Genomic DNA, 113,595 nt, shown 5'->3' with positions numbered 1-113,595 from the left:
TGCGGTCATACCTGACCCCCATCTTTCCGAGGAAAAGGACAACCATGAAGAGCGTATCGATCCAGACCTGACCGTCATTCATCGTCAGATCATTCTTGGTGGCACCGCTGGTGACGTGTTGGAGACATCCACGTTCGGTACGGGGTGCCTTTTCCATGATCCAGTCCGCCCACTCAAGGGCAAGCTGCTCTGTCCCCTCCACATCCATGAGGGTAAGGAGCGGGGCTGTGGTGTTGATGTTCTTGAGAGGAAGACCCCTTTCCCTTTGATCTTCTGCCCACTCTTTCAAAAACGTGTGATAATCTGGAAAACCGTCTTGACCAGACAGGCTCTTCAGGCCGAACAGCCCGACTCCTTGCGGCCAATCCCATTCTTCCATCCCGAAGTCCCTGGGGAAATAACCGATTTTGGCTCCATCGCCGATCCCCTCAAGCTCCGATTCATTCTCGGGTCTTTTCAGATCCAATAGCTGCCCGGTCACTTTATGGACCGTTTCCTGGACTTCCTTTATCCGTAGTGTCATAGTTTCCACCTCGCATAGCATCTTTTCGTAACGCCGTATTCTTTACTACATTCGCTAACAGATAGGAAATCTCCTATCCCTTCCCATTAATCTTTCAAACCGGAACTGGCCCCCGTATCCATGATGTAGCGCTGGAAGATCGCGTAGAGCAGCACCATCGGCAGGAGGGAAATGACGGACGCTGATAATAGTAGGACCCAATCGATATTATCCGCTCCGACGATGCTCCGGATGGCGACCTGGATGGTGTACTTATTTGGATCGCTGATGACGATAAGCGGCCAGATGTAATCATTCCATCTCCACTGGAAGGAGAAGATGGCGAGCGTGATGATGATCGGTTTTGCAATCGGGAGCATGAGGCGGAAGAAGATCCTACCTTCATTCGCTCCGTCGATGCGTGCCGCTTCGAGGAGATCATCTGGTACCGTCATGAAGAACTGCCTGAACATGAAGATCCCGGTTGCCGTGTTAATGGACGGGATGATCAATCCCCACAGGTTATCGTACAGCCCGACCTTCTGGATGACCGTGAATGTCGGATTCATGATAACCTCCGTCGGAAGCATGGTCGTGGCCAGGATACAGATGAAGAAGACGCTGAGCCACTTGTATTTATATTTCGCCAGTGCGTACCCGCAGGAAGCACTCGCCATGATGGTCAAAAGGGTCGCCACGATGGTGACGAAGGAGGTGTTCAGCACGTATTTCGTGAACTCCATGGTCGACCATGCGTATTTATAGTTATCCAGTGTGAATTCTTCAGGAAATAGCTTCAGCGGGAAGCTGAAGAGCTCGCTGCCCGGCTTGAATGAACTGAGCAGAAGCCACAGGACCGGGAACAGGTAGGCGATGGCCAGTATGGCCATGATCGCCGTCATCAGGATCGTACTGCCGCGATATCGCTTCATCATAATTTGCTCCTTTCTTCCACCTTCAGATTAATGATTGCAAAGAGAAGGAGAATGACGAACAGTACCATGGAAACCGCGCTTGCATAGCCGATATTCCGCTGGTCGAATCCTGTCTGATAGATATATTGGACGAGGAATGTGTTATCCGTACCGGGTCCCCCGTTATTAAGGGCCTGCACCATCGGGAACTCCTTCATCAGATGGATGACCGACAGCAGGATGACCATGAAGGATGTCGGCTTCAGGCTTGGGAGCGTCACATGGATGAACTTCTGCCAGCCGCTTGCACCGTCGATATCGGCTGCTTCATAGTACGATTGCGGGATGTTCACGAGCGCCGAGATCATCAGAAGCATATTGAACGCCGTCCCCATCCACACGGTGGCGAATAGTACGAGGATGAACGCCATATTTCCGTCAGAGGACCAGCCCACCGGCTCCATTCCGATCAGTGAAAGGAGAAAGTTGACGAACCCGAAGCTTTCTCCGAACAACCAGCGGAAGATGACCCCGGTCACGATGGAGGAAATCAACCATGGGAAGAAGAAGATGACCTTGGCCACAGATTTCCCCTTTGTGAACTTGCTCACCAGGAGGACCGATATCAGCAGGGAGAATGCATATAGAAGAGGCACTCCGACCGCCGTATAGAGGATCGTCCTTCCCAAGGATTTATAGAAGCTTTTGTCCTGGAACAGTTGAATATAGTTGTCCAGTCCGATAAACGAAGCGCTGATCCCAGTGTAGTCCGTGAACGAATAGTACACGCCGAGTATGCCGGGCCAGGCAAAAAATACCGTGAATAAAACCATGTTGACAATGACGAAGGCCAGAGCCCATTTCTGGTTTTTATCTTTTCTCCTCACCGTTCTTCCCCCTCAATCCTTCACATGCCACCCAGGAGCCGCCATGCAGGCGGGTCCCAGAGTATGATGTGTTAGTGATTACTTTTGAAACTGTGGAATGCTTATATGCTCTTCCTCGACTTCATAGCCTGCATCGTATTCTACCGGCTTCCCGTCCACATAGAGCTGATCATCGATCACCTGGAGCGTTCCGGCCCTTTCCGTCGCGTACGACCATTGATGGCTGTCGATCGAAATGGCTGCATTCACCTGTTCTTCCACGAATACCTCGAATGAACCCACTTCTGTTTCTGAAGCACACGTCGCGATCACTCGATGATGTGCCCCATATGAACGGGCTTCCCGATGTGCAATCGCGCCCTTCTCCTGCAGCTCATATCCTTTGCTGAAATATAGGCCGATATAGGCATCATCCTTCTTCGCAAACAACCAGTTGCCTTCTTCCCTCACCTCGTCAAGCTTCCAGAACGGAAGATACGCATGTATATATGGAAGGAACGGCTCTTTCAGGCGATACTCGAGGAACATATACTGCTTATACTGGGTGATGTTCGGGCTGATCCCGTTCCCTGCCCAGAAGCTCGGCCGGTTCTCACCGCTATATACCGCCTCCCCGGGATGGTTAATCCATATCTGGGTATTGTCCTGGTCGAGGGCGATATTCATAGCATGCTGCTGATGGCCTTTCTGATAGGAATTGAAGCGGATTGCCGCGCTCATACAGTAGCTCGATGTTTTGTAGTTGTACGTGTAGACCTCTTTGATTCCTTGTTTGTACTGGGTCACGAGGGCCTTTGAAGCATCCTCGATGAAGTAATCTTCTAGTTTAGGCGGTTCATAGGATGATAGACAGAAGAGCGTCGTACACCTCATCGCCGTGTTGAGCTTGCCTTTTTTCCACGTGATGAAGGCCAGATTGGCTGTTTCCCCCATCTCCATCGCCTTCAAATCGTGCTCATACACCCGTCCATAAGTCGTACTCATCGTCTTTCCGTGAAGGTTTACGGCAATGATCTTGAAGGTGAAATCCAATGCCTTCTTTGCAAGCTTCCGAATATGCTCATCCGGTGCCGATTCATAGAGACTGAAGAATCCGATCAGGTCAATCGGAAGATAGGTTGTCGAGTTCCACTCGGAGTAGCCGTACTTCAGGAACAATTCAAACCACTCTTCCAGCCGTTCCTTCCCTTTCTCATACTGCTCGCGCCCTGTCCTCCCGCTCACGCTGAATGTTGCGTCGGGATAGAGATGTCCGGCGAAATACTGGGAAACATGGAACAGCAGGGCATGGTTTTCACTGAAGTACCACATCACATCGTTCCCCGGCTCATCGATCCAGTATCGGAAGTTCACGGCAAGCTCCTTCAGCTCCTCATGAAAGTCGGCCGGGATCGTGTCCTGATACTGGATGGTGAAGCCAAGCAGCGGCGCCAGGCGGAAATCGGCGCAGTCGCCTTTTTTCTGTATTTCATCAAAGCAGCTCCTGATATGACGCTTCGCTTGTTCATCCACTTTTCCATTTAGGTGGATCAAGCTGAAGCCAGCATTCAGATCGAGCTTCTCGCTTTGAGAGAAGAATTCGAGGACCTCCTGCTTTCGTTCCGTAAGCGAATCCGAGAATGACTGTCCCGGGTCGTCGTTCGTCAGGATCGACGCCACCATCCTCCTCGCCACCTGCACTCCACCAGGGAGCACCACTCCGATATCGAACTGGAGCAGGCCGTTCGATGACAGCTCATCTACGCTCATGAGCTTCTGAAATCCACTTTCACCAAGGTTCACACTAAAAGAAAAATCAAATGCATCCAGTTCGTCGTCGGCTTTGCTGTCGAACACGGGATTCAACAGATGATTGCGGTTCACATTGACGAACAGCTCATCGAAGCCGGATGCCTCTTCTCGATTCATATAAACTTCCAATCGTCCCGAACGGTAGATGTCTTTTGAAAAGTGAAGGGAAGTCAGGAGGCGCTCGGCCTGTTCGATTTGTTCCGCTTTGGCCGGAACCTGTATGTAGCCTTCAAGGGCCGTCTGCCCCGTATATCGGAGCTCGGTGAAATAGTTCACATCCCGCTCGGCCAGGTCATCCATGTAGAGAATGATTTCATTAAAGCCTTCTTCAAGGGTTAATGTGATGTCTTTATGGGAGGCAAGATTCCTTGTGTAGGGGGTCCAGCTCAGTTGCTTCGACCCATTCACCCAGATCTCGACGCTTCCGCACGTGCTGACCGTGAACGGGAAAGTACCACCTTCGTCGGGCTTGATGAATGTCCTTCCATAGACGCTCAGAAGATGTGGCGTCGGGATGAAAGCCGAAAACTCTAATCGGGGATTTTCAAAAGGGAAGTAGATGTGGTGAAAATCCGTTTCAGGAAGAAGGACCTCTTCTTTCAGACGCTGATCCAAGAATTGCTGTCTGCCTGGATATACAATCTGCACATATTCTTCCGTGATGTTCACAGGGTGATCGAATACGGCCTTTTCGGATTGGTATGGAGCGATGGTTAAATCGGTGTGGACCCAGCGGTTTAGCGGTTCGCCCGGCTGGACGGTGAATTGATAGTCATTCATCTTCATAGCCTCTTTTCATGAAGCGGGGAGTATGGACCATACTCCCTCGCCGGTTTTTAATATTACTTCACATACGCATCAGTGTACTTTTGCTCCACCGTCTTGATGGTGTCATCGATGGATTGCTCGCCGTTCAACGTCTTGATCATGTTGTCGCGGAGCACGTTATTGGCAATTTTTTCAGAAGTCAATTGCATCGTATCGCGTTCTGATTTTGACTTGGCAGCTACCTTGGCCGTAGAGCTGATCTCTTCGTTGTATACTTCATACGCATGTGTTCCTGCTTCGCCTACACCGTAGTCCACTTCTGCATCTTGGACAACCGGAAGATATCCGCCGAGACCTGCAAGCTCTTCATAGTTTTCTTTCGTATAAAGCCAGTCGATGAATTTCTGTGTTTCTTTCTCCACTCCGGACCCTTCGAATTTCACCATGTAGTTTCCACCGAAGTTTGTAGAGCGGACCGTTTCATAAGGCATCTGGACGCTTGCCCATTCAAAATTCTTGATGTTCTTCTCGAAATCTTTTACTTGCCATACACCTGAGTAGTACGCTGCCACCTGTCCGCTCTTGAACATGGAAGATGGATCTTCACCCGCAGCCCAAACGGCTTTCGGCATGATTTTGTCGTCGTTCAGCTTCACGAAATATTCAAGGCCTTTTTTCGTTTCAGGATTCGTAGTGTACTTTCCATTCTCTTCGTAGAATCCTTTGCTTCCAAACTGATAGAGCAAGGTGCTCAGACGGTGCTCGGATTGATCCATGACCATCCCGTATTTGGCATCCGTTTTTTCAGTCACTGTCTTTAAAGCGCTTACAAATTCATCCCATGTCCACACATCATCACCTGATGTCGGGTACTTCACACCTGCCTTGTCAAACAGGTCTTTATTGATGAAGAGACCGACTGCCGTGAAATCGATTGGAATGGCTTTGATCTTGCCGTCATCTTTAATCGCAAGGTCTTCCCTTACGTTTTTATCCTTCAGTGTAGAGCTGAGATCTGCCAGTGAATCACTCCAGATCGGATTGAATTCTGCCGTACGTGCCAGTGCAGGAGGATTCCCTGCCTGTACCATGTTCGTGATCCGTGTCGCCATATCACTGAACGGCACATCCACGACTTCGATCTCCACCCCTGTTTCTTCCGTATACTTCTTCGACATGGTCGCAAGCGCAGCACCTTCGACGTTATCACCGGAAACGAAGAACTGAAGCTTCTTCTTATCCGAAGATGATTTCTCAGAGTTTGAACATGCCGTCATGAACAAAAGTACAAATGATACAACTACAAGCAAACTGACCTTCCATTTTCTCACACTAACACCCCATTGTTTAGATTAGGTAAGCGTTTTACCTTAAGATGGCAAAAAGCCGCTTGATTCCGTGTGTAACTCTAGTAAGTATATTTGGGAAAGCGCTTACTTAAACTGATTATATTCTGTGCCTGATAGAATTACAACAATTTTTTGAACAATTAAACATTTATTTTTTATTTCTAAATAGGAAACCGATTGTCTTGTATAGCAATAATCTGTTCGATATACTTAATAAAAAGCGGTACAGGAGAGAAAAACATGACCACTCAAAAACCTTACGGGACCGTGCTGATCAAGGCGTCCCTCATTCTGGATCATCTGTCTTCGAGCAATGGTCCCCAGTCCCTCCAATCCATTGCAAAAGAAACGGGACTGACCAGCTCGACTGCCCTCAAGATCCTTGATACGCTGGTTCTCATCGGCTATGTACAGAAGGATCCTGAGCTGAAACGATTCAGCCTCGGGCCATCCATCATCAAATATGCCCTGAAGGCACTGAGTCAGCTCGATATCAAACAGATTGCCCAGCCCCATCTCGAAGCGTTCCAGGCGCGGACGAACGAAACGGTCCACCTTGGGATACTCGACCACATCCATGTTGTCTATGTGGCAAAGATCGAAAGTCAAAACCCCGTCTGTCTGTATTCCAAAGTAGGGAAAAACATCCCGCTCTACTGCTCTGCCATGGGAAAAGCGATCCTTGCCGATCAGAGCGATGAGGAAATCAGGCGCTACCTGAATTCCATCGAGATGGTGAGGATGACGGACAATACGATCACCACTCATGAAGGATTTTTCGACGAAATTGAAAAGGTGCGTGCCCAGGGGTATGCATTTGACGATAGTGAGCACGAAAATGAAGTATTTTGCGTAGGGACGGCCATCACGACCTCGGGCGGCAAGAACGTCGGGGCGATCAGCGTCAGTGTTCCCACCTATCGCCTCACAGACGAAGTATTGCAGAACCTGATCAAAGAAGTCGAGACGTGCCGGAACAATATCCTGAATGATCTCGAATAAAGAGCATAGAAAAGCCCAAGAATGATACCATTCTTGGGCTTTTTCATTTTTGTTTATTATGAGCTCATCCATCCACCATCGACACAGAGGATATGGCCGTTCACGTAATTGGATGCATCCGATGCCAGGAAGACAACGGCTCCCTTGAGATCCTCGGGACGACCCCAGCGCCCCTGAGGAATGCGTGACGTGATTGAAGCACTCCGCTCAGCGTTCCCGCGCAGCTGCGCTGTGTTATCCGTCTCGAAGTAACCGGGGGCGATGGCATTCACATTGACGCCCTTCTTGCCCCACTCGTTGGCAAATGACTTCGTCAGTCCTGCAACCGCATGTTTACTTGCCGTGTATGCAGGAACGCGCAGGCCACCCTGGAAGGACAGCATGGACGCGATATTGATGATCTTCCCGCTCCCCTTCTCGATCATCTGCTTGCCGACTTCACGACAAAGCTGGAACACAGCATGCTGGTTCACATTGATGACGTCAAACCAGTCTTCATCCTGGAAATTCTCCGCATCTTCACGTCGGATGATGCCTGAATTATTGACGAGGATATCGATGCGTCCTTCCTTGGCAAGAGCTTCCTCAGCAAGCTTGGACGCAGCACCCTTCTCCGAAAGATCGACCTTCACTTCATGGAACACCCCGCCAAGTCCTTCAATCTTCTCGCGCGTTTCACTCATCGCACTCACGCCCGCGCCAATGACGACGGCTCCTGCTTCCGCCAGTCCGACGGCCATACCCTGACCGAGTCCACGGCTCGCACCCGTGACAAGGGCGACTTTCCCTTCCAATGAAAACAATCCTGTCATGCTCATCCCTCTTCCTTTCTGTTAGGCCTGCTCATACTTATTCTTTAAAAATGCCAGACTATCATCGATATACGGCTCCACCGTTTCTTCCATGATGATATTGATGTAGGGCTTGTTTGCCTTCAACCAACCAAAGAGCCAGTCATAATTCATCAAACCGGTCCCGACCGGAGCCGTACTGAGGACCCCATCCTCGACCTTGAAATCCTTCGCGTGGAAGATGGCAATCCTGTGGCCGAATGCCTCCATCGCTTCTTCGAACACCTTCTCCTGCTCTTGATAATTCTCGAGTGTCATGAGGTTCATGGGATCGAAGACGACCTGCAGATTATGTGAATCGACCGCATCGAGCAGCCGTTTCATCTTCTCCACCGTATGGATCGGATGGTTGACACCCGCCTCGATCCCGACGATGACTCCGAATTTCTCAGCTTCCGCCACCATTTCCCTGACGCTCCTCACCACATCCTGGAAAGGCGCTTCATGAAAATTATCCGTCGTATACCCCATCTTGGAGTGGACGTTCCCCGTCTCCGTCGCTACGATGCTGCAGCCGAAGTCCCGGGCATAGCGAAGATGCTCCTTGAACCGGTCCATTCCTTTTCGCCTCTCCGTATGATCGGGGTCGATCATATTGAAGTAGCATCCGAGGACGGCGATCTGGATCCCGCGGGCGTCGAATGCATTCTTCACATACCTTCCGAATCCAGGGCTCAGTGCTCCGTGGTGAGACGGGACATCAAGGGATTTCGCCAGGGCGAACTGCACGCAGGCTACCCCCTTGTACCCAAGCTCCTCCACGAGTTCCGGTAGCGGACGCTTCTCGATATCGTGTGCTCTCATCCCGATGTTCATGGAACCACCCCTTATCGTAAGTCTTCCATCTTGATATGGTCCATGTCGTCATAGGTGATGTTTTCTCCACACATGCCCCAGATGAACGTGTAGTTGCTTGTCGCCGTACCCGTATGGATCGACCAGCTCGGCGAAATCGCGGCCTGCTCGTTCTTCATCACAAGGTGGCGTGTCTCATCCGGCTGACCCATGAAATGGAACACCCTTGTATCCGGCTCCATATCAAAGTACAAATACACTTCCATGCGGCGCTCATGCGTGTGGCAAGGCATCGTGTTCCATACGCTTCCCGGTGACAGCATCGTGAGCCCCATTTGGAGCTGGCAGCTCTCGCATACGTTCGGATGGATATACTGGTGGATCTTACGTTCGTTGAGGGTCCCCTGTTCACCCATTTCAAGCGGTTTGATTTCATTGATATCGATCTTCACCGTCGGATATTTGTGGTGGGCAGGAGTTGAATTGATATAGAACTTTGCCGGATTCTTCGGATCCTTCGAACGGAAGAGAACCTGCTCCGTCCCTTTCCCGACGTACAGTCCGTCATAGCGGATCATGGAATACTCTTCCCCATCAAGGATGACGCTTCCTTCGCCGCCGATATTGATGATGCCGAGCTCGCGGCGCTCAAGGAAGTAGTTCACTCCAAGTTCCTTATCGAGCTTGATTGTCAGCTCCTGATCGGCAGGTGTCACACCGCCGAAGATCATGCGATCCACATGCGTATAAGTGAGGTGAACCTGACCGGCTTCAAACAGGGTCTCTTTCAAAAAGTGCTTCCGCAGTTCCTCGGTATTGTAGCGTTTGATTTCCTCGGGATGGTTGGCATAACGTGTTTCCATGACTCATCTCTCCTTCATTTTCATAGTATGGTAGGTTGCGATGCTATCTGACGATGGTGCCGGATCCGCTATCTATAAACTGACGGACCTCTTCTTCGGTGAAAAGGCTACTATCTCCTCGTACGGTATGTTTCAGTGCTGATGCTCCCGTGGCAAAGGCGGCAATCCCGTCCGGATCATTTCCCTTCAGGATGCCATGAATGATCCCCGCAGCAAAGGCATCTCCCCCGCCGACACGATCCACAATGGGAGCGATGTGATGGAGCTTCGATTGATGGAGCATGCCGTGAACATAATAGTTACCCTGCAGGTCATTGACGGTGGAGGACTTGACATCCCTGAATGTCGACGCCATATGGCGGATATTCGGATACTCCCTTTCCATTTCCTTGTAATACTGAAGCAGTCTCTCTTCGCGAGGAAGTGCCGGATCTTTCCTCTCCAAACCGAGGAGATGTACGGCATCCAGTTCCCCGAAGAATGCGATATCCACATATGGAAGCAGTGGCTTATACGCAAGGGAGGCTTCCCGTTGGCTCCAGAGACTTGCTCGGTAGTTAAAGTCGAAGCTTGTCGTGATCCCTCGTTCTTTTGCTTTTTGAAGCGCTTGCAATGTAATTGTCCTGAGTTCCTCTGAGAGGGCAAGGGTGATCCCTGATACATGGAGGAGGCCGACGCCGTAAAGGGTGTGATCCCAATCGATTTCGCCTGTGGACAAATGGGAAAAACTTGAGTATTTGCGATCATAGATGACCTTGGCACTGCGTTCCCCGACACCCGATTCCAGATAGTAGGTGCCGAGACGATCCCCTCCCTGGAGGATCAAATCCGTACTCACCCCATGGGAACGGAGGTGATGCTTGACCGCTTCACCGATGGGATGTGCCGGAATCTTGCTCACATAGTGGACGTCATGCCCGAAGTGGGCCAGGGAAACGGCGACATTGGCCTCGGCCCCACCGTAGTTCATCTGAAGGGAACCTGCACGAATCAGCCGCTCCCCTTCACCGGTGGATAATCGAAGCATGATTTCACCGAACGTGAGTACCTTCATACGATCCTCCCCTTGCTTCTTTGACCTTCAGGATATATTCTTTCGCGTACTCCGTGATTTTCTCGAAGTCACCGGTCTTGGCAGGCTCGAGGAGGCTTCCTCCCACACCGACAGCCACGCAGCCGTTCCTGATCCACTCTGCTACATTTCCAAGGCTCACCCCACCGGTCGGCATGATGTTCACCTGGGGAAGAGGCGCCTTGATGCCTTTGATGAAGTCGGGGCCATAAGCACTTCCCGGGAATAGCTTGATGATGTCAACTCCGCTTTCGAGGGCTGTCTTCATTTCAGTGATGGTCATGCAGCCCGGCATGTAGGGCACCTGATACAGATTGCATAGTTTGGCGGTTGCTTCATCGAAGCTTGGGCTTACGACGAAATCGGCTCCGGCGAGGATGGCAATCCGAGCGGTCTGGGCGTCGAGGACGGTTCCTGCGCCGATGAGGACGTCGGTTCCTTCGTAGATGGAGCTCAGTTCTTTGATGACTTCTGCGGCTCCGTCCACTGTGAAAGTGACTTCGATTCCTTTGATTCCTCCGCTGACGCATGCGTCGGAGATGACGATGGCTTGTTCTTTGCTGTCTGCCCGCACGACGGCGACGACGCCGCATTCTTTGATTCCATTCAATACTTCAATTTTTCTCATTGTTTTCCACCTGCGCTCTTAGTATTTCCTATTTGGAAATCTAATTTATTATTTAGAAATATATGAGTTCAGTATAAACAAAGATTGGGATTTTCACAATAAGAAACGCTTACAATTCTGAAAAATGTTTTCGACTTGGGGTGCGGAGATTTTTGGAATCTTGATTAAATGAGGGATCATTTATACGGAGACCGTTCCGTTTCGCTGCGGATGGCCGCTTTCCTGCGGGGTGGACGGTGAGCCGCTTCGGCTGCGCCTGCAGGGTCTCACCTACCCACTTTTCCCGCGGGAGTCGGCCCCCCTCCGCTTCACTTCACTCTTTTTTGTTTGATAGGTTAGGAAAAATTGAAGAGTAGATTCCTAGGTTAACTTCGCTCGATTTATTGAGGCAGGAAAATCAAATTTGCTCAGCAGAGTTTATTGCAAAGGTTTCTACAAACCCTAGTGTGGATTGGGGTTACATTTTTCTACTTGGTGTTCGGGGATTTTTGTAATCTTGATTAAATGGGGATTATTTATACGGAGACCGTTCCGTTTCGCTGCGGGTGGCCGCTTTCCTGCGGGGTGGACGGTGAGCCGCTTCGGCTGCGCCTGCAGGGTCTCACCTGCCCACTTTTCCCGCGGGAGTCGGCCCCCCTCCGCTTCACTTCACTCTTTTTTGTTTGATGGGGAGAAAGAAACGGAAACTTAGATTCATAGGTTAGATTTGTCCGAGTTGTCTATATTGAACCTACAACCTACATGGTGGATCAAATCAGAGGAGCGGACCTATCTACATCACATTTCTTTAGCTCAGGGATGCTTGCCATGATAGACTCATCCACTTGAAATTTCTATCAAACTCTTCTAACCCTCAGAGTGGATCGGAGCGGAGGGCACTTGACTCCTACGGGAAATGAGGAATGATCGAGACCCCGCAAGAATGAGGAGGCTCTACTTCCTCCCCGTGGAAAGCAAGGGCCTGCAGCGCAGAGGAACGGAACCTTCTCCATCACCACCTCCTCAATACCGGGAGGAACCCCATATCTGTCATTGATATAAAAAAAAGGCTGATCCCAAAAGACCAGCCTGCTCCCACATATACTTATACCCGTGTTGTTTCCCTGTTGATTTCATCTTCATACGCTTCCTGTGCAAGCATGAGAGACCCGGTAATACCGGCATTATCCCCAAGACCTGGTGAGACGATATAGTCTTCAAGCGGCGGAAGGTCGACGTATCCATTAATCATCTTCTCCAGATGCTTGTAGATGATCGGGAAGATTTGCTTCTGCTTCATCACGCCCCCACCTAGGATGATCTTCTTCGGTGAGATGATGACGATATACTGCATGAGGGCCTGGGCGATGTAGTAGCCTTCCATCTCCCATACTTCCCCTTTGTCCACGAGCTGGTCGCCTTTGACACCCCATCTTGCTTCGATGGCCGGACCTGCTGCCAGTCCTTCAAGACAATCCTTATGATACGGGCATTTGCCTTCATATGCATCATCTTCATGACGGCGAATGAGGATATGGCCCATTTCAGGATGGGAAAGTCCCTGGAGGAGTTTCCCTTGGACGACGGCACCGGCACCGATACCCGTGCCGACCGTGATATAAAGGCAGCTGTCGAGGCCTTTGGCTGCGCCGAATGTTGCCTCCCCAAGGGCTGCGGCGTTTACATCCGTATTGAATCCGACCGGAACGGGAATGGCTTCCTTGATCGCTTGAACGAACGGATAGTCCTTCCACCCGACCTTAGGCGTGGATGTGACATTTCCGTATGAAGCGCTTTCTCTATTCACGTCAATCGGTCCGAATGATCCGATGCCGATCGCCTTGACGGGATGTTTTCTGAAAAACTCAATGACCTTCGGAATCGTTTCTTCTGGAAGGGTCGTCGGGATCTGGACCCTGTCGATGATGGTTCCCTGTTCATCGCCTACAGCACAGACAAACTTCGTACCGCCAGCTTCAATTGCACCTAGCATGTCTCATTACCTCCATCTTCTCTATCAATCTTCTTCTATTCTACCTCAGGTTGTGATTGGTTTCCTTTACTTTTATCGGATTTGGCATACATTTTTCTTTGGATTTATGCTTTGATATACAAAAACCGCCGCTCCACTGGGGGAGCGACGGCTTTTTTTCAGATGGTCTTGAACTTCTTTTCTTGTACGGGCGGTGCTTCTTTCATGATGGCATACAGCACCCTTTCCTCCAAAGCGACGAGTTCCGGTGATGAGACCTGCCTTGGTCTTGCAGCGTTGACCGGAACATTCAACGCGATTCGCCCGTCCTCGATCAGAACGATCCGATCTGCGAGGCGGATGGCTTCCCGTACATCATGCGTGACCAGGAGCGCAGTGAATCCTACCCCCTGCCAGATTGTCTCCACGAGGTTCTGCATCTCAAGCTTCGTGAAGGCGTCGAGGGCACTGAGCGGTTCATCCAATAGAAGGAGGGACGGTTCATGGATAAGGGCGCGGGCCAAGGCGACGCGCTGCTTCTGTCCTCCGGAAAGCTTGGATGGCCATTGATCCTTGTAGGACAGGAGTCCAACTGCCTCAAGTACGCTTTCCGCCCTGGCCTTCCAGTCCCCTTTCAGGCCGAGACCGACGTTCTGGATGACCGTCTTCCATGGAAGCAGCCTGGAATCCTGATACATCATCGTGATCTTGGACGCATCTTCACCCGCAGGCTTCCCGTTGAAAAGCAGTTCACCATCGGACAATGATTCAAGTCCAGCCACCAGGCGGAGCAGCGTACTCTTTCCGCTACCGCTCTTTCCGATAATGGCTACGAATTCATTTTTCTCCACCGTGAGCTCTATGTTTTTCAACACTTCCTTATCGCCGAATTGTTTACCGGCACCGACCAGGTCGATCCGGACCGGCTGGCTGTTGCGTTTTGTTTCCAGATTGGACATAAGACTTCCTCCTTTCTATGATTTCACATAGCTTTCGTTCCACTTCAGTGCCTTCTTCTCGCCGACTTGAGCGACGATGTCGGCCAGTTTTCCGAGGAGGGCGTAGATGACGATGCTCAGGATGATAATATCCGTCTGCATGAACTCCCGTGCGTTCGTTGCCAGATAGCCGATCCCCTGCTCCGTCGGTATGGTTTCTGCCACAATCAATGTAAGCCACATCACGCCTAGGGCATAGCGGAGGCCTACAAAGATGGATGGGAGAGCCCAAGGGAAAAGGATATGTTTGAACAACTGCCAGCCCTTCAGGTTATACATCCTGCCCATCTCGATAAAGTTCGGATCCACGGTCCGGATGCCATGATACGTGTTGATATAAACAGGGAACATCACCCCAAGGATCACCAGGAAGATCTTCGCGCTCTCATCGATCCCGAGCCATACAATCACCAGGGGCAACAGGGCAAGATGGGGGATATTCCGGATCATTTGGATGGTTGTATCCGTCAGGCGGAAGGAAACATCCGACAGTCCATTCAGGATGCCAAGGACGAACCCGATCACACCGCCGATCAGCATTCCGATGGCCGCACGCGACAGGCTTGCGAGTATATGTGTGGAGAGTTCTCCCGATACCGCAAGCTCCCATCCGCTCACTACTACGGCAACAGGGGACGGGAAAAGGGACGGGGAGACAATTTCAAGTGATGACACAAGCTCCCATAGGGCCAAGAGAAGGATCGGGATGATCCACGGCTGGACGGAATGGAACCAATTATTCTTCTTCAAACCTATCATCCTTCCTTACTTGATCGGCATATCTTTTGATACATCCAGTTCTTTTGGAATCAAGCCGATTTCGTAGTATTTATCAGCCTGCCTCTGCTGGGCATCGATGATTTCCTGTGTAATGCCCGTGGCACCGTATGTTCGGCGTTCAACCGCTTTGGAAATGATGCTCTCATCGATTCCGAGCGCTTTGGAAAGAAGATCCGTTACTTCGTCTTTGTTTTCGTTCGCCCACTGATCGGATTTGTCGATGGCTTTTATGATGACGTCCACGAGCTCCGGATGGTCTTCGGCGAATTCAGGAGTAGAGTAGTAGAATGTGCGATTCGGATAATCATAATCCTTATTTTCCGTCAGGGTCTTCACGTCCAGTTCGGTTTCGATGCCGGCGAAGAATGGGTCATAGGAAGCAAGGGCGTCCACCTGTTTCGTCTCAATGAGGGAACGGCCCTGCGCCGCATCTTCCGGGTACACCCATTGAACATCGTCAGCCGTCAGTCCGACGGATTCGAGGGCAAGAATGGCAAGATAGTGATGGTTTCCACCCTTCAATACCCCAACCTTTTTGCCTTTCAGCTCTTCTATGGAATTGATTCCAGAGTCGGTCCTGACCATGAGCCCTACACCTTCCGGATTGGGGGCATCCGCCCCTACATACACAAGGGGTTTACCCGAAGCCTGGGCAAAGATCCCCGACCCATCTGCAGCATGACCAAAATCGATGGCGTTTGAATAGATTCCTTCAAGAAGGGTTCCGCCATGGGTGAAGAGCTTCCATTCCACTTTGTATCCTTCTTCCTTCAGGGCTTCTTCCAGGAACCCGCTTTCTTTCAGGATGTTGATCGTATTCCCCTTTTGATACCCAATCTTGATCACCTTCGAGTCCTTCTTCTCCGCACTCGATGATGAACCGCTGCATCCTGCCAATAGGAGAAAGATCGAGATCATGATGGCTATGACACTGTACTTTTTCATTTGGCTTCCTCCTTTACCTTGAATCGATAATCACCTTCGCGAATTCTTTGTGTTCGGGATTCATTTCCTTGAAACAGGACCTGGAACGGCTTCTCTCCCCGTTCGTCGAGCACGTTCTGTACTATGCCTTTCCCGGTTGGTGTATAGAATACGAGGTTGCCTCCTTGCAACTTCAGGCCCTTTCCCTTTGCCTGCAGGGACTCGTCTTCAAATTCCTCTGTTATGGGAAGGTCCAGGATGTCGGCCCAGCGTGAGACTGCCCCGAGATCCTTCACGGCGAATCCGACAGCTTCGAGCGTCAGTTCCCCTCCAGGATGCGCCGAGACGACACCGCGCTCTTCAAGGTCACGCTCCCGCTCTGCATCGCCTTCATCCCATTGAATGAAGAAGGGCAATTCAGGTCCCCCTTCAGGATCTCCTACATGCAGCAGCTTCCAACTCACGACGCTCCCATCAGGACGTTTCCTGCTCATCGGGTTCGGTCCATGTACATCAAGACCGAGTTCTCTGAAACGTTCTGCATCCTGCTCCAAATCTTTCGACCTCAATGCAACCCGTGACAATCCTTCCTTGTATCCGTCATGCCGGAACGTTTCGCGCAGACTGTAAGGAACCGCTGAGGCAGACTCTGCCAGTCCCTGATCGAATACACCGATCCATTCGATGTAACTCAACCCAAAATACCCGAGGGCATTGTACGTACCATGGTTTTCGTGCCTTCCTCCTTCGACTGCATGGATCCCGGCGCGAATGACTTCTTCCCGGGTCTCTTCAGGACTTTTGACGAAATGGACCAAATGATCAAATTGAAATCCCATATTCCTCTCCCCTTCTTTGACGCTTTACATGATAAAAGCTTGACGCTGCAAAAAAAGACCCTACTACCCCCTTGAAAGGGTAATAGGGCCTTCGGTTTGTCCGATCAGCTCCGCTAATTCATATTAAATTCATCGGATTAATAAAATTTATACTAATATGGTTTCCAGGAAAAATCAACCTTTTATTTATAAAATTCTGACCCTTTATTTATGTAAACGCTTTAATCTACCTATAATCGGATAATGAATGTCGATCCTTTCCCCATACAGCTCTCCACCTCGATCTGTCCCCCATGGCGTTCCACGATTTGCTTGGCAATGGCGAGTCCGAGTCCGCTTCCCCCTGTCTCCCTGTTACGGGAATGTTCCCCGCGATATAAGGGCTGGAAGATGGAGTGGATTTCGTGAGGAGGGATGCCTTCTCCGTTGTCCTCCACAGCAATGCTGGATGCTTTGACAGTCACCGTCACTTCCCCTCGTGACGGCGTGTACCGGATGGCATTGCCGATGATGTTTTCAAGAGCTCGTGAGAAAAGGAAAGGATCTGCATCGGTTATAAAATCCCCTTCAACTCTTATCGATAACACCTGATCTTTCTCCTCCGCCAGGGGAAGGAGACTGGTCACAAGTTCTTGTGCAAGGTCGGCCATATCCACCTGTTGAAGAGAAAGCTTGGCATCGAGCAAATTCATCTTCGTGTACGTATGGAGCTCGTCAATAAGCTGATTGAGGACGTTTGCCTTCCGATAGCTGATGTCGACATAGTTCATCCTCTTCTGCGGCGTATCGGCCACTCCCTTTAGAATGCCTTCCAAGTATCCCCTGATCGAGAAAAGCGGGGTCCGGAGATCATGGATGATGGAGGAGATGAACATCTTTCTTTCCTCCTCCATCTGAGCCTGACGGGTCGTGGATTCCTCCAGTTTCATTTGCATGGTGGAGATGGACCGTGACAGGTCATTCAGTTCCTTGACCGGGGTCGTGGGCAGCTGCGAATGGAACTGCCTTGTGCTGATGAGTTCCGCTGCCTCCTTCAGTTCTTTTACGGGCAGGAGGATCTTCTTCCTGATGAAGCGTGAACCGATAAGAAGAATGAGGGCGAATACCGCAAGAAAGATGAACCCGCCACCCCATTCATTAACGAGATAACCAAGCCAAGAAGGTTGATCCGGCTTGACGGGACTCCTCATATCTTTGACGTAGACCGTTCCTTGCCGTTCCTGACCATCCATCAGCGGATATTCCTCAAGAAAGGATGGGCCCTGGCTCCCCCCTTGCTTCATGTTAGAGAATAAGAGTTTGTCCTCACCGTCAAAGATCTTCAGTTCGACTTCTTTCTCCTTAGCTTCCATCTCCATCTCTTCTTGCCACCCGATGTCTTTCCACAGGTCAGACTTTGAGAGGACGTCTTCGTTCACCCAGGGCTCCAGGCTTGGAAGGAACGTTTCGGCCTCTGACGCATGCCAATCCTCATAAAGGTATACGACTCCCCTTGTCGCCAATAAAGGGAGAACCATGAAGAGAAGAAGGAAGAGCAAGAGCCATTGTTTGATTGAAAGGGCCTCCTTACGCATGGATCAGCTCCTCCGCTTTGTACCCGACTCCCCATACCGTTGAAATCTGGAAGCGTGACGTCTTTTCCTGGACCTTTTCCCTCAGCTTGGCAACATGGACCCTGACAGTGTGGAAGTCCCCTCCTTCATACCCCCAAATCCTCTCCAGGATCTGTTCATAGGTGTAAACCTGATTGGGCCCCTCCAGGAAGAGATGCATGAGCTCATACTCCTTCCCCGTCAGATTTACCCGTTCGTTCCCGACTTGGAATGTACGTGAATCAGTATGGAGGGAGACACCTGCATAGGACAAGGTCGAAGAAAGGCTGGGTCCGATCCTCCGCTCCACTGCCTTGACCCGGGCCACGATTTCTCCGGGGGAAGCGTTTTTGACAATATAATCATCCGCCCCGATGCTGAGTCCCCTGATCTTACTTGTATCATCATCCAAGGCACTCAGGAAGAGAATGGGGATGGACGATGTCCGGCGGATCTCCTTGCAGAGGGTAAAGCCAGAATCGTCCGGCATCATGATATCCAGCAAAACCAGAAAAATCTCTCCTCTTTGAAGGTGCTCCCTTGCTTCCTTTGCGTTGAAGGCCTTCGAGACATCGAATCCCTCCACCGTAAGAAAGTCTTCCAAGAGGTCTGCAATCTCTTTTTCATCATCTACAATCAATATCCGTTTACTCATCTGTTTCGTTCCCATCTGTTTTTCTTTTATTATATCAATCCCATCCTTGGATAAACTTGATAGTTTCTTGATACTTTCCCGATGGGGAGTTGAGGTCCCTTCTGTACGATACGGGCATAGAGGAGGAAATGATATGACCATCTTGCAAATCAACCATCTTGAAAAAGTATACGGGCAGGGCTCCAACACCTTGCATGCCCTGAAGGATCTGACGATGAACGTGGAAAAGGGTGAGTTCCTGGCCATCATGGGGACAAGCGGTTCAGGGAAATCGACCCTGTTGAATATGATGGCCGGACTCGATCAACCGACCAGGGGGACCATCCACCTGAACGGAAAGCCCGTCCACTCATTGAGGGACGGTGCCCTCACCGAACTGAGAAGGGATCACATCGGATTCATCTTCCAGTTCTTCAACCTGATCCCGGTCCTTACGGTTCTGGAGAATGTCACCCTTCCTTCAGACCTGGCTTCAAAGCGGAAAGGCATAAAGAAAAGGGCCATGGATCTATTGGATCATCTCGGCATTTCCCACCTTTCCGGTTCGTTTCCCTCCGAGCTTTCGGGTGGACAACAGCAGCGGGTGGCGATTGCGAGGGCCTTGGTGACAGAGCCTAAGATCATCCTCGCCGATGAACCGACAGGAAGCCTGGATTCGAAAACCGGAAAGGAGATTCTGCAGCTTCTCCGAGCGTTCACCGAAGAGCACGGTCACACCCTCATCATGGTCACCCATGATGCTCAGGTTGCCGCCAACTCCCATCGGGTCATCTTCCTTCGCGACGGGGCACTGATGAAAGACACGCTCCTTTCAGGAAACCACTCCATCGTGGAGAAGACAGCCCTCCTCAATCAGGAAATCGAGAGGTTCTCCCGATGATGACAGTTCTTCGTTTAGCCATTCGCTTCCTGCTATCCCGGAAGAGCCGGACCATTTTATCCATCATAGGAATCTCACTCGGATTCGCCCTGATGTTTGCCACCAACATCCTGATGACCTCCCTGGAGGACGCCAATGAAGGGATTGCCGAAGAGAAATATGGCCGATATGAAATCATCGCAGGCTATCAAACCGCTTCATCGTTCCTGACGGATGAACAGGTGAAAGACATTCAATCCTATCAGGAGGTGTCCCGCACAAGTTCGTTTCTCTATCCCTACATCGGGGACGATCATCCGTACCAGTCCGTCACCCAGCTCCAGCCCATGTACATCGGTGTGGATCGCGTGCCGTTGACCAGTGAGCACCCCTTGGGGAAGCTTTCTTCCGGTACACTACCGGGGAACGAGGAGATTGCGATTCCATACAGCTGGGCCAAATCACATCATCTTTCCATCGGCTCAGAACTGACCCTTCCGTTCCCCCCGGGTAAAGACCGGACCGTACGGGTGTCAGGAATCCTTGCGAAGAGTGAGCATGCCAATTTCATATTTTTATTCGAGAGAAAGTGGCTTTCGGAAGTAACCGGACAATCAGGCCACACAACGACCGTCATGCTCGACCTCAGTGATTGGAGAGAAAAAGAGTCTGCCCTCCAGAAACTGAATGAGATCGACCCGGATCTATATATTGACCGGCAGGTAGCAAAGGATACCGAACGCAGCCAGCTTGGCGGACTGAAACCTCTCGTCCAGGGACTGGGTGCCGCCGTGACGCTGGGGAGCACACTTCTCCTCATCAGCACCCTGCAAATGTCGATCCAGGAACGGAAGAAAGAAATCGCCACCCTTCGCCTGATCGGATCGAAAAGGCGTCAAATCGTATGGCTGGTCATGACCGAAGCCACCATCCTCGCGCTTGTATCGGCCTTTCTCGGAATCGGCATTGGCGCAGGTCTTGCCTTCATGCTGCAGGGCTTCCTGTCCCGCATGAGCGGACTGACCATGACTGGGCTCACATTCGATCCGTCGTTTGCCCTCCTGAGTCTGGTCGGAGGGATGATGGTCACTGTAGCGGGCAGCTGTCTCCCAGCCGTCCTTGCCAGCCGCGAACGTCCGCTTCATGCATACCGTGAGGCAAGCATTCATGGGCACAAGGGCGGTTGGATCCGGAACATGCTGGGAGCTTTGGCCATCTCCTTCGCCCTGATAGCGGCACTGTTATCAGGGGGAGCAAAGGGACACCTTGCCTCAGCAGCCCTCCTTACAGTCGGGACTGGACTCCTACTCCCTGCCCTTTTCAGCTGGACCATCCGCGCATTGAGCTCCCTTCTTGCCCCCCTGATTCGTAATGGGACCTCCCTTGCGAGACGCAGCACGCTCAGGCAGGCACGACGAAGCGTCCAGATTGCAACCGTGACGATGCTTGCCTGCTCCATCGGAATCGTTGGTACAGGGGTGCTCGGTACAGTCAAACAAGATACGATGAAGAGCATCATGGATCGTTATCCACTCGATCATATCCTTCAGTCGAATACAGGATTGGATCAAGATGGATTTAGTCAAAAATTATTCCACGATATCCAAGAGCTTGACGGGGTATCTGCCGTGCCGATTTATAAAGGAAAGCTCATGATTACCGATGGATGGAAGATGCACGGCACTGATATGAGTACGATTAATGTGGACGGTAAGCCTGAATTGCTCACTTCGCTTCAACCCGTGGACTGGAAGGTGCTTCAACAGGCGTTTCCCCTTATGATTTTAGCAGGGGCACTCAAGATGTCCGATTTCAATGAGGGGGGAGTTGTCATCACGTCCTTTATGTCTAAAAAGCTTGACCTCCAGGTTGGAGATTCCATCTCCATGGTAAGAGAATCAAGCTACGACTATGGCTCAGGTAAATGGAAGAGAGGATATGAAACAGTAGACTTAAAGGTAACCGGTATTATACAGGCATTCCCTTTCAGCGATCGGGAGGATTTCTCCTTCTACACCTCCCCGAGTTGGATGGAAGCGAACATGGGACCTGTCAGCTTGGATGAAATCCACTACACCTTTACCGATTCCTCCAATAAGGAGGAGCATGAAGCACATATTCAATCGTTTGTTCAAAATGAAGGAACATCTGAGGCGATTTCATTGGATAAGGGCGAGGAACTTGAGCTCTTGCATCATCAATTCACCCAAAGAGCCGCTTTTCTGGGAATCTCCATTTCCCTCATATGCCTTTTGGCCCTGATCGGATTGATGAACAATATGGCAGGAAGCCTGAAGGAACGGAGAAGGGAAATCGCGACGATGAGGGCGTTAGGGATATCGTTCAGGAAGATTTCACGCTTGATCCTGGCCGAGGGGATCCTCATTACATCGGCAGGCGGCATCCTGGGCTCCCTTTACGGGACCATCCTGCTTCAGCTTCTCTTGTCTGCCCTGGACCATCATTCATTTGTTATGAAGTGGTCATTCACCGGTGGCTGTTTGATCCTTTCTCCCATCCTCGGTATGGTGGCGGTCCTCTTCCCTCTGTGGCAACTCAGGAGATCCTCCATCCTCCAAGAACTGGCGGCCCACTGACGCCAGTTCCACACCCGGACTTCATAACATCCTGATTATTCCGATAATGAAAGTAAAAGGAATAAAATACGTGATTGAGGTGGAGGAATATGAAGATCGATCTTTCGTATACTGGGGCATTGATGGGCGCCCCCAAGGATCTGAACCAAAATGGATTTGCACCTGCTTTTCCGAAGAATCCTGTAACGATTCCAAAAGAAGACAAGGCGTATACTGTTACCCTTTCCAATGAGTGGAGAACGTTTGCCGATGCAGAGAAGATCAGGATGGAGGACCTTTATTCCAAGACCACCATTGACCCCGATGATCCATTCTCCTACAAGCCAAAGGATCAATGGCTGATTTTCAGTCAATACCTTCATGAACAGGGGGGATTTGATGGGAAACCACGAGAAGAAGTCGCAGACATGGAAGAGCATTTAAAGCGGATCACGGATGGATTGGACAGCCTGCACGCTGGCGGAATCGATCTTGCCGGCGGACTCATCAGGGAATTGGATTCATTTGAAGCGCATCTGGAGTATGCCGCTTCCCTTTCAGCATTGAATCGATTCAGCGAGAAGTTCCTGACAGGTGACGCTCAGGCAGGATTCAAAGACCTCATCAATGGATACGCGAAGCATAATCGTGCGGTCGTCGAACATCACAGTTCCTTGGAAGAGCGATTCTTCCAAGCACGGGCATCAATCACTGTACCTGATGTACGTCTCATGCCTGAACAGGAAAAAGAAGTGCGCATCACCAACCGCCTGGGGAAATCAGATCGCATCCTGAAGGATGAGCTTGTACAGACGTACATCACTTTTTTTGAAGGAATCCGCAACGGAGATGACATCCAGCCGGCAATAGACGCAGTAAAGAAGGCCTTCCTCTCTAACATCCTTGACCAGACCCCCTTGAAGGACCGCGAAGAGATGAAGGAATGGCTGATGGAAAGGACATCTGATACGTTTGATAGAATTGGATCCTACTTCGCTGCATTGAATGACCGCTGACGTCAAACGAAAAAACCCAAGAATGAGTTTCTTTCATTCTTGGGTTTCCTTTTTATTGTTTTCCTAAACTTTGAACCTTTGAACTTCTTCCTTCAATGAGTCGGCCATGGCCTTCAGCTCACTGTTTTTCGTTTGAAGGGTTCGGACCGTGGTATTTTGCTGTTCGGAAGATGAGGCGATTTCCTGAAGCGTCGCCACCCCTTCCTCTGAGATTGCCGCGATTTCATGGATGGATTCAATGGAATCTTTTGTGTTTGATTGCACCGTATCCATGCTCGAAACCATTTTCTTCACTTCATCGGATAGGCCTTGGACACCGTGGAAGATGGTTTCAAACAGCTCTCCGCTTGTGGCCACAAGGTTTACTCCATCTTCAATATCGGAATTGACTTCTTTGTTGGCATCCATCATTTCAGCAGTCTGCTGGTTGATCTCTTGGATGGCCTGATTGATCGTTTTCACATTGGAATCAGTCAGACGTGCCAGATTCTGAACCTCTTCTGCCACGACAGCAAACCCTTTTCCGGCTTCTCCTGCCCTGGCTGCTTCGATGGAAGCATTCAGGGAGAGGAGATTGGTTTGATCTGAAATGTCCTTGATCAGGTCAATATCCCGGTTGATGGCGACGATTTTGTTTTCCAGTGTCATCAATCGTTCATGGCTGACCTGGCTGTTCTTCTGGATCCGGGTGATTTGATCGGTGATTCTCACAATCTGATCGGACCCTTCTTTGGCCCGTTGGCTCGTGCTCTGTGTGAACTGGTCGATGCGTCCGGTCTGTTCTGTCAGAGCCTTCACTTCATCGGACATGGAGGTGGTACCGGTTGAGATCCGCTCGATATGCTGTGAGCGGCTCTCGCTTGCCCGCGCTTCCTCCATCGTTCCCGTTGCAATTTGTTCCGATGCCTCGGTCATCTCGCTAAAGCCGGTCACGAGATCAACGCTAGTGGCATCAATTGCGTCGGCATTCGTCTTGACGCTTTCGATCATCCGGATAAGATTCCCGCGCATATGCTCGAACTTAAGGGAAAGGGTCCCGATCTCATCTTTTCTCGTCGTGGTGATTTCTTCTGTCAGATCTCCACTGGCCATTTTATCCATGGAGTGGACGAGCTTCTGGATGTGCTTATTCATGTTACGCCCGAATAGGTATGCAATGACACCGCCGATGAGGATGGCCATGACCACGAATCCGATAAGGAAGAGATTGATCGTATTGACGAGGTCGTCAATGAACTTCGTGCTCATATCGACACCGATGATGGCATCCGATCCATCGATTGGAACGAAGTAGGATTTATGACTTCCCCATTTATCCGTATAGATGGATGTCAGGACGGACTTCTTCTCTTCAAACGCACGTGCCTGATCATCCGTGAACGGAGATTCCACCATGGCATCGGATGACCCATTCAACCCGACGATATAGTCTTTCCCGTTCTGCCGGGTCAACACATACACGTACTCGAGGCCTTCCTTCCCCTTGGCGTACTCATCAAGGAATGTCGTGAGCTGAGATTCACCGCCCTCGCCTGCTATTACCTGATTCACGACGTTTTCATCGGTGAACGTAGATAAATTCTCGCCATTCATCTCAAGGATCTGATCGAATTCCGGAAGTACATGCTCATCGATAATGTATCCAGTGATGGATTTGACGAAAATGAACAGCGCCAGTCCGATGATCGCAAATGGAATCATGAAGTTCAGGAACATCTGACCTTGCAGGGATTTCTTAGGATTCAGATTGAATGATTTCATGATGGTACCCCCACTTTCTTCTCGGTGATATACGGGTTCAACTCTATGTGCAGAAGATCGTGCACCTCTTCCATCGATGACGTCCTGAAAAAGACCACTGACAGCATCTGGTCATCAGATGACTCGACATTCCGGTACTCGAGGATGTCCGTGAATCGTTCTTTCAATGCTTCATGATCAAAGCTGTGCAAGTCCTGTTTCACTATGTCTACAGGAAGTTCGATGCAACAGAACCCATAGACACGATCGTCGGTGCGCGTTAAGATTTCCGACCAGTCCGGACGCTGGTTGAGCATATACGCCTCTGCACCATTGATGCCGTATGCATAGGTACTGATATCGGTCGTACCGGCTCCAGCAAAGCGGAGCGGGTTCAACTCGATTGCCATCATACCGGCTTCACTGCGGCGCAGCTCCAAGTGGAAGGGGTAGTGACTGACTTTAAGCATCCCGCTAAGTTTATGAAGGAATTCCTCCACTTCATGGAATACCTCTGCCACGATGGACGTGGACGTATAATACATACGATCGGATGTATCGGTTGAAGAGGCAAACATCCTCTTCAAGATATTCAGGATCACCGGCTTGCCTTCATGATCGAAGTAGCAGTCAACTGCATACTCCTCCCCATCAATCCACTTCTCGATGATGATCTCATCCTGATCGACGACTGACTCGCTGTAGACTCCCTTGGACAGAGTCAGCTCGCCATAAAGCTCAGCAACGGACCGATCCCATTCGGAACGATCTTGAACCAGCTTCACCCCGACACTTGAATAGCCTTTATTCGGCTTGATGACGAGGGGGAATGGCAGGATCTCTTTTGGCATGGAGCGTAGTTCTTGCAGGGATACCAGTTGGAAATAGTAGTCCGGGAATAGATCGGATAGCATCGCTCTGAACGTTGCCTTCTGTTTGACCATCTGGGAGATCCGGGTGAAGGGATGCTGTGGCGCCCATTCATTCAGACGCTGAAGGCATGCCTCGGAATTCGTCAGTACTCTTGAATGCTCGTCCAGTACCAATGGCCCTTCGTACTCTTCATCAATAACGGGTATATGAAGGCGCTGGGCCGTTTCCATTAACATGTGGGATACATTTTCTTTTTTTATAATAAACAAATTTACACCTCCGTGGATTCTACCCTATATCTATCGGGAGTTCCCTAAGGAGTTTGAATGATAAAAAACAGTTGGTGATAGGTATTAAGAACTATTTAAGCAGACAAAACTAATTCTTTTGGATTATGAATTACATTATATTCAATTAAAGTTTTACATTGGAAACACTCGCTTGTTCATACGTGCCCGATCATGGATAATAGTCTTAAACTATGAAGTCTGAACAGGGGAGAACGTTTCACATGAAACAATCTGTACAAAATCATTTTCAGAATCTTACATGTCCATCCAAACAGGTCCAATATGAAGCTTATCAATCGATAATGGACATCTTAAAAAAACCTGTCGATTGGGCTTATGAAGTATGGGATGAGCTTGTGAATGAACTTTCAAGTCCCGACCCTCATGCACGTTCGAGGGCAGCACAATTTTTATCGAGACTTTCCATAAGCGATCCCGAGAAAAGAATCATCCGTGATTTCTCCAGTATATGGGCGGTCACCTACGATGAAAAATTCGTCACTGCACGTCACGCTCTTCAAGAAATCTGGCGGATTGGTTTGGCAGGAAATAAGCAGTTTGAATTGGTTTGGTCTCATATGGAGGAACGCTTTAAAAATTGTGAAGGCGAGAAAAACTTCACCCTGGTCAGAGCAGACCTCATCCAAAGTATCAAAAGTCTTTCCTTCTATCGTAACGATGATACACGTTCTCTTATGGTAGAAGAATGGATTGAATCAATTCCAGATGAAAAGTATAGGAAGAAATACTGGAGCATTTGGAGGAGGAAGATGACATGAAGATCATAGTAGACGATGTATCGGGAGCGGCCATGCAGCACTTGATCACAAGCCATCTTGTGAGCATGAATGAAACGTCCCCTCCGGAAAGCGTCCATGCTTTGGGGATCGATAAGCTCAGGGGAGAGGGTGTTACCGTTTGGAGTGCCTGGATCGAGGACTCCCTTGCCGGGTGTGGGGCGTTGAAAGAACTCGATCCCACCCATGGTGAGATCAAATCCATGAAGACCGACCCAGGCCACCTCCGGAAAGGAGTGGCCGGCGCCCTTCTCTCCCACATCATACAGGAAGCAAAGAATCGGGGGTATCACCGGCTCAGTCTTGAGACAGGTTCCACGGATGCCTTCCGTCCTGCGCAGCTCCTGTACGAGCGTGCAGGCTTTCATTACTGTCCCCCATTCGGATCGTATACCGACGATCCCAACAGCCGGTTCATGACGCTGGAATTATAAGAAAAAAAGAGGATGCCTCCGTTATCAGGAGGCATCTTCTTTCGTTTCGTTCATTATTTAAGATCTTCAATTGAGTCGGCTTCTACATAAGAAGGAACGACAAGACCTGTTTTTGCACCTTCAAGGTTTGGTCCAAGACGGTCCATCTTGTCACCATATTTATCAAGGTAGTCTTTATGAGTCAGTGGCAACCATCCGGAAACCGTTGCATCTGCATTACCTTCAGCTACAGCTGTGAACATTGGACCTGCATCCAGCTGAACAAGCTTCACTTTGTATCCAATGCTTTCAAGTGTTTTTGCCACAACATTGGTGCTGGCGATTTCAGAATCCCATGCCACATAAGAAAGGGTGATTTCTTCGCCGCTTACTTTGTCAGCACCTTTTGTCCATTCATCGACTTTATCCTTATTGTCTTTTACCCATTTATCAGCAGCTTCGGCAGGATCGGTACCTTCTTGGATATCGACCATGACTTCACCGATGTCATCATTCGTCCAGCTGAACTGATCAAGCACGGTGTAGGCGCTTGGTTGATCTTCTTTTAGGCCTTTACGTGCAAAGGTTTCGATTTTTTCAGCGTCACCGTACACACCTTTAGGGTCTTTCAAATATTTCAGGTCATACTTGGCGAACATCCAGTGTGGAGTCCAACCAGTCACGATGATCGGATCTTCATTTTTGATGGCTTTATCAAGCTCTGCAGCCATTGCAGCTGAAGAAGACTCAACCAATTTGTAGTCTTTAAGATTATCGTACTCTTCCAGGGCTTTGTTCGTTGCCGTCATGATACCGGCTCCAGGCTCGATTCCGGTGATTTTGTAATCCACTTCATCACCGATGGTCTTGCCTTCTTTTGAATCATTTCCACAAGCGGCCAATCCTACAGATAGAGCGAGGATGGAAGCCAAACCAGCAATACGTAGTTTTTTCATTGTGTTTCCCCCTTTTAGTTTTTAGATGAACCTATATTTTGAGAAATCCGATCGAGTACGATCGCCAGGATGACGATGGCCAGACCAGCTTCAAAACCAACACCGACTTTCAATTGGGTAACGGCACGATATACATCTGCGCCTAGTCCAGGTGCCCCTACAAGTGAAGCGATGACGACCATGGAAAGGGCAAGCATGATGCTTTGGTTGATACCGGCCATGATGGTGCTTGTAGCCAGCGGCAGCTGTACTTTGAACAGCTTCTGACCAGGTGTCGAACCGAAGGCGTTCGATGCTTCCACAAGATCTTCCGGTACCTGACGGATCCCGAGGTTGGTCAGACGGATCGTCGGAGGCATGGAGAAGATGACGGATGCAATGATACCCGGTACCACTCCGATCCCGAAGAAGATGATCGCAGGAATCAGGTAGACGAAGGCAGGCATCGTCTGCATAAAGTCAAGGATCGGCGTGATGATTTTCATCGCACGGTCACTTTGTGAGATCCAGATTCCGATTGGTATACCTATTATGATAGATATGATAACGGATGCTAAGACGAGGGCTAGCGTATCGATCGTTCCATCCCAGTAACCAAGATTGTCAATGAGCAACAGGCCGACTGCCGTAAATAAGGCGATGGTCCAGCGGCTCACCCACCAGGCGATGGCAACAAATATCAAAATCAACAGAAGCGTAGGAATGGATTCAAGAACCATGACGAAGAAATCAACAACAGATCCGATGGCATCAGTCAGGAAGTCAAAGAACGGTCCGAAGATGTCTTTGATCCAGTTGACGAAGCTATCCACCCAGCTTGCTAACGGAAGTTTCGGTAGGAATGTCATATGTTATTCACCTCAATTCCCTCAGCATCTACATTCGCATCTGAGTTTACAGGTGATTCTGTCGGGATGTTCATATCTGATTCAAGCCCTGCAAGTGCGCCTAATACAGCACCCCTTACGATGACTCCACGCAATCTGCCTTCTTCCGTCACGACTGGAAGTGGAAGGCTTGCCGTTGCGACTTGTTCGAACATATCTACAAGCAATGTCTCAGGTTTGAGCGACTCAATATCCGTAATGAGGATATCCTGAAGCGTCTGCTGATTCTTCACCGCTGCCGAAGCCGCTTCGATGGTGACGGCACCAAGAAGTTTCTGCTTGCTGTCCACGACGAACAAGTGGGAGATCCCCTCGTCTTTCATGACTTTAACGGCTACACGCGGACCACGGTCGATGCGCACCATTTCAGGGCGCTTCATGACATGCTCAGCAGTGAGCACTTTGGACAAGTCGACGTCCTCAACGAAACGCTCTACGTAATCGTTGGCAGGATTGGTCATGATCTCTTCCGGTGTACCCACCTGTACGATATTCCCATCCTTCATAAGGGCGATGCGATCACCGATGCGAAGGGCTTCATCAAGGTCATGGGTGATGAAGACGATGGTCTTCTCCATTTTCTCCTGAAGCTCGAGAAGTTCATTCTGCATGTCTTTACGGATCAACGGATCCAATGCGCTGAATGCTTCATCCATAAGAAGGATATCAGGGTCGTTTGCAAGGGCACGCGCCAGACCGACACGCTGCTGCATACCGCCGCTGAGTTCGCTCGGGTAGCTGTTTTCGTATCCTTTGAGCCCAACTAGCTCAAGGGATTCGATTGCCTTTTGCTTACGTTTGGATTTTTCTATACCTTGGACCTCAAGTCCATATTCAGTATTATCGAGAACAGTTCGGTGAGGGAATAGTGCGAAGCGTTGGAACACCATGCTCAGTTTCTTCCTTCTAACTTCCCTAAGCTCGTTGGGTTTGAGCTTAACGATGTTCTTGCCATCAATGAGGACTTCTCCATCGGTCGGGTCAATCAGGCGATTGAGCATCCTTACCAATGTTGATTTACCACTTCCTGAAAGCCCCATGATTACGAAGATTTCACCTGCGTATACATCGAAGCTTGCTTTGTTGACTCCGACGGTCATGCCGGTCTTTTCAAGTATTTCCCGTTTGGTCTTGCCCTCGTTCAGGAGTTTGACTCCCTGTTGGGGCGATTTACCAAAGACTTTGGTAACGTTTTGAACGCTAATTTTCTTCTCAGCCATAAATCCACCTCTAACTTTGTTTAAAAACGTCAAATTTTGTCGAATCCGAGCGATTTTTCTAGCATACCTTAAAAGTATAAAGGACTTTTGTCGCAGGTAACAAATGGGATAAACCTTCATATTCAACGTATATAGTCCGTACAGTTAAAACTGTACGTTCGAAATCATCTTATTCTTAGATTTCTTTGGATATCCTCCCATATCCTCTCTTTATGTTCCCTTTACTTTGAAGAATCCAAACCTTAAAATAAATCAAGATGAATAGTAAGGGGTGTATTCCATCCCTTATTATTGTGATTAGAATGGTGGTGTATTATGCATAATGAAGGTTTAGTCGCCCAGGCACGGGAGAGAGTCATTGAATCTGTGGCGCGAAACATGCATTTATACGGGGTTTCCCCTTCCATAGGACGAATTTACGGGACCCTCTATTTTGAAAATAGACCAATGACCCTGGATGAGCTGAAGGAAGAGCTGGAAATGAGTAAAACCAGCATGTCCACCGGTGTCCGGACGTTGTTGGAATTGAATATGGTTGAAAAGGTATGGCGAAAGGGAGAGAGGAAGGACTTGTACCAGGTGAAGAATGACTGGTATCAAAACTTCATCGATCGCTTCACCACTCAATGGAGGAAGGGAACCCAGATGAATCTCGACGCCTCCATCAAATCCATGCGGGATCTGGAAACAGCCATAGCAGACACAGATGACCAAGAAACCGCTCAGAGGGCACAGGATCACCTCGAGAGGATCACCTACGCCATTGAATACTACAATTGGCTGAATCAGGTTATCGACCTTTTTGAATCAAGGAAAATTTTCGACCTCACCCAACATAAAGAAGAATGAAAGCCGGTTTCGATGGAAACCGGCTTTTGTTGTGTCTTTTTCCATTTATGGAGATGTTAACAAAATGTAACTTCAATCCAGTTGGGTGGAGATGGTATAATATGGGCAAATCAGGATACATCATCCGAGTGATTCCTGTGGGGGTTTTTTTACATTGAAGGGACAAGCGTTGATGGTGGGCACATCAAGTGTCTAAAGTTGAATGGTCCCAGCTTACGGGCAGGCAGGAGCCTCTCGAAGCGACACCTCATGTCTGATGAAGCATTGAAAAAGGTGTGATTGAATTGAATAAAAGGAATGTGAAGACCTTGATATTCCTGGTCTCCCTTACAATCCTTCCATTCGCGTTCTACTTTTCCATGTATGAAGGAAGTGCGCTGCTTGAGGATCAGTTCGAGTGGAAGAATTCGGCGAAGGTGTCGGCGAGTGCAGGGGAAGTGACAAAATCAGGGGATATCAATCAGATGGACTTCTTCATCTATGCAGCGAAATTCCGCCCGTTTTTCCCGATCGTGACGACGATCTGCGCAGCCGTCATTGCATTATGGGTCATCGACCGCTTCTTGAAGGCCCGTGCCCACATGATCGGTAACGGGATTGTAGGCCTTGCCTCCATCATCGGCGGCCTCTACTTGATCAGCGGCGTCACAGAAGGAAGCAATTATTTCAGTGTTGTGCTTCTTATACTCGGTGTAGCTGCCCTGCTTCTTGCTTTCAGGAGCTTCAGGTTGGGACACTCCCGCTCGATTTTGAACCATTCATAAGAAAACCGGCCATTGACGGCCGGTTTTTCATTTACAGATAGTCTTTGATGTCGTGTACAAATTCGTATAAGAAATAACATCCGAAGCCGAATAGCAGGATCCCAGCTGCGATCGACGTCCATTTGATCATGGCTCGATTCATGGCCCTGCGGGTGGCGGCCACGATCGAGAGCAGTCCCAGGTCATGGATCAAAATTCCCGTAAGAACCCCCGCTGCTGCTAAGACAAATCCGATCTTCGAGCCTGAATAGGAATCGGCCAGGACCGTGCCGAACACAGAGACCCAGAAAACGAGATTACCAGGCGAAACAGCAACGAGCACTCCGTTCCGGTAGGTCTTCCATAAAGAGGATTGAGGGCGATCCCCTGCCATCGTGATCCCATGATCGGCATTCTTGATTGAATCATAAGCAAGGCCAAACAGGAAGATGGCTCCTACCACCCATAGGGGCAGCTGTACATACGGAAGGGAAAGGACCTGGGCGAGTCCGAGATACATGGCAAGAACAAGGAAGAAATCGATGGTCATTCCGCCGATGCCCACTGCCCAGCCGTGGAGGAAGCCGTTTTTCAGTCCCTGCTTGGTCATTTCTACGGTTACGGCCCCCACCGGAAGGGCAATGGAAAATCCGACGAGTACAAATTTTAAATATGTATCCATTCAGTTGTGTCTACTTTCATGTAAAATGCACATTCATTCTCCGTTTTGTATAATTATACACTTAGGGGTGGTTGTCTTCAACCACTTAGATGAAACGTCATGGTGCCCCTGTCCGTCTTGACGATCGTCGGTGCGGGCAATCCTGGTTTGTCGGAGAAAATCCATCGTCTCCCAGCCCTCGCGATGATGATGAAGGCACCGTCCTCTGCCTCCCCCATGAAGTTCAGGGTTTCCCCGTTTGATAACGGCCTATCATTTCGCGCCGGGATCCCTTTCCCCGTCACTTCTTTTGAGCACTGATACACTTCTTCCGACGAAATCCCGATCTCACTGATCCCCAAAACCTCTGATGGACTGAATGATCCCGCTTCGGAATCGGGGTTCAAACCTTCTCTCGCAATGAACTCGACAATATTTCCAGCGGGGTCCAGAAAGTAGAAGGATCGGGCCTTGGATTCTTTGAAAAACACCTCGTCCTCATCATCCTCCTTTGCAAGCGTCACCCGCTCCGCCATGTACGCTTTTGCAGAATCGAACAGATTGAACGGAATATTCAACGCAAAATGGTAGTAGCAGTCCACTCCCGATTTCTTATGGAAGGTCACGGTCCCGCTGCCCACCTCCATATCCGTTGAACCCTCACCATTCTTCCTGCACGTGAACCCCATTGTATCCTGATAAAAAGCAACCGTTTCTTCATAGTTGCCGATGAAAAGTTCCAGCTGATGGATCTTCATGAACATCCCCTCCTTTTTCCTTATCATAGATGCTGGAGAGGAAGTGGCCATCAACCGATGGAATGAACTTCTTTCAGCCATAAGGCGGGGTATTATTGAATGGGCATAAATGCGACCTGCCAGATGCCATTTTCATTTCGGATAAGTTTGAAGCCCATCAGGCTATCAGGATCCTCGGAGCGATAGTACTTGATGTAACCTTCATCCTCTCCTGTCTCAACAAACTCTCCTTCTGCAAGGTGATTATAGGTCTCTTCCGTGAGTCTTCGATTACCCCTATCCTGTTTGGGAAACTGCTCATCTTCTTCCTTCGTCCACATAATATAATCCGGTCGGTCGGTAAAGAGCTCATATCGGACTTCATCCTTTTCATCAAGAATGGCCTGGACATAGATTTTAGCTATGCTCATTGGGGAGAGGCTACGGAGAATCTCCTGGTCGAGATTTTCACTGAAGCTTGCGTAGGCTTCCGACTCTTCATCTGTCAGGACAAGGGAAGGAATCTCAATGGGTGATTCTTCCAACTCTTCTCCAGCATCCTCCTTCAGGGGTACTTGATGAGTGGGTTTTCCAGCATCGTGGGGGGGCTGATTTTTCATAATGATTTCAAAGAGATAATATGACCCTGTCAGGAGAAGTACGGCTGTAAGAAGAATAGGCATGAGATGCTTCTTTCCGTTACGATTCTCCATGGTTGCTATTCTCTCCTTGATTTCTCCTTTCACCATATGCCGTGGTGTCAAACCCGGTCTGTTCTTTAGCGGGGTCAGGAATTCAGAGTCTGTGTTTTTGTGGAAAGTCATATCGTTTTTCAGCCCCTTTCCTTGATAGCTTCTTCCGCAACATTTGAATCGCACGATGATAGGTGACTTTTACCTTCATCTCATTCCACTGAAGGATCGAGGCGGACTCTTTGATGGAGTATTCCTTTAGACCCCGTAGTATCACAACATTCCGATAATCAGGCTTGAGGGTCATCAACGCTTCCTGAACTTCCTGCCATTCCTCCCGGTCATCCCACTCCTTCTCTGGAATACCATCCGTGCTCGAAATCATATTGCCAATCACCCCGGGCAAAACCGATAAAATTCTCTTTTTTCTGTAATGATCAAAACTCGTTCTCCGGGCTATGAAAAGAATCCATGTTTTCAACATTGAATCGCCACGGAAAGTTGGAAGGGATTTCATGATTCTCAGAAATGTTTCCTGAGTCAGGTCCTCTGCTTCGGATCGACTGTTGGTGAAATATAATAGATATTGATATACATCATCAAAATAACGTTCATAAACTTCTTCAAATCGCTCTTCCATACTCTCCCCCCGTTCAAACTACTCATTAGTCGGACCCATCCCCAAAAAGGTTTCAGAAAAAAACGGCCTCGTGCTAAAAAAGCACCCAAGCCGTTTCAATGTGACAAAGCCTTTTTGATATCGAGGATGGTCTGAAGGTGCATCCCTTCATGGAAAACCGTGCGAATGAGAACCTGCTCTACCGTCCTCATTCCCATTTCCGTTTCAGGAAACTCCTCTTCCATCCGATGCCCCCACCGATCCCTTATCATCCCGGGCTGCTCTTTCAGCTGGGTGAACAAAGTCTGGAGGGATGGCGTATCCTGGGTGAAATTCTGCGGAGAGGTTCCGTAGCCGAACCAGGCAGGATACGTTTCAGGCACTCCCTGCTTTTCCTTCGTCAGCGCCTCGATCCACTGATATTGATCGAGATAGATATGACCAAGGTTCCAGCGGATATTGTTACGGAAAGGCGGTGGAATCACATCTGCTTCTTCTGGAGTGACAGAGGCCGCCGCATGGAGGACTTCACTTCGATAGGTGCTCAGCTGGGTAAATAAGACTTCGTGACGATCAATCAATTCCGATTCCCTCCTCTAGAAAACATATCTCCTCTATCAGTTCGCCCTTTCCTCCAAATCCCCTCTGCTTTCCACAAAAAAACACCATCCCATGGATGATGCGAATCACCTGTGGACGGAAGCCTTATCTCTCTTCATCGTCCACGCCTTTTTGTTCACTGGGAGAAAATTTACCAATCACCAATGAAACGACGACCATCAATACCACGACAAGTCCACCAGCAGCAATGATCAACCATAGCCAACTATTCATTCGACGGTCCCTCCAGGCTTGCGTTTTATCCATTATATACCACACGATATAAAAGGGAAAGGGACGGTCCTAATGCACCATCATGGTGCATCGGGACCGTCCCCATCTGTTACTTTTCAATTTTTCGGAGCCACGCTGTGAGAGCAACGGCGCCTGCTACCATGACGGCACCGATCCACGGGGTGTGGATGAGGCCGATGCTGTCGACGATGAGTCCGCCGACGAAGGATCCGATGGCGATACCTACGTTGAAAGCGGCGATATTAAGTGCAGATGCCACGTTGACAGCAGTAGGCACATATTTCTCTGCCAGGTTGACGACGAGAACCTGAAGGCCCGGTACGTTCATGAAGGCGAACAATCCCATGAGGAAGATCGCAATCAGGCCTGCCACTTTGAATGGAGCTGCAAACGTCAAGGCGAGAAGGATGATGGCCTGAAGGGCAAACATCCAGAATAAAGCCTTGAGCGGATTTTTATCCGATGCCTTCCCACCGACAACGTTTCCTATGGCGACAGCGATCCCGTAAACAAGAAGGATGATGCTGACCCATTTAGCGCTGAATCCTGTCACATTTTCCAGTAATGGAGTCAGATAAGTGAATGCAACGAATGTTCCACCGTATCCAAGGGCCGTGATCGCAAAGGCCAGCATAAGCGTGCCATTAGTCAGGATCTTCAATTGATCGCTGAACTTGGCAGGTGGTGCTTCCTTGAGGTTTTTCGGAACAAGGATGGAGCTTGCTACGATTCCGATGACACCAAGTGCGGCAACTCCCCAGAATGTCGCTCTCCAACCGAAGGCCTGTCCGATAAAGGTTCCGAGTGGAACCCCGGTGACCGTGGCGACGGTGAGACCTGTGAACATGAAGGCAATGGCACTGGCCCGCTTATGCGCGGGAACGAGATCTGCTGCAATCGTGGACCCGATCGAGAAGAAAATCCCGTGGGAGAATGCTGTAATGAACCGTGCCACTAGCAGAAGCCCAAAGCTTGTGGACAGGGCAGCGACTGAATTCCCTACAATGAAGAGAAGCATCAGGGACATGAGCAGGCTCTTCCTGCTCATCCTGCTGGTGAGGGCCGTCAGGACGGGAGCACCGATGGCGACTCCCAAGGCATAGCCAGAAATGAGCAGACCTGCAAGAGTGATGGAAATCGACAGGTCATCAGCAATCGATGACAGCAATCCGACAGGGACGAATTCTGTTGTCCCGATTCCGAATGCACTGATGGCAAGGGCCAGTAGCGCCGGGGTGCCTCCTTTGGACTTGGAGGCATTTTGATCTATAGAAGTAGAATGAGAACTCATAATGATTTTCCTCCTTAACAATTTTGATTCACCGGTGATGTGCCGGTAATCGTTAGTTTAAGGAGTATGCAACCAAAAAGGAAGTACGCACTTTAAAGTATGGTAGACACCTGGAGGTACCTATGCGCCGCTACTTGCTTCGTGTGCCGATCGGGTATAGAATGATATTATTCTACACATCATACAGGCGTGTACATGTCAAAAAGATCCCATAAAGGAGTGACGGGAATGAAGACATTCAATATACCGGTCGAAGCAGCACTTGAAGTCATCGGAGGCAAGTGGAAGGTCGTGATCCTCTGCCACCTCATCGATCATGGCACCCTCCGCACGAGCGAACTGAAAAAGAGGATGCCGAATATCACCCAGAAGATGCTCACCCAGCAGCTTCGTGAGCTCGAATCCGACGGGGTCCTCGAGCGTATCGTATACAATCAGGTTCCACCGAAGGTCGAGTACAAGCTGACCGACTACGGAACATCCCTTGCTCCTGCCCTTCAAATGCTCTGCTCGTGGGGCGAACAGCATATCGAGAAGGCGGTATCGGAAGGGGAGGACGTCATGGTCCTTTCCGGCGCTGAAGAATAAAGTAAAAAGGACGTCCATGCCAGGCATGGACGTCTATTTTTATGGGCGCATTTTCTTCAGATAAGGCTTCGGGTCCTTTTCTTTCCCTTTGCTGTTTACCGTTCTTTCTCCATCAAAGAAGTAGTTGCTGTCATCCACGACACCTGACACAAAGTCCGCCTTCATGCGGTCGGGATCGGTTTTGATGGAGATATTTTTTGTGAAGATCCCCTGCTCTCCCGGTTTGAAATACGGGTTGATCCGGAAGATGAAGTTGTAGCGCTTATTATCGATGGCGATATTTTTGTGAACAATGATTTTACCCGGATTGAAGTTATCCGTAAAGCCATCCATGTTATTATCGAATGCCAGGTTGTTCTTAACGATATGAGCGACCGGGAGGCCTTCCCCCCCTACCTTGAATCCACTGCCCGAGGTACCCTCTTCATTGTAGCCACTACTGAGCTTCCCATTGGAATATGAAATGTTCCCGTCAAGGGTAACCGGCTTGTTGGCACCTTCATTGGTACGGTTGTAGAGATCCCAGCCGTCGTCGATATTATGGTGGGAAATATTATTCTTGAATACATTCCCTTCCCCCACACCGAGCTTGGCCGCAAAACCGTCGGCATTGATATCAGATGAATCACGATTATCATGTGATTCACTGTTCGAGATAAGATTGTGCTTCGGCCACAGTTCGGGATCCGATCCACTTCCCGAGATCTGGAATCCTGTATTCTGATTGTAGCTGAACGTCATATGATCGATCTTGTTATGACTTCCGTTCAACCTCATTCCGTTTCCGGTGGACTTCGTCAGCTCGAAGCCCGTGATCTCCCAGTAGTCGGCATTCAAATTGAGAAGATTCCCTTTCTCGTTCTTTCCGTCGAATAGAACATCGGCGCCCTTATACGGAGCCAGGGTTTTCATTTTTTTCTTTTCACCGCTGTATGTCCGGCCTATGGTCACGGGCTCTGTATATACACCTTCCAGGAGGTAGATCGTCTCTCCCGGCTGTACGTATTTGATGGCGGTATCAAGGTCCAGGGGATCGTTCTTTTTACCGGAAGCAGACGCTTTCCCTTCTGGTGAAACGAATAGGCCTTTTCCACCCTTGAACAGCTTCATCGTGACGGTCCATTCCTCGGTCAGTACCATTCCATCATTCGTCTTCCATTCGACACGGAACGATGTCTTTTCATTTTTCAGCTTTGTTTTTTCATCGAATACTTGTTGAGCTTTCACCTTTTTATTCTTCACGATCTGTTTGCCATCCTGCCAAATGGAGATGCTCCCTTGTGTGTTCGACGTCGCTTTCAACGAATACTTCTTTGATCCCGACTCTTTCGGAGAAAGGATCGTCAGGGATGGCTCCGGCTGAAGGACAGGTTCCTCCGGTGTCGGCACCGTATCCGCCTCACTCACCGACAAGCTTGCATTCTCCACGGTCATGGAGGCATTCCGTGAAGCATAGAATCCAACTTGCATGCGGTCGGGGTCCATCACCTGAACAAGGTCTGCCCCTTTTAGCTCCTGTTTGAACGTAGGAGATCCCGACAGATGGGTGAAGGTTGCAGACATGACAAAGCTTGTATCCGTCCGCTCAAGCTTCACGCGGACCGGTGTATCCATCGGTACTGCCGGCGCTCCCGGAAGGACTTTGTTCACCCACTTGCTCCCTGTACTTCCCCACGGTTCTTCTACACCCGTCCGTGAGAGGGCGCTCATCCCGTCCCTCATCAAACCGACGGCAAACATATTGGATGCAGCGGTCACTTCTTCGAACCCTTCCACCATGGGGTCCTGCCTTGCCGCTCCATTCACGTCCCTCACCATGATGCCGGCTCCCTCCTGGCCGCTCTGCTTTGCCCCTGTCTCCGGGCCAAGCTGATGGAAAGTCAAGTCGGCCTCCAAAACAAAATTATCCGTTTTCGGATTCAAGGTGGTGTAATAGAAGGTCAGCCCATCATGCCCCGGAGCCAGTTTTCCTCCCCTGCTCTCCAAATAGATTTTCCCGTCGATTGTACCCGGATGCTCAGGCTCTGCTGTATTCAGCCCGACTTTATCCGGCAGTACATTTGCAGAAAAATTCAGATCGGTCGATTGACCGAATGTGATCGACTGCCACTCCGGTACATCATTTGCCACCGCTGATATGGGTAGTGCCACCCCCATCACCAAAACGGAAACCAAGAACAACAAGATCCCTTTCCCAACCTTTTTCACTCCATCCACTCCTTTGAATGTTTTACCGCCTGCGAATAACAACGTTGTTATATTATAGTAAGCGCTTACAGGTTTAGAGTCAATAAGATGTTTGGACTGATTTTATCAGGGGTGGTTCCACTAAAAAAGCAGCGAGAAGCTGTTTCCCGCTGCACTTCCTTATTCATTCATATAAAAATCCATGATCCCTTCGCAGAGATCATAGTGGACCGTTCCCTCCGTATTCATCAGGATAACGATGCCGAGTTGAAGGGAAGGTACCATCGTCACGAGGGACCGAACACCCATCTGCCCACCTCCGTGCTCAATGATCGGCCGACCCTTATATTCGTCCGTAAACCACGCGAGACCATAGCTTCTTACTTCACTACCAAATCGCCATCCTTCACTGACAAGATGGTGGGGCTTTTGCATGATGTTGACGGAATCAGATTTTAACAACGTTGTTCCTTCGTTGAGATGCGCGGCCAGGTAGCAACCGAGCTCAATGGCAGTCGAATACAGGTAACCGATTGGGGCCGCGAGTTCGTTTTTAGGGAAAGGCGTTTCGATTCGTTCCTCTCCCATGTAGTAACGTGCACTATTCCCGGCTTCCTCTGCTCCTGTACCTGTGGTTCTTTTAAATTCTAATGGACGAAAAACATGGGATTCCAGATGAGATTCCCATTCCATCCCCGTCACCTTCTCAAAGAGATCAGCCAGGATGACATAGGCATCCGTGCAGTAAGCCCACTGTGAGCCTGGAGAGCCTATGAGTTCGACCTTTTCAAACCACCTTGTGATGTCTTCACGGGTCTCAATTGCGGAAAGCTCCTCTTCTGTCAGACCGTAATAATCCAACGCCTCCTGAAATTCCGTCGGGGTATCAGAGAAGATCTCCCTCACATTCGGTGCGACCATATTGGCGATGCCCACTTCAGGGAAACCAGCCGTATGCGACAGGATGTGACGGACGGTGATTTGATTGCTCGCCGCCTGGTCCTTTGTCCTGAAATATGGGAGATGCTTCACTACGGGATCATCAAGCTCGATGGATCCTGCTTCCACAAGCTGCATGATCGAGGTGGCCATGAAGTTCTTCGAGATGCTTTGGATGCTCATGAGTGTATCGGCATTCATTGGTTGATCACTGTCCCGATCTGCCAACCCGAAACCCTCGGCGTACACTACCCCGCTCCCCTCTATGATGGCCACACTCGCACCAACGATATCGGCTGATTCAAGCCACTTGGAAATCATCTGTGTCAGATACTCATTATCGTGTTGATTCATCATTTTACTCTCCTTTAACAGGTGCCACAAGCTCCACCTTGATCCGGTCTGGGTCCTCGAAGAATACAGCATAGTACCCCTCTCCTCCCGCATATGGGTGCCGATCGCGGTACAGGATGGGTACTCCTTTCTCTTCAAGTTTTGCTGTCACATCATCCACATGCTTCCTCGACTTTCCGTGGAAGGCCAAGTGGTTCAGTCCGGTGCGTGACCGATGATACGGGGCGTCCAGGAAGCGCTCCTCCGTCTGGACGAATACGATGTACGTTTCACCGAGGCGATAGCTCTTACCCTTTGCCCATTCCTGATAGGGTTCATAGCCGAGTTCCCCTAAGAACCACCCCCAGAATTCTGTGGATTTCTCTAAGTCCGATACGTTCAGCTCGATGTGATGGACCAGGCCTACCATCATCCCACCTCCAAGAATTCGATGAATGGCGGTTCTTCCAGGCTTTCGGTTTGTTCATGGACAGCACCTGCAAATTTCTCGTAGTCGATATCTGATTCCGGGTAGGTCATGAACAGGTTCCCACCCTTCTCGTATACCGCCACCATCGGGATCTTTTTCAAGCCGAATAAGCCGCCCTTTTTCCATTCGATTGTCAAGGTCTGGATGTCCTTCAGAAAGATGGATCGGTCCCCTTCCTGGGAGTGGATGACGAGGGAGTTCCCTTTGATCCATACGGTTCCTTCCTTTGTCTTTGCCTCATAGTGGATTTCAGATGCTTCCTTCTCCATCCGTTCCTTCCGCTCCTCCATGAATGCCGTTTTCCAGCCTTCCACATTCCTGCTTCCGAACGGTTCCTCAAGGATGGTGGAATCATCCCATTTGAAGAGGGAATCCTCGCCTTCTTCCAGGCTGAACGCACCGACCCACGCTGGGTACACATGACCAGAGAGGTCACGGTAAGATGCTAGGTAGTACCGGACCGGTTCTTCGTAAGCGGTCACCGTATCGATCTGATCCAAAATCGTGATTTCTTCCGCGTAGAGGCTCTCTTCACGGTCGAATAACAGATAGTAAAATAAGTGAGTCCTGGCCACATCGGATTGACGGGAATCCTTCACCGGGTTGTGATGTTCGATTCGATCGATGATCAGCCTCCAGTGGAATAATTCCGCGGTCTCGATATGGGTGGCGCACCAGTGGACCTCTTCCTGAGCAACGGGGATACCCCTCTTGAGAGAAACGGTGACGGCAATCGTCTTGGCAATAGGGTCGTTCCATCCCTTTGCCTCCTCCAGATACAGCAACCATTCCTCCCCCCAGTAAACATCCATCAGCTTCAGGAAATTCTCCAGCTCCTCCCGTATATGAAGATAGGGGTCCTTCCATGAACAATGGACGTGCTTGGTTTTATAATCACGGTCATATTGAAGGTAGGCTGATTTCGCTTCTTCCCAATGACGGTGGATGAGGGGCTTGATGACTTCCGGCTTAAATTGATAGAATACTTTTTCCTCGTGAAGATTCGCCAGTATCCTGTAGAGATCTCGCCTGCAAGCTTTATCGTCCAAACGGGTATGGAAATGATTGATCAACGCTTTGGATACGACCCCGTTTTGTTCTAGGACCGCATGAGGAAACCACGCCTGATTGAGAGGGATCAGGATCTCGTACATTTCGATCAGGGCTCGCACAGCACCATCATGCTCGTGCATGCTCGTATGATAAAGGACACACTGCTTCCCCATCTCACTGAAATCGGCTATGTGATGGGTCAGATCGCGTGCCACCCTTTCCTCCATATAATCAACCACGAATTCAAGGAGGACCAAGCTCGAATCATCCCATTCTTCCCCCGTACGCTCAAAGGGACCCGCGGCGAGCTTGATCATGTCCTTCAGAAGAGAGATGTCACACTCTCCGCCTTTGTTTTCCACCGTAATCTCCTTCAGCTTCATCAATCCATCATGCCGAATATCGGGATTCACACTCTTAATCTCGGAAAGGGCATCTTTCACCTTCGATTCTAATTTTCCCATGGCTTGTTCCTCCGTCCTGTTTTATAGGTCCATTATAACGGATTTACGCTCCTTTTATTTTCTTTTTTTCATTTTTTCTCCATCTATTATTCAGTGTCCGGACACCTTTCCCTCCTCGAAAACATAGAGTAGTAGTAAATGTTTTACTAGAATACAAAGAAAAGAGTGATAGATGATATGGCTGATTCATGTAACCGCAATCCTGCAGCCCTCTGCTCGAGCGCCCAGGGCTCTAATACTGTAGCCGATGGAGTATCCTCTACGGCGCAAGGATATCAAACGAGAACCAATAATTCCTTTGCTCATTCAGAAGGAAGCAACACCGTTGCCGGAAATGGTCGTTCGGGAGGGGGAGCCGCTTCACATGCGGAAGGTCACTTGGCCGTGACGGGTGCCGATACCGCCCATGCACAAGGATATGCCACCACTGCCAGCGGGGATGCTGCCCACGCACAAGGTTACCTTACCGCGGCTATAGGAGCGTCTTCTCATGCTCAAGGAGCGAGGACCCGTGCAGAGGGAATCAGTGCCCATGCAGAAGGGGAAGGAACCATCGCCTCTGGCCGCGCTTCTCATGCTGAAGGAGGAGCATTCGACCTTGCGAGGAATCTGGCTCCGACACGGGCATCCGGAGAAAGCTCTCACGCTGAGGGGATCGGGACCATTGCCAGCGGCTTTGGTTCCCACGCACAAGGAGGGACCAATAATATTACGTTCAGTCCCGGTCCAAGGGCATTGAACAACTTTTCCCACGCCCAGGGATTATCCACCATTTCAAGTGGGATTGCTTCTCATGCTCAAGGGGCATTAACCGACGCCCGGGGAGATCTTGCCCACGCGGAGGGGTACTTGAACATCGCAAGCGGGATTGCCTCCCATGCAGAAGGGTTTTCCACCGTTGCCGATGGAGATTACTCCCATTCGGAGGGATCAAACACTAGGACATCATCCTTCGCCGGCGCCCATATCATGGGAAGGAATGGGGATGCCATTGAGGCCCATTCTTGGTTCATTGCCAATGGACCTGATGAAGTCACAAGGGGCATCGGGGCCCAGTGGCTTGCCTCGACAGGAGACATGTCGGTTCAAGGCCGGTTCATCCCGGGAGGTCAGGATTATGCGGAGCTATTCGAATCCGTAAACGGTGAGGCCATCGACGTTGGGTATTTTGTCACGTTGGTGGACGATAAAATCCGCATTGCCACGGATCAGGATGACTACATCCTCGGAGTGACAAGTGCGACACCGGGCATCATCGGAAATGGTGAGAATCTCCGCTGGAAGGATCAGTATATGAAGGATGAATGGGGCCGGGTAATAAAAGAAGAGGTCGTCATTCCGGCAACGTATGATGCAAACGGCATGCTGATCCAGCGTGAAGAAGTGAGGATATAGCCCGTGCTCAATCCCGACTGGGATACAAGTCAGGCGTACGTGCCGAGGATCAAGCGGACGGAGTGGAGTGCCGTCGGTATGATCGGCATTCTCCGGGTGAGGGATGACGGTACAAGTCGGGTGAATGGATTCTGCAGACCGAATGGAGAAGGAATGGCCACTGATTCTGAACAGGGCTACAGGGTCATCAAGCGGACCGGCCCGAATCAGATCGTCATCATCTTGAAGTAATCGGCTATCACATTATTCAGAATATGTGGACAACCTGTTGAAAACTCGAATTATTTTCAATTATTGTGGTTGAACATGTGCGAGTGGCTGTTTATAACTGCTAAGAAAAACCACTTGTCCACATTATCTGTGTATAAACTGTTAGCAACCGGTGGATAGCACGAATTATTGCTTCACTGGCTACTGATCCATCCACAACGTGTGGAGAACTAACGTTAACGAACCAAACCGCGTAACGGTTTGGTTCGTTTCTTTTCATGCATCGTTTTTGAAGAGAGATGATTTTAGGATTTCATTTATAATGATAACCGCCCCGGCTACCTTCACTGAAGTTCAACCTAAAGGATGACTATTATTCATACCTATGCTGGAGAAGGACTTTCCAGTAATTGTGCGATAATACACCTATCAAGCAAGAAAGGCGGGATTCAGTGAGGGGATATGGGACATTACTTGGAAATGCGTACTTCAGGAACTTTCTTATCGCTTCCACGGTTCTGAATATCGGCAGGAAACTGTCTTGGATTGCATTGGGGTGGTTCGTTTATCATGTAACCGGTTCAACCGTTGCCGTTGGAATGGTGATAGCGACGGCTACAGTTTCTCCATTGTTATCGAGCATCCTTGTAGGCGGAATGTTAGATCATTTCGACCGGAGGACCGTTATGATATGGGAAAATGTCGTGAGAGGCGGAGGTTTATCCCTCATTCCTCTTCTCTATTGGTTTGATGTCCTCGCCATCTGGATGATCATCGTGGTGGTTTTTGTGGATGGATGTCTCTCATCCTTCACGACCATAGGCACCGCCTCCATCCTTCCTGAATTTCTTCACAAAGAAGAGTTGGAAACAGGGAATGCGGTTTTTACGATGACCGGACAAATCGGATCTTTGATCGGACCCGCGCTGGGAGGATTCACTACCGCTCTCGTGGGGGCACCAATGACTTTGATGGTCAATGTCCTATGCTTTTTGATGGCGGCCCTATTGTATTATAGGATTCCTCCAGAGGCCTATCACAGTCGTAAAATAGCATCCGGTAAGGTGGTAAAAACCAAGTGGCGTCGCTTCCTGAGGGAAACCAAAGAAGGATTCACCTACATCTTCTCTTATAAGATCCTCATCGTCATTGCCTTAATCACGTTTTTCTTTAACTTCACCTATGCCCCTTTAGAACCGATGCTTCCTGTCTTTGTCGATGAGATCATCAAAGCAGGGCCGGGCACGTTGGGAACAATGTGGTCATGTTTTGCGGTAGGTTCCTTTGTCGGGGCGGTTCTATGGGTCAGACTGGGAAAGCGATTCCCATATTCCTATTCCCTCGGACTGGTCATCTTATTATGGGGACTCGTACCGACAAGCTTAAGTTTCTTCACACACATCATGATCATCTACTCCCTTATGTTTTTTGGCGGCATCGTTTATGCGCCTTACAATATTGTGTCACCGACCCTCCGCCAACAGCTTGTACCCAATGAAATGAGGGGCCGGGTCTTCGGGGTGTATGGATTGATTGCAGGGCTAGGATTTCCGATCGGGGTGTATGCTGGCGGCCTCCTGGCTGAACTGGTTGGTGTAACCCAGACGATTTTATTCAGTGGCGTACTCACCATGATACTCGGCCTTGTTGTAGCCGCTCATCCCATTTTACGATTCAAGGATGTCAATACCCTCGACTTGTCCCAGCCTGAAACATACAGGTAAAAGTCATTCAACGAACAAAACCCAGAACCATACAGGCTCTGGGTTTCACTATGTTTGATCATTCATTCAAGGGGAGGGTGAATCCGGCAACCGTGCCGACATTCTTCTCACTTCTTACATAAAGCTGACCTCCATGAAGTTCGATGATCTGCTTGCTGATGGCAAGACCAAGACCGACTCCCTCCGATTTTTCATTTTCTTTGTAGAAGAGGGTCAGCACCTGTTGGAGATGGTTCTTCTCGATGCCAACACCTTCATCCTCCACCTCGAACACGAGGTTGCCGTGATCACGGTGATAGCGGATTGTGATGGTCGAACCCGGGGCTGAATATTTGATCGCATTATCAAGGAGATTCAAGATGACCTGACGGATCCGGTGTTCGTCCGCCTCGAGTTTGATCGGCTCCCCATTCTCCAATACGATGTCCATTTCCTTCGCCAGCCGCTTCTTATCGAGCTGAAGGACCACTTCCTGAACCAGCCGATGAAACGGGAATGGGTGCGGTGAGATCTCAAACGTCCCCTTTGCATAGCGTGAAAAGTCCAGCAGTTCCTCCACCATGGCAATCAAGCGATCCGTTTCATTGGTGATGATATGGAGCCCGGTCTTCATCTCTTCTTCATCCTTCATATCTCCCGTCAGCAGGGTTTCTCCCCATCCTTTAATGGAGGTGAGGGGGGTCCTGAGCTCATGGGAGACCGAGGAGATGAATTCATTCTTCAGCTTCTCCGTCTTCAACAGCTCCTGCCCCATATCATTGAAGGATTGGCTCAATGTATGGAACTCATCTTTGTACGTGCCCGTCATTCTTGCCTCGAGGTCACCCTTTGCAAGCTTCTGAGAAGCGCTTGTCAGCTCCACGACGGGATCGGTGATCATGCGTGAGAAGAAGGTACTGATCACGAACACCATAAGGAGGATGCTGAGTCCGATGCCGATCAGGGTGGCGAGGATCGTCTTGAAGTTATCGTCCAGGGGTTCCAGGGATGATACGAAACGGAGGAGGGCCACCGTCTTCCCGTCAGACTCCAGAGGGACCGAGACGGCCAGCACATGCTCGTCCGTCTCGGGGTTCGTCCCCATCCACGTTCCTTCCCCTTTCCTGAAGGCATCCTGAATATCAGGGAAGTCGAGCTTTCCATGACTGATGAATCCTTCAGAGGAAGACAGCATCTTCCCGTCCGTACTGATGACCTGGGTTTCAGCCTGTGGAAGGGAAAAGTTTGTCTGGATATCCTGCACCTGATCCCTGATTGTATACGGGGAAAGCTCCATGTATCTCTTTGAGAACTGAGCGGAATTTTCAGCGTGATTCTTCAGGATCTCAGCCGTCCCACTGTAGTAATAGTGGTAGATCCCCGATATGAGGATTCCGAGGAACAGGAGGATCGACAGCGTGATGATGCTCAGGTTCTGGATCAGCAGCCGTTTTTTAATCCCCATTTTCGCCATCCTCACTCCAGCGGTATCCGAAGCCCCAGACCGTCAGGAGGAAGCAGGGATTGGACGGGTTCTCCTCGATCTTCTGGCGGATCCTGCGGATGTTCACGTCCACGATCTTCGGGTCACCCATATAGTTCACGCCCCACACCTTATCGAGAAGATCATTCCGACTCACAGCCTGGCCGTTTTTCTTGAGAATACCGGTGACCAGTTCATACTCCACGGGAGAAAGGTCGATTTCCTTCCCCTTGACGTAGAAGAGCCGCTTCTTCTCATCAAGGAACCAGTCAGGCACGGGCTTGGGGGCGGGAGCGGGCCGGAGTCTCCTGAAGAGGGACTCGATCCTCGCAATCAGTTCATTCGGGCTGAAGGGCTTTGACACATAGTCATCGGCCCCATTCATCAGCCCGTGGACTTTATCCATCTCCTGGACCTTGGCTGTCAGCATGATGATGCCGACAGCCGGATTCCACTTGCGTATCTCTCCGCACGCTTCAAACCCATCCATACCCGGGAGCATGACGTCCAAGAGAAGAATATCCGCACCGTGTGCCTTCAGGAGTTCGATTCCTTCTTCTGCACTTCCTGCCTCGAGTACCTCATAGCCATATCGTTTAAGATTGATTTTGATGAATCCTCTGATTGATTCTTCATCTTCAATGATCATGATCCGTTTCATGTACCACACCTACATTTCTTAGTTCGCTTGGAAGTTTTCCGGGTACCGCTCGGGTGAATACTTGGTCAGGTAGATGAATTGATTGCTTTCGCTCAATTCATTCCATCCTTCATCGGGGATGATCTTATCCTTCTCGACGGCATAGATATCATAGAGGACAGTGCCATCTTCCTTGGAGATGAATTTCACGTACCGGCGGTCTCCGCTCGTGTCAATTTCAACATCCGGCCACGAATCGGGGAGCTTCCATGTATATTGATAGTTCACATTCTCATATGTGCTTTCGACGAAGCGGGCTTCCCCGTCATCCATCAGCTGGTAGTACTCACTGATGAATGGCATATCCACATACGGCTTGTCTTCACTTCCTTCAACAAGCACAGGAATTTCGATGATCCCGTCATCATTCGTATCGATACTATTCGCCGCTGTTGCCCTGAAGAGATCTTCTTCCTTCAATCCCTTCGGCTTCACTTCTTTCAGCTTACCGTCTTTCACCCCGATGATGAACGAGGTGGAGGAGTGTGCCCCCACACTGGAATCCAGGACAGCTCCCTTGACGGACGGGGTGACGTAACCCGCTGCCGTATGATAATAAGGATACACGTAGGGGTCGAGTTTGAGCTCATCGACCTTCTCCATGTTGTCCTTATATGAGTAGAGGGTGACGTTATGCTCCTGATTCGGCACAAGGGTCGCGAGCATCAGTTCACCCCTCCCATCTTCGTTATAATCGTCGGCAAAAAAGGCACTGTATTGGGATTCAAACAGCTTCTCCGGCTTGTCTCCGCTCACATTGAAGACGAGGAGGGCCTTATCCGATGACTCATTGGAATAAGAAAACCCGATCAGGACCTCATCATTTCCGTCTCCATCAAGGTCGGCGAACTCCACCTTCTGAAGCTCCCTGCCAAGATCGCTGAACTGGGTTCTTTTCTTCCACTCCCCCTTGCGATTCTCAAGGATGACCCCTTCCATCTGGGCCGTCTTATCCGGCATCCGGTAAAAGACGATGAGTTCTTCCTCTCCGTCTCCGTCAAGATCCCGTTCAATGATGCGATTCGTGTCCCCATCATCAAGAGGAGAGAGCCACTCGGCCTGTGCAGGCACATACTGACTGATTGCCTGCTTCAGCTCCTGCTGCTGGACCGGGAGCTGCGGGGGCTTCATCAACGACGAATTCGATTGAAATAATGAGCATCCACTGCATATCAATAATATAAGGACCACTTGTATCGTCAGTCTCTTCATTCCATTCACTTCCTACTTATAGCTTCCATCAGTATAGTGTAAACCTTCTCGACAAAAGTAACAAAAAAGTTACAACGTTTGACGGCGGTTTGTAACCGATTAGTAACCCTTTTATGAGAAGAATGTTTTACCATGGGAAATAGAGACAAACAGCGAGAAGAAAGGTGAGGGGAATGCAACAGCAGGAACGAAAATACAACAGGAGATTAAACGTGAAACGGGTCATCTTGAGCGCACTGACCCTCGTACTTATCCTATTATCCAGTATACTGATCAAAGATATCGTGGTGGCCAAGAGCTCTGGGGTCGGAGACAAATGGATTGCCTTCAACCAATCGGAATCCCCCTTGGGCGGCGAAGCAGCCAAGACCAACGAACAGGAAAAACCGGAAAAGACCGAGGATACCGAAAAAGAACAGCCTGCTGATAAAGAACCGAAGGACGACACGGACCAGCAGGCACAGAATGATCAACAAGAAACCACGGAGCCTGACGAACAAGCTCCTCATGCTGAAACACCGGATCAGGGCACTGATCAAGAAGAACAGGCGACAGAGAAAAAAATCGTCTATCTGACATTCGATGACGGTCCGAATGAAAATACCGAAGGCATCCTTGAGCTGCTCGATCGATACGATGCCAAAGCCACCTTCTTCATGCTTGAACCGAATATGAAGACATACAGCACTGTTATTCAGGATATGGTCGCTGCCGGTCATTCCATAGGGATGCACGGCGTCAGCCATGATGTGAAAAAAATCTATCAATCCAAGGACAGCGTGGTAGGGGAAATGAAACAAGGGCAGGCGACACTTCAAGAACTCACCGGTGTAACCAGCGATCTTATCCGCGTCCCATACGGTTCCGTGCCGAATATGACACCTGCCTATCGACAGGCCGTGAACGATGCCGGATTCCGGCTGTGGGACTGGGATATCGACAGCGAGGACTGGCGCTTCCTGAGCCCGGCCTACGTTCCGAACGTCATGAAACAACTCGAAGACTATCAATATCACGAAACTCCGCGGGTCATCCTCATGCACGACAAAAAGACGACCCTCGCTTCCCTAGACCGCCTCCTTCAGCAGCTGACCGAACAGGGCTATGAAATGAAGGCCATCGATCAGGAGATGGAGCCTGTGACGTTCAGGGGGTAAAAAGAAAAGATCATCCGTGCACGATTCATGAAGGAGAAGCAGGAGCAACCCCAAGACTCAAGTCCCAACTTGAGTCTTTTCTTATATCCAAGCTCACGTTAAAATGGAAATAAATACATATCGCATCATCAAAGGAGCTTTTCAATGATTAAAAATAAAGGGTCATTTGTTTTGGCCATCATCATCCTCTTCATCTGCATGCTGCTATTCTTCCCATTCCCTGAAAACAAGCTGAACGGTGCCACCACGTCATTCATGTCATTTCCTATCAACGATCAAGATGGCTTCAACACCGTGGGGATTATCGGTAGCATCCTTTATATTGCTGCCATAGTCTTATTGGTAAGTAGCCTTAAGAAATACCGCATCCGCCTTGTCTTCCTTACCATGTTCGCCTATGCATTGGTTCCCACCGCTGCCATCTGGCTCTATCAACATACGTTGGCCAGTGGCATCTACGCCCTTTCCTATGACAACAGAAGCGAGTGTACATTTGAATCATATGGGGACGGACATATTTATGCTGCGTGCAATATAGAATTGAAGAATCATAGCCGAAATGATGTCTCATTCAACCTGGAGCTCCTCGAATCCACATACGATAAGCAATTCCCACTTGAGGAATTCCTCAAAGGCAGCTATCCTGTAACCGTGAAGGGAAAAGGCAGTCAGACCGTCCTGATCGAGGATGAAATCGATCGCCCCGATCTTAAAGATGAATTCAACGGATCGTCCTCCGGATTCCTTCGGATCAAGGCGACGGACGGGGACTCGGAACGGAGATTCTAACGAGACATGGCTCGATTTTAGTACAAAAGAAAGTAGCCAGGGAACGTATCCTTGGCTACTTTCTTCTCCCTTCTAAAATAGCATGAACTAATACAGCTTCACCAAATCCTCGAACGCCTCAAGCACCGCATCATGCTTCTCCACCTTGCCGAATCCATATTTGGCGTAGACAAATGGGATCCCCGCATACTCTGCGGCTTTCCGGTCACCGTCCGTATCCCCGACATAGACCGGGGCTTTCAGGTTGTTCCTCTCCATGATCAGCTTGATGTTTTCTCCTTTACTGAGCCCCGTGCGTCCGGGATTCTCGAAGTCTTTGAAAAAACGCTCAAGCTTGTGATAATCATAGAACGTTTCGATATAGCCGTCCTGGCAGTTGCTGACGATGAAGAGCTTATAGGAATGGGACAGGGTCTCAAGCACCTTTTCCACATCCGGATAAAGTCTTCCACCCCGTTCGCCGAGGAGCGCTTCTTCCCGTTCCAGACATGCCTTCAACATCCTCGACCGTACCTCTTCATCAACGTCCGGGAATAGCCTCTCCTCGATTTCTTTCACCTGCAGGCCCATGACCCCTTCAAAATCCTCACGCGTCATCGTCTGCCCCGCTTCATCGTGCTCCTCAATCGTACGATTCCACGCTTCCAGAACCGTATCGATCGGATCCCAGATCGTTCCGTCCAGGTCGAATATGATACTATCCATCTATGAACCTCCTTTATGCTGATAGAGAATCTTTCTTCCAAATGGTCACCAGCCATTTTCCGTCACTGTATAAGCCTGTAGAATACGTCATTGGGAATAGGGCCGATAGAATAAGCATACCCGTCACACCGAAATAATACCCATCCAAGAAGTGGTTATGATCGGTATATACCTTAATGAGAATGAGCAAAGTGATGGTCACTGCATTGAACAGCACGCCCCCGACGGCGATGAAGGACAGCTTCAGACGGCTTTTTGATATCTCCGGCGTCCCTTCATACCGGCACATCCCAAAGATGAAAAATTGTTTATTCACCTGTACATGTCCCACCCGAAAGAGGGGTTCACCGATTCCAACCTCGATATTCGTCACCCGACCTCCGAATATCTTCACAAAGAAAGCGTGACCGTACTCGTGGATCAGGACATTGAGTGGTTGAAAAAGGAAGAGGGCGACGGCATAGGCGATGAGGTTTTCAAGCATTGTTCTCCCTCCTTTTTATGGTTTATATTTCCATAATAACAAAAAAGAAGAGTATGTAACATATTACTCAAATAAAAAAGACCTTCTAGTCGAAAGTCTTTTAAATCACTTCTCACCCAATGCCTCCCGTATTCATCAACACCACTCGCCAGCCCTCGGGATCCTCTATCGTGATGCCCTTCTCCTTCCAGTAGGGATTCTCAGGTTCCACCGGCCCGTATCCCATTTCTGCAAGTCTGGATACAATCTTCTCCATTCGATCACTATCCGGGATATAGAAAACAAGGAGATTATCTTTTGTCGGTGCCTCACAGGGCCCTTCGTCTTCGCGGGTCGTGAACTCCAGATGATACGCATGGCCCGGGAGACCGAGCATAATCCCATCATACCCATTGTGCGACTCGAATCCGCCTATCTTCTTCAGCCCGATGCCTTCCATATAAAAGCGGATGACCTCGGCGAACTTCCTGGTTGGACGCGCGATGCGGAACTGGACGACTGGAAGTTCTTCATTCCATTTTTCTTTTTTCATGGGTGCCACATCCTCTCTGACCACATTGTAGCCTGTGGGAACGGGCACCGCATTGGGGGTTGGTCCCATCTTTTTTACGACCTTTGGCCGTGTTCAGTCACATTTCGGGATCAAGATCCGCCATCAGCATGCCGTACACGAAACTGTCCGTCCACTCACCCTTATTCCAGTAGTCCTGTATGAAGTGGGCTTCCTTCCTCATCCCGATCCGCTCACACAGTTTAGATGACGCTTGATTCCGACTGTCGAGGGTCGCCTGGATCCTATGAATATCGTATTCTATGAAAAGTCGCTTTACGAGTCCCCTGAGAGCTTCCGTCGCGAAGCCTTTCCCTCCTGTCTCCCTTGCAAAGCTATATCCGATCTCCACCGTATCCTTCATGCCGGTGTACCATACCGACAAATCTCCAATGACCCTGTCTCCTTCGACCACGGCGAGGCTCAGGCCCGATTCACTGGAGAGAGCTTGATTCTGAATCTTCTTCCGGAACCGCTCCTCCCTATCCTCCGTGGTCCATGGGCCGTGGAGAAGATAGCGGCATGTTTCTTCTTCTTGATAGATCGTATATACATCGTGGATGTCATCCTCAGTGAACGGTCTGATGGTGAGTCGGTCGGTTGTGAAATGCATATGGTTCTCCTCGCTTTCCTGCTCTATATGGTGCCTTCAAACACGAGAAATGGATTCCCTTTGCCGTATCCATCCAACACTTCATGGACGGTCACGTTCACAAACCCGCTTTTATGAAGCAAATCCTTACACTCTTCTACTCCGTAGATGCGCATCGGAAAATCCATCAGCTCTTCTTTTAGTACCTCTTCCTTATGTATAAGGTGGTACTTCAGCTTACTATTCAGAACCCTGCTGTCCTTGTCATAGGTCATCCGCTTGTATTCTATGATGGTATTCTTTCCATCTTGAAGTCTATTGGTCTCTTTCCACTCCGGGCAGTCATTAGCTGCCTGCTGGATGATAGCTGTGATCAGTAGTTTACCACCCTGTCTTAGGGACTCCTTTAAATTCCTCAGGCACAGCGGGACGATTTCTTCCGGAAGAAGGGAGAACGACCCGAATGGGATCATGATCAAATCATAGGTATCTTGCCGGTTGAAGTGCCTCATATCTTGATGGAAGACACGAGGCTCCATCCCCAAGTCATTCCCCTTCACCATGCATACCTTCAACATTTCATCCGAGATATCAAAGCCCTCAATATCGATCCCTCTCTGCATGAAAGGAATGAGCATCCGCCCGTTTCCGCACATAGGCTCCAGCACCTTCATCCCTTCGGTCACATGGGATAGATAAAAGGCAAGCTCCTCCCCTTCAGCAATGGACTTCCCGCTTTCGTATACCTTCGTGCAAAGCTCCCCGTAGTAGTCCATTTTCTACACTCCCTTTACGTAGATGACCTTGTATATTTCAATGGGATCAGCTCCCCAATCCTGGTTTTCACCAGCTTACCGTCCACCTCCAGGATGACCAAGCATTCGGGTGAATAATCAGCGATCAATTCCCTGCACATGCCGCATGGACTCACGACACGGATCGTGCGATCAACTTCGTCGGAATAGGGGTGCCGGACAGCCACGATGGTATGGAAACCCTTGTGGCCGGAAGAGACTGCACTCCCCACGGCGATTGCCTCGGCACACACGGTTACACGTCCAATGTAGGCTTCGATATGTACAGCAGAGACAATATCACCCGAATCCGTGCGCAGGGCTGCTGCTACGTGGTGTTTATCATCTTCATAGAGCATAGTGATCTTATCTTTGGCAGATTGGATCAGTACGAAGTCCTCAGGTGTTAAATCTAGTATATTCATCTCTTGTCGCCTTTCTGTAGGTACCTTTATTTTCAGGAATACTCAGTTAATAAAGAAGATGCCCGTTGGTGACAAGCATATTCTTTACCCCGTTACCATCTATAGTATGAGAATTGGAAATAGAAAGCCAGCAAAAAAAGTCCCCCGCATTTACCCATGCGGGGGACTTTAAAGCATATTCAGTTCTTACAACTCTACGAATTTCCTACTCAACCGTAACAGACTTAGCCAGGTTACGTGGCTTATCGACATCACAGTCGCGGTGCAGGGCAGCGTAGTAAGAGATGAGCTGCAGTGGGATGACAGAGATAAGAGGTGTTAACAATGGGTTCACCTCTGGGATGACGAAGCGGTCTTCTTCGTCTTCCAGGCCTTTCATGGAAATGATACAAGGATTGGCTCCGCGGGCTACGACTTCTTTGACGTTACCACGGATTCCAAGGTTTACTTTTTCTTGTGTCGCCAAGGCGATGATCGGTGTGCCTTCTTCGATGAGGGCGATGGTTCCGTGCTTCAGCTCGCCTCCTGCGAATCCTTCGGCTTGGATGTAGGAGATCTCTTTTAGTTTAAGAGCACCCTCGAGTCCAACGAAGTAATCCATGGAGCGTCCGATGAAGAAGCAGTTGCGCGTAGTGGCAAGGTATTCCTTGGCAATCGCTTCGAACTCTTCTTTCGTATCGCAGAGGGCTTCCATGGCAGTAGCAACGATTCCAAGGTCGTGGACAAGGTCGAAGCCTTGTTGAACGCCGATGGCTTTTCCTGCTGTATGACCAAGGATGGCAAGGACTGCAAGCTGAGCTGTGTACGCTTTGGTAGACGCAACCGCAATTTCAGGACCCGCGTGAAGAAGAAGGGTGTGATCCGCTTCACGTGAAAGCGTAGAGCCTGCTACGTTCGTGATGGTGAGGGATTGGTGACCCAATTCCTTCACTTTGACGAGTACGGCACGGCTGTCCGCTGTTTCACCACTTTGTGAGATGAAGATGAAGAGCGGCTTCTCAGATAGAAGCGGCATGTTGTAGCTGAACTCGCTGGCAACATGTACTTCGACAGGGATATTGGCGCTTTTCTCGATGAACTGCTTCCCGACAAGACCTGCATGGTAGCTTGTTCCGCATGCTACGATGTAGATGCGGTCCGCTTCCTTCATGGCCCCGACGATCGGTTGGTCGATGTGAAGCTCGCCGTTTTCATCCTGGTACGCCTGGATGATCTTACGCATCACAAGTGGCTGCTCATCGATTTCTTTGAGCATATAGTGAGGGTATGTTCCCTTTTCGATATCGCTTGAATCGATCTCAGCTGTGTACGGGGCACGCTCCATCACTTCACCGATCAGGTTCTGGATTTCAACCTTTTCTTTGGATACGATGACCATTTCTTTGTCCATCAGTTCAACGAATTGATCCGTTACCTGGATCATGGCCATGGCATCACTTGCCACGACGTTGAAGCCTTCTCCAAGACCTACGAGCAACGGGCTCTTGTTCTTGGCAACGAAGATGGTTTCTTCGTTCTCGGCATCCAATAGGGCGATGGCATAAGAGCCTTTAAGGAGCATGAGAGTTTGACGGAATGCTTCCTCTACATCGTTTCCTTCGCTTACGAGTTTGTCGATCAGCTGTACGATGACCTCTGTATCGGTTTCACTGACGAAGTTCACTTCTGTAAGGTATTCACGCTTCAGCTGTGAATAGTTCTCGATGACACCGTTATGAACGATAGTGAAGCGTCCAGACGTGCTTTGGTGGGGATGGGCATTGTCGTGGCTTGGCACACCATGTGTCGCCCAGCGCGTATGTCCGATCCCTGTATGGCTTTCTACGCTGCTGTCTACGACTGCGCGAAGATCCGCGATACGTCCCTTTTCTTTGAACACGTGGATGCCTTCTTCATTCTGAACCGCGATACCGGCAGAATCATATCCGCGGTACTCAAGCTTCTCAAGACCTTTTAACAAGATTTCCTTTGTATCTGCATTTCCGATATATCCAACAATTCCGCACATGTGAATAGTTCCTCCTTGAAAGTACAAGGGGGCAAATCTCGTTTGGGGACAACTTGCCCCCTTATCTCTATTTGTCATTTGTATTAGGGTCACTTGAACCTTCCCTTTGTCCACCGGGTTGCCCCGATGTTTTGAAGAAGGATCATACGGTTCTGTGACTAGAACCGGGAGGCACCCGCCGATCGATCGATAGAACCTCCACCTCGTCAACTAAGCAGCCGCTTAGTCCTGGCGCTTTTTATAAATCGTACAACCTCTTTCCACCTTTCCATTCTTGAGTCAAGTGTTTCCAGTATGTTGAAAAATTAAAAACAAAATCATCATACACCAGTTGCTTATCATCCGTCAATCAAATTATGGATGTACCGACCATTTGTTAGCGGTTTGTCACTGCTTCGCAACATGGTGACCAAACGACCATTACTATAAAATATGCATGAGGGGCCGTTGGTGACCCCTCATGCATGGAAAATCAACTATTCAGCCAGGCCCATTTCCGCCTGTACCACGGCGACGATCTCATCGACGTATTGGGAGCAAAGCTCTTCAGTCGGAGCTTCTGCCATAACGCGGACAAGAGGCTCGGTTCCGGATGGACGGACAAGAATGCGGCCGTTACCGTTCATCTCATCTTCCACCTTGCTGATGACCTCGCTCACCTTGGCATTATCCGTTACGTGATGCTTATCGGTCACACGGACGTTCACTAGCTTTTGTGGGAACTTCTTCATTTCACCCGCAAGCTCTGATAGGGATTTCCCCGTGATCTTCATGATGTTCACAAGCTGGATTCCTGTAAGAAGCCCATCACCTGTCGTGTTGTAATCAAGGAAGATGATATGGCCAGATTGTTCCCCGCCGAGGTTATAGTTGTTCTTCTTCATTTCCTCGACCACATAGCGATCTCCCACGGCCGTCTGGATGCTTTGGATGCCGTGCTCCTCAAGTCCTTTATGGAAGCCGAGGTTACTCATCACAGTGGATACGACCGTTGATTGCTTCAAGCGGCCTTCTGATTTAAGGAACTTCCCGCAAATGTACATGATCTGGTCTCCGTCGACGATGTCTCCATTTTCATCGATGGCGATGATCCGGTCTCCGTCTCCGTCAAAGGCAAGACCAAGGTCCGCTCCTTTTTCCTTCACCATTTCAGCGAGTGCTTCAGGATGCGTGGAACCGACTCCTTCATTGATGTTCAGCCCGCTCGGAGATGCCCCCATCGTGGAAATGTCAGCATCGAGATCGGCGAACAGATGCGTCGCAAGGGAAGAAGTGGCACCATGTGCACAATCGAGTGCGATATGTAGTCCGTCGAAGTCTTCATCCACTGTTTGTTTAAGATATTGCAGATACTTTTGTCCACCTTCGAAGTAGTCACTCACCTGACCGAGATCTCCGCCTACCGGACGCGGAAGGTTGTCTTCAGTAGCGTCAAGGAGCACTTCGATTTCATTCTCCTGATCATCAGACAGCTTGAATCCGTCGGGACCGAAGAATTTGATTCCGTTGTCTGCCACAGGATTGTGGGAAGCTGAGATCATGACCCCTGCCTGTGCTCCCAGTGCCTTTGTCAGATAGGAGACACCTGGTGTGGAAATGACGCCAAGTCGCATGACTTCCGCTCCGATCGAAAGGAGTCCTGCAACCAGGGCGCCTTCGAGCATATGTCCTGAGATCCGTGTATCCCTTCCAATCAATATTTTGGGACGTGTGGCATCCTTCGTCAGTACGTAACCCCCGAATCTACCCAGCTTAAATGCCAGTTCAGGTGTCAGTTCCGAGTTGGCTACTCCCCTTACTCCGTCTGTTCCAAAATACTTACCCATCATTATTCTCTCCTTTTTCAGCCCTCGGCTGATGTGTTCTTATCTTTGATTTCTACGGTTACGGTCTTTTGTGACAGGGTCCAGTCCACGTTATCCGGTCCCTGTGCAGTAATCTCCACCTCATGTTCACCCGGCTCGAGTCCCGAGAGGTCGAGGGCAAGGGAGAAGTCATCCTTCGTCACCTTGCTCACCTCATCCTGGGGGCCGCTGAGAGAGACATCCACTGCCTCTGCCTCGGGAGACGTCATGGTGTACTCATAGTCTTCCGGGAGACCCTCCGGTGTGATCTCGAGACCCGTCAGTTCCTTATCCTCATCTGTTGAGACATCGATGGTGATCTCGACTTCTTCCGGTGTCACCTTATTGAGATCGGACTGCGGGCCGATTTTCACTTTCTTCGTCGTATCTTTCTTGATGTCGGAGAGGTCCACTTCGGCAAACAGCTCCTTCACTGTATCGAGGAGGCTCTGATTTCCGAAAATGGTAGCTTCTTTTGGTTTGACGCTGATGGAATTGAGCGTCACGCCTTCAGGCAGCTCACCCTTCTCCTTCACCGAAATGGGTACGGACTTGCTCGGGTTGGTGACCGAGACCGTCACATCGACCGTTTCCGGTTCCACTTCGACATCCAGTTTATTATAGTTACGGTCGAGCACTTGTACCTGTGCTTCCCTCGTGACATTCTGATTGATTTCATTATCGACATCGATGGTCGCCTTCACATAGGTGATGCGCTCCACTTCGTCTTTTGCTCCTGTCACCTTCACGGTTTTAGGCTCCACTGCCAGCCCCTGGGCATCATAGCCGTCGGCAAGCAGTCCTTCATTGAACTCGGGCTCGACCCCGAATTCCTTCGTGACCTTCTCCTGTACCGACACATTCACATAGCCGGGGTTGACCTTCGCCTGCATCTTATCAGATAGGTTGTCTATTTTGACTTCCACCTGATGATTCCCGATGCCGACGTCATTCAGGTCGACATACACTTGGAAGTCCTTCACCTGCTTGGCTGCTTGTACGAGGGCTTTCGGTCCCTCCAGCCTGACGTTCACCGTCTCGGGCATACCCGTGACGACAAGGTTATCACTGTCATAAAACACTTCAAGTGGCACATCCTGAACGGTTTCCACATCTTCTTGAGAGCTTCCGCTACTCGGGCGATTCGCTTCTTTTTGAAGATCGCCGAAGTTGACGGACATATAGAGGATGAGTGCAAGCAGTAAACCGACGATGCGCATGAACCAACGGCTTTCCATAAACTTATCCATCTATTTCTTCCCCCTCCAGTTCCATTTCACCGAGGAAGCATTCGAACGTTCGCCCACGAGCTCATTCGTCAGGATCTCTTTGAAACGATCCAGAGTCAGGTCGCGATAAAGCTCACCATTCTTCGTAATGGAGATGGCGCCTGTTTCCTCAGATACAACGATGGTAATGCTGTCTGTCACTTCGCTGACACCAAGCGCCGCCCGATGACGCGTACCGAGCTCCTTTGAAATGAACGGGCTCTCGGATAGTGGCAGATAGCATGCCGCTGCCGCAATTTGATTCTTCTGAACGATGACGGCACCATCATGCAAAGGTGTATTCGGGATGAAAATGTTGATGAGGAGCTCAGATGAGATCTTCGAATCGAGGGGAATCCCCGTCTCGATGTAATCACTCATCCCCGTTTCCCTCTCAAGGGTCAAAAGGGCCCCGATGCGACGCTTCGCCATATAACTGACCGCTTTGGTCATGGATTCGATGATGCGCTCTTGCTCTTCATCTTCCTGCATGCCGGATCTCGAGAACAGGCGGCCACGGCCGAGCTGTTCGAGGGCCCGTCTCAGTTCGGGCTGGAAGATGATGATGATGGCAAGGAATCCCCAGGTCAATGCCTGCTGCATCATCCATCCAAGGGTATCAAGGCCGAAGATGCTACTGAGACCCCTTACAATGATGATAACGAAAATTCCTTTTAATAATTGTACTGCTTTCGTGCCTTTAATCAGCATGATGAGTTTGTAGATTACAAACCACACCACGAGAATATCTACAATATCGGAGACATAATCCAGTGCGGAGTAATCCGTAAAAATATCGAGAAACGGCATATTACATCCTCCAATAGCTTAATCGAAAGCGTAAGCCGCCATGTGGCTTCTTCATTTTCGTAACTTTTTTAGTATATCACATTTTGTCCTTGTCCATTAAAAGACACCCATGGCCTCTCTTGCTTTGAACTTACGTTTTACAGAAAAAAACTGACACCACGTGAATGCCAGCCCATAGAGGGATCGTCATCCACGTCCCTCTAGTCTATCTTAATTTTCAACCATTTGCGAATTTCCTAAATCCATGGTTCCTTTGACGCCTTCTTTGATCTTATACCAAAGCCATCCAAAGGCTTCATCAATCTCGTTGATGTCACCGGTCACACTTCCTGCAGAAGCGAGATACTTATCACCGTTGATGACGGTCACATCCCCCGTGACCTTTCCTTCTATCTTCACATCGCCATTGCGTACGGTCAAATCACCCTTGACCACTTCCCCTTTTGGGACGAGGACCGTATGATCCTGTACGACGAGATTATCGTGCTTTGTGAATGCGAAATCATCATTTCCATTCCATGATGTGAAAAGTCCTCCGGTCATGAACGTCAAGAACAGCGCTGCGGCTGTAATAAGCGGGTGGTTTTTCAACCATCGCTGGAATCCTACTTTTTTCTTCTCCTTCGGAAGCCTTGCCATCACACTGTCAGTGAACCCGCTTGGTGCACTGATATGCGAAGTGCTTTGTACAAAGGCGATCGCTTTTTTAAGCTCATGAAAATGATGCTGACAATCATCGCATTCCTGCAGATGCTTCTTCAGTTCCGATGCTTGAGCGCTTCCTATATCTCCATCAAGATAATCATGCATATATTCGATGACTTCTTCAGGACATGCTTTCATGAATGCTCCCCCTCTCTTACAAAGATCGTAATTGCTTCCGTAGGGCTTCACGCCCTCTATGCACCCTCGTCTTCACTGTACCGAGCGGCATATCCAATATCTCACTGATTTCTTGAAGGGGTAGCTCCTCAATATACTTTAATACGATGACAGATCGATATTTCTGAGGTAATTTTGAAATTTCTTTCTGGATCGTCTCTTGGAGCTCCATATTCTCGACTTCTTCTTCAGGGAGCTGGATATCAGCTGCGATTTGAGAATACATGGTCAGTCCATCCGTCCCGGCTACTTCCGCATCCAGGAAGTAATCGGGTTTTTTCTTGCGTATCCGGTCTATGCACAGGTTTGTCGCGATCCGGAACAGCCAGGTGCTGAACTTCCTGTTCTGATGGAACGTCTCGATATTCACATAGGCCCTTATGAAGGCCTCCTGTGCAATATCTTCCGCTTCATGCCGATTGCCAAGCATCCTGTAGCACAGTTGGAATACCTTGTCTTTGTATAACTCCACAATTTCTCCAAATGCGTTCTGATCGCCTTTGAGAACCTGTTTAATTCTTCTATTGATGATTTCGTCCATTCCTCAACCTCCGCTCCATGCGGGTATCGTTATATACGTTACACCCTATTGAAAGGTTTCATTAATTTTATGATGTTTTTTATGTTTTTTTCTTCCACCATGTTCAGGACCTTTTATCGATGAATCCGCCCCTACTTTGTGAGGTACAGCCCATATGGCTCAATGCACCAATATAATGGACGTATGTAAGCTGAAAAAGTTACCGAAGATATAGGTAAAAACGATGAAAAACGCAGCCTGCAACCTATATGAAACGGTCTCTCCTCATTATCCTAACAAATTTTCGGATGAAAATGTTTACAATTATTTCAAAAGGGGTATAAAGGGACTAATTATTTATATTTAGGGGGATTTTGGAAATGAGAGTACGAGTACGTGATCTACTGTTCGAAATAGAAGACTGTCGTCGTCAGATGGTCGAGATGGCACTGAAATCATCATTCGCAGATGAGCAGGTCGTCGATTTGAGTGTGAGGCTCGATGATCTACTAAATCAATATCAAGGGTTTAAACACCATTGACCATACAAAAAAGCTGATCCCTGTGGTAGGATGATCAGCCTTTTCTTTTGTATCGATTAAAGAAGTTTTTCTCCAAATAGGGAGCCCATTAGCGCCACTGCCACCGTTGCCGTCTTATTCTTTTCATCCAGGATCGGATTCACTTCCACGAACTCTGCAGACGTAATCAGTCCGGATTCCTCCAGCATCTCCATGGCAAGATGACTTTCACGATAGCTGATGCCGCCGAGGACCGGTGTTCCCACTCCCGGTGCATCGCTCGGATCCAACCCGTCAAGATCAAGGGACAGATGGACACCGTCCGTTTTCTCCTTCAAATAATCAATCGCATCTTCCATCACGTTTGCCATGCCGAGACGATCGATTTCATGCATGGTGTAGACCTTGATGCCCTTCTCCTTTATAAGCTCCCTCTCGCCTTCGTCCAATGATCGGGCTCCGATCAATACGACATTCTCCGGTTTGATCTTTACGCGGTCATGCCCAATGTCCAAGAGATCCTCATGACCAAGCCCCAAGCTCACTGCAAGCGGCATTCCATGAATGTTGCCTGACGGGGATGTATCTGCCGTGTTCAAATCTCCGTGAGCATCATACCAGATCACGCCCAGGTTTTCGTAGTGAGGCGAGACGCCTGCAAGCGTGCCGATGGCAATACTGTGGTCTCCTCCGAAAATCAAAGGGAAATCTCCGCCTTCAATCACATCGTCCACTTTTGCTGCCAACGTCTTGCTTGCCTCAACCACCGCCTTAAGATTGCGAAGGTTCGTATCCCTGTCCTTATGTACCCGCTCCGCCTGACCGATCTTGATATCTCCAAGGTCCTTAATGGCGTAGCCTAGATCCTCTAGCCTTTCAATCACACCTGCATATCGAATAGCGCTCGGTCCCATATCGACTCCACGCCTCATTTGACCCAAGTCCATCGGTACCCCAATAATCGAAATATCCTTCTTCATCCCAACCATCCTCTCATCGTTGTATCTCCCTCCATTGTATCCGCTTTCACACAAATGACTCAACTGCACATATTCATGTATATATATGCGGACTTCCCTAAGCTTCTTATTTAGGTTCTACCTCACACACTTTCCATAACAAAAAACTCCCACGAAAGAATTCGTGGGAGTTTTTCATGATGAGCCATGAAGGATTCGAACCTTCGACCCTCTGATTAAAAGTCAGATGCTCTACCAACTGAGCTAATGGCTCATAAATGGCTGGGCTAGCTGGATTCGAACCAACGCATGTCGCAGTCAAAGTGCGATGCCTTACCGCTTGGCTATAGCCCAATAAAATGGCATAAAAAAGGGACATTTATAATGATGTCCATTTCACAAAAGATTATACAAAATGGTGGAGGGGGGCAGATTCGAACTGCCGAACCCGAAGGAGCGGATTTACAGTCCGCCGCGTTTAGCCACTTCGCTACCCCTCCAGCTAAAGGAAAAATGGTGCCGGCAAGAGGACTTGAACCCCCAACCTACTGATTACAAGTCAGTTGCTCTACCAGTTGAGCTACACCGGCATGTTCAGTTGTACTTGATCAGCAACACTCTTTGCATCCACCCAGCTAAAAATAAAAACCCGTGAAGGTGATTGTTTTAGGCTTGTGTGTTAGTAAAAAAGAGCTTATGGTACGTTATTTTCACTCCGCTACGCTGCGAGGAAAAAATTCAATAACTTTAAGGTAAGTTATTTTCACTCCGCTGCGCTTCGTGAAAAAACTATGGTGGAGGATGACGGGATCGAACCGCCGACCCTCTGCTTGTAAGGCAGATGCTCTCCCAGCTGAGCTAATCCTCCGAATATAAAAATGGTGACCCATACGGGATTCGAACCCGTGTTACCGCCGTGAAAGGGCGGTGTCTTAACCGCTTGACCAATGGGCCAGTCCTGATGTTTCTCAAAAAAAAATAAAGCTTCCAACCGGGCTCGAACCGGTGACCTCTTCCTTACCATGGAAGCACTCTACCTGCTGAGCTATGGAAGCAATGGCTCCACAGGCAGGACTCGAACCTGCGACCGATCGGTTAACAGCCGATAGCTCTACCACTGAGCTACTGTGGAATGAATAGCCTGGCGACGTCCTACTCTCACAGGGGGAGATCCCCCAACTACCATCGGCGCTGAAGAGCTTAACTTCCGTGTTCGGCATGGGAACGGGTGTGACCTCTTCGCCAATGTCACCAGACAAATTGCTTACAATGACAAATATTATTATATAATATTTTCAAGGTTTTTCAAGGGGTAATTTAAAAATTATTCCCTGAAAACTAGATAAAGGTTGATAGTCAATCATTACCGGCGTATCGTCCAGTCCGGGAGACGCGAAGCGCCTCCTTCGTCTTACGTTTGGTTAAGTCCTCGATCGATTAGTATCAGTCAGCTCCATGTGTCGCCACACTTCCACCTCTGACCTATCTACCTGATCATCTTTCAGGGATCTTACTCACATAAAGTGATGGGAAATCTCATCTCGAGGGGGGCTTCATGCTTAGATGCTTTCAGCACTTATCCCTTCCGCACATAGCTACCCAGCGATGCCTTTGGCAAGACAACTGGTACACCAGCGGTGCGTCCATCCCGGTCCTCTCGTACTAAGGACAGCTCCTCTCAAATTTCCTGCGCCCACGACGGATAGGGACCGAACTGTCTCACGACGTTCTGAACCCAGCTCGCGTACCGCTTTAATGGGCGAACAGCCCAACCCTTGGGACCGACTACAGCCCCAGGATGCGATGAGCCGACATCGAGGTGCCAAACCTCCCCGTCGATGTGGACTCTTGGGGGAGATAAGCCTGTTATCCCCGGGGTAGCTTTTATCCGTTGAGCGATGGCCCTTCCATGCGGAACCACCGGATCACTAAGCCCGACTTTCGTCCCTGCTCGACTTGTAGGTCTCGCAGTCAAGCTCCCTTGTGCCTTTACACTCTGCGAATGATTTCCAACCATTCTGAGGGAACCTTTGGGCGCCTCCGTTACTCTTTAGGAGGCGACCGCCCCAGTCAAACTGCCCACCTGACACTGTCTCCCACCCCGATAAGGGGCGCGGGTTAGAATGTCAACACAGCCAGGGTAGTATCCCACCGACGCCTCCACCGAAGCTAGCGCTCCGGCTTCCAAGGCTCCTACCTATCCTGTACAAGCTGTGCCAAAATTCAATATCAGGCTACAGTAAAGCTCCACGGGGTCTTTCCGTCCTGTCGCGGGTAACCTGCATCTTCACAGGTACTATAATTTCACCGAGTCTCTCGTTGAGACAGTGCCCAGATCGTTACGCCTTTCGTGCGGGTCGGAACTTACCCGACAAGGAATTTCGCTACCTTAGGACCGTTATAGTTACGGCCGCCGTTTACTGGGGCTTCGATTCGCACCTTCGCTTGCGCTAAGCACTCCTCTTAACCTTCCAGCACCGGGCAGGCGTCAGCCCCTATACTTCGCCTTACGGCTTCGCAGAGACCTGTGTTTTTGCTAAACAGTCGCCTGGGCCTATTCACTGCGGCTCTCTCGGGCTTGCACCCTACCAGAGCACCCCTTCTCCCGAAGTTACGGGGTCATTTTGCCGAGTTCCTTAACGAGAGTTCTCTCGCTCACCTTAGGATTCTCTCCTCGCCTACCTGTGTCGGTTTGCGGTACGGGCACCATCTTCCTCGCTAGAGGCTTTTCTTGGCAGTGTGGAATCAGGAACTTCGCTACTATAATTCGCTCGCTATCACAGCTCAGCCTTCACGATGATGGGATTTGCCTCATCATCAGCCTAACTGCTTAGACGCACATATCCAGCAGTGCGCTTACCCTATCCTCCTGCGTCCCCCCATTGCTCAAATGGAAGAAAGGTGGTACAGGAATATCAACCTGTTGTCCATCGTCTACGCCTATCGGCCTCGACTTAGGTCCCGACTAACCCTGAGCGGACGAGCCTTCCTCAGGAAACCTTAGGCATTCGGTGGATGGGATTCTCACCCATCTTTCGCTACTCATACCGGCATTCTCACTTCTAAGCACTCCACCAGTCCTTACGGTCTAGCTTCGCAGTCCTTAGAACGCTCTCCTACCACTGACACCAAACGGTGTCAATCCACAGCTTCGGTGATACGTTTAGCCCCGGTACATTTTCGGCGCAGAGTCACTCGACCAGTGAGCTATTACGCACTCTTTAAATGGTGGCTGCTTCTAAGCCAACATCCTGGTTGTCTAAGCAACTCCACATCCTTTTCCACTTAACGTATACTTTGGGACCTTAGCTGGTGGTCTGGGCTGTTTCCCTTTCGACTACGGATCTTATCACTCGCAGTCTGACTCCCATGGATAAGTCTTTGGCATTCGGAGTTTGTCTGAATTCGGTAACCCGATGAGGGCCCCTAGTCCAAACAGTGCTCTACCTCCAAGACTCTTACAACATGAGGCTAGCCCTAAAGCTATTTCGGAGAGAACCAGCTATCTCCAGGTTCGATTGGAATTTCTCCGCTACCCACACCTCATCCCCGCACTTTTCAACGTGCGTGGGTTCGGACCTCCATCCAGTGTTACCTGGACTTCATCCTGGACATGGGTAGATCACCTGGTTTCGGGTCTACGACCACATACTCATTCGCCCTATTCAGACTCGCTTTCGCTGCGGCTCCGTCTTCTCAACTTAACCTTGCATGGGATCGTAACTCGCCGGTTCATTCTACAAAAGGCACGCCATCACCCGTTAACGGGCTCTGACTACTTGTAGGCACACGGTTTCAGGTTCTATTTCACTCCCCTTCCGGGGTGCTTTTCACCTTTCCCTCACGGTACTGGTTCACTATCGGTCACTAGGGAGTATTTAGCCTTGGGAGATGGTCCTCCCAGCTTCCGACGGGATTTCACGTGTCCCGCCGTACTCAGGATCCACTCAAGAGGGAACGAAGTTTCGACTACAGGGTTGTTACCTTCTTTGACGAGCCTTTCCAGACTTCTTCGTCTACCCCGTTCCTTTGTAACTCCGTATAGAGTGTCCTACAACCCCAAGAGGCAAGCCTCTTGGTTTGGGCTAATCCCGTTTCGCTCGCCGCTACTCAGGGAATCGCATTTGCTTTCTCTTCCTCCAGGTACTTAGATGTTTCAGTTCCCTGGGTCTGCCTTCCATGCTCTATGTATTCAAGCAAGGATACTGTTCCATTACGAACAGTGGGTTCCCCCATTCGGAAATCTTCGGATCAGCTCACTTACAGCTCCCCGAAGCATATCGGTGTTAGTCCCGTCCTTCGTCGGCTCCTAGTGCCAAGGCATCCACCGTGCGCCCTTATTAACTTAACCGAATTGGTTAAAAACCTAAAATGGCGATACTCGGTAATTTCTTGACTATCAATAAAACTTTATCTAGTTTTCAAAGAACAATATAATGATGGAAGTTTCTTTTACTCCGCTTGCGCTTCGTAAAAAAACCAATTAAACCATCAAAACTGAACAAAACTTCGACGTCGTCAAACGTTTTAGTAAATCTTCCTTAGAAAGGAGGTGATCCAGCCGCACCTTCCGATACGGCTACCTTGTTACGACTTCACCCCAATCATCTGTCCCACCTTAGGCGGCTGGCTCCAAAAGGTTACCTCACCGACTTCGGGTGTTACAAACTCTCGTGGTGTGACGGGCGGTGTGTACAAGGCCCGGGAACGTATTCACCGCGGCATGCTGATCCGCGATTACTAGCGATTCCAGCTTCATGTAGGCGAGTTGCAGCCTACAATCCGAACTGAGAACGGTTTTATGGGATTGGCTAAACCTCGCGGTCTTGCAGCCCTTTGTACCGTCCATTGTAGCACGTGTGTAGCCCAGGTCATAAGGGGCATGATGATTTGACGTCATCCCCACCTTCCTCCGGTTTGTCACCGGCAGTCATCTTAGAGTGCCCAACTGAATGCTGGCAACTAAGATCAAGGGTTGCGCTCGTTGCGGGACTTAACCCAACATCTCACGACACGAGCTGACGACAACCATGCACCACCTGTCACTCTGTCCCCCGAAGGGGAAAGCCCTATCTCTAGGGTTGTCAGAGGATGTCAAGACCTGGTAAGGTTCTTCGCGTTGCTTCGAATTAAACCACATGCTCCACCGCTTGTGCGGGCCCCCGTCAATTCCTTTGAGTTTCAGTCTTGCGACCGTACTCCCCAGGCGGAGTGCTTAATGCGTTAGCTGCAGCACTAAAGGGCGGAAACCCTCTAACACTTAGCACTCATCGTTTACGGCGTGGACTACCAGGGTATCTAATCCTGTTTGCTCCCCACGCTTTCGCGCCTCAGTGTCAGTTACAGACCAGAAAGTCGCCTTCGCCACTGGTGTTCCTCCAAATATCTACGCATTTCACCGCTACACTTGGAATTCCACTTTCCTCTTCTGCACTCAAGTTCCCCAGTTTCCAATGACCCTCCACGGTTGAGCCGTGGGCTTTCACATCAGACTTAAGAAACCACCTGCGCGCGCTTTACGCCCAATAATTCCGGACAACGCTTGCCACCTACGTATTACCGCGGCTGCTGGCACGTAGTTAGCCGTGGCTTTCTGGTTAGGTACCGTCAAGGCGCCGCCCTATTCGAACGGCACTTGTTCTTCCCTAACAACAGAGTTTTACGATCCGAAAACCTTCTTCACTCACGCGGCGTTGCTCCGTCAGACTTTCGTCCATTGCGGAAGATTCCCTACTGCTGCCTCCCGTAGGAGTCTGGGCCGTGTCTCAGTCCCAGTGTGGCCGATCACCCTCTCAGGTCGGCTACGCATCGTCGCCTTGGTGAGCCATTACCTCACCAACTAGCTAATGCGCCGCGGGTCCATCTGTAAGTGATAGCCGAAGCCACCTTTCAACCTTCCCCCATGCGGGGGTAGGTGTTATCCGGTATTAGCCCCGGTTTCCCGGAGTTATCCCAGTCTTACAGGCAGGTTACCCACGTGTTACTCACCCGTCCGCCGCTGATCTCAGGGAGCAAGCTCCCATCGATCCGCTCGACTTGCATGTATTAGGCACGCCGCCAGCGTTCGTCCTGAGCCAGGATCAAACTCTCCATAAAAAGTTTGAATAGCTCTTTTAAAAATAAATCTAGAATTAACGTTGACGTGTTTGTCTTGTTTTGTTCAGTTTTCAAGGTTCAAATGCTTGTCGCTGTCTCTTTCGGCGACTTTTCTAATTTACCACATCTTACTTCGTGGTGTCAACTGTTTTTTTAGCAGGTTTTTCATCTCTTGGTTTGAAATGCCTTTGCTGTAGCAGCGACGTTTAATAATATATCAGCTATTCAATCCCCGGTCAATACTTTTTAATAAAAACATTGTTATTTTATTTACGTCCTTCCTCTCTCTCCTCAACATGCTTCAATTGTTTCTATACACGGGTTACGCATCCCTTCGGTTCAAAGAATCCAAAGATCACCCAAGGCACGTACGATCCGAGATAAGCCGTACATGCCTCATATCCATTCACTGATTGGACTCGTCCTTGAACGACGATCTCTTCATATACTTTAAACACTCCTTATGACTTGCGATCCTTCTGAACAGGGAAAACAAAATCGCATAGCGTTCATCCATGGCACGCTTCACGATATATTCAATTCTTGCGTCTTTCAAGTCGAACAGAATTTCGTCCATTTCACGTTTCAGTAAATATTCGATTTCTTGCTTCTCTCTGTCGTCGATTAAAAACCCAAGCAATTATGCCACCCCTTACTGTTGATAATTGTAGTTTTTTCCATATAAAGATTTTTATAATCATTTTTTTCGAATATAGATATTTTCAAGGGGACATGCATAAGGTGTAATACGGCTTTGAAATCGACAACAGATGGACAGGGGGATAGCATGTGAATACATTTCATACGGTGAATGCCAAGAGACTGAAGCAGGTTGCACTGATCATCGTCATATCCTTTTTCACCGCTCTGCTGGTGTATAGTGCGAATACATCAAGTATCGCTGTCTTCGGAACCAAAGATGGACCGAAGGCTGTTTTCAAGGGAGAGAAAGGTGTTGCGTTGACCTTTAACATCGGGTGGGGAGATGAAAAAGCAAAGCCCATATTGGAGGAATTGAAGAGGATGAACGTTCAGTCCGCCACCTTCTTCCTTTCCGGTGCCTGGGCAGAACGCCATCCTGAGCTGGTGGAACAAATTGTGAAACAAGGATACGAGATCGGAAATTTGGGGTATGCTTATTCCGACTATACAGATATGGAACCAGAAAAGATCAGACAGGATATCCTGAAGGCCGATACGATCTTTAAGAAACTCAATGTGCAGGAGGTGAAGCTCCTTAGAAGCCCAACAGGTCACTTTGATAAAGAAACACTCAAGGTGGCAGATTCACTTGGACTAACCCTTGTACACTGGAGCGTGGATTCCAAGGACTGGACCAATCCGGGGGTGGATGAGATCGTCGAAAATGTCGGTGAAGCGAAGAAAGGGGATATCATCCTTCTGCACGCATCGGACTCTGCCAAGCAGACAGAGAAGGCCCTTCCTGAAATCATAAAGGAACTACAGTCCAAAGGAAGCTTCATCAACGTATCGGATATGATATCAAACGGAGATGCTAAGTCTTCCCTGATCCAATGAAAAAAGGCCGTCAGCAGTGACGGCCTTTTTCTCATCCGGTCTTTTGTTGTCTCTCGGCACGGGAGTTTTCCAGGTATCGCGGAAGCATCAGCAGCTGATACGCATTACAAGAAATAAGCGCCAGGAGCATCAGGTACAGCCAGTCGATGGAGTTCACCAACAGGACCGGAAGCCATTCCAGTGTCGTAATGACAATCATGAAGAATAAAGCGGATACAAAAGTATTCGAGCTCGACTGCTGATTCTTGAAGTAGGCAGTGACTACTCCAATCAACAAGATGCCGAATCCAAGGAGGATATATGGCAGATAGGAATCATCCGCTTCTGCGAATGCCCTGAACCGGAAATAAATGAGATCGAATAATACGAATAGAATCAACAAGAACTGCACTGGATTCCACAGCCCTTTGAATAACCCCATGCCAAATTGATGAATCGTCAAGTAGGCGAAATACCCCATTTGGCTGATGACACTGAAGGTGAATCCTACAAACAAGAACCATAGCAGGCTCGACAATATCCCCAGTACATCTCCATCACTGACATATGGACCGAACTGATCCCATCTGATGAAAAGGGATGCCACTCCGGTCACTAATCCCCCGACTAGCAGCGTATGAATAAAAAAACGGATCCAATTACGGATGGTCACTTCTACTTTCCCCCAAATCTAAATATATGGACTCTTCTGATTGTACCAAACGCTTTCATGAAAAATCCATATGGCCCATGATTAATAAGTATATTTTTTGTGTCCGGCTCCATATTAAAGGTAAGGGAACTTGTATGAAAGGAGCCTGACCATGAAACGATTATCCTTTCTTGTGCTGTTATCCTTCTTTCTCTTGACTGCTTGTGGCGGCGGAGGAGCGGAGACCGGCAAAATGGACTATGAGGAAACCAAGAAAATGGTTGTCGATATATTGAAGACTGACGATGGTAAAAAGGCCATCAAAGAAATCATGAGTGACGAGGAAATGAAGTCAGAGCTGATTCTGAATGAAAAAGTGGTTACAGATACCATCTCCAAGACCCTCACGTCGGAAAAAGGCGTCGAGTTCTGGAAGAAGGCCTTCGAAGATCCCAAGTTCGCTGAAACAATGGCGAGCAGCATGAAAGATAGCAACGAAAAACTTCTGAAAGAACTCATGAAAGATCCCGAATACCAGGGTATGATGATCGATCTCTTCAAGGATCCTTCCATGCAGAAGGATATCATCGAAGCCCTTAAGAGCAAGGAATACCGCGAACACCTTCAGCAGGTGATCATTGAAACACTTCAAAGCCCGCTCTTCCAGTCCAAGATCCAGGAAGCCAAGGACAAAGGATCTTCCGAAAGTCAGAAAAGCGGAAAGACGCTTAATGACCAAGGTGGCGGCTCCTCCAGTGGAGGCGGCGGTGGCGGTGCTTAATGCCCAAAGGCCGGACGAATCGGTGTAATCCGAATCTCCGGCCTTTTTCTTTATGAAAGCTTCTCTATTACTTTATGGGCAATCTCTCCATATATCTGACCCAAACGGTGATCGGCTGCATAGACAGAAGGAGCAAAATCTTCTTCATTCCAATCAGGCTGTTGAAGAGGCAGCTTGCCAAGGAGATCGGTACGCAGTTCTTCCGTCAGCTTCTCCCCTCCGCCTTGACCAAAGACGAATTCCTTTTCACCTGTGATCTTACTCTCAAAATACGACATATTCTCAACAACGCCAAGAATGTCATGATCCGTCTGCAGGGCCATGGCACCTGCACGTGCGGCAACAAAGGCAGCTGTCGGATGCGGAGTCGTGACAATGATCTCCTTGCACTTAGGAAGCATCGTATGGACGTCGAGGGCGACATCTCCGGTGCCCGGCGGTAAATCAAGGAGAAGGTAGTCAAGGTCTCCCCACTCTACATCGGAGAAGAAGTTATTCAGCATTTTACCAAGCATCGGTCCCCTCCAGATGACAGGAGCATTGTCTTCTACAAAGAAGCCCATGGAAATGACTTTCACCCCGAACCGTTCTACTGGAATGATCTTTTCTCCGCGCACAACCGGTCGCTTCATGATCCCCATCATATCCGGGACACTGAATCCGTAAATATCGGCATCCACAAGACCGACCTTCTTTCCTTGACGCGCTAGAGATACGGCAAGGTTCACTGAAACCGTCGATTTGCCCACGCCACCCTTACCGCTTGCAATGGCAATGAACGTCGTCTTGCTTGCAGGTGAAAGAAGATCCGTCCCTTCCCCACCGGAACCCCTGTGCTTCTCAAGCTCTTCATCAGATAGCTCCGTAAATCGGATCCCCACAGAAGAAGCCCCATTATCTTTAAGAAGCTGGACGACCTTCTGCTGGAACTGCAGCTGCTCGCCCGTTCCCGTCTTAGCCAACGCAATCTTTACGCTGATATGACTTTTCTCTTCCTTGATCGAAATCTCTTCTATACCGTTCGTTTCACCTAATGTTTTATGTAAAAAAGGATCCTGCAATCCCGCTAACAATTCACGTGCCTGCTGTTCCGTCAACATACGTAACCACCCTTTACTTTGTATTCGTTTTCACTGTTTCCAGTATAACATATCCAGCCTAGAATGAATGATCAAAACGTTCGGAATGTTTTACTGGTATAACGAAAAGCGCAGGCGGGTCGGTCTGACCCGACAAGCATAAGGCAAGAACCCGGAAAGGCGCTCTTGGCCTTTTTGGGTTCTTGCCTTATGACCTCGAGGGTCAACCCGCCGGAGCTAGACATCACGAAAAGCGGAGGGGGCTCGCTCTGAGGCGACAAGCATAAGGCGAAGATCTCGGAAAGGCGGTCTTGGCCTTTTTGAGATCTTTGACTTATGACCTCGAGCCTCAAGCCCCCGGAGCTAGACACCACGAAAATCGCAGGCGGGTCGGTCTGACCCGACAAGCATAAGACGAGAACCTGAAAAGGCGCTCTTGGCCTTTTGGGTTCTTGGCTTATGACCTCGAGGGTCAACCCGCCGGAGCTAGACACCACGAAAAGCGGAGGGGACTCGCTCTGAGGTGACAAGCAAACGACAAGGAAGGAGATGCTGATCAAAACGAAGGCTCTTCCTCCACAACAAAAAGACCCGATCCCCAGAAGGAGTACGGGTCCCTGCACTATTCCTTTTTATCCGGTGCCTCGGCAAGATAATCCATGATCCCTTCATAAACCGATGCAGCGATCTTTTCCTGGTAGTCCTTCTTGAGAAGATTCGCCCGCTCTCCCGGGTTTGATAGGAAGCCAATTTCCACGAGGGCGCCTGGTTTCTTGGCGTGCTTCAGGATATAGACATTCTGGAGCCCCTTCGCTTCCCTTGTCGTGTTCTCCAGGTTTCGTATCAGTTCTTTTTGGATGGCTTTGGCGAATGCCTCGTTTTCCTTGAACTTCGGGTTGTAGAACGTTTGTGCCCCGCTCCACTGGGCAGACGGAATTGAGTTCAGGTGCACGCTCAGATACAGGTCGGCCTCGGAGTCATTGATACGCCTCAAGCGTTCATGAAGGTCTTCGACTTTCCTCCTGCTGTATCCCTTCGTATCTTCATCTGCCAGATCTACGTCTTCTTCCCTGGTCATGATCACAAGGGCTCCCTGCTCCTGGAGATAGTCCCTGATCATGATGGAGACATCAAGGGCGATATCCTTCTCAAGGGCGTTCTTGTCCCCTGCACCACCGTCAGGACCACCGTGACCGGGATCGATATAGATCACCTTACCGGATAAGGGGAGATTCCAAGACCCCCACGTGTCCTTATCCAGGATCTTGTATTGAATAACAAACAGCACCGCTGCCAGCGCAGCGATCATCCCGATGACTTTGAGCTTTTGACGCATGATCGTCCTCCTGTCCCATTTGCCTTATTAAAAAATATGGGACAAGAAAGACATTTAGAACCCTTTTAGTGAAGCCGGAGCTTAAGACGCTTCATCCCCTGCCCATATCCTTCCTCCCACCATGTTTCCACAAAATGCTCACAGGAGTGGTAGAAGGACTCATCCACAGGCTGGGTGACACCGACTTCGGCCCAGTAGAGCCAGAAGTTATACAGCGTATCGATGAAGTGCTTGAGTTCTGTATGGCAGCGCTGCTTCACGCGCTCTTCCCCTTCACCTTCATGACCGAACTTGCTGACTTTCCCTCCGAGCAGGTAGGCCTCGATTGCCACATCGAAACAGGCTTCATCAAAGCCCTCCTGCATGAAGGTGCCGCCTTGTATCTTTATATAACCGAAATGTTTTCTGACGCTCTCCTGAAGCATCTTGATGGAGATGCCACGTAGGAGGGTCCGTTCGGATTTGATTTCTCTTTCGCGTTGTTTCGTTGTAAAAGTCGTGATGACGTTCAACACTAATCCACCCCTTTGACCCTATTCTCCTTCTCGGGAGACCGGTTCATTCGAGGAACTGTTACCAAGGGAGATTTTTGAAGGCGGCCCTGTCATAAAGTCGTCTCGCCAGGGCAAAATGAAAAAAGACCCAACCAAAAAGGTCGGGTCTTCCATGAAAAAATTAACGTTTTGAGAATTGTGACGCGCGACGTGCACCTTTAAGACCGTATTTTTTACGCTCATTCAAAAGTAGAATTAATTATCTTTATCCGGAAATAAATAAACTCCTTTAAATCATCACCTTATCCTGGGACCAATTTCCCCAAAAGGTATTCTTGGTATTATGCATTTTACGGAAATTACATGCCCATGCGCCCTGATGAACTTTGATCGATAACCCTTAAACGTATTTTTAAAACGTTTGAAACCTTTTTGTGATAAATGTGGATTCTTTTATCTCCAAAACGCTCCTCAGATAATTGAAATATACAGCAAGGTCGTTGACCGACTATGGTTTGATTTAATTAGTATGAAGTTTCAATTCCTCCAGATTGCTTATAGTAATTCTTGGCTGTATAGTTTGGCCATTCCCAAAAGTTTGAACCCTGTGACACCACAAACCGATCTAAAAACAATTCCAGATTCGAATGTAAGGGTTCCGGTTTTAGCAATGTCCCAGAAATATACAAATAGTCTGGATCATCTCGTTCAAGAGCTGTTCGACTTATTAATAGATTATTTTCAAACACATACCCTATTGGAATATAATCAGACAATGATTTAAGGGCATCGTGTGTCTTCTTTATTTCCTCTAAAGAGTATATTTGCAATCCACCACCAATATTAATCGAGCCCAGTAACATTTCATACATTTTGGCTCCGTTGTGTTTAGATAGAAATTGTTGAACATCTTCAGGTAAAATCCATCCTTTTTCATCTTGAAAGTCCTTCAGCTCTTTACCTGCAATAGGGGGATTAAATGAACAATGAACTGTGTGAATTTCCCCTTGCTCAGCTACAATCTCCATATTCCCTTTTTCATCAAGTCGTTTCTTTAGAGCTTGCAACGTCTTTTTGAGTATCATTGAAACTCCCCCTATTTTCATTTTAGTAGCTTGCCCACCATGGAGATACCGATTGCTGGTGAATGGTTCGCGGTAATGGATACAGATTAGAGAAACTGTTTCCTCCCCCGTACTCTCTTGGATGACGTGGTGTATGTCTACTCCAGACCAATCCCAGTTCGGATTCCCATACGAATCAATATACGAAGCAATATATTGTCCTCGAAGTGTATTGTTCCAAGGTGCGCGTTTTTCTAATGGAACGACGGCCATATCAGCTCTTGTCGGAGTGGGCATATACTGACCGCTATGGTTATTTTTAATCACAGGATAGAAAGTTGCTTTTTTATTTGCTAATACAGGACCTGCTTTTCCGCTTTCCGTTTTAGGATAAGACCCCAACCAACCTACGGATGTGACACTTTATGTCATCCAGAAATTCGTTGACTTTACGGTGTACGTCTTGGAATATGACTTGCCTATATAAATTTGTGATCCTGTCCATTCTACATCAAAACCGGTTACTTTGCTGTACGCGCCTTCAAGTGTTTTACTTCTAAATAAATCGTATCCGGCAATAACAATGACAGGGGGCTTACCAATGATTTTGGTGATGGTTACTTTTTGGTCATTCAGACGTTCAAACCACGATGGATATTTACACTCATGTGACCGATGAAGCTACGGAGAAAACAACGGAGATGTTCCAGCAATACATGGATTTTTAGCTAAAGGTATTCAAGGGGTATTCAATACCCTATTCAGACACAAAAATACCCTCCTTGCCCAGTAAGAGCAAAGAGGGTACGTGTTGATATACCAAGTATATTAACGTTTTGAGAATTGTGGCGCGCGACGTGCACCTTTAAGACCGTATTTTTTACGTTCTTTCATACGGGAGTCACGAGTCAATAGACCAGCGCGTTTTAGAGAACCACGGTACTCAGGGTCAACTTGAAGCAAAGCACGAGCGATACCGTGACGGATAGCTCCAGCTTGGCCAGTGTAACCTCCACCATGTACGTTTACGAGTACATCGTAGTTACCAAGAGTTTCTGTAGCAACTAGAGGTTGCTTGATTACTTCGCGTAGTGCTGCGAATGGGATGTATACTTCTACTTCACGATCGTTGATGATGATGTTTCCGTTACCTGGTACCAAACGTACGCGAGCTACTGAGCTCTTACGACGACCAGTTCCATAATATTGAACTTGAGCCAAGATAATAACCTCCTCTTTTTAATTATCCACGAAGTTCGTAAACTTCAGGTTGTTGTGCTTGGTGCGGATGCTCCGCTCCAGCGTATACGTGCAATTTCTTGAACATTTGACGACCAAGTGAACCTTTAGGAAGCATTCCTTTGATTGTTAGTTCAAGCATTTTTTCTGAGTAGTTTGTACGCATTTCCAATGCAGTACGTTGTTTCAAACCACCTGGGTGTAGGCTGTGACGGTAGTAGATCTTGTCAGTAAGCTTTTTACCAGTCAATTCGATTTTAGAAGCGTTCAAGATGATCACGTGATCACCAGTGTCAACATGTGGTGTGAATGTTGGTTTGTGTTTACCGCGTAGAATAGAAGCAACTTCACTAGCCAAACGACCAAGAGTTTTGCCTTCTGCATCTACAACGAGCCATTTACGTTCGATTTCAGTGGCTTTAGCCATATACGTTGTACGCATGATTTATCCTCCTATTACTCAATCCGTAGTATTTATTCTTAAATCACAATAAGTTTCCGGGGCTTATCGTGGGGTTAATAACATACCATATGCTATATTATCTTGTTCCCAGAAGAATGTCAAGGGTATGTTACACCAGGATTAGTTGTTTTAGTTTTTTATTTTTGATTTGTGGTGCTTTCCTGATTACAAGGGAATGATCCATTCGTATCATCCCCTGCCATTCCGTCTCCGTAGCACACCTTCCACAGATATAAGCCGTGTGCAGGTGCCGTTTTCCCTGCTGCGTCCCGGTCCTTTGCAGCAAGGGTGTCGGGGATGCTGTCAGGTCTCCGTTTGCCGGATCCGACTTCCAGCAAGGTCCCCGTCAGGATCCTCACCATATTATAAAGGAACCCATTCCCCCTGAAGGACAGGACAAGCTCGTTACCGGTCTCTTCCAAGGTGATGGCATGGATGGTCCTGATCTTATCTTCCACTTCGGTCTTGGCCGAACAGAAGCTTGTGAAGTCATGCTCACCGAGAAGGTGGGCAGCGGCTTCCTCCATCACCCCGACGTCAAGCGGATAAGGGTAATGCAGGGCGAAGTTCCGATGAAACGGACTTCTCTCTGTCCCTTTATAGATCCTATAGCGGTATTCCTTCTCCTTCACGGAGAAACGCGAGTGGAAGTCACTTGAGACGACCTCTGCCTGCAGAATGGTCATTTCGTCCGGTATCCGCGTATTGAGGACGACCGGCCATTTCTCTTCGGGTATGGAGAGCGGGGTGTCAAAATGAAACACTTGCCCCTGTGCGTGGACCCCGGCATCCGTCCGGCCAGAGGCCGTCACCCGGATCGAAGCCCCCTTATGGATGGCACCGAGGACCCGTTCAAGCTCCCCTTGGACCGTCCGTTGACCGGGCTGTACCTGATATCCGTGAAAACCGGTCCCATCATACGCCAGTAAGCATTTAATCCGTTGCATGAGTCATTCCCCCTGTCATCCCCTGAACACGATCAGGAGTCCCGTGAGGACCAGCAGGACGATGATGACCATCGTATCCCTGCCCTTCCAGGAAAGGAGCCGGTATTTCGTCCGGCCCTCCCCTCCCTGATAGCCCCTTGCTTCCATGGCGGTGGCCAAGTCTTCCGCACGCTTGAAGGCACTTACGAATAGTGGGATCAGCAGCGGGACGATGGCCTGTAGCCTGTCCTTGATCGGTCCTGAGGTAAACTCTGCCCCCCGGGCGATCTGAGCCTTCATGATCTTATCCGTCTCTTCCATCAGGGTCGGGATGAACCTGAGAGAGATGGACATCATGAGAGCCAGCTCGTGTACGGGGAACTTGATCTTACGAAGCGGATTCAACAGCGTCTCGAGTCCGTCCGTAATCGTGATCGGTGATGTCGTCAGCGTGAGCAAGGATGTGACCAAGATAAGGTAAAAGAACCGTAAACTGATGAAGATCCCTTGCCTCAGGCCTTCTTCATGGATAGCGAACCATTTCAGATCCACGAGCACATCCCCTTCTTTGGTGAAGAAGATATGCAGCAAGAAGGTAAACAGGATGATCCATAGGATCGGCTTCAATCCGCCCAGGATGAAACGGATCGGCAATCTCGATAGGAAGAGTGCACCGAGTGTGAAGATACCGAGGATTCCATATGTCAGCGCGTTATTTGCCAGGAAGACGATACAGATGAACCCGAAAATAAACAGGAGTTTAGCCCGGGGATCTGCCCGGTGAAGAACGGATTGACCGGGAACGTAACGTCCGATGATCATCTTTTCCATCATGGCCGTCCACCTCCTGACACAGAAATGGCATCTGCCAGCTCTTCGATGGTCAGGCACGTCCGGCCGAGGGATTTCCCTGAGGCCTTTTCGTATTCGTACTGGAAGCGAACGACGTCCGGCACATCCAAGCCCATTTCAAACAGTTCTTCCGCTTGGGAGAAGATCTCCCTTGGAGCGCCTTGCTTCTTTAACCGACCTTTTTGCATGATGACGATCTCATCGGCATATCGTGCTGCATCCTCCATGCTGTGTGTGACCAGGATCGTCGTGAGACCCTTTTCTTTGTGAAGCTCATAGAACATGTCCATGATCTCTTTTTGCCCACGCGGGTCAAGCCCTGCCGTCGGCTCATCCAGGACGATGACTTCAGGGTCCATGGCAAGGACACCGGCGATGGCGACACGGCGCATCTGCCCGCCCGAAAGGTCAAACGGTGACTTTGAGAGGACGTCTTCCGTTAAACCGACCTTGACGATCAGTTCCCTTGCACGTGATTCCGCCACTTCCCTGCTGATGCCGAAATTCATCGGGCCATAGCAGATGTCCTTCAAGACCGTTTCTTCAAAGAGCTGATGCTCCGGGAATTGAAAGACGATCCCTACCTTTTGGCGGACGGCTTTAAGGCTTTTCGACTTTTGTTTCGCATGGATCGTATGGGCCCCCATCGTCACGGTGCCCTCCGTCGGTTTCAATAACCCGTTCAGGTGTTGCAGGAGCGTGGATTTCCCGGAGCCCGTGTGTCCGATGACGGACAGGAATCGCCCGGTCGGGATCTCCAGATTGATGTCTTCGAGCGCCAACTTTTCGAATGGAGTGTTGAATGAATACCGGTACTCTACATGTTTAAATGTGATCTGCATAGTTCATTCACCAACTCTTCTTCTGTTAAGTATGTTTTGGATAATGGAATTCCCCGTTCCTTCAATGCACCGGCAAGCTTGATTGTAAACGGTGAATCCAGACCCAGCCCCGTGAGTTCGTCTTCAAGCTTGAAGATCTCTTCGGGGGTTCCCTCTTTGAACACGGTTCCCTGGTTCAGTACGATGATTCGATCGGCCCTTGATGCTTCTTCAAGATCGTGGGTGATGGAGATGACCGTCAGCTCCTCTTCTTCCTTTAGCTTTCGGACCACCTCTAATACCTCTTTTCGTCCTTTGGGATCGAGCATGGAAGTGGCTTCGTCCAGGATAATGATGGATGGCTGCAGTGCAATGACACCTGCAATGGCCACCCGTTGCTTCTGTCCACCCGATAGATGGTGCGGCTCTTGAGCAAGAAAATCACCCATATGGACGTTCTTCAGTGCTTCCCTCACTCGTTTCACCATCACATCATGAGGCACACCATGGTTTTCCAACCCAAAAGCCACATCATCCTCAACTGTCGCACCGACAAATTGATTGTCAGGGTTTTGAAATACCATTCCCAGCTTGGCGCGGATCTCCCATATCGTTTCTTCCTGAAGACGCGTCCCGTCCACTGTTACGACTCCTTCATTCGGAAAATGAAGACCGTTCAGCATTTTGGCAAGGGTGGATTTCCCTGATCCATTATGCCCGACGATCGCCAGCCATTCCCCCCGGTTGACAGAGAGGTTGATACCCTTCAGCGCTTCATTCCCTTCATCGGAATATCGGAAGCGGACATTCTCTACGTTGATGATCTTATCCAATCCTACTCTACCTCCTCTACACTACTCTCATCTCAGCTTATCAAAAAATGCCCATATACAAAAAAAAGCCTGCACCCCGTCCAAAGAAAAGAAGTCTTTTCTTGTTCAATCCATTGAACAGCTTCTATGCCTATAGAAGTTGGAAGGGGTGCACGAGCTAGACGAGTCAGCCTGAGCTGCTCATCGTAACGCTCTGCTTTTCATCGACATGCACTTATACAAAAAGGGCAAAGAACAGTTAAGGATTAACTGTCCCGCCCTTAATGTTAGTCGTCACGAATTATTAAACTAATTCGATGATTGCCATTGGAGCACCGTCACCGCGACGAGGACCAACCTTCATGATGCGAGTATATCCACCTTGGCGCTCTGTGTAGCGTGGAGCGATGTCAGCGAACAACTTTTGAAGAGCATCTTGGTTAGTTTCAGCGTTAGCAACTTCTTTACGAATGTATGCACCTGCTTGGCGACGAGCATGAAGATCACCGCGTTTACCTAGAGTGATCATTTTCTCCACAACCGAACGAAGTTCTTTCGCACGAGTTTCAGTTGTTTCGATGCGCTCGTTGATGATTAGGTCTGTAGCTAAATCACGTAGCATTGCTTTACGTTGAGCACTTGTACGTCCTAACTTTCTGTAAGCCATTAAGGGTTCCCTCCTTTGTTGAGTCTATCTATAGAAAGAAGTTGATCAGTCGTCTTTACGCAATCCAAGTCCAAGGTCTTCAAGTTTAACTTTGACCTCTTCAAGGGATTTACGTCCAAGATTCCGTACTTTCATCATATCTTCTTCAGTTTTGTTAGCAAGTTCTTGCACAGTGTTGATTCCAGCACGCTTCAAGCAGTTGTAAGAGCGAACGGAAAGATCCAATTCTTCGATAGTCATCTCAAGAACTTTCTCTTTTTGATCCTCTTCTTTTTCAACCATGATTTCAGCGTTCTGCGCCTCATCTGTAAGGCCAACGAAAATATTAAGATGTTCTGTCAGAATCTTAGCTCCCAAAGAAATAGCTTCCTTAGGTCCAATACTTCCATCAGTCCATACATCAAGGGAAAGTTTATCGTAGTTGGTCATTTGACCGACACGCGTATTCTCCACCTGATAGTTAACGCGAGATACTGGAGTGTAAATAGAATCGATTGGGATCACGCCAATTGGAAGATCTTCACGCTTGTTTTGATCTGCAGGTCGGTAACCACGTCCGCGAGCTGCGCTTAGACGCACACGGAAATGACCACTTTTCGATAATGTCGCGATGTGTAAATCGGGGTTTAACACTTCAACATCACTATCGTGAGTAATATCAGCAGCCGTAACGACGCCTTCACCCTGCACATCAATTTCCAACGTCTTCTCTTCATCAGAGTAGATCTTCAACGCCAGCTTTTTGATATTCAAAATGATGGATGTTACATCCTCTACGACGCCTTCAATTGTTGAAAACTCATGCAGTACTCCATCTATTTGAATAGATGTGACAGCGGCACCTGGGAGTGACGATAGTAGGATACGACGTAAGGAGTTACCCAAAGTTGTACCATATCCACGCTCAAGTGGTTCTACGACGAACTTTCCATATGTGGCATCATCGCTGATCTCAACCGTTTCAATTTTTGGCTTTTCAATTTCGATCATTAATATTTACCCTCCTTCAAAACGTCGAACTCCGGTCTAAAGTCCGAAATTCCCCTTGTTTACGTTCCCTATTGTGCACCAACAACTGGTTACTTTTCTGAACATTTTGTATCATAACCCATTATAGACAACGATACAAAATTTATACAGAGAAATTAAACGCGGCGACGTTTTGGCGGACGGCATCCATTATGAGGAACTGGAGTGACGTCTCTGATTGCAGTAACTTCAAGACCTGCAGCTTGAAGCGCACGGATTGCAGCTTCACGACCAGCACCAGGACCTTTAACTGTTACTTCGAGAGTTTTCAAACCGTGTTCCTGAGAAGCTTTAGCAGCTGTTTCAGCAGCCATTTGTGCTGCGAATGGTGTAGATTTACGAGATCCTCTGAATCCTAGTGAACCTGCACTTGACCATGCAACAGCGTTTCCGTGAACATCAGTAATAGTTACGATTGTGTTATTGAATGTAGAACGGATGTGAGCAATACCGGCTTCGATATTCTTTTTCACACGACGTTTACGAGTGTTTTGTTTACGTGCCATACTAAGAAGTAACCTCCTTTACCTATTATTTTTTCTTGTTAGCTACAGTTTTACGAGGACCTTTACGTGTACGTGCATTGTTCTTCGTATGTTGACCACGAACAGGTAGTCCACGACGGTGACGAAGACCGCGATAAGAACCGATTTCCATCAGACGTTTGATGTTGAGTGAGATTTCACGACGAAGGTCACCCTCAACTTTCAATTTGTCGACGATATCACGGATTTTACCAAGTTCGTCCTCAGTAAGATCGCGAACGCGAGTATCTTCTGATACACCGGCTTCAGCCAAGATTTTAGCAGCAGTGTTTTTACCAATTCCATAGATGTATGTTAATGAAATGACAACACGTTTGTCACGTGGAATGTCTACACCAGCAATACGTGCCATAGTGATTCGCACCTCCTTTAAGTTTAGCCTTGTTTTTGTTTGTGTTTAGGGTTTTCACAGATAACCATGACTTTTCCTTTTCTGCGGATGACTTTGCATTTTTCGCAGATAGGTTTTACAGATGGTCTGACTTTCATCTTATTCTAACCTCCTTGATAGTACGGAGTGCAATAGATTATTTGTAACGATAAGTGATTCTACCTTTAGTCAAGTCATATGGTGAAAGTTCGACAGTCACCTTATCACCAGGCAGGATACGGATGAAGTGCATACGGATCTTCCCTGATACATGAGCATGAATGGTATGACCATTTTCTAATTCTACTTTAAAAGTAGCATTCGGCAAAGTTTCTAGTACTTTACCTTCAACTTCAATTACATCATCTTTTGCCATTGAACGCGTCTCCCTTCTTCTCGCTTATTTCTTCTACAAACTTCGAAACTGCATGGCGCAGTTTACCGTTCGTCACTCTGCCTGTTTCCATCATACTGTTATGAACTTCTGGAGAAACATGGTCACACATTTGAAGATGCCGGATGTTCTTCCGTTTTGGGCGGTCGAACCTTCTTTTATCTCCATCTGCGATGAGTACAAAACGTTCATCCAATTGCTGAACAACGATCGAGTAGCTTCCACGTTCATTTCCAGTAAGGACCTGAACGATTTGGCCGATCCTCGGTATCGTTGATTCTGACTCGATCAATCCAATCACCTTCACTCAGGCTTTCGTCAAAATCTCATAGCCTTCTTCAGTAATTGCAATGGTGTGTTCAAAGTGCGCACACATTTTATCATCAACTGTGACAACAGTCCAGTTATCCGAAAGTGTCTTCACATATCGGCTTCCTGCGTTTACCATCGGTTCAATTGCCAGTACCATGCCAGGCTTCAGACGCGGACCTTTGTTTGGCGGTCCATAATGAGGGATTTGCGGGTCCTCATGTAAGTCTTGACCAACACCGTGTCCCACATACTCACGAACGATTGAAAAGCCATTGGCCTCCACAAAAGTTTGTATACTATGAGAGATATTCGACAAACGTTCGCCTGGCTTCGCCTCTTTCAGTCCCAGAAAAAGTGATTCCTCTGTTACATCGAGAAGCTTTTGAGTTTCATCATCTATTGTCCCAACAGGATAAGTCCAAGCTGAATCCCCATGATAGCCTTGATATTTCGCCCCGATATCGAGACTGATAATATCGCCATTCTTAAGGACGCGATCCCCTGGAATCCCGTGAACAAGTTCATTATTCACTGAGGCACAGATGCTGCCACGAAACCCATTATACCCTTTAAAAGATGGAATTGCATCATGTTTACGAATGAATTTCTCAGCGATTGCATCCAATTCCTTCGTCGATATTCCCGGAGAAATATGTTTTTGCAATTCCGCATGAGTCAAAGCCACGATCTTGCCAGCATGGCGCATGATCTCAATCTCCCTCGGAGTTTTGCAGATGATCATTATGAAAGGCCTCCGAGAAGTTCATCGATGTCAGCAAACACCAAGTTGATGTCTTGTTGACCGTTGATATTCTTGAGATACCCTTTATCTTCGTAGTATGAAAGCAGTGGTTGAGTTTGCTTGATGTTGACGTCAAGACGGTTTTGAACCGTTTCTTCGTTATCATCGGCACGTTGGTAGAGTTCGCCTCCACAGCGTGTGCAAACACCTTCTTCTTTCGGTGGATTAAAGACAAGATGATACGTAGCGCCGCACTCTCTGCAGATCCTGCGACCTGTCAAACGCTCCATCAGGATGTCTTTATCTACGTCGATGTTAATGACATAATTCATTTTTTTACCAAGATCAGCTAGGATGTTCTCAAGTGCTTCTGCTTGAGCAACCGTTCTAGGAAACCCGTCCAGTAAGAAGCCCTTATTGCAGTCCTCTTTGCTTAAACGTTCACCGACGATGCCGATCGTTACCTCATCAGGTACCAAATCACCATTGTCCATGAAAGATTTAGCCTTCAAACCTAGCTCTGTGCCTCCCTTGATGGCTGCACGGAACATGTCACCGGTAGAAATATGGGGGATACCATACTTTTCTACGATCTTTTCAGCTTGAGTGCCTTTTCCTGCACCTGGTAAGCCCATTAGAACTATATTCACTCGAACTCCCCCTAATTGTCTATAAAACGGCTTCAGGAACAGAATGTTCCCGAAAACCCTCTTATTTGATGAATCCTTTGTAGTGACGCTTCACAAGCTGAGATTCCAGTTGTTTCATCGTCTCAAGCGCAACACCTACTACGATGAGTAAGCTTGTTCCGCCGATTTGAGCCGACTGCGGCAATCCTGCAAAATTAATGAAGAATACCGGTAAAACTGCAATGATGGCAAGGAAGGCGGCACCTACAATTGTTAGACGATACAGAACGCGAGTGAGATATTCCTGTGTGTTCTTCCCTGGTCTGATACCCGGGATGTAACCACCCTGCTTCTTCAAGTTCTCGGACATTTGCTCCGGATTGACTTGAATGAAAGCATAGAAATACGTAAATGCGACGATCAACGCCACATAAATGATCATTCCGACTGGTTTCGTATAATCAAAGATGTATTGAATCGTATCTGTCACATTGTTGTTTCCAAAGAAGGATGAGATCGTCTGTGGAGTGATGATAAAGGAAATCGCAAAGATTACCGGAATAACACCCGCAGCATTCACCTTCAATGGGATATGCGTTGACTGTCCACCAACCGGACTACGCCCCACTAAACGTTTTGCATATTGAATCGGAATTTTACGAAGTGCTTGTTGAATGAACACTACTCCAACTACGATTGCAATGACTGCCAAAACAAGAAGTGCAAGAACCACAATGCGAAGGAAGAGCTGTTCACCAGCACCTTCGATTTGTTGTGCATAGATTTGGTTTACAGTGTTCGGGATGGCTGCGACGATACCTGCAAAGATCAGGATCGAAATACCATTTCCAACACCTTTAGCCGTGATTTGTTCACCCAACCACATAAGAAAAGCCGTACCGGCCGTCAATACTAACGCAATAAGAAGGTACGTACTTGGTCCCGGGCTTTGAATGAGCATCCCACCATAGATTCTATTGAAGCCATAGGACATACCGAAAGCTTGAATAAAACCTAAGATGATGGTGAAATATCGTGTGAACTGGGCTAATTTACGACGACCCACTTCGCCTTGCTTCGACCATTCCGTAAACTTCGGAACAACATCCATTTGCAGGAGCTGTACGATGATGGAAGCCGTGATATACGGCATGATCCCCATCGCGAAGATCGAGAAGTTCTGAAGTGCACCGCCACCAAACGTATTCAGGAATCCGAGGAGCCCCGCCTGGTCTTGCATTTTCAATACTTCAGCGTCTACGTTTGGTACCGGGATAAAGGTACCAAGACGAAAGACAATTAACATTAGAAGGGTGAAGATAATTTTATTTCTTATATCACCCACGCGCATAAAATTGGAGACAGTTCGAAACATTAGATCACCTCGGTTGTACCGCCAGCAGCTTCGATAGCTTCTTTAGCAGTGGTTGAGAATTTAGTTGCTTTAACAGTAAGCTTTTTCTCGATTGAACCTTTACCAAGAATCTTGATTCCTGCTTTTTCGTTACTTACCACACCAGTTTCAACTAGTAGGGCTGGAGTAACTTCTGTACCATCTTCGAAGCGATTTAATGCGTCAAGGTTGACGATTGCATACTCTTTACGATTGATGTTCGTGAATCCACGTTTAGGAAGACGTTGGAATAATGGAGTTTGACCACCTTCGAAGCCAGGACGAGTTCCACCGCCTGAACGGGCGTTTTGTCCTTTATGACCTTTACCAGATGTCTTACCATTACCTGAACCAATACCACGTCCTACACGGTTACGGACTTTACGAGAACCTTCTGCAGATTGTAATTCATGTAATTTCATGTCGGCACCTCCTTCTTTATAAACGTTAGGAATTATTTTTCAGTTACAGTCACAAGGTGAGAAACCTTGTTGATCATGCCGCGGATTGCAGCATTATCTTGTTGCTCGACTGTTTGATGCATTTTGCGAAGTCCCAAAGCTTCAACAGTTTTACGTTGATCTTGAGGACGGCCAATGATGCTGCGAGTGAGGGTAATTTCTAGTTTATTAGCCATCGTTATCCCTCCCTTAACCTAAGATCTCTTCTACTGATTTACCACGTAGTTTTGCTACGTCTTCAGCACGCTTAAGTTGTGTAAGACCTTGGATTGTTGCGCGAACCATGTTGATTGGAGTGTTAGATCCCAATGACTTAGAAAGGATATCTTGAACACCAGCCAACTCCAGTACCGCACGGACAGGTCCACCAGCGATGATTCCAGTACCGGCAGAAGCTGGCTTGATCAGGATTTGTCCTGCGCCAAACTGACCAGTAACTTGGTGAGGTGTAGTTCCACCTACCATAGGAACTTCGATTAGATTTTTCTTCGCATCTTCAATCGCTTTACGGATTGCATCTGGTACCTCTTGCGCTTTACCAGTTCCGAAGCCAACATGGCCGTTTTTGTCACCTACTACTACTAGAGCAGCAAAGCGGAAACGACGTCCACCTTTAACAACTTTCGCAACACGATTGATTGTAACTACGCGTTCTTCAAATTCGAGTTTGCTTGAATCAATACGACTCATCTGGATTGTCCCTCCTTTTTATTAAAATTCTAGGCCGTTTTCACGAGCTGCTTCAGCCAAAGCTTTAACGCGGCCATGGTATAGATATCCACCACGGTCGAATACCACTGATTTAAGGCCTTTTTCTACAGCTTTTTTCGCAACTAGTTCTCCAACTTTCGCTGCTGCTTCAACAGTTGCAGTTGCTTCAGTTCCGAAATCTTTATCTTGAGAAGATGCACTCACTAGAGTTACACCATTAGTATCATCGATAAGTTGAGCGTAGATATTTTTATTAGAACGGAAAACGTTCAGACGAGGACGAGTTTCAGTTCCAGTAATTTTTGAACGGACACGGGCATGTCTTTTCTTACGTGTTTTGTTCTTATCTGGCTTAGTAATCACCTACGGTCACTCCTTTCTTTAGCCTACGCGGCATTATTTACCTGTTTTACCTTCTTTACGACGAACATATTCGCCTTCGTAGCGAATACCTTTTCCTTTGTAAGGCTCAGGAGAACGTACTGCACGGATGTTAGCAGCTAATGCGCCAACGCGTTCTTTGTCGATTCCTTTGATGGAAATCTTAGTGTTTGCTGGTACTTCGATCTCGATGCCTTGTTCTGGTTCGATCTCAACTGGGTGAGAGTAACCAACGTTAAGCACAAGTTTCGTACCTTGTTTTTGAGCACGGTAACCAACACCGACTAGCTCTAGGTTGCGTTGGAATCCTTTAGAGACACCTTCAACCATGTTCGCGATCAAAGCACGAGTTGTACCGTGAAGCGCGCGGTGTTCTTTAGCATCAGAAGGACGGGTAACTGTAGCAGTTGTCCCTTCTACTTCTACTTTAATATCTGAATTGAATGTACGAGAAAGTTCCCCTTTAGGTCCTTTTACAGTGACGAGATTGTTCTCAGCTACTGTAATTGTAACATCAGATGGAATTTCGATTGGTAGTTTACCTACACGTGACATCCTGTTGCACCTCCATTCGTTTAAAAAATATTACCAAACGTAAGCTAGTACTTCTCCGCCAACTTGTTTAGCGCGGGCTTCTTTGTCAGTCAAGACACCTTGAGAAGTTGATACAAGCGCGATACCCAGTCCGTTAAGAACTTTAGGTACTTCTGTAGATTTTGCATATACACGTAAACCAGGTTTAGAGATACGCTTCAATCCAGTGATTACACGTTCGTTGTTGCTTCCGTATTTCAAGAAGATACGGATAAGACCTTGTTTGTTGTCTTCCACGTATTCTACATCACGTACGAAACCTTCACGTTTAAGGATTTCAGCGATTTCTTTCTTGATGTTAGAAGCAGGAACTTCTAGTCTTTCGTGACGAACCATGTTCGCATTACGGATGCGAGTAAGCAAATCTGCAATTGGATCTGTCATTGTCATAATAATTTACCTCCTTCCCAATATAGGGTTTTACCAACTAGCTTTCTTAACGCCAGGAATCTGACCCTTGTATGCAAGTTCACGGAAACAAATACGGCAAAGCTTGAATTTACGGATGACTGAATGAGGACGTCCGCAACGCTCACAACGTGTGTACGCTTGAACATTATGCTTTGGAGTACGTTTTTGTTTCGCAATCATTGATTTTTTAGCCACGATTTCGCCTCCCTTACTTTTGGAATGGCATTCCGATTTGTGTCAATAATTCACGAGCTTCTTCGTCTGTGTTTGCAGTAGTTACGATAACGATATCCATACCGCGTACTTTAGACACTTTATCATAATCGATCTCAGGGAAAATCAATTGCTCTTTAACTCCAAGAGTGTAGTTACCGCGACCGTCGAATGCTTTTTTAGAAACACCACGGAAGTCACGTACACGTGGAAGTGAAACAGAAATCAATTTGTCTAGGAATTGGTACATGCGCTCGCCGCGAAGAGTTACTTTCGCACCGATTGGCATACCTTCACGAAGACGGAAACCTGCGATTGATTTTTTAGCTTTAGTTACAACTGGTTTTTGACCAGTGATTTGCATCAACTCATCAACTGCTACGTCAAGAGATTTTGAGTTTTGTACAGCATCGCCGACACCCATGTTGACAACGATTTTCTCAACTTTAGGCACTTCCATTACTGATTTGTAATTGAATTTGCTTACTAAAGCCGGGCTGATTTCTTTTTGGAATTTTTCTTTTAGGCGGTTCATACAGAATACCTCCCTTCTTAGTTATCTTTATCGTTGTTAAGTGGAAGAACTTCACCTGATTTTTTTGCAACACGTACTTTTTTGCCGTCTTCTGTTTTGTAGCCTACACGAGTCGGTTCGTTCGTCTTAGGATCCAAGATCATAACGTTCGATACGTGAACAGAAGCTTCCTGACTGATGATTCCACCTTGTGGGTTCATCTGTGAAGGTTTCGCGTGTTTTTTCACAACGTTGATTCCTTCAACCAGTACACGGTCTTTTTTAGGGAATGCAGCAAGAACAACACCTGTTTTGCCTTTGTCTTTCCCGGTAATAACCATTACTTTATCGCCTTTTTTTACATGCATTTCATCGCACCTCCTTGAATGGCCCAATGGTAATCTATTAAAGAACTTCTGGAGCTAGAGAAACAATTTTCATGAAGTTGCTGTCGCGTAGTTCACGGGCAACTGGTCCGAAGATACGAGTACCACGTGGTCCTTTGTCGTCACGGATGATCACACATGCGTTCTCATCGAACTTGATGTATGTTCCATCTTGACGGCGCACACCAGACTTAGTACGTACGACAACTGCTTTGACTACTTCACCTTTTTTAACAACGCCACCTGGTGTTGCTTGTTTTACTGTACACACGATAACATCACCGATGTTAGCCGTTTTGCGTCCAGATCCACCAAGCACTTTAATGGTTAGCACTTCACGTGCACCAGAGTTGTCAGCAACTTTCAAACGTGATTCTTGTTGAATCATGTAGGTAACCTCCCTTCGGAATAAAAACTATCCGAACTGTATTAGATAATAACTGCTTTCTCAACAACTTCTACTAAACGGAAACGTTTTGTAGCAGATAGTGGGCGAGTCTCCATGATGCGTACGATGTCGCCGATTTTTGCTTCGTTGTTCTCATCATGAGTTTTGAACTTCTTAGAGTACTTTACGCGCTTGCCGTATAGAGAATGCTTTTTGTAAGTTTCTACCATAACCGTTACTGTTTTGTCCATTTTATCGGAAACAACACGGCCAGTGTAAACCTTACGTTGGTTGCGGTCACTCATTTAAGCAAACCTCCTCTCAAATTAATTGTTAACCCCGATCTCTCTTTCACGGATGACAGTTTTCATACGAGCGATTCCTTTGCGGACTTGGCTGATACGAGCAGTGTTCTCAAGTTGGCCAGTCGCAAGTTGGAAGCGAAGGTTGAATAGCTCTTCTTTAAGGGTCTTTACTTTTTGTTCAATTTCGGCAGTGGTTAGGTCACGAATTTCATTAGTTTTCATTGGATTCACCACCAATTTCTTCTCGTTTTACAAACTTGCATTTGATTGGAAGCTTGTGCGCTGCAAGACGAAGTGCTTCACGAGCAACCTCTTCAGATACACCAGCAATTTCGAACAAGATTTTCCCAGGTTTTACGACTGCTACCCAGCCTTCAGGAGCACCTTTACCGGAACCCATCCGTACTTCTAGAGGTTTTGCAGTGTAAGGCTTATGAGGGAAGATTTTAATCCAAACTTTACCGCCACGTTTCATGTAACGAGTCATAGCGATACGAGCGGATTCGATTTGGCGGTTTGTGATCCATGAAGCTTCAGTAGCTTGAAGACCGTATTCACCGAATGCTACTTCCTGACCGCCTTTTGCGCGACCACGCATTTTACCACGGTGTTCGCGGCGATGTTTAACGCGTTTAGGTAATAACATAATTATTTGCCTCCTTCCTCAGATTTCTTCTTTGTAGGAAGAACTTCTCCACGGTAGATCCATACTTTGACACCAAGTTTACCGTAAGTTGTGTCAGCTTCTGCATGAGCATAGTCGATGTCAGCACGAAGTGTATGAAGTGGAACAGTACCTTCACTGTAGTGTTCAGCACGAGCGATATCAGCTCCGCCAAGACGGCCAGATACTTGAGTTTTGATTCCTTTAGCGCCAGCACGCATTGCACGTTGGATCGTTTGCTTTTGAGCACGACGGAAAGAAACACGGTTTTCAAGTTGACGAGCGATGTTTTCAGCGACTAGTTTCGCATCAACGTCTGCACGTTTGATTTCAACGATATTGATGTGTACACGTTTAGCAGTAAGCTCGTTAAGTGCTTTACGAAGAGCTTCAACTTCAGTACCACCTTTACCGATAACCATACCTGGTTTAGCCGTATGAATTGTAATGTTGATTCGGTTTGCAGCGCGTTCGATTTCTACTTTAGAAACAGAAGCGTCTACTAAGCGTTTAGCAATATATTCACGGACTTTGATGTCTTCGTGTAATAGATTAGCGTAATCTTTATCTGCGTACCATTTAGATTCCCAATCACGAATTACACCGACACGGAGTCCGACCGGATGTACTTTTTGACCCACAGCTTATCCCTCCTTCTTTTCTGATACTACAAGTGTAATGTGACTTGTACGTTTGTTGATTTGGCTTGCACGACCCATCGCACGAGGACGGAAACGTTTAAGCGTTGGTCCTTCATTTACATAAGCCTCAGTTACTACAAGGCTGTTGATGTCCATGTCATAGTTATGCTCTGCGTTTGCGATAGCAGATTTAAGTACTTTCTCGATTACTGGTGAAGCTGCCTTAGGCGTGTGATTAAGAATCGCAACTGCTTCTCCAACTTGCTTACCTCGGATTAGATCAACGACTAAACGTACTTTACGAGGAGCAATACGTACTGTTCTTGCAACAGCTTTTGCTTGCATTAGGATACCCTCCCCTCAATTTTAGCGTCTTGTTTTCTTATCGTCACTACCGTGACCTTTGTAAGTACGTGATGGCGCGAATTCGCCAAGCTTGTGACCTACCATGTCTTCAGTGACGTATACAGGTACATGTTTACGACCATCGTAAACTGCGATAGTGTGACCGATGAATGCTGGGAAAATCGTTGAACGACGAGACCAAGTTTTAACAACTTGTTTGCCTTCAGTTTCGTTCAATTTTTCGATCTTGTTAATCAAATGATCATCAACAAAAGGTCCTTTTTTTAAGCTACGACCCATGGTTGAACCTCCCTTCGTGATTGGTCTACGGCTCTTTGATCGAACCGTAGTACAATCCCGTTATTTTTTGCGGCTACGCACGATAAATTTATCAGATTTATTGTTTTTCTTACGTGTTTTGTATCCAAGAGTCGGTTTGCCCCAAGGAGACATTGGTGATTTACGTCCGATAGGAGCGCGTCCTTCACCACCACCGTGTGGGTGATCATTAGGGTTCATTACAGAACCACGGACAGTTGGGCGCTTGCCTAACCAGCGTGAACGACCGGCTTTACCGATGTTGATCAATTCGTGTTGTTCATTTCCAACTTGACCTACAGTAGCACGACAAGCAGAAAGGATCATGCGAGTTTCACCAGAGTTCAAACGAACAAGTACGTATTTGCCTTCTTTACCAAGAACTTGTGCAGAAGTACCTGCAGAACGTACAAGCTGACCGCCTTTACCAGGTTTAAGCTCGATGTTGTGTACGATTGTACCAACAGGGATGTTGATAAGTGGAAGTGCGTTACCCACTTTGATATCTGCTTCAGATCCAGACATTACTTCCATACCTACAACCAAAGTTTTAGGAGCCAGGATGTAACGCTTTTCACCATCAGCGTAGTTGATTAGTGCAATGTTAGCAGAGCGGTTTGGATCGTATTCGATCGTAGCAACGCGTCCAGGTATACCATCTTTTTCACGTTTGAAGTCGATGATACGGTATTGACGCTTGTGACCGCCGCCTTGATGACGAACTGTTAACTTACCTTGGTTGTTACGACCACCCTTTTTGTGCAGGGGCGCTAGAAGTGATTTTTCAGGAGAATCAGTAGTGATCTCTGCGAAATCAGAGCTAGTCATGCCGCGACGACCATTAGAGGTAGGTTTATACTTTTTAATCGCCATGTTTTTTCCCTCCTCTTCTTAATTGAATGAATTATACTTCAAAGAATTCGATTTCGTTGCTTTCAGTTGTAAGTTTAACGACAGCTTTACGACGCTTGTTAGTGTAACCAGCGTGTTTACCCATACGCTTGAACTTACCTTTGTAGTTCATGATGTTGACTTTATCTACTTTCACATCGAAGATTTCTTCGACAGCGTATTTTACTTGAGTTTTAGTCGCTCTAGTATCTACTTCGAAAGTATATTTTTTTTCAGACATAAGATCAGTTGAAGCCTCTGTAATTACGGGGCGCTTAATGATATCACGTGCATCCATTATGCGAGCACCTCCTCTACTTTTTCAACAGCTGATTTAGTCATCACTAGTTTGTCATGTCCCAATACGTCTAGAACGCTGATTCCAGAAGCAGTAACAACTGTTACGCCAGGGATGTTACGAGCTGAAAGTGCTACGTTTTCGTCAAGACCATCAGTCACTACCAATGTTTTGGCGTTGATTGAAAGACCTTTCAGTACGTTTGCAAATTCTTTCGTTTTTGGTGCATCGAATGACAATGCTTCCAACACTAGGATGTTTTCTTCTACCACTTTAGTAGAAAGAGCAGATTTAATCGCTAAGCGACGAACCTTCTTAGGAAGTTTGTAGCTGTAGCTGCGTGGAACCGGTCCAAATACGGCACCACCACCGCGCCATTGTGGAGAACGGATTGACCCTTGACGAGCACGACCTGTTCCTTTTTGACGCCAAGGCTTACGACCACCGCCACGTACTTCAGAACGATTTTTAACTTTGTGATTTCCTTGACGTAAAGAAGCTCTTTGCATCAAGACTGCTTCAAACAATACTTGTTTGTTTGGTTCGATACCAAATACTGATTCGTTAAGTTCGATATCACCAACTTTAGAACCGCTTTGGTTAAATAATGCTACTTTCGGCATTCTTGTTTCCTCCTTTCTTAGAAAGTTCTATTAGTTTGCTTTTACAGCAGATTTTACTTTGATCAATTGTTTCTTAGGTCCAGGTACATTACCTTTCACTAGAAGCAAGTTGCGCTCAGCATCTACTTTTACGATTTCAAGGTTTTGAATCGTGATTTGTTCTCCACCCATACGTCCTGGTAGCAATTTACCTTTGAATACGCGGTTTGGATCAACTGGACCCATTGAACCTGGGCGACGGTGATAACGGCTACCGTGGGACATTGGTCCACGAGATTGGTTATGACGCTTGATCGCACCTTGGAATCCTTTACCTTTTGAAACTCCTGTTACATCCACTACATCTCCTGCAGCGAAAATATCAACTTTGACTTCCTGACCAACTTCGTACTCTTCTACGTTTACACCGCGGATTTCACGGATGAAGCGCTTAGGAGCAGTTTCAGCTTTAGCAACGTGGCCCTTTTCCGGCTTGTTGGAAAGCTTTTCGCGTTTGTCTTCAAAACCTACTTGGATCGCTTCATAGCCATCAACTTCGATAGATTTCTTTTGAAGAACAACGTTTTGAGCTGCCTCGATTACCGTTACAGGGATAAGATCACCGTTCTCAGCGAAAACTTGAGTCATACCGATCTTTCTTCCTAAGATTCCTTTGGTCATTAGTCACACCTCCTGTGATTATGTGTTTTATGTTTTAAAGTTTGATTTCGATATCTACACCAGACGGTAAGTCCAAACGCATAAGCGCATCAACTGTTTGTGGTGTTGGGTTTACAATGTCGATTAAGCGTTTGTGTGTACGCATTTCGAATTGCTCACGAGAGTCCTTGTATTTGTGCACAGCACGAAGAATTGTGTAAATAGACTTCTCTGTTGGAAGTGGGATCGGTCCTGAAACCGCCGCACCAGAACGTTTTGCTGTTTCAACAATCTTCTCAGCTGATTGATCAAGAATCCTGTGATCATAAGCCTTCAAACGGATACGAATCTTTTGTTTTGCCATTATTTTCCCTCCTTTTTCGCCTATTTTTAAATAGACATTCTCCACAGAAATTTCCCACACACTCGCCATGGCAAAGCGGCCGGGTGTGTCAGCAACCTTCTGTTTCATCGCAGTCAAAGACCAACATTGTCTATTATAACTAAAATACCCACGGAATGCAAGGGTTTCTTGCAACTTCTATAGGTTTTGCACACTTTCTCTATTATACAAACGAATCATGATGTTTTCAAGTCCACACGGTATTTTCACAATATTTAAAAGAGAGATCCATCCATTTGATTCAATCGCATCTAGATCATCGACACTGTTATATAGAAGAAACTCATATGCTGGTTGAGCATTCTGCTTAAAGGCATAATAAAAAACCAGATGGAGGATATCCATCTGGCTTCAAAGTGAATCAATTATTTTTGGATTGAAGCTACAACGCCAGCTCCAACTGTACGTCCACCCTCACGGATAGAGAACTTAGTACCTTCTTCGATCGCGATTGGCGCGATTAGCTCAACAGTCATTTCGATGTTGTCGCCAGGCATAACCATTTCTACGCCTTCAGGAAGGTTACAGATACCAGTTACGTCAGTTGTACGGAAGTAGAACTGTGGGCGGTAGTTAGTGAAGAATGGAGTGTGACGTCCACCCTCTTCTTTTGAAAGAACATAAACTTCAGCTTTGAAGTTAGTGTGTGGAGTGATTGTACCTGGTTTAGCAAGTACTTGTCCACGTTGGATGTCTTCACGTGCTACACCACGAAGAAGGGCACCGATGTTGTCACCAGCTTCAGCATAGTCAAGAAGCTTACGGAACATTTCAACACCTGTTACAGTAGTCTTTTTGTTCTCTTCAGCAATACCGATGATTTCAACTTCGTCACCGACTTTAACTTGTCCACGCTCAACACGACCAGTAGCAACTGTACCACGACCAGTGATTGAGAATACGTCCTCAACTGGCATCATGAATGGTTTTTCAGTGTCACGCTCTGGAGTTGGGATGTAAGAATCTACAGCTTCCATAAGTTCGAAGATTTTAGCTTCCCACTCAGCATCTCCTTCAAGAGCTTTAAGAGCAGAACCTTTGATTACTGGAATGTCATCACCAGGGAAGTCATACTCAGAAAGAAGGTCACGAACTTCCATTTCAACTAGTTCAAGAAGTTCTTCGTCATCTACCATGTCACATTTGTTCATGAATACAACAAGGTAAGGTACACCTACTTGACGAGAAAGAAGGATGTGCTCACGAGTTTGTGGCATTGGGCCGTCAGCAGCAGAAACTACTAGGATCCCACCATCCATTTGAGCAGCACCAGTGATCATGTTTTTAACATAGTCAGCATGTCCTGGGCAGTCAACGTGTGCATAGTGACGAGTATCAGTTTCGTACTCAACGTGTGCTGTAGAGATTGTGATTCCACGCTCTCTTTCTTCTGGAGCACCATCGATTTGGTCATAAGCCATTGCAGTTCCACGACCATACTTCTTGTGAAGAGTAGTTGTGATTGCAGCAGTTAGAGTTGTTTTACCATGGTCAACGTGACCGATTGTACCGATATTCGCATGTTGCTTGGAACGATCAAATTTTTCCTTACCCATTTGAAAATCCTCCTTTAGTTTGAAAGAAAATTGGTTTATTCATTTAGTCCAGAAGTGGATGACTCCACTTCCGGGACAAGTAAAGCTTACAAATGTATTTATACTTTATTGAAAAGAATAAATCAATTATTCGCCTTTATTTTTTTTGATGATCTCTTCAGAGATTGACTTAGGTACTTCTTCGTAGTGGTCGAAGTGCATGGAGTATGTTCCGCGCCCTTGTGTATTAGAACGTAGGGACGTTGCATAACCAAACATTTCTGATAGAGGTACGAACGCTTTAACGACTTGAGCGTTACCGCGTGCTTCCATACCTTCTACGCGTCCACGACGGGAAGTAACGTCACCCATGATATCTCCAAGGTATTCCTCAGGGATAACAACCTCTACCTTCATCATTGGCTCAAGGATGACTGGCTTACATTTAGAAGCCGCATTCTTAAGGGCCATTGAAGCGGCGATTTTGAACGCCATTTCAGAGGAGTCAACGTCATGGTATGATCCGTCGAATAGTTTCGCTTTAACATCAACCAATGGGAATCCAGCAAGTACTCCGTTATCAAGAGCGTCTTCAAGACCAGCTTGAACAGCAGGGATGTATTCACGTGGAACAACACCACCGACGATTCCGTTCTCGAATTCGAAACCTTTACCTTCTTCGTTAGGTGCAAACTCGATCCAAACGTGTCCGAATTGACCGCGTCCACCAGATTGACGTGCGAACTTACCTTCAACGCGCGCTGTATCGCGGAACGTTTCACGGTAAGATACTTGAGGAGCTCCTACGTTTGCTTCTACTTTGAACTCGCGACGCATACGGTCAACGATGATGTCCAAGTGAAGCTCACCCATACCGGCGATGATTACTTGTCCAGTTTCCTGGTCAGTATGCGCACGGAATGTCGGATCTTCCTCTTGTAGTTTTTGAAGTGCAGTAGTCATCTTATCTTGGTCAGCCTTTGACTTAGGCTCAACAGATAGTGAGATAACCGGCTCTGGGAATACCATGGATTCGAGGATAACAAGGCTCTTCTCATCACATAGTGTGTCACCAGTACTAGTATCTTTAAGACCAACTGCAGCTGCGATATCTCCAGCATATACTTTAGAAATTTCTTCACGGCTGTTCGCATGCATTTGCAGGATACGTCCTACACGCTCACGCTTGCCTTTAGAAGAGTTTCGTACGTATGAACCTGACTCAAGGACACCAGAGTATACACGGAAGAAAGTAAGCTTACCAACATAAGGGTCGGTTGCTACTTTGAACGCTAGTGCTGAGAATGGTGCTTCGTCGCTTGATGGACGAGTCACTTCTTCTTCAGTATCTGGAACGAAACCTTTGATGTCAGCTACGTCAGTAGGAGCTGGAAGGTAATCGATAACGGCGTCAATCAACAATTGAACACCTTTGTTTTTGAAGGCAGATCCGCAGACAACCGGATAGAATTCAACAGTTAGCGTAGCGTTACGAATCGCTGTTTTCAATTCTTCGTTTGTCAGTTCTTCACCTTCAAGGTATTTCATCATGAGCTCTTCATCAAGTTCAGATACCGCTTCAATCAACTTGGCACGGTATTCGTCGGCTTGATCTTTGTACTCATCAGGAATTTCACGGTCTTCAGCGCGAGTTCCAAGATCATCTTCGTAGTAGTAAGCTTTCATTTCTACTAGGTCGATGATACCTTCGAAGTCATCTTCAGCTCCGATTGGAAGCTGGATAGGATGAGCATTCGCACCAAGGCGATCATGAAGTGTTCCTACAGAGTAAATGAAGTCAGCACCGATTTTATCCATCTTGTTGACGAATACTACACGAGGAACCCCGTAAGTAGTAGCTTGGCGCCAAACTGTTTCAGTTTGAGGCTCAACACCAGATTGAGCATCAAGTACCGCTACAGCACCATCAAGTACACGAAGTGAACGCTCAACTTCAACAGTGAAGTCTACGTGTCCCGGTGTATCGATGATGTTGATACGATGGCCTTTCCATTGAGCTGTTGTCGCAGCAGATGTGATCGTGATTCCACGCTCTTGCTCCTGCTCCATCCAGTCCATTTGAGAAGCACCTTCGTGAGTTTCTCCAATCTTATGGATACGACCAGTATAGAATAGGATACGCTCAGTAGCAGTTGTTTTACCGGCATCGATGTGAGCCATGATACCGATATTACGAGTGTTTTCTAAGGAGAACTCTCTTGCCATGTGGTCTTTCTCCTTCCTAATATAAAAATTAATGTGTTGGTCGGATTACCAGCGATAGTGAGCAAACGCTTTGTTCGCTTCAGCCATCTTATGTGTATCTTCACGCTTCTTAACAGAAGCACCAGTGTTGTTCGCTGCATCAAGGATTTCGTTAGCTAGACGCTCTTCCATCGTTTTCTCACCGCGAGAACGGGAATAGTTTACTAACCAGCGAAGTCCTAGAGTCGTACGACGCTCCGGACGAACCTCAACAGGAACTTGGTAGTTTGAACCACCTACACGACGAGCTTTTACTTCCAATACCGGCATGATATTTTTCAAAGCTGCATCGAATACTTCCATTGCATCTTTACCGCTGCGTTCTGCGATTAGATCAAACGCTGCGTATAGTTTCTTTTGTGCTTTACCTCGCTTACCGTCGATCATGATTTTGTTGATCAGACGAGTAACCAATTTAGAATTGTAAATCGGATCAGGTAAAACGTCTCTTTTTGCTACAGGGCCTTTACGTGGCATGGGATTTCCTCCTTTCAACGAGAAATGAATATGGTAGTTTTATTATTTTTTAGCTTTAGGGCGCTTAGTTCCGTATTTAGAACGTCCTTGCATACGACCGTCAACACCAGCTGTATCAAGAGCACCACGTACGATGTGATAACGTACCCCTGGTAAATCTTTTACACGTCCTCCACGGATAAGCACGACACTGTGCTCTTGAAGGTTGTGTCCGATACCAGGAATGTAAGCAGTAACCTCGATTCCGTTAGTCAAGCGAACACGTGCATATTTACGCAATGCGGAGTTCGGTTTTTTCGGAGTCATTGTACCAACACGAGTACATACACCACGTTTTTGTGGAGAAGACAAGTTAGTGTGCACTTTTTTGAAGCTGTTGTAGCCTTTGTTAAGTGCTGGTGATTTTGATTTTGTTGATTTAGACTGACGAGGTTTGCGAACTAATTGGTTAATAGTAGGCATTATGTTTTCCTCCCTTCTTAATTGGTAAGCCCACACATCCAGGTGGATCATTTTTGGGTAAAAGTAAAGCCTTTGCAGATCATCTCTACAAAAACTATTTTACTGTATTATCGCAACAGCTGCCGCCCCGACATCTATTCCGCACGATTTACCGAGTTTCTTCATCGAATCAACTTTGGTAAAGGGTACGTTCAGATCGATTGCGGTCTGCAAAACGTTCGCGGTCACTTTGGGATCAGCATCTTCCGCTATGACTACTTCGGTTACCTGACCGGCTTTCAGAGCTTTCACTGCTTGCTTTGTTCCTACAATAACGTCTTTCGCCTGCGATACTTTTTCATAAGACATATCATATCCTCCAAAGTACAGGTTATTAATAGGAGCAACCTTGAATATATTATCATCTTCATATTCTAATGTCAACATCAGAACAAAAGATTTATAAAAGCCGACTCCCGGACGATGGGTCCAGGAGTCAGCTCCAAATCAATTAGTCGACAGTGACCGTCTCTTCAGAGATTTCTTCAGATAGGACCTGTTCGGCTCTGCGGTAACGCTGCATGCCTGTTCCGGCTGGAACCAACTTACCGATGATGACATTTTCTTTCAATCCAAGGAGCTCATCGCGCTTACCTTTGATTGCGGCGTCTGTCAACACGCGGGTTGTTTCCTGGAACGAAGCTGCTGACAAGAAGGAATCCGTTTCAAGGGAAGCCTTCGTGATTCCAAGTAGGACAGGGCGTCCGGTTGCAGGTGTATCGCCTTTAAGCAATGCACTTTCGTTCGCGTCCCTGAACTGATGGATGTCCATGAGTGTTCCCGGAAGTACTTCCGTTTCACCGGCATCGATGACACGTACTTTACGGAGCATTTGTCGCACCATGACTTCAACGTGCTTATCTCCGATTTCAACCCCTTGCATACGGTAAACTTTCTGTACCTCACGCAATAGGTATTCCTGTACGGCACCGACGTCGCGTACTTTGAGAAGTTCCTTCGGATCGATGGAACCTTCTGTGATCTCTTGACCACGCAGCACCCGGTCATTCACTGCGAATTTCAGGCGGGCCGTGTAAGGAGCTGTATAGTTCCTTGACTCGACATCACCTTGTACAGTGATTTCATATTGACGATCTTTTCCTTCTGAAATGGAAGTGATGACACCGTCCATTTCAGAAATGACCGCTTGACCTTTCGGGTTACGCGCTTCGAAGATTTCCTGGATACGTGGAAGACCTTGTGTGATATCGTCTCCTGCAACCCCACCGGTATGGAATGTACGCATTGTAAGCTGCGTTCCTGGTTCCCCGATAGATTGAGCGGCGATGATACCGACTGCTTCCCCGACTTCCACTTTTTGACCGGTTGCAAGGTTCGTACCGTAACATTTTTCACATACACCGTGACGGGTGTTACATGTGAAGGCAGAACGGATGGACACATGCTCGATACCTGCATCAACAATGGTTTTAGCCAGATCTTCGGTGATCAATTGATTTTCGTTCACAAGGATTTCATCTGTCTCAGGATGACGAAGTGTCTTACGTGAGTAACGACCGAGCAGACGCTCTTCAAGAGGTTCGATGATCTCTGTACCCTCTTTGATGGATCCGACAAGGAGTCCTCTGTCTGTGCCACAGTCTTCTTCACGTACGATGACATCTTGTGCCACGTCAACCAGACGACGGGTCAGGTAACCTGAGTCGGCTGTTTTCAGGGCTGTATCGGCAAGACCTTTACGCGCACCGTGAGTGGAGATGAAGTATTCAAGTACCGTCAGACCTTCACGGAAACTTGATTTGATCGGCAATTCGATGATACGTCCAGCCGGGTTGGCCATGAGTCCGCGCATACCGGCAAGCTGAGTGAAGTTAGATGCGTTACCACGGGCACCAGAGTCACTCATCATGAAGATCGGGTTGCGTTTATCCAACGTAGCCATCAATTTACCTTGAATCGTATCTTTAGCGGCACTCCAGATGGAGATGACGCGATCATATCTTTCCTCTTCGGTAATGAGACCACGTTTGAATTGTTTCAAGACGTTATCCACTTTACCTTGAGCTTCAATCAGGATTTCCTCTTTTTCAGCAAGTACGACGATATCGGCGATACCGACCGTGATTCCTGCTTTAGTAGAGAATTTGAATCCGAGGTCCTTCATCTTATCAAGCATGCGGGAAGTTTCAGTGATGGCAAACTTCTTGAATACTTCAGCGATGATGTTTCCAAGGAATCCTTTTTTGAATGGATTGATCAATTCGCGCTCTTTGAACAGTGCTGGCACATCCGTTCCTGGGTTGACGAAGTATTTCTCGGGTGTTGCCACCTCGAGGTTCGTCTTCGTCGGTTCATTGATGAACGGGAATGTGTCAGGCAGGATTTCATTGAAGATCACCTTACCGACTGTTGTGACGAGCAGCTGTTTATTTTGTTGATCTGTGAACGTTTGGTTGTTGAGAGTTCCGGCATGGATCGCGATACGGGTATGAAGATGAGCAAAACCATTTTGGTATGCTAGCAATACTTCATTGGCATCATTGAAGATCATACCTTCACCTACAGCATCTTCACGCTCCAGAGTTAGATAATAGTTACCTAGTACCATATCCTGTGATGGTGTAACGACTGGCTTACCATCTTTCGGGTTCAGGATGTTCTGGGCAGCAAGCATGAGCATGCGCGCTTCTGCTTGTGCTTCAGAAGATAGTGGTACGTGGACCGCCATTTGGTCACCATCGAAGTCGGCGTTGTACGCAGTACATACGAGTGGGTGAAGACGGATCGCTCTACCTTCGACAAGGGTCGGTTCGAACGCTTGGATACCAAGTCGGTGAAGGGTAGGTGCACGGTTCAGAAGGACCGGATGCTCCTTGATGACGCCTTCTAGTACATCCCATACTTCCGGTTGTACGCGTTCGATCTTGCGTTTCGCACTCTTGATGTTGTGAGCAAGTCCACGCTCGACGAGTTCTTTCATGACGAAAGGCTTGAAGAGTTCAAGGGCCATCTCTTTCGGAAGACCACATTGATACATTTTCAAGTTCGGTCCTACGACGATTACGGAACGGCCAGAGTAGTCAACACGCTTACCAAGAAGGTTTTGACGGAAACGTCCTTGCTTCCCTTTCAACATGTGAGAGAGGGATTTCAATGGACGATTACCTGGTCCCGTTACCGGACGTCCGCGACGACCATTATCAATCAATGCATCGACTGCTTCTTGAAGCATACGCTTTTCATTTTGAACGATGATGCTTGGGGCACCAAGGTCCAACAAGCGCTTCAGACGGTTGTTCCGATTGATGACACGACGGTATAGATCATTGAGGTCGGATGTCGCAAAACGTCCACCGTCAAGCTGTACCATCGGACGAAGTTCAGGTGGGATGACAGGAAGGACGTCAAGGATCATCCAATCCGGATCATTTCCAGAACTTCTGAAGGATTCAACCACTTCAAGGCGTTTGATCGCACGTGTGCGTCGTTGCCCTTGTGCAGTCTTCAGTTCTTCTTTAAGGAAATCGGCTTCTTTATCAAGATCAAGATCTTGAAGAAGTTTTTTGATTGCTTCGGCACCCATGGCTGCATGGAATTTGACGCCGTATTTTTCACGGTATGCACGGTACTCTTTTTCAGAAAGCAATTGCTTCTTCTCAAGAGCCGTATCTCCCGGTTCTGTTACAACATAGGAAGCGAAGTAAATAACTTCTTCCAACGCCCTTGGAGACATGTCGAGGACAAGACCCATACGGCTTGGGATTCCTTTGAAGTACCAGATGTGTGATACAGGGGCAGCAAGTTCAATGTGACCCATGCGCTCACGGCGCACTTTCGCTTTAGTGACTTCGACACCACAGCGGTCACATACTACACCTTTATAACGGACGCGCTTGTATTTTCCGCAGTGACATTCCCAGTCCTTTGTAGGACCGAAGATACGCTCACAGAACAAACCGTCTTTTTCTGGTTTAAGTGTACGATAGTTGATCGTTTCAGGTTTTTTAACCTCCCCGAAAGACCACGAACGGATCTTATCGGGGGAAGCTAAACCAATCTTCATATATTCGAAATTATTCACATCTAGCAAGGGGCCTACCTCCCTTTTAATCTACAGGCTCTAACCCTTATTGCTCAAAATTTATTCTTTGGACCCTACTGTCTCGGACTGTTTTTCATTGGAGATGTTGAGTGTATCGGCTTGCTGGCCTTCCTCTTCATCTTCAAGATCGCGCATTTCGATCTCTTCTTCTGTGCTTGATAGCATTTTGACATCCATGCCCAGACTTTGAAGCTCTTTGATCAGAACCTTGAATGATTCTGGAACTCCCGGTTCAGGGACATTTTCACCTTTGACGATGGCTTCGTATGTTTTCACACGACCGACCACGTCATCCGATTTAACGGTAAGGATTTCTTGTAGCGTGTATGCAGCACCGTAAGCTTCAAGTGCCCATACCTCCATCTCACCGAAACGTTGCCCACCGAATTGTGCTTTACCACCAAGCGGTTGCTGGGTAACAAGTGAGTAAGGACCAGTTGAACGGGCATGCAGTTTATCGTCGACCATGTGAGCCAGCTTGATCATATACATGATTCCGACTGATACACGGTTATCGAACGGTTCACCTGTGCGGCCGTCGTAGAGGACCGTCTTGGCATCGCGTGCCATTCCGGCTTCTTCGATTGTAGCCCACACATCTTCCTCGCGTGCTCCATCGAATACTGGAGAAGCAACGTGGATGCCCAGGTATCTTGCTGCCATACCAAGGTGAAGCTCGAGCACCTGTCCGATATTCATACGAGATGGTACCCCTAGAGGGTTAAGCATGATATCGATCGGAGTTCCGTCAGGCAGGAATGGCATATCTTCTTCCGGAAGGATCCGTGAGATAACCCCTTTGTTACCGTGACGACCGGCCATTTTATCTCCTTCAGAAATCTTACGTTTCTGAACGATGTAAACGCGGACCAGCTGGTTCACTCCTGGTGGCAATTCGTCTCCATCTTCACGATTGAAGACTTTCACGTCAAGGATGATTCCGCCACCGCCGTGTGGTACACGGAGGGAAGTATCACGGACTTCACGTGCCTTCTCACCAAAGATGGCATGTAGAAGACGTTCTTCTGCAGTAAGCTCGGTTACACCTTTAGGCGTTACCTTACCGACAAGGAGGTCTCCGTCTTTTACTTCTGCACCGATGCGGATGATTCCGCGCTCGTCAAGGTTGCGCAATGCGTCTTCCCCGACGTTCGGGATATCGCGGGTGATTTCTTCAGGTCCCAATTTCGTATCACGGGACTCTGATTCATATTCCTCGATATGAATGGATGTATACACATCGTCTTTTACAAGACGTTCGCTCATGATGATGGCATCTTCATAGTTGTAACCATCCCAAGTCATGAAGCCGACCATAACGTTTCGTCCAAGGGCCAATTCACCCTTCTCCATGGAAGGACCATCAGCAAGGATTTCTCCTTTGACTACACGGTCCCCTTCAGAGACGATCGGACGTTGGTTATAACAAGTTCCTTGATTGGAACGGATGAATTTTTGCATGCGGTACTTATCGAGGTCACCTTGTACTTCTTGACCGTCGATTTCTTTCACGCGGCGAACCCAAACCTGTTTTGCCTCGACTTTCTCTACGATCCCTTCGTGCTTACAGATCACGGCAGCACCAGAGTCTTTGGCAGATACGTGTTCCATACCTGTTCCGACGATCGGTGATTCCGGATTCATAAGAGGCACCGCTTGACGCTGCATGTTCGCTCCCATCAGGGCACGGTTGGAGTCATCGTTCTCAAGGAACGGGATACATGCTGTCGCCGCTGAAACAACCTGTTTCGGAGATACATCCATGTAGTCAAGACGTTCACGCTTGATGACCGTATTCTCACCGCGGAAACGGGAGATGACTTCTTCATCAAGGAATGAACCATCTTCGTCAAGGCGCGCATTGGCCTGTGCGACTACATAGTTATCTTCTTCATCGGCAGTCAAGTAATCGATGCGATCGGTCACTTTTCCTGTTTCAGGGTCGACACGACGGTAAGGTGTTTCGATAAAGCCGAACTTATTCACTTTCGCAAATGATGAAAGTGAGTTGATCAGTCCGATATTCGGACCCTCCGGCGTTTCGATCGGACACATACGCCCATAGTGGGAATAGTGAACGTCACGTACTTCAAAGCCTGCACGTTCACGGGTCAAACCACCAGGCCCGAGGGCAGAAAGACGACGTTTATGCGTCAATTCACCAAGGGGGTTCGTTTGGTCCATGAACTGGGAAAGCTGAGAGCTACCGAAGAACTCTTTAATGGATGCAATAACAGGACGGATGTTGATCAGCTGTTGAGGCGTGATCGTATTCGTATCCTGGATTGACATCCTTTCGCGAACCACACGCTCCATACGGGAAAGACCGATACGGAATTGGTTCTGAAGCAATTCACCAACTGAACGAAGGCGACGGTTACCGAGGTGATCGATATCATCCGTCAATCCCACTCCGTGAAGAAGGTTGAAGAAATACGAGATGGAAGAAATGATATCTGCCGGTGTGATGTATTTAATCTCTTCTTCTACGTAAGCATTACTCGTTACAGTGATTTCGTGCTCCCCTTCATCGTTCGGAGAATAAATCTTCACCGATTGAAGAAGGATATCATCATCAAGCACACCGCCATTTTGCTGGTACGTCTTGAAACCGATGCCTTCTTCAAGATAAGGAATGATCTTATCAAGGGCACGGCGGTCAAGGACTGTTCCTTTTTCAGCCAGGATTTCACCTGTTTCCGGATCTGCAAGAGTTTCGGCCAGGGTCTGGTTGAACAAACGGTTTTTGATATGAAGCTTTTTGTTCATTTTATAGCGTCCTACGTTCGCTAAGTCATAGCGCTTAGGATCGAAGAAACGTGAAACGAGAAGGCTTTTCGCATTCTCTACTGTCGGCGGCTCTCCAGGACGGAGGCGCTCATAGATTTCGAGCAATGCTTTGTCGATGCCTTCTGTATTGTCTTTTTCCAGCGTGTTACGGATGTACTCGTTGTCACCGATCAGATCGATGATTTCTTGATCAGAGCCAAACCCAAGGGCACGTAAAAGAACCGTTACCGGCAGTTTGCGAGTTCTGTCAATTCGCACATATACTACATCTTTCGCATCTGTCTCATACTCAAGCCAAGCTCCGCGGTTTGGTATAACGGTAGCAGTGAACCCTTTCTTCCCGTTCTTATCTACTTTTCCACTGAAGTAGACACTAGGAGAACGTACGAGCTGAGAAACGATAACACGTTCCGCACCATTGATGACGAATGTACCTGTGTCGGTCATCAATGGGAAATCACCCATAAATACGTCTTGATCCTTTACTTCTCCAGTTTCCTTATTAACAAGACGGACTTTCACCCTTAACGGAGCAGAGTATGTTACATCCCTCTCCTTTGATTCTTCCACCGAGTACTTTGGATCTCCAAGGCTGTAATCAATGAATTCCAAAGAAAGATTACCAGTAAAGTCCTCAATCGGAGAAATGTCGCGGAACATCTCTCTTAACCCCTCATCAAGAAACCATTGATACGAGGAAGTTTGAATTTCGATTAGATTCGGTAATTCTAAAACTTCACTGATACGCGCAAAACTTCTGCGTTGGCGGTGTCGTCCATACTGAACTAGTTGACCTGTCAACTGATTCACCCCTCAAATCAAGCGTTTTGGTTGTTCTATATGCCTTTGTGCAGTCATGCAAGTCTGCATAAGACAAAAAGAAAAAGGGTTTTAATGATAAAACCTCATTTTCATATGACGAACTATTATTTTATAATCTTTTCCAAATTATGCTCCAAGTATACATATAGGCATAATACCGGAAAATAATATTTTTGCATTTTATAATGTTATCATAGCAGAAATGCTACGTCAACGAATTTCTTTCACAGACCTCAGGATGTAATACCCCTTCTTCTTCACGACCACTTCCACATTGGAAAATAACTCTTCCAATTTCTCCATGGCCGATGGCGCACCCTGCTTCTTCTGAATCACGACCCATAGCTCGCCATTTTCCGCCAGATGCTCTGCACTTTCTGTGAAAATCGCATGAACCGTTTCTTTACCTGCCCTGATCGGGGGATTGGTCAAGATCGCAGAGAACTTCTTCTCTTCTACTTGGGCCAATCGATCACTTCGGTAGATTTCCACATTTCCGATTCCGTTGGCCTTGGCATTTTCAGATGCAAGAGAAAGCGCCCTTTCATTTACATCGATCATATGGATTATCCGTTCAGGGAACTCTTTTGCCAGAGACAGCCCGATCGGACCATAGCCGCACCCCACATCAAGGACAGGACCTTCTACTTCGGACGGTTCGAATGCATCGATCAGCACGCGTGAGCCGAAATCGACTTCTTTCTTCGAAAAGACACCATGGTCGGTTTTGAACCGGAATGAGTGACCGCGAAGATCGAAGGTGAAGTGCTGGGGATCACTCCCGACTTCAGGATTTTGTGAATAATAGTGGTTTGTCACTGAAATCATCTCCTCTGATCTGCCTGACATATCGGGTCATGCAGGAATCCACCTGAGAGCACACGCCACACAGGTAAAAGCAAGAAAAAAGCCCGCCATGATAGCGAGCTTTTCTTCTATAAGTTGAATTACTTAACTTCTACGCCAGCTCCAACTTCTTCAAGTTTAGCTTTAAGTTCTTCAGCTTCCTCTTTAGAAATACCTTCTTTAAGTGGTTTTGGAGTGTTATCAACAACTTCTTTCGCTTCTTTAAGGCCAAGACCTGTGATTTCGCGAACGACTTTGATGACTTTGATTTTTTGAGCTCCAGCGCTCTCAAGGATAACGTCGAATTCAGTTTTCTCAGCAGCAGCTTCTCCGCCACCAGCAGCTACAGCTACAGGTGCAGCAGCAGTTACTCCGAATTCTTCTTCGATTGCTTTAACTAGGTCGTTTAGTTCAAGAACTGACATTTCTTTGATCGCGTCAATGATTTGCTCTTTACTCATTTTATATTTCCTCCTTGTTATGGTTCGTTATTGGTTTGGTCAAACGGCTTGCTTTAACTTACGCGCCTTGCTCTTCTTTTTGATCGGCAACGGCTTTTGTAGCCAACGCGAAGTTGCGCATTGGTGCTTGAAGCACGCTGAGTAGCATAGAAAGAAGTCCTTCGCGGCTTGGAAGTTCAGCGATTGCTTTAACATCCTCAACGGAAGTGATTTGACCTTCGATGACACCCGCTTTGATTTCAAGGTTTTCGTGATCTTTCGCGAAAGCGTTAAGGATCTTGGCAGGAGCTACAACTTCTTCCGTGCTGAACGCGATTGCGTTTGGACCAGTTAGGAATTCGTTAAGACCTTCAAGACCTGCTTCAGCAGCTGCACGACGTGTCATTGAGTTCTTGTACACTTTGAAGTCGATTCCAGCTTCGCGAAGTTGTTTACGAAGTTCAGTTACTTCGGAAACGTTAAGTCCACGATAGTCAACAATGATTGTTGACACACTGTTTTTAAGTTTGTCAGAGATTTCTCCGACGATGTGTTGCTTTTGCTCTAGAATGCTGCTCATCATTACACCTCCTGTAGATTTACTGATGAACATTCATACCGTCATCCAATAAAAGATGCCCTTGCATCGGGTAGACACAAGGGCATTGCAAACACGCCGGAAGCATGTATTTTATCGCAATTACCTCGGTAGGGGATTAAGCCGTTGAAGGCTCCTACTGTCTACGGTACAAATGTATTCATTTTTCACAACAGGACTAATTATAACCATTAGCCTGCGGCAAGTCAATGCCAAATATTACTTAACAGCGAAAGTTGAAGGATCGACTTTAACGCCAGGTCCCATTGTAGAAGTTACGGAAACGTTCTTCACGTAAGTTCCTTTTGCTGCAGCAGGTTTAGCTTTAAGCATTGTGTCATACATCGTAGCAAAGTTTTCAACAAGCTTTTCGTTGTCGAAAGATACTTTACCAACCGGTACGTGTACGTTACCAGCTTTGTCAGCACGGTACTCAACTTTACCAGCTTTGATTTCGTTGACAGCTTTTTCAACGTCGAATGTAACAGTTCCAGTTTTAGGGTTTGGCATAAGGCCTTTTGGTCCCAATACGCGACCAAGCTTACCAACTTCACCCATCATGTCTGGAGTTGCAACGATTACGTCGAACTCGAACCAACCTTGGTTGATTTTGTTGATAAGGTCTGCATCACCTACGAAGTCAGCGCCAGCAGCTTCTGCTTCTTTTGCTTTTTCGCCTTTAGCGAATACAAGAACCTTTTGAGTTTTACCAGTACCGTGTGGAAGCACGACTGCTCCACGGATCTGCTGGTCGTTTTTACGAGTATCTACACCTAAGCGGAACGCTACTTCAACAGTCGCGTCAAACTTAGCGAAGTTTGTTTTCTTAACTAGTTCGATTGCTTCTTCAACTGAATAAGCAGTAGTACGATCTACTAGCTTTTGAGCTTCAAGAAACTTCTTGCCTTTTTTAGCCATTTTGAATATCCTCCTCATTGTGGTTTTAGCGGAATAACCTCCCACGAAATAAGGTTGCGAGAGTGAAACGTACATTTCATCATCGCAACCTCAGTCAACAGGAATCTGTTCGGTAGCAGGGATTAGTCTTCGATGACGATTCCCATGCTGCGTGCAGTTCCTTCTACCATGCGCATAGCTGATTCAACGCTAGCTGCATTCAGGTCAGGCATTTTTGATTCAGCAATTTCACGTACTTTATCGCGTTTAAGTGTTGCCACTTTTTTGCTGTTCGGTTCGCCTGAACCAGACTCGATACCAGCTGCTTTCTTAAGCAATACAGCAGCAGGTGGAGTTTTAGTGATGAATGTAAATGAACGGTCTTCAAAAACCGTGATTTCAACAGGAATGATTAAGCCAGCTTGATCGGCTGTGCGAGCATTGAATTCCTTACAGAATCCCATGATGTTAACACCTGCTTGACCTAGTGCAGGACCAACTGGTGGAGCTGGATTAGCTTTACCGGCAGGAATCTGCAATTTAACCATTTTGATAACTTTTTTAGCCACGAGACACACCTCCTTAAGTCCGTGATGTGGTTATTGGGTTGTACACCCTCCCACTCATGTAAAAAATGTCTTTATCAACATAAAGAACGTCT

The 113,595-nt window shown here is 48.0% G+C and carries 120 protein-coding genes, 8 tRNA genes, 3 rRNA genes, 1 pseudogene and 1 other annotated feature (1 of these 133 running past the window's edge); of the genes and pseudogenes, 16 read left to right on the top strand and 116 right to left on the bottom strand.

Translation table 11 applies throughout. The features are described 5' to 3' along the window. The 5 genes from K6T23_RS01350 to K6T23_RS01330 form a co-directional block, all read right to left on the bottom strand. Positions 1–523 carry the 5' portion of a glycoside hydrolase family 88/105 protein gene (locus K6T23_RS01350; protein WP_238283428.1) on the bottom strand. Its footprint begins 593 nt before the window's first position, so the window shows 523 of its 1,116 coding nt (coding positions 1–523); the start codon lies at positions 521–523; its stop codon lies off the left edge, out of view. A gap of 86 nt (positions 524–609) precedes the next feature. After that, complete coding sequence (locus K6T23_RS01345) at positions 610–1,437, bottom strand: carbohydrate ABC transporter permease (RefSeq protein WP_048014002.1); 828 nt, start codon at positions 1,435–1,437, stop codon at positions 610–612. Then, positions 1,434–2,303, bottom strand: a complete 870-nt coding sequence (locus K6T23_RS01340; RefSeq protein ID WP_231888716.1) for a carbohydrate ABC transporter permease — start codon at positions 2,301–2,303, stop codon at positions 1,434–1,436. The genes K6T23_RS01345 and K6T23_RS01340 overlap by 4 nt, the downstream gene beginning before the upstream one ends. Before the next feature lie 78 nt (positions 2,304–2,381). Further along, a complete protein-coding gene (locus K6T23_RS01335) occupies positions 2,382–4,874 on the bottom strand; it encodes a hypothetical protein (RefSeq protein WP_238283427.1) in 2,493 nt (830 codons plus the stop codon). 62 nt (positions 4,875–4,936) lie between these two features. After that, entirely contained in the window at positions 4,937–6,193 is a 1,257-nt protein-coding gene (locus K6T23_RS01330; protein ID WP_056541441.1) for an ABC transporter substrate-binding protein, read from the bottom strand. Between the two features lie 258 nt (positions 6,194–6,451). Between K6T23_RS01330 and K6T23_RS01325 the strand changes: the two genes are divergently transcribed. Continuing rightward, the gene (locus K6T23_RS01325) at positions 6,452–7,213 is read left to right on the top strand and encodes an IclR family transcriptional regulator (RefSeq protein WP_056541439.1); all 762 of its coding nucleotides are present in this window, start codon (positions 6,452–6,454) and stop codon (positions 7,211–7,213) included. Between the two features lie 56 nt (positions 7,214–7,269). On the opposite strand, the gene kduD is transcribed toward K6T23_RS01325, so the two are convergent. From kduD to K6T23_RS01265, 12 genes are all read right to left on the bottom strand, one after another. Further along, the gene (kduD, locus tag K6T23_RS01320; RefSeq protein WP_148986027.1) at positions 7,270–8,025 is read right to left on the bottom strand and encodes a 2-dehydro-3-deoxy-D-gluconate 5-dehydrogenase KduD; all 756 of its coding nucleotides are present in this window, start codon (positions 8,023–8,025) and stop codon (positions 7,270–7,272) included. Between the two features lie 21 nt (positions 8,026–8,046). After that, entirely contained in the window at positions 8,047–8,880 is an 834-nt protein-coding gene (locus K6T23_RS01315) for a sugar phosphate isomerase/epimerase family protein (RefSeq protein ID WP_056541433.1), read from the bottom strand. Positions 8,881–8,891: 11 nt separating this feature from the next. Next, positions 8,892–9,722: a 5-dehydro-4-deoxy-D-glucuronate isomerase gene (gene kduI, locus K6T23_RS01310; protein WP_048014006.1), complete on the bottom strand. Its 831-nt coding sequence runs from the start codon at positions 9,720–9,722 to the stop codon at positions 8,892–8,894. A gap of 43 nt (positions 9,723–9,765) precedes the next feature. After that, a complete protein-coding gene (locus tag K6T23_RS01305) occupies positions 9,766–10,776 on the bottom strand; it encodes a sugar kinase (protein ID WP_238283426.1) in 1,011 nt (336 codons plus the stop codon). After that, positions 10,754–11,422: a bifunctional 4-hydroxy-2-oxoglutarate aldolase/2-dehydro-3-deoxy-phosphogluconate aldolase gene (locus tag K6T23_RS01300; RefSeq protein ID WP_048007289.1), complete on the bottom strand. Its 669-nt coding sequence runs from the start codon at positions 11,420–11,422 to the stop codon at positions 10,754–10,756. The genes K6T23_RS01305 and K6T23_RS01300 overlap by 23 nt, the downstream gene beginning before the upstream one ends. Positions 11,423–12,506: 1,084 nt before the next feature. Next, positions 12,507–13,394 carry an ROK family protein gene (locus K6T23_RS01295; RefSeq protein WP_056541423.1) on the bottom strand — a complete coding sequence of 296 codons (888 nt, stop codon included), beginning with the start codon at positions 13,392–13,394 and terminating at the stop codon, positions 12,507–12,509. A 158-nt stretch (positions 13,395–13,552) separates the two neighbouring features. Beyond that, positions 13,553–14,332: an ATP-binding cassette domain-containing protein gene (locus tag K6T23_RS01290; RefSeq protein ID WP_079513800.1), complete on the bottom strand. Its 780-nt coding sequence runs from the start codon at positions 14,330–14,332 to the stop codon at positions 13,553–13,555. Between the two features lie 15 nt (positions 14,333–14,347). Then, entirely contained in the window at positions 14,348–15,121 is a 774-nt protein-coding gene (locus K6T23_RS01285; RefSeq protein ID WP_231888717.1) for an ABC transporter permease subunit, read from the bottom strand. 15 nt (positions 15,122–15,136) lie between these two features. Beyond that, positions 15,137–16,096: an aliphatic sulfonate ABC transporter substrate-binding protein gene (locus K6T23_RS01280; protein WP_079513798.1), complete on the bottom strand. Its 960-nt coding sequence runs from the start codon at positions 16,094–16,096 to the stop codon at positions 15,137–15,139. Continuing rightward, positions 16,093–16,914 (bottom strand): VOC family protein, encoded by an 822-nt coding sequence (locus K6T23_RS01275; RefSeq protein ID WP_238283425.1) that lies wholly within the window; start codon positions 16,912–16,914, stop codon positions 16,093–16,095. Before K6T23_RS01275 ends, K6T23_RS01280 begins: the two co-directional genes overlap by 4 nt. A 230-nt stretch (positions 16,915–17,144) precedes the next feature. Then, on the bottom strand, positions 17,145–18,488 hold the full coding sequence (locus K6T23_RS01270) for a sensor histidine kinase (protein ID WP_079513794.1): 1,344 nt from the start codon (positions 18,486–18,488) through the stop codon (positions 17,145–17,147). Then, a complete protein-coding gene (locus K6T23_RS01265) occupies positions 18,481–19,176 on the bottom strand; it encodes a response regulator transcription factor (protein ID WP_238283424.1) in 696 nt (231 codons plus the stop codon). Before K6T23_RS01265 ends, K6T23_RS01270 begins: the two co-directional genes overlap by 8 nt. Positions 19,177–19,294: 118 nt before the next feature. On the opposite strand from K6T23_RS01265, the gene K6T23_RS01260 reads away from it, so the two are divergent. From K6T23_RS01260 to K6T23_RS01250, 3 genes are all read left to right on the top strand, one after another. Then, on the top strand, positions 19,295–20,041 hold the full coding sequence (locus K6T23_RS01260; protein ID WP_079513792.1) for an ABC transporter ATP-binding protein: 747 nt from the start codon (positions 19,295–19,297) through the stop codon (positions 20,039–20,041). Further along, positions 20,038–22,617 (top strand): ABC transporter permease, encoded by a 2,580-nt coding sequence (locus tag K6T23_RS01255; RefSeq protein ID WP_238283423.1) that lies wholly within the window; start codon positions 20,038–20,040, stop codon positions 22,615–22,617. Before K6T23_RS01260 ends, K6T23_RS01255 begins: the two co-directional genes overlap by 4 nt. 89 nt (positions 22,618–22,706) lie before the next feature. Next, on the top strand, positions 22,707–23,612 hold the full coding sequence (locus tag K6T23_RS01250) for a hypothetical protein (protein ID WP_238283422.1): 906 nt from the start codon (positions 22,707–22,709) through the stop codon (positions 23,610–23,612). Positions 23,613–23,675: 63 nt separating this feature from the next. Here K6T23_RS01250 and K6T23_RS01245 read toward each other — a convergent pair whose 3' ends face one another. Next, a complete protein-coding gene (locus K6T23_RS01245) occupies positions 23,676–25,373 on the bottom strand; it encodes a methyl-accepting chemotaxis protein (protein WP_079513786.1) in 1,698 nt (565 codons plus the stop codon). Then, the gene (locus tag K6T23_RS01240) at positions 25,370–26,461 is read right to left on the bottom strand and encodes an ATP-grasp domain-containing protein (protein WP_238283421.1); all 1,092 of its coding nucleotides are present in this window, start codon (positions 26,459–26,461) and stop codon (positions 25,370–25,372) included. The genes K6T23_RS01245 and K6T23_RS01240 overlap by 4 nt, the downstream gene beginning before the upstream one ends. 275 nt (positions 26,462–26,736) lie before the next feature. Here K6T23_RS01240 and K6T23_RS01235 point away from each other — a divergent pair, with 275 nt between their 5' ends. Together K6T23_RS01235 and K6T23_RS01230 are read left to right on the top strand one after the other, a co-directional pair. Then, a complete protein-coding gene (locus tag K6T23_RS01235) occupies positions 26,737–27,294 on the top strand; it encodes a hypothetical protein (RefSeq protein ID WP_079513782.1) in 558 nt (185 codons plus the stop codon). Further along, positions 27,291–27,746, top strand: coding sequence for a GNAT family N-acetyltransferase (locus K6T23_RS01230; protein ID WP_148986015.1), 456 nt, complete (start codon positions 27,291–27,293; stop codon positions 27,744–27,746). Before K6T23_RS01235 ends, K6T23_RS01230 begins: the two co-directional genes overlap by 4 nt. A 53-nt stretch (positions 27,747–27,799) precedes the next feature. Here K6T23_RS01230 and K6T23_RS01225 read toward each other — a convergent pair whose 3' ends face one another. The 3 genes from K6T23_RS01225 to proV are packed head-to-tail and all read right to left on the bottom strand — an operon-like array spanning position 27,800 to position 30,788. Next, positions 27,800–28,681, bottom strand: coding sequence for a glycine betaine ABC transporter substrate-binding protein (locus tag K6T23_RS01225; protein WP_079513778.1), 882 nt, complete (start codon positions 28,679–28,681; stop codon positions 27,800–27,802). 14 nt (positions 28,682–28,695) lie between these two features. Then, complete coding sequence (locus K6T23_RS01220; protein WP_079513776.1) at positions 28,696–29,529, bottom strand: ABC transporter permease; 834 nt, start codon at positions 29,527–29,529, stop codon at positions 28,696–28,698. Continuing rightward, entirely contained in the window at positions 29,526–30,788 is a 1,263-nt protein-coding gene (gene proV, locus K6T23_RS01215; RefSeq protein ID WP_079513774.1) for a glycine betaine/L-proline ABC transporter ATP-binding protein ProV, read from the bottom strand. Before proV ends, K6T23_RS01220 begins: the two co-directional genes overlap by 4 nt. 447 nt (positions 30,789–31,235) lie before the next feature. Between proV and K6T23_RS01210 the strand changes: the two genes are divergently transcribed. Continuing rightward, a complete protein-coding gene (locus tag K6T23_RS01210; protein WP_337946926.1) occupies positions 31,236–31,637 on the top strand; it encodes a GbsR/MarR family transcriptional regulator in 402 nt (133 codons plus the stop codon). Positions 31,638–31,921: 284 nt separating this feature from the next. Next, positions 31,922–32,401 carry a DUF4306 domain-containing protein gene (locus tag K6T23_RS01205; RefSeq protein WP_148986014.1) on the top strand — a complete coding sequence of 160 codons (480 nt, stop codon included), beginning with the start codon at positions 31,922–31,924 and terminating at the stop codon, positions 32,399–32,401. Positions 32,402–32,432: 31 nt separating this feature from the next. On the opposite strand, the gene K6T23_RS01200 is transcribed toward K6T23_RS01205, so the two are convergent. The 7 genes from K6T23_RS01200 to K6T23_RS01175 form a co-directional block, all read right to left on the bottom strand. Next, positions 32,433–33,062: a LysE family translocator gene (locus tag K6T23_RS01200; RefSeq protein ID WP_079513768.1), complete on the bottom strand. Its 630-nt coding sequence runs from the start codon at positions 33,060–33,062 to the stop codon at positions 32,433–32,435. 77 nt (positions 33,063–33,139) lie between these two features. Then, positions 33,140–33,799 (bottom strand): VOC family protein, encoded by a 660-nt coding sequence (locus K6T23_RS01195; protein ID WP_187443162.1) that lies wholly within the window; start codon positions 33,797–33,799, stop codon positions 33,140–33,142. Positions 33,800–33,891: 92 nt separating this feature from the next. Further along, entirely contained in the window at positions 33,892–34,491 is a 600-nt protein-coding gene (locus tag K6T23_RS01190; protein ID WP_238283420.1) for a hypothetical protein, read from the bottom strand. A gap of 82 nt (positions 34,492–34,573) precedes the next feature. Further along, complete coding sequence (locus tag K6T23_RS01185; RefSeq protein WP_148986011.1) at positions 34,574–35,110, bottom strand: RNA polymerase sigma factor; 537 nt, start codon at positions 35,108–35,110, stop codon at positions 34,574–34,576. A gap of 95 nt (positions 35,111–35,205) precedes the next feature. Next, a complete protein-coding gene (locus K6T23_RS01180; protein WP_148986010.1) occupies positions 35,206–35,670 on the bottom strand; it encodes a DinB family protein in 465 nt (154 codons plus the stop codon). Between the two features lie 124 nt (positions 35,671–35,794). Next, entirely contained in the window at positions 35,795–35,923 is a 129-nt protein-coding gene (locus K6T23_RS22125; RefSeq protein ID WP_262371498.1) for a hypothetical protein, read from the bottom strand. A 109-nt stretch (positions 35,924–36,032) separates the two neighbouring features. Beyond that, the gene (locus K6T23_RS01175) at positions 36,033–37,235 is read right to left on the bottom strand and encodes an MFS transporter (protein ID WP_238283419.1); all 1,203 of its coding nucleotides are present in this window, start codon (positions 37,233–37,235) and stop codon (positions 36,033–36,035) included. 228 nt (positions 37,236–37,463) lie between these two features. Here K6T23_RS01175 and K6T23_RS01170 point away from each other — a divergent pair, with 228 nt between their 5' ends. Beyond that, a complete protein-coding gene (locus K6T23_RS01170; protein WP_048007311.1) occupies positions 37,464–37,823 on the top strand; it encodes a winged helix-turn-helix transcriptional regulator in 360 nt (119 codons plus the stop codon). A 39-nt stretch (positions 37,824–37,862) separates the two neighbouring features. On the opposite strand, the gene K6T23_RS01165 is transcribed toward K6T23_RS01170, so the two are convergent. The 4 genes from K6T23_RS01165 to K6T23_RS01150 form a co-directional block, all read right to left on the bottom strand. Next, positions 37,863–40,031 carry a right-handed parallel beta-helix repeat-containing protein gene (locus tag K6T23_RS01165; RefSeq protein ID WP_238283418.1) on the bottom strand — a complete coding sequence of 723 codons (2,169 nt, stop codon included), beginning with the start codon at positions 40,029–40,031 and terminating at the stop codon, positions 37,863–37,865. 159 nt (positions 40,032–40,190) lie between these two features. Further along, positions 40,191–41,306 (bottom strand): serine hydrolase domain-containing protein, encoded by a 1,116-nt coding sequence (locus tag K6T23_RS01160; protein ID WP_238283417.1) that lies wholly within the window; start codon positions 41,304–41,306, stop codon positions 40,191–40,193. A 1-nt stretch (position 41,307) separates the two neighbouring features. After that, a complete protein-coding gene (locus K6T23_RS01155; RefSeq protein WP_079513751.1) occupies positions 41,308–41,715 on the bottom strand; it encodes a VOC family protein in 408 nt (135 codons plus the stop codon). Then, positions 41,712–43,289: a hypothetical protein gene (locus K6T23_RS01150; protein ID WP_238283416.1), complete on the bottom strand. Its 1,578-nt coding sequence runs from the start codon at positions 43,287–43,289 to the stop codon at positions 41,712–41,714. Before K6T23_RS01150 ends, K6T23_RS01155 begins: the two co-directional genes overlap by 4 nt. 177 nt (positions 43,290–43,466) lie before the next feature. On the opposite strand from K6T23_RS01150, the pseudogene K6T23_RS22235 reads away from it, so the two are divergent. After that, positions 43,467–44,915: pseudogene (locus tag K6T23_RS22235) on the top strand (peptidase G2 autoproteolytic cleavage domain-containing protein). A gap of 431 nt (positions 44,916–45,346) precedes the next feature. Continuing rightward, positions 45,347–46,618 (top strand): MFS transporter, encoded by a 1,272-nt coding sequence (locus K6T23_RS01140; RefSeq protein ID WP_187443160.1) that lies wholly within the window; start codon positions 45,347–45,349, stop codon positions 46,616–46,618. Positions 46,619–46,676: 58 nt separating this feature from the next. Here the strand turns inward: K6T23_RS01140 and K6T23_RS01135 are convergent, their stop codons facing one another. The 3 genes from K6T23_RS01135 to K6T23_RS01125 are packed head-to-tail and all read right to left on the bottom strand — an operon-like array spanning position 46,677 to position 49,992. Then, entirely contained in the window at positions 46,677–48,062 is a 1,386-nt protein-coding gene (locus tag K6T23_RS01135; protein ID WP_238283415.1) for a HAMP domain-containing sensor histidine kinase, read from the bottom strand. Then, a complete protein-coding gene (locus K6T23_RS01130; protein ID WP_238283414.1) occupies positions 48,052–48,741 on the bottom strand; it encodes a response regulator transcription factor in 690 nt (229 codons plus the stop codon). The genes K6T23_RS01135 and K6T23_RS01130 overlap by 11 nt, the downstream gene beginning before the upstream one ends. A gap of 18 nt (positions 48,742–48,759) precedes the next feature. After that, positions 48,760–49,992 (bottom strand): FG-GAP repeat domain-containing protein, encoded by a 1,233-nt coding sequence (locus K6T23_RS01125; protein WP_238283413.1) that lies wholly within the window; start codon positions 49,990–49,992, stop codon positions 48,760–48,762. A gap of 212 nt (positions 49,993–50,204) precedes the next feature. Here K6T23_RS01125 and K6T23_RS01120 point away from each other — a divergent pair, with 212 nt between their 5' ends. Then, entirely contained in the window at positions 50,205–51,149 is a 945-nt protein-coding gene (locus K6T23_RS01120; RefSeq protein WP_238283412.1) for a polysaccharide deacetylase family protein, read from the top strand. Between the two features lie 144 nt (positions 51,150–51,293). After that, positions 51,294–51,938: a hypothetical protein gene (locus tag K6T23_RS01115; protein WP_238283411.1), complete on the top strand. Its 645-nt coding sequence runs from the start codon at positions 51,294–51,296 to the stop codon at positions 51,936–51,938. A gap of 87 nt (positions 51,939–52,025) precedes the next feature. On the opposite strand, the gene K6T23_RS01110 is transcribed toward K6T23_RS01115, so the two are convergent. The 12 genes from K6T23_RS01110 to sigW form a co-directional block, all read right to left on the bottom strand. Continuing rightward, entirely contained in the window at positions 52,026–52,643 is a 618-nt protein-coding gene (locus tag K6T23_RS01110) for an HAD family hydrolase (RefSeq protein WP_238283410.1), read from the bottom strand. Between the two features lie 13 nt (positions 52,644–52,656). Further along, positions 52,657–53,127, bottom strand: a complete 471-nt coding sequence (locus K6T23_RS01105) for a site-2 protease family protein (protein ID WP_238283409.1) — start codon at positions 53,125–53,127, stop codon at positions 52,657–52,659. 112 nt (positions 53,128–53,239) lie between these two features. Next, positions 53,240–53,659, bottom strand: coding sequence for a VOC family protein (locus K6T23_RS01100; protein WP_238283408.1), 420 nt, complete (start codon positions 53,657–53,659; stop codon positions 53,240–53,242). Between the two features lie 97 nt (positions 53,660–53,756). Next, positions 53,757–54,290: a GNAT family N-acetyltransferase gene (locus tag K6T23_RS01095; RefSeq protein ID WP_079513727.1), complete on the bottom strand. Its 534-nt coding sequence runs from the start codon at positions 54,288–54,290 to the stop codon at positions 53,757–53,759. Positions 54,291–54,313: 23 nt separating this feature from the next. Then, positions 54,314–55,045, bottom strand: coding sequence for a class I SAM-dependent methyltransferase (locus tag K6T23_RS01090; protein ID WP_238283407.1), 732 nt, complete (start codon positions 55,043–55,045; stop codon positions 54,314–54,316). A 14-nt stretch (positions 55,046–55,059) separates the two neighbouring features. Beyond that, on the bottom strand, positions 55,060–55,488 hold the full coding sequence (locus tag K6T23_RS01085; RefSeq protein WP_238283406.1) for a cytidine deaminase: 429 nt from the start codon (positions 55,486–55,488) through the stop codon (positions 55,060–55,062). Positions 55,489–55,693: 205 nt separating this feature from the next. Then, a complete protein-coding gene (gene glmS / locus K6T23_RS01080) occupies positions 55,694–57,496 on the bottom strand; it encodes a glutamine--fructose-6-phosphate transaminase (isomerizing) (protein ID WP_238283405.1) in 1,803 nt (600 codons plus the stop codon). A 476-nt stretch (positions 57,497–57,972) separates the two neighbouring features. Beyond that, complete coding sequence (gene glmM / locus K6T23_RS01075; protein WP_238284361.1) at positions 57,973–59,322, bottom strand: phosphoglucosamine mutase; 1,350 nt, start codon at positions 59,320–59,322, stop codon at positions 57,973–57,975. A gap of 17 nt (positions 59,323–59,339) precedes the next feature. Further along, on the bottom strand, positions 59,340–60,590 hold the full coding sequence (locus tag K6T23_RS01070) for a CdaR family protein (protein WP_053427866.1): 1,251 nt from the start codon (positions 60,588–60,590) through the stop codon (positions 59,340–59,342). Continuing rightward, positions 60,591–61,418 (bottom strand): diadenylate cyclase CdaA, encoded by an 828-nt coding sequence (gene cdaA / locus K6T23_RS01065; protein WP_048007329.1) that lies wholly within the window; start codon positions 61,416–61,418, stop codon positions 60,591–60,593. It lies immediately after the preceding gene. Positions 61,419–61,628: 210 nt separating this feature from the next. Further along, positions 61,629–62,261, bottom strand: coding sequence for an anti-sigma factor family protein (locus K6T23_RS01060; RefSeq protein ID WP_238283404.1), 633 nt, complete (start codon positions 62,259–62,261; stop codon positions 61,629–61,631). Positions 62,262–62,277: 16 nt separating this feature from the next. Continuing rightward, the gene (gene sigW, locus K6T23_RS01055; protein WP_048007331.1) at positions 62,278–62,841 is read right to left on the bottom strand and encodes an RNA polymerase sigma factor SigW; all 564 of its coding nucleotides are present in this window, start codon (positions 62,839–62,841) and stop codon (positions 62,278–62,280) included. A gap of 359 nt (positions 62,842–63,200) precedes the next feature. On the opposite strand from sigW, the gene K6T23_RS01050 reads away from it, so the two are divergent. Next, a complete protein-coding gene (locus K6T23_RS01050) occupies positions 63,201–63,362 on the top strand; it encodes an aspartyl-phosphate phosphatase Spo0E family protein (protein WP_079513717.1) in 162 nt (53 codons plus the stop codon). Positions 63,363–63,418: 56 nt separating this feature from the next. Here K6T23_RS01050 and rocF read toward each other — a convergent pair whose 3' ends face one another. The 13 genes from rocF to K6T23_RS00985 form a co-directional block, all read right to left on the bottom strand. Further along, a complete protein-coding gene (rocF, locus tag K6T23_RS01045) occupies positions 63,419–64,321 on the bottom strand; it encodes an arginase (RefSeq protein WP_079513715.1) in 903 nt (300 codons plus the stop codon). Between the two features lie 180 nt (positions 64,322–64,501). Continuing rightward, positions 64,502–64,574, bottom strand: a tRNA-Lys gene (locus K6T23_RS01040). Between the two features lie 5 nt (positions 64,575–64,579). Next, positions 64,580–64,654 (bottom strand) — tRNA-Gln (locus K6T23_RS01035). A 62-nt stretch (positions 64,655–64,716) separates the two neighbouring features. Then, positions 64,717–64,800: transfer RNA gene (locus tag K6T23_RS01030), tRNA-Tyr, on the bottom strand. Positions 64,801–64,814: 14 nt separating this feature from the next. Next, positions 64,815–64,890: transfer RNA gene (locus tag K6T23_RS01025), tRNA-Thr, on the bottom strand. Between the two features lie 202 nt (positions 64,891–65,092). Next, positions 65,093–65,168 (bottom strand) — tRNA-Val (locus K6T23_RS01020). Positions 65,169–65,179: 11 nt separating this feature from the next. Then, positions 65,180–65,254: transfer RNA gene (locus tag K6T23_RS01015), tRNA-Glu, on the bottom strand. 28 nt (positions 65,255–65,282) lie between these two features. Next, positions 65,283–65,355, bottom strand: a tRNA-Thr gene (locus K6T23_RS01010). 2 nt (positions 65,356–65,357) lie between these two features. Then, positions 65,358–65,432, bottom strand: a tRNA-Asn gene (locus K6T23_RS01005). Between the two features lie 7 nt (positions 65,433–65,439). Then, positions 65,440–65,556: ribosomal RNA gene (rrf, locus tag K6T23_RS01000) — 5S ribosomal RNA — on the bottom strand. A 161-nt stretch (positions 65,557–65,717) separates the two neighbouring features. Then, positions 65,718–68,651 (bottom strand): 23S ribosomal RNA (locus K6T23_RS00995). A gap of 194 nt (positions 68,652–68,845) precedes the next feature. Continuing rightward, positions 68,846–70,396: ribosomal RNA gene (locus K6T23_RS00990) — 16S ribosomal RNA — on the bottom strand. The 16S, 23S and 5S rRNA genes sit together here with 8 tRNA genes alongside, the layout of an rRNA operon. A 406-nt stretch (positions 70,397–70,802) precedes the next feature. After that, positions 70,803–71,036 (bottom strand): hypothetical protein, encoded by a 234-nt coding sequence (locus K6T23_RS00985; RefSeq protein ID WP_079513624.1) that lies wholly within the window; start codon positions 71,034–71,036, stop codon positions 70,803–70,805. Positions 71,037–71,185: 149 nt separating this feature from the next. On the opposite strand from K6T23_RS00985, the gene pdaB reads away from it, so the two are divergent. Beyond that, positions 71,186–71,935, top strand: a complete 750-nt coding sequence (pdaB, locus tag K6T23_RS00980; protein ID WP_053429938.1) for a polysaccharide deacetylase family sporulation protein PdaB — start codon at positions 71,186–71,188, stop codon at positions 71,933–71,935. A gap of 31 nt (positions 71,936–71,966) precedes the next feature. Here the strand turns inward: pdaB and K6T23_RS00975 are convergent, their stop codons facing one another. After that, positions 71,967–72,587, bottom strand: a complete 621-nt coding sequence (locus K6T23_RS00975; RefSeq protein ID WP_053429939.1) for a KinB-signaling pathway activation protein — start codon at positions 72,585–72,587, stop codon at positions 71,967–71,969. A 151-nt stretch (positions 72,588–72,738) separates the two neighbouring features. Here K6T23_RS00975 and gerD point away from each other — a divergent pair, with 151 nt between their 5' ends. Further along, the gene (gerD, locus tag K6T23_RS00970) at positions 72,739–73,347 is read left to right on the top strand and encodes a spore germination lipoprotein GerD (protein WP_238283403.1); all 609 of its coding nucleotides are present in this window, start codon (positions 72,739–72,741) and stop codon (positions 73,345–73,347) included. Positions 73,348–73,397: 50 nt separating this feature from the next. Here gerD and K6T23_RS00965 read toward each other — a convergent pair whose 3' ends face one another. From K6T23_RS00965 to rplK, 54 genes are all read right to left on the bottom strand, one after another. Further along, positions 73,398–74,447 (bottom strand): Mrp/NBP35 family ATP-binding protein, encoded by a 1,050-nt coding sequence (locus K6T23_RS00965; protein WP_079513628.1) that lies wholly within the window; start codon positions 74,445–74,447, stop codon positions 73,398–73,400. A gap of 601 nt (positions 74,448–75,048) precedes the next feature. Beyond that, positions 75,049–75,762, bottom strand: coding sequence for an N-acetylmuramoyl-L-alanine amidase CwlD (cwlD, locus tag K6T23_RS00960; protein WP_056541805.1), 714 nt, complete (start codon positions 75,760–75,762; stop codon positions 75,049–75,051). 65 nt (positions 75,763–75,827) lie between these two features. Continuing rightward, positions 75,828–76,277, bottom strand: coding sequence for a DUF2521 family protein (locus tag K6T23_RS00955; protein WP_337946925.1), 450 nt, complete (start codon positions 76,275–76,277; stop codon positions 75,828–75,830). A 160-nt stretch (positions 76,278–76,437) separates the two neighbouring features. Beyond that, complete coding sequence (rpsI, locus tag K6T23_RS22330; protein WP_420493500.1) at positions 76,438–76,503, bottom strand: 30S ribosomal protein S9; 66 nt, start codon at positions 76,501–76,503, stop codon at positions 76,438–76,440. 277 nt (positions 76,504–76,780) lie between these two features. Beyond that, positions 76,781–77,722: an SMI1/KNR4 family protein gene (locus tag K6T23_RS00950; protein ID WP_238283402.1), complete on the bottom strand. Its 942-nt coding sequence runs from the start codon at positions 77,720–77,722 to the stop codon at positions 76,781–76,783. Positions 77,723–78,148: 426 nt separating this feature from the next. After that, a complete protein-coding gene (gene rpsI, locus K6T23_RS00945; RefSeq protein WP_048007637.1) occupies positions 78,149–78,541 on the bottom strand; it encodes a 30S ribosomal protein S9 in 393 nt (130 codons plus the stop codon). Positions 78,542–78,563: 22 nt separating this feature from the next. Continuing rightward, positions 78,564–79,001, bottom strand: a complete 438-nt coding sequence (gene rplM / locus K6T23_RS00940; RefSeq protein ID WP_048007636.1) for a 50S ribosomal protein L13 — start codon at positions 78,999–79,001, stop codon at positions 78,564–78,566. Between the two features lie 158 nt (positions 79,002–79,159). Further along, a complete protein-coding gene (truA, locus tag K6T23_RS00935; RefSeq protein WP_148986172.1) occupies positions 79,160–79,969 on the bottom strand; it encodes a tRNA pseudouridine(38-40) synthase TruA in 810 nt (269 codons plus the stop codon). A 15-nt stretch (positions 79,970–79,984) separates the two neighbouring features. After that, positions 79,985–80,782 (bottom strand): energy-coupling factor transporter transmembrane component T family protein, encoded by a 798-nt coding sequence (locus K6T23_RS00930; protein ID WP_238283401.1) that lies wholly within the window; start codon positions 80,780–80,782, stop codon positions 79,985–79,987. Beyond that, complete coding sequence (locus tag K6T23_RS00925; protein WP_238283400.1) at positions 80,779–81,642, bottom strand: energy-coupling factor ABC transporter ATP-binding protein; 864 nt, start codon at positions 81,640–81,642, stop codon at positions 80,779–80,781. Before K6T23_RS00925 ends, K6T23_RS00930 begins: the two co-directional genes overlap by 4 nt. Next, on the bottom strand, positions 81,618–82,454 hold the full coding sequence (locus K6T23_RS00920; protein WP_053429944.1) for an energy-coupling factor ABC transporter ATP-binding protein: 837 nt from the start codon (positions 82,452–82,454) through the stop codon (positions 81,618–81,620). Before K6T23_RS00920 ends, K6T23_RS00925 begins: the two co-directional genes overlap by 25 nt. Before the next feature lie 283 nt (positions 82,455–82,737). Further along, positions 82,738–83,100: a 50S ribosomal protein L17 gene (gene rplQ, locus K6T23_RS00915; RefSeq protein ID WP_048007632.1), complete on the bottom strand. Its 363-nt coding sequence runs from the start codon at positions 83,098–83,100 to the stop codon at positions 82,738–82,740. Positions 83,101–83,145: 45 nt separating this feature from the next. Then, positions 83,146–84,090 (bottom strand): DNA-directed RNA polymerase subunit alpha, encoded by a 945-nt coding sequence (locus K6T23_RS00910; protein ID WP_048007631.1) that lies wholly within the window; start codon positions 84,088–84,090, stop codon positions 83,146–83,148. 155 nt (positions 84,091–84,245) lie between these two features. Continuing rightward, positions 84,246–84,635, bottom strand: coding sequence for a 30S ribosomal protein S11 (gene rpsK / locus K6T23_RS00905; RefSeq protein ID WP_048007630.1), 390 nt, complete (start codon positions 84,633–84,635; stop codon positions 84,246–84,248). Positions 84,636–84,660: 25 nt separating this feature from the next. After that, complete coding sequence (rpsM, locus tag K6T23_RS00900; RefSeq protein WP_048007629.1) at positions 84,661–85,026, bottom strand: 30S ribosomal protein S13; 366 nt, start codon at positions 85,024–85,026, stop codon at positions 84,661–84,663. Between the two features lie 23 nt (positions 85,027–85,049). Next, a complete protein-coding gene (gene rpmJ, locus K6T23_RS00895; RefSeq protein ID WP_003156543.1) occupies positions 85,050–85,163 on the bottom strand; it encodes a 50S ribosomal protein L36 in 114 nt (37 codons plus the stop codon). 38 nt (positions 85,164–85,201) lie between these two features. Beyond that, the gene (gene infA, locus K6T23_RS00890; RefSeq protein ID WP_048007628.1) at positions 85,202–85,420 is read right to left on the bottom strand and encodes a translation initiation factor IF-1; all 219 of its coding nucleotides are present in this window, start codon (positions 85,418–85,420) and stop codon (positions 85,202–85,204) included. After that, positions 85,407–85,730 carry a KOW domain-containing RNA-binding protein gene (locus tag K6T23_RS00885; RefSeq protein WP_218247767.1) on the bottom strand — a complete coding sequence of 108 codons (324 nt, stop codon included), beginning with the start codon at positions 85,728–85,730 and terminating at the stop codon, positions 85,407–85,409. The genes infA and K6T23_RS00885 overlap by 14 nt, the downstream gene beginning before the upstream one ends. 15 nt (positions 85,731–85,745) lie before the next feature. Beyond that, the gene (map, locus tag K6T23_RS00880) at positions 85,746–86,492 is read right to left on the bottom strand and encodes a type I methionyl aminopeptidase (RefSeq protein ID WP_053429945.1); all 747 of its coding nucleotides are present in this window, start codon (positions 86,490–86,492) and stop codon (positions 85,746–85,748) included. Beyond that, positions 86,492–87,142 (bottom strand): adenylate kinase, encoded by a 651-nt coding sequence (locus K6T23_RS00875; RefSeq protein WP_056541791.1) that lies wholly within the window; start codon positions 87,140–87,142, stop codon positions 86,492–86,494. Before K6T23_RS00875 ends, map begins: the two co-directional genes overlap by 1 nt. Positions 87,143–87,203: 61 nt before the next feature. Further along, positions 87,204–88,496: a preprotein translocase subunit SecY gene (gene secY / locus K6T23_RS00870; RefSeq protein ID WP_048007625.1), complete on the bottom strand. Its 1,293-nt coding sequence runs from the start codon at positions 88,494–88,496 to the stop codon at positions 87,204–87,206. Next, positions 88,496–88,936: a 50S ribosomal protein L15 gene (gene rplO / locus K6T23_RS00865; RefSeq protein WP_048007624.1), complete on the bottom strand. Its 441-nt coding sequence runs from the start codon at positions 88,934–88,936 to the stop codon at positions 88,496–88,498. Before rplO ends, secY begins: the two co-directional genes overlap by 1 nt. Before the next feature lie 32 nt (positions 88,937–88,968). Further along, on the bottom strand, positions 88,969–89,151 hold the full coding sequence (gene rpmD / locus K6T23_RS00860) for a 50S ribosomal protein L30 (RefSeq protein ID WP_048007623.1): 183 nt from the start codon (positions 89,149–89,151) through the stop codon (positions 88,969–88,971). A 13-nt stretch (positions 89,152–89,164) separates the two neighbouring features. Next, positions 89,165–89,665 (bottom strand): 30S ribosomal protein S5, encoded by a 501-nt coding sequence (rpsE, locus tag K6T23_RS00855; protein WP_048007622.1) that lies wholly within the window; start codon positions 89,663–89,665, stop codon positions 89,165–89,167. A 21-nt stretch (positions 89,666–89,686) separates the two neighbouring features. After that, positions 89,687–90,049, bottom strand: a complete 363-nt coding sequence (gene rplR, locus K6T23_RS00850) for a 50S ribosomal protein L18 (protein ID WP_048007621.1) — start codon at positions 90,047–90,049, stop codon at positions 89,687–89,689. 33 nt (positions 90,050–90,082) lie between these two features. Next, on the bottom strand, positions 90,083–90,622 hold the full coding sequence (gene rplF, locus K6T23_RS00845; RefSeq protein ID WP_048007620.1) for a 50S ribosomal protein L6: 540 nt from the start codon (positions 90,620–90,622) through the stop codon (positions 90,083–90,085). A 30-nt stretch (positions 90,623–90,652) separates the two neighbouring features. Continuing rightward, entirely contained in the window at positions 90,653–91,051 is a 399-nt protein-coding gene (gene rpsH / locus K6T23_RS00840) for a 30S ribosomal protein S8 (RefSeq protein ID WP_048007619.1), read from the bottom strand. A 30-nt stretch (positions 91,052–91,081) separates the two neighbouring features. Then, a complete protein-coding gene (locus tag K6T23_RS00835; RefSeq protein ID WP_010191505.1) occupies positions 91,082–91,267 on the bottom strand; it encodes a type Z 30S ribosomal protein S14 in 186 nt (61 codons plus the stop codon). A gap of 13 nt (positions 91,268–91,280) precedes the next feature. Next, on the bottom strand, positions 91,281–91,820 hold the full coding sequence (gene rplE / locus K6T23_RS00830; protein WP_048007618.1) for a 50S ribosomal protein L5: 540 nt from the start codon (positions 91,818–91,820) through the stop codon (positions 91,281–91,283). 17 nt (positions 91,821–91,837) lie between these two features. Then, positions 91,838–92,167 carry a 50S ribosomal protein L24 gene (gene rplX, locus K6T23_RS00825; RefSeq protein WP_048007617.1) on the bottom strand — a complete coding sequence of 110 codons (330 nt, stop codon included), beginning with the start codon at positions 92,165–92,167 and terminating at the stop codon, positions 91,838–91,840. A 37-nt stretch (positions 92,168–92,204) separates the two neighbouring features. Continuing rightward, positions 92,205–92,573: a 50S ribosomal protein L14 gene (gene rplN / locus K6T23_RS00820; protein WP_053429947.1), complete on the bottom strand. Its 369-nt coding sequence runs from the start codon at positions 92,571–92,573 to the stop codon at positions 92,205–92,207. A 41-nt stretch (positions 92,574–92,614) separates the two neighbouring features. Next, a complete protein-coding gene (gene rpsQ / locus K6T23_RS00815) occupies positions 92,615–92,878 on the bottom strand; it encodes a 30S ribosomal protein S17 (protein WP_053429948.1) in 264 nt (87 codons plus the stop codon). A 21-nt stretch (positions 92,879–92,899) separates the two neighbouring features. Then, positions 92,900–93,100 carry a 50S ribosomal protein L29 gene (gene rpmC / locus K6T23_RS00810; protein WP_048007616.1) on the bottom strand — a complete coding sequence of 67 codons (201 nt, stop codon included), beginning with the start codon at positions 93,098–93,100 and terminating at the stop codon, positions 92,900–92,902. Next, positions 93,090–93,524, bottom strand: a complete 435-nt coding sequence (gene rplP, locus K6T23_RS00805; protein WP_053429949.1) for a 50S ribosomal protein L16 — start codon at positions 93,522–93,524, stop codon at positions 93,090–93,092. Before rplP ends, rpmC begins: the two co-directional genes overlap by 11 nt. Positions 93,525–93,526: 2 nt before the next feature. Then, the gene (gene rpsC, locus K6T23_RS00800; protein WP_048007614.1) at positions 93,527–94,183 is read right to left on the bottom strand and encodes a 30S ribosomal protein S3; all 657 of its coding nucleotides are present in this window, start codon (positions 94,181–94,183) and stop codon (positions 93,527–93,529) included. A 3-nt stretch (positions 94,184–94,186) separates the two neighbouring features. Then, positions 94,187–94,528 carry a 50S ribosomal protein L22 gene (gene rplV / locus K6T23_RS00795; protein WP_048007613.1) on the bottom strand — a complete coding sequence of 114 codons (342 nt, stop codon included), beginning with the start codon at positions 94,526–94,528 and terminating at the stop codon, positions 94,187–94,189. Between the two features lie 21 nt (positions 94,529–94,549). After that, positions 94,550–94,828 (bottom strand): 30S ribosomal protein S19, encoded by a 279-nt coding sequence (gene rpsS, locus K6T23_RS00790; protein WP_048007612.1) that lies wholly within the window; start codon positions 94,826–94,828, stop codon positions 94,550–94,552. A 60-nt stretch (positions 94,829–94,888) separates the two neighbouring features. Next, complete coding sequence (gene rplB, locus K6T23_RS00785) at positions 94,889–95,719, bottom strand: 50S ribosomal protein L2 (RefSeq protein WP_053429950.1); 831 nt, start codon at positions 95,717–95,719, stop codon at positions 94,889–94,891. 31 nt (positions 95,720–95,750) lie between these two features. Continuing rightward, on the bottom strand, positions 95,751–96,035 hold the full coding sequence (gene rplW, locus K6T23_RS00780; RefSeq protein ID WP_048007610.1) for a 50S ribosomal protein L23: 285 nt from the start codon (positions 96,033–96,035) through the stop codon (positions 95,751–95,753). Beyond that, a complete protein-coding gene (gene rplD / locus K6T23_RS00775; RefSeq protein ID WP_053429951.1) occupies positions 96,035–96,658 on the bottom strand; it encodes a 50S ribosomal protein L4 in 624 nt (207 codons plus the stop codon). The genes rplW and rplD overlap by 1 nt, the downstream gene beginning before the upstream one ends. Before the next feature lie 30 nt (positions 96,659–96,688). Beyond that, on the bottom strand, positions 96,689–97,318 hold the full coding sequence (rplC, locus tag K6T23_RS00770) for a 50S ribosomal protein L3 (RefSeq protein WP_048007608.1): 630 nt from the start codon (positions 97,316–97,318) through the stop codon (positions 96,689–96,691). Positions 97,319–97,352: 34 nt separating this feature from the next. After that, on the bottom strand, positions 97,353–97,661 hold the full coding sequence (rpsJ, locus tag K6T23_RS00765) for a 30S ribosomal protein S10 (RefSeq protein ID WP_034676072.1): 309 nt from the start codon (positions 97,659–97,661) through the stop codon (positions 97,353–97,355). A 404-nt stretch (positions 97,662–98,065) separates the two neighbouring features. After that, positions 98,066–99,256: an elongation factor Tu gene (gene tuf, locus K6T23_RS00760; RefSeq protein ID WP_053429952.1), complete on the bottom strand. Its 1,191-nt coding sequence runs from the start codon at positions 99,254–99,256 to the stop codon at positions 98,066–98,068. Positions 99,257–99,382: 126 nt separating this feature from the next. Beyond that, the gene (fusA, locus tag K6T23_RS00755; protein ID WP_053429953.1) at positions 99,383–101,461 is read right to left on the bottom strand and encodes an elongation factor G; all 2,079 of its coding nucleotides are present in this window, start codon (positions 101,459–101,461) and stop codon (positions 99,383–99,385) included. A 45-nt stretch (positions 101,462–101,506) separates the two neighbouring features. Further along, positions 101,507–101,977: a 30S ribosomal protein S7 gene (gene rpsG / locus K6T23_RS00750; protein ID WP_048007605.1), complete on the bottom strand. Its 471-nt coding sequence runs from the start codon at positions 101,975–101,977 to the stop codon at positions 101,507–101,509. 42 nt (positions 101,978–102,019) lie between these two features. After that, the gene (rpsL, locus tag K6T23_RS00745; RefSeq protein ID WP_048007604.1) at positions 102,020–102,439 is read right to left on the bottom strand and encodes a 30S ribosomal protein S12; all 420 of its coding nucleotides are present in this window, start codon (positions 102,437–102,439) and stop codon (positions 102,020–102,022) included. A 99-nt stretch (positions 102,440–102,538) separates the two neighbouring features. Continuing rightward, positions 102,539–102,787 (bottom strand): 50S ribosomal protein L7ae-like protein, encoded by a 249-nt coding sequence (locus tag K6T23_RS00740; RefSeq protein WP_238284359.1) that lies wholly within the window; start codon positions 102,785–102,787, stop codon positions 102,539–102,541. A 142-nt stretch (positions 102,788–102,929) separates the two neighbouring features. Beyond that, a complete protein-coding gene (gene rpoC / locus K6T23_RS00735) occupies positions 102,930–106,529 on the bottom strand; it encodes a DNA-directed RNA polymerase subunit beta' (protein ID WP_238283399.1) in 3,600 nt (1,199 codons plus the stop codon). A 51-nt stretch (positions 106,530–106,580) separates the two neighbouring features. Then, on the bottom strand, positions 106,581–110,132 hold the full coding sequence (rpoB, locus tag K6T23_RS00730) for a DNA-directed RNA polymerase subunit beta (RefSeq protein ID WP_053429956.1): 3,552 nt from the start codon (positions 110,130–110,132) through the stop codon (positions 106,581–106,583). Between the two features lie 231 nt (positions 110,133–110,363). Further along, on the bottom strand, positions 110,364–110,972 hold the full coding sequence (locus tag K6T23_RS00725; protein WP_238283398.1) for a class I SAM-dependent methyltransferase: 609 nt from the start codon (positions 110,970–110,972) through the stop codon (positions 110,364–110,366). 128 nt (positions 110,973–111,100) lie between these two features. Next, positions 111,101–111,460, bottom strand: a complete 360-nt coding sequence (gene rplL, locus K6T23_RS00720; RefSeq protein ID WP_048007601.1) for a 50S ribosomal protein L7/L12 — start codon at positions 111,458–111,460, stop codon at positions 111,101–111,103. 58 nt (positions 111,461–111,518) lie between these two features. Further along, complete coding sequence (rplJ, locus tag K6T23_RS00715; RefSeq protein WP_056541782.1) at positions 111,519–112,019, bottom strand: 50S ribosomal protein L10; 501 nt, start codon at positions 112,017–112,019, stop codon at positions 111,519–111,521. A gap of 42 nt (positions 112,020–112,061) precedes the next feature. Further along, positions 112,062–112,204, bottom strand: a sequence feature (ribosomal protein L10 leader region). Positions 112,205–112,256: 52 nt separating this feature from the next. Next, positions 112,257–112,955 (bottom strand): 50S ribosomal protein L1, encoded by a 699-nt coding sequence (gene rplA / locus K6T23_RS00710; protein ID WP_048007599.1) that lies wholly within the window; start codon positions 112,953–112,955, stop codon positions 112,257–112,259. Between the two features lie 122 nt (positions 112,956–113,077). Then, positions 113,078–113,503, bottom strand: coding sequence for a 50S ribosomal protein L11 (rplK, locus tag K6T23_RS00705; RefSeq protein WP_048007598.1), 426 nt, complete (start codon positions 113,501–113,503; stop codon positions 113,078–113,080). Positions 113,504–113,595: the final 92 nt, after the last annotated feature.

Source organism: Rossellomorea marisflavi, from assembly GCF_022170785.1.
Lineage (GTDB): Bacteria > Bacillota > Bacilli > Bacillales > Bacillaceae_B > Rossellomorea > Rossellomorea marisflavi_B.
The sequence above is the reverse complement of the archived record's forward strand: the minus strand, read 5'-3'. Positions and strand labels throughout refer to the sequence as shown.

What these genes read in the sequence shown, in the direction of transcription:
- K6T23_RS01095 (WP_079513727.1), bottom strand. Translation starts at nt 54,290, where the DNA reads ATGCATTTCACAACCGACCGACTCACCATCAGACCGTTCACTGAGGAT.
- K6T23_RS00910 (WP_048007631.1), bottom strand. Translation starts at nt 84,090, where the DNA reads ATGATCGAAATTGAAAAGCCAAAAATTGAAACGGTTGAGATCAGCGAT.
- K6T23_RS01220 (WP_079513776.1), bottom strand. Translation starts at nt 29,529, where the DNA reads ATGACATTCCTACCGAAACTTCCGTTAGCAAGCTGGGTGGATAGCTTC.
- K6T23_RS01130 (WP_238283414.1), bottom strand. Translation starts at nt 48,741, where the DNA reads ATGAAACGGATCATGATCATTGAAGATGAAGAATCAATCAGAGGATTC.
- rocF (WP_079513715.1), bottom strand. Translation starts at nt 64,321, where the DNA reads ATGAAGAAGGATATTTCGATTATTGGGGTACCGATGGACTTGGGTCAA.
- K6T23_RS01175 (WP_238283419.1), bottom strand. Translation starts at nt 37,235, where the DNA reads ATGAGTTCTCATTCTACTTCTATAGATCAAAATGCCTCCAAGTCCAAA.
- K6T23_RS01225 (WP_079513778.1), bottom strand. Translation starts at nt 28,681, where the DNA reads ATGAAAAAACTACGTATTGCTGGTTTGGCTTCCATCCTCGCTCTATCT.
- kduI (WP_048014006.1), bottom strand. Translation starts at nt 9,722, where the DNA reads ATGGAAACACGTTATGCCAACCATCCCGAGGAAATCAAACGCTACAAT.
- K6T23_RS01300 (WP_048007289.1), bottom strand. Translation starts at nt 11,422, where the DNA reads ATGAGAAAAATTGAAGTATTGAATGGAATCAAAGAATGCGGCGTCGTC.
- rpsS (WP_048007612.1), bottom strand. Translation starts at nt 94,828, where the DNA reads ATGGGTCGTAGCTTAAAAAAAGGACCTTTTGTTGATGATCATTTGATT.
- K6T23_RS01190 (WP_238283420.1), bottom strand. Translation starts at nt 34,491, where the DNA reads ATGGAGAATCGTAACGGAAAGAAGCATCTCATGCCTATTCTTCTTACA.
- K6T23_RS01255 (WP_238283423.1), top strand. Translation starts at nt 20,038, where the DNA reads ATGATGACAGTTCTTCGTTTAGCCATTCGCTTCCTGCTATCCCGGAAG.
- cwlD (WP_056541805.1), bottom strand. Translation starts at nt 75,762, where the DNA reads ATGCGTCAAAAGCTCAAAGTCATCGGGATGATCGCTGCGCTGGCAGCG.
- K6T23_RS01235 (WP_079513782.1), top strand. Translation starts at nt 26,737, where the DNA reads ATGAAACAATCTGTACAAAATCATTTTCAGAATCTTACATGTCCATCC.
- K6T23_RS01115 (WP_238283411.1), top strand. Translation starts at nt 51,294, where the DNA reads ATGATTAAAAATAAAGGGTCATTTGTTTTGGCCATCATCATCCTCTTC.
- K6T23_RS00965 (WP_079513628.1), bottom strand. Translation starts at nt 74,447, where the DNA reads ATGTTGACGGAACAGCAGGCACGTGAATTGTTAGCGGGATTGCAGGAT.
- truA (WP_148986172.1), bottom strand. Translation starts at nt 79,969, where the DNA reads ATGCAACGGATTAAATGCTTACTGGCGTATGATGGGACCGGTTTTCAC.
- rplN (WP_053429947.1), bottom strand. Translation starts at nt 92,573, where the DNA reads ATGATTCAACAAGAATCACGTTTGAAAGTTGCTGACAACTCTGGTGCA.
- rplM (WP_048007636.1), bottom strand. Translation starts at nt 79,001, where the DNA reads ATGCGTACAACGTATATGGCTAAAGCCACTGAAATCGAACGTAAATGG.
- K6T23_RS01150 (WP_238283416.1), bottom strand. Translation starts at nt 43,289, where the DNA reads ATGGGAAAATTAGAATCGAAGGTGAAAGATGCCCTTTCCGAGATTAAG.
- cdaA (WP_048007329.1), bottom strand. Translation starts at nt 61,418, where the DNA reads ATGCCGTTTCTCGATATTTTTACGGATTACTCCGCACTGGATTATGTC.
- K6T23_RS01305 (WP_238283426.1), bottom strand. Translation starts at nt 10,776, where the DNA reads ATGAAGGTACTCACGTTCGGTGAAATCATGCTTCGATTATCCACCGGT.
- rpsQ (WP_053429948.1), bottom strand. Translation starts at nt 92,878, where the DNA reads ATGAGTGACCGCAACCAACGTAAGGTTTACACTGGCCGTGTTGTTTCC.
- rplB (WP_053429950.1), bottom strand. Translation starts at nt 95,719, where the DNA reads ATGGCGATTAAAAAGTATAAACCTACCTCTAATGGTCGTCGCGGCATG.
- rpsG (WP_048007605.1), bottom strand. Translation starts at nt 101,977, where the DNA reads ATGCCACGTAAAGGCCCTGTAGCAAAAAGAGACGTTTTACCTGATCCG.
- K6T23_RS01325 (WP_056541439.1), top strand. Translation starts at nt 6,452, where the DNA reads ATGACCACTCAAAAACCTTACGGGACCGTGCTGATCAAGGCGTCCCTC.
- K6T23_RS01195 (WP_187443162.1), bottom strand. Translation starts at nt 33,799, where the DNA reads ATGAAGATCCATCAGCTGGAACTTTTCATCGGCAACTATGAAGAAACG.
- K6T23_RS01315 (WP_056541433.1), bottom strand. Translation starts at nt 8,880, where the DNA reads ATGAACATCGGGATGAGAGCACACGATATCGAGAAGCGTCCGCTACCG.
- K6T23_RS01265 (WP_238283424.1), bottom strand. Translation starts at nt 19,176, where the DNA reads ATGGGAACGAAACAGATGAGTAAACGGATATTGATTGTAGATGATGAA.
- rpsM (WP_048007629.1), bottom strand. Translation starts at nt 85,026, where the DNA reads ATGGCACGTATTGCTGGTGTAGACATTCCACGTGACAAACGTGTTGTC.
- rplA (WP_048007599.1), bottom strand. Translation starts at nt 112,955, where the DNA reads ATGGCTAAAAAAGGCAAGAAGTTTCTTGAAGCTCAAAAGCTAGTAGAT.
- infA (WP_048007628.1), bottom strand. Translation starts at nt 85,420, where the DNA reads ATGGCAAAAGATGATGTAATTGAAGTTGAAGGTAAAGTACTAGAAACT.
- rpmD (WP_048007623.1), bottom strand. Translation starts at nt 89,151, where the DNA reads ATGGCTAATAAACTAGAAATTACCCTCACTCGCAGCATCATTGGCCGT.
- K6T23_RS01135 (WP_238283415.1), bottom strand. Translation starts at nt 48,062, where the DNA reads ATGGGGATTAAAAAACGGCTGCTGATCCAGAACCTGAGCATCATCACG.
- K6T23_RS01270 (WP_079513794.1), bottom strand. Translation starts at nt 18,488, where the DNA reads ATGCGTAAGGAGGCCCTTTCAATCAAACAATGGCTCTTGCTCTTCCTT.
- rpmJ (WP_003156543.1), bottom strand. Translation starts at nt 85,163, where the DNA reads ATGAAAGTCAGACCATCTGTAAAACCTATCTGCGAAAAATGCAAAGTC.
- rplW (WP_048007610.1), bottom strand. Translation starts at nt 96,035, where the DNA reads ATGGATGCACGTGATATCATTAAGCGCCCCGTAATTACAGAGGCTTCA.
- kduD (WP_148986027.1), bottom strand. Translation starts at nt 8,025, where the DNA reads ATGACAGGATTGTTTTCATTGGAAGGGAAAGTCGCCCTTGTCACGGGT.
- K6T23_RS01155 (WP_079513751.1), bottom strand. Translation starts at nt 41,715, where the DNA reads ATGATGGTAGGCCTGGTCCATCACATCGAGCTGAACGTATCGGACTTA.
- K6T23_RS01110 (WP_238283410.1), bottom strand. Translation starts at nt 52,643, where the DNA reads ATGGATAGTATCATATTCGACCTGGACGGAACGATCTGGGATCCGATC.
- K6T23_RS00930 (WP_238283401.1), bottom strand. Translation starts at nt 80,782, where the DNA reads ATGATGGAAAAGATGATCATCGGACGTTACGTTCCCGGTCAATCCGTT.
- tuf (WP_053429952.1), bottom strand. Translation starts at nt 99,256, where the DNA reads ATGGGTAAGGAAAAATTTGATCGTTCCAAGCAACATGCGAATATCGGT.
- map (WP_053429945.1), bottom strand. Translation starts at nt 86,492, where the DNA reads ATGATCATCTGCAAAACTCCGAGGGAGATTGAGATCATGCGCCATGCT.
- sigW (WP_048007331.1), bottom strand. Translation starts at nt 62,841, where the DNA reads ATGGACGAAATCATCAATAGAAGAATTAAACAGGTTCTCAAAGGCGAT.
- K6T23_RS01160 (WP_238283417.1), bottom strand. Translation starts at nt 41,306, where the DNA reads ATGATGAATCAACACGATAATGAGTATCTGACACAGATGATTTCCAAG.
- K6T23_RS01250 (WP_238283422.1), top strand. Translation starts at nt 22,707, where the DNA reads ATGAAGATCGATCTTTCGTATACTGGGGCATTGATGGGCGCCCCCAAG.
- rpsL (WP_048007604.1), bottom strand. Translation starts at nt 102,439, where the DNA reads ATGCCTACTATTAACCAATTAGTTCGCAAACCTCGTCAGTCTAAATCA.
- K6T23_RS01100 (WP_238283408.1), bottom strand. Translation starts at nt 53,659, where the DNA reads ATGAAAAAAGAAAAATGGAATGAAGAACTTCCAGTCGTCCAGTTCCGC.
- K6T23_RS01125 (WP_238283413.1), bottom strand. Translation starts at nt 49,992, where the DNA reads ATGAAGAGACTGACGATACAAGTGGTCCTTATATTATTGATATGCAGT.
- K6T23_RS01090 (WP_238283407.1), bottom strand. Translation starts at nt 55,045, where the DNA reads ATGGACTACTACGGGGAGCTTTGCACGAAGGTATACGAAAGCGGGAAG.
- K6T23_RS01290 (WP_079513800.1), bottom strand. Translation starts at nt 14,332, where the DNA reads ATGTCCAATCTGGAAACAAAACGCAACAGCCAGCCGGTCCGGATCGAC.
- K6T23_RS01260 (WP_079513792.1), top strand. Translation starts at nt 19,295, where the DNA reads ATGACCATCTTGCAAATCAACCATCTTGAAAAAGTATACGGGCAGGGC.
- rpsK (WP_048007630.1), bottom strand. Translation starts at nt 84,635, where the DNA reads ATGGCACGTAAACAAAACACTCGTAAACGTCGTGTGAAAAAGAATATC.
- rplF (WP_048007620.1), bottom strand. Translation starts at nt 90,622, where the DNA reads ATGTCACGTGTAGGTAAACTACCAATCGAAATTCCATCTGATGTTACA.
- K6T23_RS22125 (WP_262371498.1), bottom strand. Translation starts at nt 35,923, where the DNA reads ATGAATAGTTGGCTATGGTTGATCATTGCTGCTGGTGGACTTGTCGTG.
- K6T23_RS01170 (WP_048007311.1), top strand. Translation starts at nt 37,464, where the DNA reads ATGAAGACATTCAATATACCGGTCGAAGCAGCACTTGAAGTCATCGGA.
- K6T23_RS01185 (WP_148986011.1), bottom strand. Translation starts at nt 35,110, where the DNA reads ATGGAAGAGCGATTTGAAGAAGTTTATGAACGTTATTTTGATGATGTA.
- rpsE (WP_048007622.1), bottom strand. Translation starts at nt 89,665, where the DNA reads ATGAGTCGTATTGATTCAAGCAAACTCGAATTTGAAGAACGCGTAGTT.
- K6T23_RS01050 (WP_079513717.1), top strand. Translation starts at nt 63,201, where the DNA reads ATGAGAGTACGAGTACGTGATCTACTGTTCGAAATAGAAGACTGTCGT.
- K6T23_RS01275 (WP_238283425.1), bottom strand. Translation starts at nt 16,914, where the DNA reads ATGGGATTTCAATTTGATCATTTGGTCCATTTCGTCAAAAGTCCTGAA.
- secY (WP_048007625.1), bottom strand. Translation starts at nt 88,496, where the DNA reads ATGTTTCGAACTGTCTCCAATTTTATGCGCGTGGGTGATATAAGAAAT.
- rplJ (WP_056541782.1), bottom strand. Translation starts at nt 112,019, where the DNA reads ATGAGCAGCATTCTAGAGCAAAAGCAACACATCGTCGGAGAAATCTCT.
- rplV (WP_048007613.1), bottom strand. Translation starts at nt 94,528, where the DNA reads ATGCAAGCAAAAGCTGTTGCAAGAACAGTACGTATTGCTCCTCGTAAA.
- K6T23_RS01060 (WP_238283404.1), bottom strand. Translation starts at nt 62,261, where the DNA reads ATGAAAGCATGTCCTGAAGAAGTCATCGAATATATGCATGATTATCTT.
- K6T23_RS01200 (WP_079513768.1), bottom strand. Translation starts at nt 33,062, where the DNA reads ATGGATACATATTTAAAATTTGTACTCGTCGGATTTTCCATTGCCCTT.
- K6T23_RS01345 (WP_048014002.1), bottom strand. Translation starts at nt 1,437, where the DNA reads ATGATGAAGCGATATCGCGGCAGTACGATCCTGATGACGGCGATCATG.
- K6T23_RS01245 (WP_079513786.1), bottom strand. Translation starts at nt 25,373, where the DNA reads ATGAAATCATTCAATCTGAATCCTAAGAAATCCCTGCAAGGTCAGATG.
- rplQ (WP_048007632.1), bottom strand. Translation starts at nt 83,100, where the DNA reads ATGGCTTACAGAAAGTTAGGACGTACAAGTGCTCAACGTAAAGCAATG.
- rplP (WP_053429949.1), bottom strand. Translation starts at nt 93,524, where the DNA reads ATGTTATTACCTAAACGCGTTAAACATCGCCGCGAACACCGTGGTAAA.
- K6T23_RS01210 (WP_337946926.1), top strand. Translation starts at nt 31,236, where the DNA reads ATGACCCTGGATGAGCTGAAGGAAGAGCTGGAAATGAGTAAAACCAGC.
- K6T23_RS01280 (WP_079513798.1), bottom strand. Translation starts at nt 16,096, where the DNA reads ATGAAAAAGTACAGTGTCATAGCCATCATGATCTCGATCTTTCTCCTA.
- K6T23_RS01230 (WP_148986015.1), top strand. Translation starts at nt 27,291, where the DNA reads ATGAAGATCATAGTAGACGATGTATCGGGAGCGGCCATGCAGCACTTG.
- K6T23_RS01105 (WP_238283409.1), bottom strand. Translation starts at nt 53,127, where the DNA reads ATGCTTGAAAACCTCATCGCCTATGCCGTCGCCCTCTTCCTTTTTCAA.
- K6T23_RS00925 (WP_238283400.1), bottom strand. Translation starts at nt 81,642, where the DNA reads ATGCAGATCACATTTAAACATGTAGAGTACCGGTATTCATTCAACACT.
- K6T23_RS00740 (WP_238284359.1), bottom strand. Translation starts at nt 102,787, where the DNA reads ATGTCTTATGAAAAAGTATCGCAGGCGAAAGACGTTATTGTAGGAACA.
- rplX (WP_048007617.1), bottom strand. Translation starts at nt 92,167, where the DNA reads ATGCATGTAAAAAAAGGCGATAAAGTAATGGTTATTACCGGGAAAGAC.
- rplE (WP_048007618.1), bottom strand. Translation starts at nt 91,820, where the DNA reads ATGAACCGCCTAAAAGAAAAATTCCAAAAAGAAATCAGCCCGGCTTTA.
- K6T23_RS01240 (WP_238283421.1), bottom strand. Translation starts at nt 26,461, where the DNA reads ATGTTAATGGAAACGGCCCAGCGCCTTCATATACCCGTTATTGATGAA.
- glmS (WP_238283405.1), bottom strand. Translation starts at nt 57,496, where the DNA reads ATGTGCGGAATTGTTGGATATATCGGAAATGCAGATACAAAGGAAATC.
- rplL (WP_048007601.1), bottom strand. Translation starts at nt 111,460, where the DNA reads ATGAGTAAAGAGCAAATCATTGACGCGATCAAAGAAATGTCAGTTCTT.
- rpsH (WP_048007619.1), bottom strand. Translation starts at nt 91,051, where the DNA reads ATGACAATGACAGATCCAATTGCAGATTTGCTTACTCGCATCCGTAAT.
- K6T23_RS01085 (WP_238283406.1), bottom strand. Translation starts at nt 55,488, where the DNA reads ATGAATATACTAGATTTAACACCTGAGGACTTCGTACTGATCCAATCT.
- rpmC (WP_048007616.1), bottom strand. Translation starts at nt 93,100, where the DNA reads ATGAAAACTAATGAAATTCGTGACCTAACCACTGCCGAAATTGAACAA.
- K6T23_RS01295 (WP_056541423.1), bottom strand. Translation starts at nt 13,394, where the DNA reads ATGCTAGGTGCAATTGAAGCTGGCGGTACGAAGTTTGTCTGTGCTGTA.
- K6T23_RS01070 (WP_053427866.1), bottom strand. Translation starts at nt 60,590, where the DNA reads ATGGATAAGTTTATGGAAAGCCGTTGGTTCATGCGCATCGTCGGTTTA.
- fusA (WP_053429953.1), bottom strand. Translation starts at nt 101,461, where the DNA reads ATGGCAAGAGAGTTCTCCTTAGAAAACACTCGTAATATCGGTATCATG.
- rplC (WP_048007608.1), bottom strand. Translation starts at nt 97,318, where the DNA reads ATGACCAAAGGAATCTTAGGAAGAAAGATCGGTATGACTCAAGTTTTC.
- glmM (WP_238284361.1), bottom strand. Translation starts at nt 59,322, where the DNA reads ATGGGTAAGTATTTTGGAACAGACGGAGTAAGGGGAGTAGCCAACTCG.
- rplD (WP_053429951.1), bottom strand. Translation starts at nt 96,658, where the DNA reads ATGCCGAAAGTAGCATTATTTAACCAAAGCGGTTCTAAAGTTGGTGAT.
- rplO (WP_048007624.1), bottom strand. Translation starts at nt 88,936, where the DNA reads ATGAAATTACATGAATTACAATCTGCAGAAGGTTCTCGTAAAGTCCGT.
- gerD (WP_238283403.1), top strand. Translation starts at nt 72,739, where the DNA reads ATGAAACGATTATCCTTTCTTGTGCTGTTATCCTTCTTTCTCTTGACT.
- proV (WP_079513774.1), bottom strand. Translation starts at nt 30,788, where the DNA reads ATGGCTGAGAAGAAAATTAGCGTTCAAAACGTTACCAAAGTCTTTGGT.
- K6T23_RS01335 (WP_238283427.1), bottom strand. Translation starts at nt 4,874, where the DNA reads ATGAATGACTATCAATTCACCGTCCAGCCGGGCGAACCGCTAAACCGC.
- rpsJ (WP_034676072.1), bottom strand. Translation starts at nt 97,661, where the DNA reads ATGGCAAAACAAAAGATTCGTATCCGTTTGAAGGCTTATGATCACAGG.